Below are 115,343 nucleotides of genomic sequence, written 5' to 3'. Positions count from 1 at the left end.
TACAAGGTGCTGTCGTAGTCCGCAATATTGGCATCGCGAGCATCAAACTGACGGTAGTAAATACGCCCGCCCAAGCTCACGCCATCCACGGTAAAATAAGGGTCGGTAAAGTCTAACGAGACATCTTTGGAATAGTCGTTCATCTGCGAGTTAATGCCGACGCGATTACCGGTACCGAGGAAGTTTTCTTGTTGAAGACCGGCCTGAATACTAAAGCCGGAGTCGGTACCAAAACCCACCCCAAAGTTAATGGAGCCGGCGGGTTGCTCTTTAACGCTAACGTCTAAGTCCACCAAATCCGGCTCACCCTCTACGCGACGGGTGTCCACTTCCACGTTTTCAAAATAACCTAAACGATTTAACCGAGTACGCGACTGTTCAATGTCTTCACTGGACAGACTGGCGCCTTCCATTTGGCGCATTTCACGGCGTAATACTTCATCTTTAGTGATGATGTTGCCGCTAAAGTTAATGCGGCGCACATAGACGCGGCTACCCGGGTCCACATTCACTACCAGCTCAACTTGCTTGCTGGCTTCATCAATTTGCGGGAAGGTAGAAATTTTCGGATAAGCATAGCCAAAGCGGCCTAAAAACTTAGACAGCACTTCTTCCATGTGCGCCACGTCGGCTGCCGAGTATAAGTCACCCTTTTGCAGCGGGACTAAAGCTTCTAACTCAGATTGGCGGTCCACCATATCACCGCGCAGGCTCACACCCGATACGGTGTAACGATCGCCCTCGCTCACGTTAAGCGTAATATAGACGCCTTCTTTATCTGGCGACATGGACACTTGGGTAGAACTGACTTCGGCCTTTAAGTAACCGCGGTCGCGATAGTAAGAGCGCAGGGTTTCAATATCCCCAGCCAGCTTTTGCTTTTGATAGCGCTTGTCGCCCATCACGTTCCACCAAGGCACAGTGTCCGACAGCTCAAGTTGGCCTAGCAGTTGTTTCTCGCTGAAGGCTTTATTGCCCACGATATTAATTTGTTTAATTTCGGCGGCCGGGCCTTCCACAAATTCAAATTTCAGATCGACTCGGTTGCGTGGCAGCGGTGTGAGCACGGCTTTGACCTTGGCTGAGTATTTACCTACGCCGTAGTAAAAGTCTTCTAAGCCTTTTTCTAGTGAGCTTAAGGTGGTGCGATCTAATGGCTCGCCCACGCGCACGCCAGCGCCTTCTAGGCTTTTATTCAGCTGATCTTCTTTAATTTCTTTATTACCACTGAAGGTAATGCCGGCAATGGTCGGCCGTTCCGTCACTTGCACCACAAGCGTGCCGTTATCGCGCAACAAGCGCACGTCTTCAAAGTTGCCGGAAGCATACAGGCTCTTAATAGCCTCAGAGATCCGAGCCGCGTCCATCTCTTCACCGACGCGCACCGGTAAGCTGAGTAAGGTGGCACCCAAGGTTACGCGCTGTAAGCCGTTTACTTGGATATCTTGCACCACAAAGGGCGCATCTGTGCTTTGCGCTTGGGCCACTAAGCTGGCACTGAGCAAGCAGGTAGCGATCAGCGTCTGGCTCATGACCGTTTTTTTAGCCGCTCTCTTGCCTATTGAACAAGTGCTTACTGACCGAGAGTTCATTGCCTGTTTTTTCACTGACATGGTCTGACTGTATCCTTGTAAGTAATGTCGTAAACTAAATTTGGGAAGCAAATGAAGAGCGAAGCGTAAAGAATGAAGGGGTAAACCTAACACCTTACGTTTCACACCTCACCGCCCTTCGTCTTTAACTCTAAAGCCTAAAACGTTAAAACCTCACTGCAACGAAACCAGCGAAACCTACTAAAAATCAACATAGCACTAAACAGATTCGGATAAGAGCGAGTAAAACACTACTGTATAGGCCCTTACCATCACCATATCCCTGTTCACTCTCATCTCTATTGTTCGTGGCTTTGGCGGGTTTGGTTGCAAAAATATTCAGGGTTAGGGTTAGCTCGTCCGCTTCACCCTTTACGCCTCACCAATCACATTCTTTTAAAGCCGCGCAAAATCGTTAAATAGCGCCAGCGCCATCAACATAAATAATAAAGCGGCGCCAATTTTAAAGCCGATTTCCTGCACTTTCTCTGGCACAGGACGTCCCGTCACAGCTTCAATGAAATAAAACAGCAAGTGGCCGCCGTCTAATACCGGCAAGGGCATCAAGTTAATGATGCCCAAATTCACACTCACCAAGGCCATAAAGCCTAAAAAGTACACCAGTCCATAGTCGGCGGTGGCACCGGCGCCCTTGGCAATAGAGATGGGCCCGCTGAGGTTATCCACCGACACCACACCCGTGAGCAACTTACCGAGCATTTGAAAGGTGAGCACGGTTAAATCCCAGGTACGGCCTATGCCCTCACCGATGGCGGCCAGAGGGCCATAGCGCAGATCAAAGCGGTATTCATCAGCGACCGGCAACACCTGTGGCGCCAAGCCGGCAAAGCCTATAACTCTATCTGCGTGTTCTTGACGTGCGGGTATTAGCTTAAGTTGCTGACTCTGGCCGTTACGTTGCACCTCAAGTTCCATCTCAGTCTCAGGAGAGGCCTGTACCGCCACTACCAACTGCTGCCAATCCGCCAACCTTTCGCCATTAAGGGCCACTAAGGTATCACCGACTTGCACCCCTGCCGCCGCCGCTGGGCCATTCTCGACCACGTTGGCCACATCCAAGGTCAGCTTAGGCCCTTCTGGCACCAAGCCTAATGCGGTTATCGGTGATTCAAGCTCAGGATCAAATTGCCAGTCAGTTAAAGCCAGTTGCGCATCGCGGGTACGACCTGCATCGTCTTGCACGGTAAAAACCGTCTTATCATCCCCTAGCCTTGCCAGCAGCGCAAAATTAACTTCTTCCCAGGTCCGCACATTTTTGCCATCTATGGCCATAATTTGCATGCCAGAGCTTAGCCCACCTTGGGCCGCTACCGACGATGGCGTCACCGAATTTAATACCGGCTTGACCGAGGGAATACCAATTAAAAACATCAGCCAACAGGCAAAAATGGCAAACACAAAATTCGCCATGGGGCCTGCCACCACAATCGCCATCCGCGCCCACACGGATTTGTGATTAAAAGCTTGATCCTGCAGCTCGGCCGGCACGTCTTCCACCCGGCTGTCGAGCATTTTAACGTAACCGCCGAGGGGGATCATGGCGATGACATATTCGGTGCCATCTTTCGCGGTACGCCGCCAAATGGCCTTACCGAAACCAATCGAGAAACGCTCAACTTTCACGCCGTTGCGTCTGGCCACCCAAAAATGGCCAAATTCATGCACCGCGACTAATACACCCAAGGCGACAATAAAGGCACCCAAATTCCAGAAAAAACCGCCCATTAATACTTCCTTATGTGTGCTGTCGCACAACTTCTTGCCTGATTGTCCAGTGCAATAATGTCATCAATATTACCGACTGAGCTTGCGCCCAACGTTTGCATCACCGCCTCGTTCACTTCGGCGATAGCCATAAAATTTAACTGTCCAGCTAAAAAGGCCGCCACCGCTATTTCATTGGCCGCATTCAGTGCCGTGGTCGCGCCTTGGCCGCTAGCACAGGCGTCTATCGCCAGCTGCAAACAGGGATATCGGGCCATGTCTGGCGCCATAAAACTGAGTTCACCTAAAGCACAAAAATCTAAGGGCGCCACGCCCGAGGCAATGCGCGCCGGATACGCCAGAGCGTGGGCAATCGGCGTCATCATATCTGGCTGGCCAAGCTGCGCCAATACAGAACCATCTGAGTACTGAACCATGGAATGAATAACCGACTGCGGATGCACTAAGACTTGCAGCTGATGGGGAGCCGCATTAAATAACCAGCGCGCCTCTATGTATTCCAACCCTTTGTTCATCATGGTGGCTGAATCGACGGAGATTTTCGGCCCCATAGACCAGTTAGGATGCGCTATGGCTTGTGCCGGCGACACGCCGTACAAGTCATCAATCGGCGTATAACGAAACGGGCCACCGGAGCCGGTCAATAAAATTTTACTGACGCCCGCGTCACTCAAACTGCCGCGGCCGGGGTTTTGCTGCAAGGTGCTAGGCAAACACTGAAAGATGGCATTGTGCTCACTATCAATCGGTAATAACTGAGCACCGTATTGATGCACGGCATCGATAAACAGCTCACCGCTCATGACCAGCGCTTCTTTATTCGCCAGCAACACCCGCTTACCGGCTTTAACCGCGGCCAGCGTGGAGAGCAAACCGGCAGCTCCCACAATGGCAGCCATTACAGTGCTCACTTCTGGCTCGCGGGCTACTTCGCACAACGCAGCACTGCCGCTCAGTACCTGTGTGGCGCAGTTTAATTGCGCCAATTGTTGGCGTAACTGCTTAGCCGCATCTTCATCTACCATGACCGCATAGCGCGGCGCAAACTCCACGCAGTCGGCAAGCATGCGCGTGACATTGCTGTTGGCACTTAAGGCGAACAACGAAAAACGCGCTGGATGCTGGCGCACCACAGCAAGAGTACTTTGCCCTATGGAGCCAGTGGCTCCCAGTATCGCCAGAGATTCCATTAACTCAACAGCCACACAACGAGCACGAATACGGGGAGTGCCGCAGTTAAGCTGTCGATACGGTCCATGATACCGCCGTGACCGGGCAAGATATTACCGGAGTCTTTTAAGCCCGCTTCGCGCTTAAACATGCTCTCAGTTAAATCACCCAGCACAGAGGCTAATACCGAAACGATTGAGGCGACTAAAACAATCACAGTCTGCTGGCTCGACAAATCCAGACTCAAGGTAACTATGACCGCCAACACCGCGGCTGAGGCCACGCCACCCAACATGCCTTCTACCGTTTTACCTGGGCTGACATTCGGGCACAGCTTACGTTTGCCCCATGCCCGTCCCACGAAGTAGGCACCGGTATCGGCAGCCCAGACCAGCCCCATCACAAACAGTAACAACCAAGCACCAAAGTGTGGGTTAGATTGATACTCAAAGCTGCGCAGTGTCATTACTGCCCAAAAAAATGGCACTAAGGTTAAAAAGGCAAAAGTAGACTGTATAGCGGCATTGCCCCGCCACTTTGTTGCACTGCGCGGAAAAGTCAGCACAAGAGCAAGTGCCACTAACCACCATACGCCGGCAACTATATACAAATAGCTTAACCGTGGCTCCATACCGGCGGCTAAGGTGTCAAAGCTGGTGTTTTCGGTCCATAGACCTTGCAACGGCAACAAGCCCATTAAGCCATAGAGCACTATGCCCATGGCAAACATAGTGATAAGAGCGCGATCTTTATCGATAAAGTGGCCCCACTCAATGGACGCCAACAAGAAGATGACACCGACAAACATGGCGAAATAGTTAAACGGCAACAAGAACAAGGCTGCCAGTACCAAAGGCACTAAGCACAGTGCGGTGATGATTCGTAGTTTTAACAAAGCAGAACCTCTATTAATACAAGGAGAGGGTGAAGTGTGAGGAGTGAAGGGTAAAGCTAAACTCCCCATTCCTGACGCCACACCCCGTTCGTTTAGATCAAAAACCAAACCTTCTTTAGCTCTTACTCATAAAGCGCTATTGCAACGAAATCCACTAACCCACCGAAACTATCAAGAGCATATCTAAAAAGTAACTATTTAACGGTTTAAACCTTACCAATAAGATCCTTTTTCGCTCTTATTCCATCTCGATTATTCTGCAGGTTTAGCGGGTTTTGTTGTCAAAATTTTTAGCGCTTGTTTAGCTCGATGCTTGGTGCCGGGCGCTCGGTGCTTTTTACTTCACCAGTAAGGCGCGGATCTGTTCACCGGTGCAGCCAAAGCGGCGCTCGCGGCCAACAAAGGCGGCAATCGCCTCACTAAAGGCGGTGTCATTAAAGTCTGGCCATAACACATCGGTGAAATACAGCTCTGCATAGGCAAGCTGCCAGAGTAAAAAGTTGCTAATACGCTGCTCACCACCGGTGCGGATCAATAAATCCACTGGGCTTAAATTACTCATGCTCATCAGCTCGTTTAACGACGCTTCCGTAATGTCAGCCACCGTTCGCTCGCCGCAGGCTACCTGCTCTGCCATGTAGCGACAGGCTTGCACTATGTCCCAACGGCCGCCGTAATTGGCGGCAATATTGAGCGTTAGCCCAGTGTTATTGGCGGTCAACGCCTCGGCATTGGCAATTTTGCGCTGCAAGAGCTGACTAAAACCGCTGCGCTCGCCGATGATCTGCAAACGAATGTTATTACGATGCAGTTTTTTCACCTCAGAGCCCAGCACCGCCATAAATAAGCCCATTAAGGCGCTCACTTCGTCTGCGGGTCGACGCCAGTTTTCACTGGAAAACGCAAATAAGGTCAGCGCATCTAATTTAAGTTGGTAAGCAAAACTCACGGCTGCCCGCACCGACTTCACGCCGGCTTTATGACCGCTGACCCGCAGCTTGCCGCGTTCTTGTGCCCAACGCCCGTTGCCATCCATGATAATAGCCACATGGCGTGGCAACGGGGTTAGCTGTTCCAAGGCTGCCATTGATTCAGTCGTTGGCATTAAATCGCTCCTGCGCAAAAAAAAACGCCGAGCAGGCAGCTGCGCGGCGTTGGTCACTATACCCGATGTATGGATTAGATTTCCATTAACTCTTTCTCTTTGGCGGTCAGTGCTTCGTCCACCAGCTTGATGTAAGTATCGGTAATTTTCTGTACTTCATCGTGTGCGCGACGATCATCGTCTTCAGAAATTTCTTTGTCTTTTAACAATGACTTAAAATCACCATTGGCATCACGACGAATATTACGAATAGCTACTCGGCCTTGCTCTGCTTCGTTACGCACAACCTTGATCAAATCTTTACGACGCTCTTCGGTTAACGAAGGCAGCGGAATACGGATCATGGTGCCTGTGCTTGATGGGTTCAGGCCCAAATCAGAGCTCATAATGGCTTTTTCTACGGCTTTAAGCATAGAACTATCAAACACAGTAACGGCCAAGGTGCGCGAGTCTTCGGTGGTAATATTACCCACCTGCTTAAGCGGAGTGGCAGCACCGTAGTAGTCCACATAAATAGTGTCTAACAAGCTAGGGTGCGCACGACCGGTACGTACTTTGTTCATCTGGGTTTTCAAAGATTCCAGACTTTTTTCCATGCGCTCTTTGGCGTCTTTTACAATCTCGTTAATCACGGTGTTATTTCCTCAAAAAAGCTGGAAGCTATAAGCTTGAAGCCAGAAGCTCAAAAAGTCAGTTTGCTACTTCTACCTTTACTGTCCGCTTATTTTTATACTTCCAGAACTAAAATGTGTATGTTTTTCTTCCAGCGCTCGGCTGCAAGCTTCCAGCGAGTGATTAAAGCTTACGGCTGATCAAAGTGCCTTCGGTTTCGCCCATCACGGCACGACGCAGGGCACCTGGCTTATTCATGTTAAAGATACGAATGGGCATATCGTGGTCACGGGCCAAAGTAAAGGCGGCTAAGTCCATGACTTGCAACTCTTTGGCTAGCACATCGTCATAGCCTAAGTGATTGTAGAGCTCGGCATCCGGATTCTTCATCGGATCTTCGCTATACACGCCGTCGACCTTAGTGGCTTTTAAGACCACGTCCGCTTCAATTTCAATGCCACGTAAGCAGGCTGCGGTGTCTGTGGTAAAAAAGGGATTGCCGGTGCCGGCAGAAAATATCACCACTCGTCCTTTGCGCAACAAACTAATGGCGTCAGCCCAATTGTACGGGTCGCATACGCCTTCCAGCGTAATGGCTGACATTAGACGGGCATTCACATAAGCACGGTGCAGGGCATCGCGCATCGCCAAGCCGTTCATCACGGTCGCCAACATACCCATGTGGTCGCCCACCACGCGGTTCATGCCCGCTTGGGCCAAGCCTGCACCACGAAACAGGTTACCGCCGCCGATGACCACGCCCACTTGCACGCCCAGCTCAACCAATTCTTTGATTTCTTGCGCCATGCGTTCTAAGACGCCGGGATCAATACCAAAGCCCTCTTCACCTTGCAGCGCTTCGCCGCTTAGTTTAAGAAGAATGCGTCTGTATGCAGGTTTAGGATTGGTACTCATGCTTCTATTCCTAGTCATAGAAAAACCGCGACACAGGTCGCGGTCTATTTAAGGTCAAAGACCCTAGCATTAAATCAGCAACAATTACGCTTTGGTAGAAGCGGCAATTTGTGCTTGAACTTCTGCAGCGAAGTCTTCTTCTGCGCGCTCAATACCTTCACCCACTTCATAGCGAACGAAACTAATGGCATCGGCATTTTTCTGCTTCAGCAGGTCGGCGACGGTAATAGAAGGATCTTTCACGAATTGCTGACCAGTCAGAGAGATCTCACCGGTGAACTTCTTCATGCGGCCTTCAACCATCTTCTCGGCGATTTCTTTAGTTTTGCCAGAGTTGATAGCGATGTCTACCTGAATTTCGCGCTCTTTGGCTACAACTTCAGCAGACACGTCTTCTGGCTTAACGAACTGTGGGCTAGAAGCCGCTACATGCATAGCTACGTCTTTTGCCACTTCTTCGTCACCGCCTTTCAGATTGACGATAACGCCAATCCGGGTGCCGTGCAGGTAAGTAGTCAGGTTGTCACCTTCTACCAACTCGATACGACGCAGGCTCATGTTTTCACCGATCTTGGCGATCAGGTTAGTCAATGCCGTTTCGATGCTTTCGCCGTTTTCGTACTCGGCCGCTTTCAAAGCGTCCAGGTCATTGATTTTGTTAGCCAAAGCGATTTCGATAACTTTGTCACCAAAGGCGCAGAAGCTAGCGTCTTTTGCTACAAAGTCAGTTTCACTGTTCAGCTCAATCATCACAGCAGTGTTGCCTGCTTGACGCATTAAGATCACGCCTTCAGCAGCAATACGGCCAGCTTTCTTAGCAGCTTTTGCTTGACCAGATTTACGCATTTCTTCAATGGCAAGCTCAATGTCGCCTTGTGCGTCGGTCAACGCCTTTTTACAATCCATCATGCCGGCGCCAGTGCGCTCACGCAGTTCTTTTACCATGGCCGCGGTAACAGTAGTCATCTTAAACATCCTCAATCTTGATACACAAGAAAACTTTTTACATAAGAAAACAGGGGCACTAGGCCCCTGTTAACACATTACTTTCGTATGGTTAATAACGGCAGAAGCCTAAGCTTTTGCTTTATTACTCTTCTACGACGTAGTTGTCTTCCGCTTGTTGCACGGCAGCATCTTGTGCACGAGCAGCAGTAACGGCGCTAGCTGCAGCATTCAGGTATAACTGAACGGCACGGATGGCGTCATCGTTACCTGGAATGATGTAATCTATGTTGTCTGGGTTAGAGTTGGTGTCCACGATCGATACCACAGGAATGCCCAAGTTGTTGGCTTCTTTGATAGCGATGTGCTCGTGGTCAGCGTCAACTACGAACAGTACGTCTGGCAGACCGCCCATGTTCTTGATACCACCCAGAGACTTCTCCAGCTTTTCCATTTCACGAGAACGCATCAGCGCTTCTTTCTTGGTCAGCTTGTCGAAGGTACCGTCTGCAGACTGAACTTCCAGCTCTTTCAAGCGGCTGATTGACTGACGAACAGTTTTCCAGTTAGTCAGCATGCCACCCAACCAGCGATGGTTCACATAGAACTGATCGCAGCTGATTGCGGCTTCTTTAACGGCTTCTGAGGCTGCGCGCTTAGTACCAACAAACAGAATTTTACCTTTCTTAGAAGCAACGCTGCTGATGTAGTTCATCGCATCGTTAAACATAGGAACTGTTTTTTCTAAGTTGATGATGTGAACTCGGTTGCTGGCGCCAAAGATAAACGGCTTCATTTTTGGGTTCCAGTAACGAGTCTGGTGACCAAAGTGAACGCCGGCTTTCAGCATGTCGCGCATAGATACTTGTGCCATGATTTCCTCAAATAAGTGTATTGGGTTAGGCCTCCACACATCCCATGTCTCCAACTCCGAAGAGCACCCTAGAGCATGTGCCGATGTGTGTGTGTATTAAAAGGGTGAATGGTCGAAGTGATAGCGATAAGCCTTAAGCTAGAAGCTGTAAGTAAAACAACAACCAACCCAAAGTTAAAAACCTAGCACTGCGGCGCGTTTTATAACACAAAACCAGCCCAGAACGCCAGAGATACTTAGCCACGAGTGATAAAAACCTTCTCGCAACGAAACCCGCTAAGTCCGCTAAAAGATCAAGGTGACACCAAATGTATTATTGGTAAGACCGACAACTAAATATTGGTTTACCCTTACAATAAAAATCCCTTTTAGATCTGTTCCCTATTTTTCGCGGCTTTCGTGGGTTTCGCGGCAAAAAACCTCTTATCTTTAGCTCTATTGTGGAGCTTAGTGCTAGGCGCTGAACGCTGGGCGCTTTCACTCACCCTTTACCACTTCCCGTTATAGCGTTACAATTTTCGGCCTGATAGCAGCCTTCTTGTCCATAAATAGTGCCCGTTATCACTTCGATTCATTCGACGCCCCGCGCTATTCCAACGCAACACTCACCGGGCGCCAACTCAACAGAGAAGCAAATTTCATGAGCAGCATAGTCATCAAAACCCCGGAAGAAATGGAAAAAATGCGCGTCGCTGGTCGCTTGGCCGCCGAAGTACTGGAAATGATCGAGCCCCATATTCAAATTGGTGTCACTACCGAAGAGCTCAACACTATTTGTCACGATTATATCGTTAATGTGCAAGGCGCGATTCCGGCGCCACTTAACTATCATGGCTTTCCAAAGTCTATTTGTACTTCAGTTAACCACGTGATTTGCCATGGTATTCCGGCTGACAAAAAGCTCAAAGACGGCGACATCATCAATATCGACATCACCGTGATCAAGGATGGCTACCACGGTGATTCATCAAAAATGTTCTTCGTCGGTAAGCCCAGCATTTTGGCCGAACGCCTATGCCGCGTAACATTAGAATGCTTAGAAATTGGCATCAAGATGGTACGCCCTGGCATGCAGTTAGGCGACATAGGTGCGGCTATTCAAAAGCATGCTGAAGATCATAACTATTCGGTAGTACGTGAATATTGCGGCCACGGTATTGGTGCTGACTTTCACGAAGAGCCACAAGTGGTCCACTACGGCATTCCAGGTACCGGTGAAGTGTTAGCCGCCGGCATGTGCTTTACCATAGAGCCCATGATCAACGCCGGTAAACGCCACAGCAAGATGATGGCCGACGGTTGGACCGTACTCACCAAAGATCGTAGCTTGTCTGCACAATACGAGCACACCCTGCTGGTTACTGAAGACGGCTGCGAAATTTTAACGCTGCGCAAAGACGATACCCTGCCGCGATTTATTACCCCAGAAAACTGCGCTTAAAACTAAAGGCAATCAGCATACAGAACTAGTTCTGCAGGCTGATTGCCTTACTTTTTCATGCTCTGCTTCTAGCGCCTTACTTTTTTTGCTAAGCTCATGCGCAATTTTTGGTTACTGAGTATCTCTAATGCCGTCTACAGCCGTTTTTGTTATAAGCCTTAAAAGAAGCCCAGAGCGCAGGGATTACATCGCTGCACAGCTTAATAAACAAGGTATCAACTTCTCATTTTTTGATGCCATAGACGGTAACGATCAAAGTAATCCCCTATTTAAGCGTTATAACTACAAAAAGCGCTTATGGCTCACTAGCGGTAAAATGCCCAGCAAAGGCGAAATGGGCTGCTATGGCAGCCACTATTCTTTGTGGCAAAAATGCGTGGACCTAAACCAGCCAGTAATAGTAGTAGAAGATGATGCGGGAATTTCCGCTAATGCAGCCGAAGCTTTAGCCTTAGTAGAGAAAAAAATTCAACAGTATGGTTTTATACGTTTAGAACCAATAGGAAATAGTGACACCATCACTATGGAACAACAGCAAGATTATTGCATTGAGCATATTAATAGTAACTTTTGGGGAGCGCGTTGTTACGCTATCGCCCCATGGGCGGCTCAAAAGTTATTAAATGGCTCTCAGCGCTGGAGCATACCGGTTGATAACTATATTGGAAAAAGCTTTATTCATGGTGTTGAGTCATATTACCTCACCCCAAACCTCATAGAAGACGTAGCTGAGTTTGAAACAACAATTCAGATACAAGACGGTTATAAAACACCCCTCCACCGCAAGCCTAGTCGTGAACTTTACACCGCTTATTGCCAACTAAGGCATTTTTTACATAATAGAAAATTTAAAAAATCTCTTAAGGTTAACTAATGTCACAGACAATGGCCTGTAGTAACTTAAGATATAAAATGGGCATTTACATTGAGCAGTTATTTTTGTTAAGCCCCTTTATATGGCTAATGGTGGGTGTATTTAGCGTTCCCGGCGGCAAATCAGCTCTCAGCAGGCTGATCCCGCTTGTTGCCGTCTATTGCTTAATCCGTTTTAAAGGAGAATGGCGCACAAATTTAAACAATCAAGCCTTTAAAGCATTTAGCATAGCCAATCTTATAATCTTCGTATTACTAACTTTAAACCACCTGTTAGGCGGTGAAGATTTCAGCTTTGCTCGCACCCTATTAATAGTACAGCTTTATCTAACACTGCTGCCTTGGCATAAAATAACATTACATCAACTCTCGTTAGTCATGGCACTGGCGGGCATAGTGATAGGGGTAGAATCTATTTACGAAGTAATGGTTCTTAATTTAGGACGCGCAGGTTTTCTAGCCCTCAACCCCATTCCTTACGCTACTTTTGCTGCAATATTACTCATAAGCTATGTGTATTTCTTATTCACGATGAATGCAAAAAAATGGATTAACGGCCTTTATAGTTTAGGTGCTATAGGCGCTATAGGGGCGATCATATTCAGTGGTACTCGCGGGGTTTGGTTGGCCGTATTGCTTACCTTCTTTCTATTAGCTTGGCCTTTAGCTCGAAAAATGGGAGCAAAAAAAATATTCACTACTACCCTAGCTTGCTGTTTATTCATTGGGGCCGGTGCTTTTGTTGCGGGTGAAAAACTCACTACCCGTTACCAACAAACCAGCACTGAATTTGCCAACATGGCCAGCGGGAATATGGATACCTCGATCGGCATTCGCTTACAGCTATGGCAACGCGGTTGGAGCTATATTAAACAATCGCCACTACTCGGTACCGGTACTCCTGGTTACCTACAAAAAATAGAGCAAGACAAAATCGCAGGTCTTATTTCTCGAACAGCCGCACCATTAGCCGATGCACACTTTCACAATCAATATATTGATACCTTAGTACGCACCGGCTCGCTTGGTTTATTCATACTGCTAGCTTGGATGCTGCTACCGACTTGGTTGCTGCACAAACAGCAGCATTACAACTTAAGAAATTGGACTCTAGGTTGTGCCATCATAGTACTTATCTCCGGCCTAACCGATGTACCATTCCACCACACCCACATTATTTATCTCTACAGCATGGTAATGGGTCTAATACTACTAAAAGCCGAGAGTGATAAGCTAGAAGCCGAAAGTTAAACCCTACTTTGCCACTGAATACACGGACGAAAAGCAACAAACTCAAAGGGTTGATTACAAGACCTTACCAATACAAAATATTTTATCTTGGTATTTCCTGTATTCTCTCGTGCCTTCGCGTATTCCGTGGCAAAAAATTTTTAGTCTTTAAACGCTAGATTCCATTTTTTAATCTGTGCGACCAAGCCGTTGGTTGCACTATCATGATCCGTCGTCTCTGCTTTATCAGCTAGATCATCTATCAATCTTGCCGCCAGCTTTTTACCTAACTCAACGCCCCATTGATCGAAGCTATTAATGTCCCATATTATTCCCTGCACGAAAGTTTTGTGTTCATACATAGCAATCAATGCACCTAAGTTATAAGGCGTTAACTCATCACACAAAACTGTCGTACTAGGCCTATTGCCCGGCATCACCTTATAAGGCGCAAGCTTAGCTACTTCCTCGGTACTTAAACCCTCACAGGTTAGCTCTTTCGCCACTTGGTTATAGTTTTTTCCAAAAGCCATGGCTTCCGCTTGAGCCAGCATGTTACCAAGCAACTTACGCTGGTGCTCCGGATAATTATAACTAGAACAAGCAAAACCAATAAAGTCCGCGGGTACTACTTGGCTACCTTGGTGCAATAACTGAAAAAACGCATGCTGGCCATTAGTGCCCACTTCGCCCCACACGATTGGCCCCGTATTATGGCTAATCTTCTCGCCTTGGTTGTTAACACGTTTACCATTTGATTCCATGTTTAGCTGCTGCAAATATGCCGGAAAACGCTTTAAGGCTTGGCAATACGGGAACACCCCCTCACTACGCAACCCCAATACATTGATATTCCAAATACTGAGCAGCGCCATTAATACCGGCACATTTTTCTCAAAAGGCGTATCCTGAAAATGCAGATCCATCGCATGAGCACCGGCCAACAGCTCTTCAAAACTCTCAAAGCCCAGCGTGAGCGCTATCGGCAAACCAATGGCTGACCACAGCGAAAAACGCCCACCCACCCAATCCCAAAACTCAAACATATGATCGCTACTAATACCAAACGCTTGAACAGCTTTGGTATTAGTAGATACAGCCACAAAGTGCTTTTTAACATCCACAGCATTACCGCAAGCAGCCAAAAACCACTCACGCGCCGCGCGCGCATTGGTCATGGTCTCATCTGTGGTAAAGCTTTTAGAAGACACAATAAACAAGGTGCGCGCCGCATCCACTTGTTGTAATACCTGAGCTAGCTGAGCACCATCCATGTTAGACACGAAATGCGCACGAATGCCTTTGTCTTGATAACAGGCCAAAGCTTCAGTGACCATGGCAGGGCCCAAATCTGAGCCACCAATGCCAATATTAACCACATCGGTAATCGTCTGTCCGTTAAAACCCCGCCATTCACCACTGTGCACCTGTTGGCAAAACACCTTAATACGTGCCAGTTCATGATGTACAAAAGGCACCACATTGGTACCTTTTAGCAGAACCGTTATGTCTGCTGGTGTTCGTAATACGGTATGCAATACCGCCCGTTCTTCGGTATGGTTTAACAAGTTATCGCCGAATAGTGCTTGAATAGGCGAGTTTAAGTCCATATCTCGCGCCAACTTACATAGCTGCGCTTTAACATCACTCGACCACAGCTGACGGGAAAAGTCCACTTGCATATGCTCACCAAACGGCAAGCAAAATTCAGTAAAACGCCGTGGCTCGAGCGCAAAGCGTTGACTCAGACTCAAGGCTAATTCCTGCGCCTTCATCCTCTGCAACGCTACAAACGCCGGTTGATCTAACAAATTCATCCGCAATACTCTTTTTTATCTAAAGAAATAGCGCCCAGCACCCCGCTCCAAGAATGATTTAAAAGCTTAAAAAACAGCGCGAAATACACAGTAAATCCCCACCAGAATTTAAGCACATAAAAAACTAAGCCGCGCTAATTTTCTACACTTAGTGCTGGGCGCTTCTTTTGGCCTTCGTTCCAAACCAAGTCACATATGCCACTTTGCGGGCTAAACGCAGCCGGCGCACTCAGTAGTAGTTCCCGGATTTTTGTTTGGTCATATACCTCACAAGCAGTATCTAGCTCATCTAACAAACTGAGCATTTCATCCCACGGTAAGTGCACTTCGTTAGCAGTACGAATGCGCGGGTGTTGAGTTTCCGCCTCGTTTCCCCCTATTAGCAACTCTTCATACAATTTTTCGCCTGGGCGTAAACCGGTAACGTTAATTTCAATTTCGCCATCTGGGTTGTTTATGGTTTTTTCTTCATAGCCCATTAGTCGGATCATCTTGCGCGCTAAATCAATAATGCGCACCGGCTCACCCATATCTAACACAAACACATCGCCGCCTTTGCCCATAGCACCGGCTTGAATCACTAACTGCGCCGCTTCGGGAATGGTCATAAAATAACGCGTGATCTCTTCATGGGTAAGCGTAATAGGGCCACCGGCGCGTATTTGTTTCTTAAATAAGGGTACCACAGAACCAGATGAACCCAACACGTTGCCAAAGCGTACCATGCAAAAGCGCGTCTCACTTTGTCGCAAGGCCAAGCCTTGCAGCACTAATTCAGCCAAGCGTTTACTAGTGCCCATAACATTAGTGGGCCGCACCGCTTTGTCGGTAGAAATAAGCACAAATGTTTCTACACCACAATTAATGGCAGCCTCAGCTGCGCGCCAGGTGCCAAACACATTATTACGCACCCCTTCCACTACGTTGTATTCCACTAAAGGCACATGCTTACACGCCGCCGCGTGATACACAGTGTGCACGCCAAAGGCACTCATCACCGCCTCTAGCCGATTTTGCCGCTGCACCGAGGCCATAATCGGCACTATGCGCACCTGATAGCCCTCGGCCTGGCATAAATTAGTAAGCTCTTGATCGATCTGATACAAAGCAAATTCAGAGGTTTCAAATAGCACTAAGCTAATCGGCTGCTGCTGCACGATTTGCCGACACAGCTCGGAGCCAATAGAACCGCCGGCGCCGGTCACCATCACCACTTTATCTTTAATATTGGCGCTAATAAGCTCAGCAAAAGGCGCCACCGGATCACGGCCCAGTAAGTCTTCTATGGTCACTTCTTGCAGTTCACTGACTTTAGCCTTGCCACTCACTAAATCTGCCATGCCCGGAATGGTTAAAATATCTATGGGCAGCACCGCCAGCTTATCTACTATGTCTCGCCGCTCTTGGCGGCTGCAGCTGGGGATAGCTAACAGCAATATTTTAGCGTCATACCGCTTTATTAATTGCGGCAAATCCTCAGCGCTGTGCACCATCAAGCCTTGCAACAGTGCTTTTTGCAGCAACGGGTTATCATCGACAAAAGCAACTGCACGATACTCACTGCCATGCAACAAAGAGGTATTTAATTGGCGGCCAGACGCGCCTGCACCATAAATGATCACCGGTGCTTTATATTTTTTAGTGCTTTGATTATAGAGCGCGCGCGCTAAAGTGCGCGCCCCGCCACACAGCAACAAAGCTATAGCCCCATAAATCACCGGCACGGTACGAGGAATCCGCACCTCAAAATAATAAGCCGCTAGCACCATAGCAATAGCCGATACTGCCACCCCGCCCACCATAACCACAGTGGCGTGATAACCCATATAACGCAGCACAGCGCGATATAAGCCAAAGCGGATAAAATAAATTAAAGTAGCCGGCAATACCGCCAATAACAGCAGCCAATGAGATGTAGAGTAGAGAATTGAAGAGGTATCTAAGCGCAGTACTAACGCCCCCCAAAAGGCTAGCGTTATAAAAAGCACATCCAGCGCCACACTAATAAGGCGCTTAACCGAGCGGGGCTGTTTAAAAAGCCAGCTAATGGCGTCGATCATATAACTCGAACCTCGTTAGTATTGAGTGAATCGACAGTGTTAAGTATTGAGTTTTTAGTGTTGAGTGGATTCATTTCTTGGCGTTCTTTTTTAAATTTTGCTGGGTATTTTTTACTAGGATGGTGAGTATCTTTATTAGCTCTTCGCTTTGCTCAAGTAAGCTTAAAACATGCGGTTGCGTTTTATCTAAGTAGTCGGTCGCACAGAGCAGCTCTAACCAGTATTTTGTTTCTCTCGCTTCTTTACTGGCGATACTCATTTTGCCACAAAGTCAGCTTTAGACTGACCGGCTTGAGCCTCATTGATATTCGCGCCAATAGAGGTACCAGAGCGCAACAGCTGCTTAGAAAGCACATACTCTCGGTGCTCTTTTGACAAATGCTGATACAGTTTAACTATTCCTATAGAAAACTCGAATGATTTGTTAAGTACATTATTACCTTGCGCCACTACCACTCCCCTCTGATGATAAATGCTGTGGAATATTTTTCATTTCACTCAACATTCAACACTTACAACTCAACACTAGTGAAGCTCAGCGCTACTTTTTAACCCGGTCTCCAGCTCCTTTGCCTGCCACCGTCATCAAAATATAACGGAAGTAATCACTTACTGTTAAGCTTGCGATCATCTTTTGATCAGTTTCTGCTAACAGTTGTGGAGTAGACATATCAATCTCGTTCACTTGCGCAAGGCCAGTAATACCAGGGCGTACATTATACACACCGCGCTGCGCGCGCTCGGCAGTCAACTCTGCTTGGTTAAACAATCCAGGTCGAGGGCCGACCAAGCTCATGTCTCCAGTGAGTACGTTCCATAATTGTGGCAGCTCATCTAATTTAGTGCGGCGCAAGAAATGTCCAAAAGGGGTAATAGATGAAGCACTCGCTAAATGAGAAGCCACAGAAGCGGTGTCCACTTTCATAGTACGAAACTTAACCAACGTAAAAGGCTGTTGATTACGTCCTACTCGAACTTGACGAAAAATGGGTGAGCCTGAGTCAAAGAACCCGATAATGGTAAGTAATACCAATATCGGAAAGCCGAACACTAAACCCAACAAAGAAAACACAATATCAAATAAACGGATCACACATTAATCCTTTTTGGTTTCAAAACAGCGTTTCAGCCCTTGCTCAACCGTTAATGGAGGCGTCCAGCCTAAAAGCTGTTGAGTTTTACTAATATCCACCTGTAACGAGCCTAATAGCCTTTGCGCCATGGCTTTTTTACCCAACAAATTAGCGCCTAACTGCAACATGCTTGCAGGTACAGGAATAAGCCGTGCTGGCTTACCCATAGCTTTGGCTACGCCACGTAATAATTCAGTAGTAGATAAATCCTCACCATCGCCAGCTAAAAACACTTGATTAGCTGCAGCTGGGTGAGCAACACAAGTAATAATCAGATCTACTAAATTATCTAGCGCCACTAAAGAGCGCTGATTATGAATAGCACCTAAAGGTAGCGGTACACCTTTACTAATCCAACTGACTAAGCTGCCAAAATTACCGGGAGCATTAGGGCCATATACTAAAGGCGGACGAATAATAACTAACTCCATCCCAGATTCTTTATGAATTTCCCACAGTCCTTGCTCGGCTTCCCACTTGGATTGCGCATACATTTCTGCTGGATTAGCTTCGTCATCAGTCATAAAAGGCTTACTACTTATATTACCGTTAACACCAATAGAGCTAATAAATACAAATCGTTTTACACCTGCGTCAGCTGCTTGTCGGGCAAGATTAAGCGTGCCATCAACGTTTACCTGGCGGTATTCCGCCGCGGGTTCTGCAGCTTTATCTTTTATGACATGTGCACGAGCAGCAGCGTGGATTACAAAATCTACATCTTGTAAAGCACTCTTCCAATTCGTCTCTACCCCTAAGGCAGGTACTTGCACTACAGAACCAGCGCTTGGCGTTGTTGACGCCCGTCGTACAGCAATGGTTAAATCATAAACTTCATCAACGAATAAGCGTTGCTGCAAAGCATTACCCACAAAGCCAGTAGCGCCGGTTAATAAGACCCGTTGTTTCTTTAAGTTCATATTTCACTCTTTACAGCTATGACTGTTTTATAAAAATTTAGATAATACCCAAGCGTTCAAGAATCAGAACCAAACAGATCTCTAGTATAAACTTTGCTTTTTACGTCGATTAAGTCTTCATTTAAGCGATTGGCGACAATCACGGTGCTTAATCTTTTAAATTCATTTAAATCACTGACAACCCGCGAGTTATAGAAATATTCTTCTTGCAGTACAGGCTCATACACCACCACTTCAATACCTTTAGCTTTAATGCGTTTCATAATGCCCTGAATCGCAGAAGCCCGGAAATTATCAGAACCTTCCTTCATCACTAAACGGTAGATACCCACCACAGTTTGTGCTCCTGAATGCGATTTTGGTAGCGCATTGAGCTTCTTGATCACCATCTCGGCAATAAAATCTTTACGAGTGCGGTTGGCTTCAACAATGGCTTGGATAATGTTATTAGGTACTTGATCGTAGTTCGCTAGCAGCTGTTTGGTGTCTTTAGGCAAGCAATAACCGCCATAGCCAAAGCTAGGGTTGTTGTAGTGATCGCCAATACGAGGATCTAAACCAACGCCTTGAATAATCTGCTGAGAATTTAAACCCTGCGCTTCAGCATAGCTGTCTAGCTCATTAAAATACGCCACACGCATAGCCAGATAAGTATTAGAAAACAGCTTCACCGCTTCAGCTTCAGTATTATTAGTAAAGAGTACCGTTACATCTTGTTTAATTGCACCCTGCTGTAAAAGACTGACAAAGGTTTTAGCCTGTTCGCTTTGCCCACCCACAATAATGCGTGAAGGATAAAGGTTATCGTACAGCGCCTTACCCTCACGTAAGAATTCAGGTGAGAAAATAATGTCAAGTGTTGAGTATTTAATGTTGAGTTGCTCTGTAAAACCTACCGGCACTGTGGACTTAATAATAATCGTTGCGTTAGGGTTAACTTCCGCAACATCACTGACCACAGCCTCTACACTACTAGTATCAAAATAATTGGTTTTAGGATCATAGTTTGTAGGGGTAGCAATTATTACATAATCAGCGTTTTGATACGCCTCTTGCTTATCTAAAGTTGCAGTAAAATTTAGCGTTTTATTAGCTAAAAAATCCTCAATTTCAATATCAGCGATGGGTGACTGCTTATTGTTTAGTAGCGCAACTTTTTCCGGCACTATGTCGATAGCACACACTTGGTTGTGTTGAGCTAGTAGCATGGCATTGGATAAACCGACGTAACCTGTTCCAGCAATGGAAATTTTCATGCTAACTCCACTTTATTAAGGTTCATTTGAGGAACCCCAAAAACCTAGCTAAATCTGGATGTTTTGTTCGTAACAGTCCACGGATAGCATATTGAGAAAAATAATAACTAGCTTTTATTAAATTTAATTTTTCAACATCTCGATATAAACGCCAAGTGAAGAGAGCCGCATTTTTTTTACTAGCTGAAATTGAGTCTTGGCGTACCTTATATATACCTAACGTCTCGTTGAGACCATAAGCGAAATCCGTTTTTTTTAGTAACTTCAACCATAACCCTAAATCTTGACGCTTACGTATTAAAGGCATATAAACTTTTCCAAAATATTCTGTATCGTAAATAGCAGTCAAGCAACCAATTGAAGATGATTTCAACAGGTCATAGTAACTAACTTTACTTGGCACTCCCAAATGACCAAATATTTCATCACTCTCATTAATTTTGTCATAAGCACCAAACGTAAACGGGTAATTATTTTTCTGCATAAAGGAGATTTGTTTTTCAAGTTTATTAGGTAACCAGACATCATCACTATCTAAAAATGCAATATAGCGACCTTGTGCCCTCTCTATAGCCTTGTTGCGAACTACCGCAGCTCCCAAGTTTTCAGTTAATTCAATTAATTTAATTCTAGGGTCTAATTCTACGTATGACCTTATAATTTCTACAGATAAATCATTGGATTTATCATCCACTAGTATCAACTCCCAATTAACATAGGATTGATCTAACACAGAATCAATACTTTTTGTTATGTATTTTTCAGAGTTATAAACCGCAGTAACAACAGTAACTTTATTGCAAAGCTCCTCCACTACTTACTCCTTAGATAAACTATAAATCAACATATAAAAATAATGATTACTTACTATGCGCCTTGTTCTTTATAATAAGCATCTTGTACAACAAAATAATTAAGGATATTAAAATCAAGCAACTTAAGTATTTAGATAAGGAAAGAAAAAAACCACTTGGCATCTGAAAAACAAGAAAGCTATTTATATACAGCCAGCCTCCAAGGCCGAATAGAAATAAATTTTTTGAAGATTTCAAATAGCTGAGCAATGGTAGAATAATTACATTTATAAAAGCCATAAACATTATCAACTGAAAGCTTTGCTGATCTGTGCTCAAAAAAAGATAGATAATGAAATGATCGTTTACTCCTCCGCCTTCAGCATAAACGTAAGGGGCAAAACTTGAGATGGCTTGGCCAAGTTCATGCGAAGGGAGAAATTTAAAAAAGATGAATTTCATAAAGTAAATATATGCATTATAAAATAAAAATATACGACCATCACCTAAATTATATTCTAAAAAAATGAAACTCCCATCTGCATTTTTAATAATCCTATCGATTAGTTTAATATAACTATCTAAATTATAAAATAAAGATAAGTAAAACAAAGCAATTAACAACACTAAAATAATTACTTTAAGATTTATTTTCTTACCTTTGCAGTCAAAATAAAAAAATAAAGATAGCAATACAAATATGAAGTATCCTTTCATATGAAACATTACAGAATTATATGAAAAAATAAACAAAACTAACAAAGCTAATAGTTTATCCAAAACACTACGTTTTTGCTTAACAAAATATAAGGGTATAAAAACAAGACTGGCGATAAGTGAAAATGAATAGAAGAAACTTAGAATTGGCTTCTCTAAAACCCAAGTTATTTTAAATGATGTATTAATCTGACTCAAAGAATCTAAATAAAAAAATGTAAGAATACTAAAAACCGAACATAATATGACTATCATTAAGAATAATTTACGGGATAAATGAGCTCTAGACGCTCTTGCACAACTAAAAAAAAACAATTTATTGTTAAGATACATTCCAATAGTTCTTGACAAAATATAGACAAAAATTATAAGCAAAGAATACATTAAATAATTATTATTTTCATGAAATACATAAACAAGAGCACTTTGAAAAAAAAATAAATCGCCAAGGAAAATGGGGTGCAATATTTTTTGTTTTAAAAAGTATGCTATTGAGATCATGACGGTAATTAAAGAAAATATTGTTAAAAAATACAGCTCTACATTAACACTATTAATAAAATCATAAATAAACATTTAAAAAAACTTTCTTATAATATTACCAATTGAACGCCTGTGGTAACAAGTAATTAGCTTGCTCCGCAAATAATTACCTGTCGAATCATGCTCATAATGAACTACTTTCATAGTCTTTATAAATTTAACTTCAACATCAAGCTCTGCTACTCTTTCAGCTAATGAAATCTCTTCACCAAATAAAAATCCACAATGAGAAAAATCAATACCGCGTTGTATGGCTTTATAATTAACAATAACATTAGCTCCGTGTACGGCGTATATCCTTAAATCACTTTGTTTTGTACTCTCTCTAGAGAAAACTGAACTTAAAGCCTTATAAAAAGCATAAAAATATCTATTTAAAAGCAAAAAATAAAGAAATCGCATCTTGATTTTCCGTGGTTTCTCTCTATATAGTGGATTTTGCTGCCGTCTAGTCAAATTTGAAATAATACTGGGAGCTAAGATTAATGGCTCGTCACTTATATTATCCGCTAGCCCTTTAAAATAAGATTCATCAAGGCATAGATCTACATTAGATAAAATAACATAATTGTATTCGATATTTTTTAAGTAAATTAATGCCTCTCTTGCTGATCCAAAATAACCATGGTTCTTATTATTATTAATTATTTTAATTATTAATTGGGCGTAATCCTTATTTAGTTCTGTAATTGATGTGTTATCATTATTACAAAATATTAGCCTGACATTATATTTTATAAAAAACTCATAATGACGGTCTAAAAAAACCATGCATGTTTCTATATTGTTATATATAGGAATAACAAGAACATTCAATTCATTTTCTCCAAATTAATTTCTTAACATTTCTCAACACCCATAAAGCCAACTGTTCTGGATAGAGTACTATATTTTTAACTCTTACTTTTTCGGTCACAGGTAAACAACGCTGAAAATGAAAGTAACGCTTTTCAAAAAAATTAAATTCTCCTTCTTTAAGTATTCTCTGTAGTAACAAGTTCATATCCTTAGTAAAGAGTGGGCTAACTCTATGGTTAGTAGATACACCTTGCATACTATATTTAATAGCTTTTACTTTTAATAATGGAATACTAATACCTTTTGAAAGCACCTCTAGATAAAAAGGATAATCTTCTATTAAACGATAATCTTCATCAAACATCCCAACTTTTTTAAAAATATTTTTATGATAATAAGTGCACGCGCCAGAGATTATATTGCCATTTAGGGAAATCTTTTCATGTAATTTCTTAGGAAAGTGAAACAAATTCCAATATTTTTTTTCAGGTAACACATATAACTCTTTTCCATTTCTTACTGGCACTCTTAATGCTGTTAATAATAAACACTTATTGCTATTAAACTTATCAATAATTTTTGCTATTACATTTTCATCATATAGTTCATCATCTGCTGATAACGGGACGATCAAGTCACCCGTGGATTTTTTGATTGCATTATTAAATGATGCTACCGTTCCTAAGTTTTTTTCATTAATGATTAAATGGCATTCGAAATTAAGTGCTCTTAGTTTACAAAGTAAATCTTCAACATAGCTAACGTTGAAACCAACAGTACCGTCGTCAACTATAATGTACTCAACTTCATAATCTTTATCTATTACTTGGCTAGCCAATGAATTAATAGCATTATTTAAAAGGTGCCAGTTTTTATATGTGAGCGTAACAATTGAAATTTTATTTACATATTTCATTGTTTAATTAAATCCTTATAAAAACATTATAATTTACTCATGATTAAAATTTCATTAACAATAAAGAGTTGAACGCAGCGATGAGCAGGGCAAGAGACTATGATTGCTTTCTTAAAAAAACTTTACCAATAAACACACCCATCACCACCCAATAAATTGCGTAGTTAATTGCATGCGCAATGGTGACACCTTCTAAGCCGTACATACTTGTAAAAAAATACGTCCAACCATAAAACCCTGCTGCAAACACAATTTCACTGGCAATAAATAACTTCATCATGGCTTTACCTAGCATCAGGTAAGCAAGTATCCAACTGCCAATCTTTAACGTATCGCCCACCATTTGCCAAGCAAACAGTTCACGCATGGGTATAAAGTCTTGGGTAAAAAGCAAGCCGATAATAAAGTCCCGCAGCAAGTAAATAACTAAACCACAGGCAGCAGCTACGGGCAGGATAATCTTGTAGCCCTGGAGGATTTCCGCCTTTATTTCTTTTGGATCTTTCAGTTCTGATAGCTTAGGCAGGTAGTACAGGCTTAGCGTTGTTGTTACGAGCATTAAGTAAGCCCCACTTAAGCGCCACATGGCTTCCCAGTAACCTGCAGCATCTAACCCTAAGGTATCGGCAAGGTGCGTACGAATTAAGATATGACTTACTGGCACACAAGCAGCACTGGTGAGAGCCATGGCGGTGTATTTGCTTAGGTTTAAAACGACTTGCTTATCTAAGCGGCCAAACAAATAACTGAATTTAAACCAATCAGCCTTATAGCAAAGGTACAAAGTAACAACAAATGCAAAAGAAGGAAAAATAGCTAATGCAGTTAATGCACCAAGTAATCCAAACTGGATCGCTAGAATACTGGTGACGGCTAATGAAAAAAGGCTGCCTGCAATATTGGCAATAATGTAGCGGTGAATTTCCTTTTTACCGTTTAATATCGCCAACAATAGCGTATTAAAAATAAAGAAAACCAAGGTGACTGAGAACCAGATAAAAACAGTGTTATAACTTTCGTCCTGCAAAAACCAATGCGCGATTTGCTTGCTAAATATAGCTACGCCTATTCCGGTAATGACGGATCCCAGTACTGCAATTGTGCCGGCAGTGCGCCACACTTGCCGCTGCTTTTCTTCATCGTCATGGTATTCAGCGGTGTATTTCACTACACCGGTATTAATAGCACCGCTGGCAAAGGTAGTGATCATTTGTGCAGCGTTTTGAAAGTTACCAATCGCCGCATAGCCTGCAGGGCCAACATAGATAGCGAGTATCTTGTTAAGCCCTAGCATAGTGAGCATTTTTATCACTACAGCAATGCCGTTGAGCAGGCTGGTTTTTATCAGAGTCACAGGATTAATTCTTAATGAGTAATTTTAAATTTTGAATGTGTTTATGGCTGCAATCACCTTTTTGACTTCATCCATCGTAATAGTCGGCCCCATTGGCAAGCTCATGACCTGCTGGTGAATCAGCTCCGACACTGGATAGCTATCCATATTCCACTCTTTATAAGCCTGCTGCTGATGCGGTGGAATTGGGTAGTGGATTAAGGTTTGTACGCCATGCTCTAACAAGTGCTTTTGCAGGGCGTCGCGCTGCTCGCAGCGGATGACGAAAACATGCCAGACATGAGCTTCGCTCATGAATTTTGAATTTTGAATTTTGAATTTTGAATGAACTTCAGGCAAAACGACTGCTGGGTTGGTGATGCCAGTTAGGTAAGCTTGTGCTACTTTGCTGCGGTGTGCTGTTTCGATATCTAAGTGTTTTAGCTTGACGCTCAGCATGGCGGCTTGAATTTCGTCTAGGCGGCTGTTGGTGCCTTGAAACAAGTTTTTATATTTTTCGTGTGAGCCGTAGTTGCGCAGTGCGCGTAAAGTTTCGGCGAGTTGGTCATCATTGGTCGTAACTGCACCGGCATCGCCTAATGCGCCGAGGTTTTTACCTGGGTAAAAGCTAAAGCCACTGGCATCACCCCAGTTACCCGCTTTTTTGCCGTTTAATTCTGCTCCATGGGCTTGGGCAGAATCTTCTAGCACAAGTAAGTTATGACGCTGTGCGATAGCCATAATGGCGGGCATATCAGCTAACTGGCCGTATAAATGCACAGGGAGAATGGCGCGAGTTTTGGCGGTAATTGCCGCTTCGGTTTTTATTGGGCAGAGATTGTAGGTGGCTAAGTTTGGCTCTACTAATACCGGTACTAAATTGTTGGCACTGATGGCTAGAATACTAGCGATGTAGGTGTTGGACGGAACGATCACTTCGTCGCCGTCTTTGAGCTTGCCCAACTCTTTCCACGCGCGCAGGGTCAGAATCAGTGCATCAAGACCATTAGCCACACCAATCGCATGCTTAGTGCCGCAGTAGCTGGCGAACGCCTGTTCAAATTGTGTAAGTTCATTACCTGCGATATACCAGCCGGAGTCGATAACACGGGTACAGGCGGCGATCAGTTCGTCACGGTATTGGGCGTTGATGGCTTTGAGGTCGAGGAAAGGAATCATTTTATATACCTAGGGAATAAATATTTCGGCTGTACCAGTTGTTACGGGTTTTCCTTTAACCGTACACACTGTTTTAAACGTTACACGCTTTTTAAGCACATCAACTGCGGTAACAGTTACTTTAGCAATCACTGTGTCACCTAAATAAACTGGTCTTTTAAATTGCAAATTCTGACCTGCATATACACAGCCTTCGCCAGGTAGCTTTGTTCCGAAAATTGCAGAAAAAAAGCTAGCTGTTAATAAACCATGTGCAATTCTATCTTTAAACCTAGAGTCTTTTGCATATTCTTCACTTAAGTGCACAGGATTATGATCTCCAGAAACACCTGCAAAAGCTTTTACATCAGCATCTGTAATTGTCTGACTATAGGATGCTGTCATACCAACTTTAATTTCTTCTATAGCGAATGATTTTTTTATATTCACAATTCACTCATCCATTGTTTAACCAGCTCTTCTGGATAGCCTCGATGAAAGTGCTTGCGCCATGGGTATGCACTTCCACTTTTGTCATGCAGTTTTATTTTCGCGGTGGAACATATTTTTTTAGCAGGTGAGCCAGCATAAATCATTTCTTCTTCTGTAATACCCTTAATAGAAGAATGAGCACCAACTAGGCAGCCTCGGCTAATTATTGCACCTGGTAAAATCACACTCATAGTTGCAATAACAGCAAAATCTTTAACTGTTACACCAAGCAATGTATCACTTGGCGGATGCGGGTCATTTGTTAGTACGACATAAGGAAAAATCCATACATAATTACCAATTTTACTTTTCTGACCTATATGCACGTTACTATGAAAACGAACATAATCACCAATTTCACAATGCCCTTGTAAATCAGATAGCGTTCCTATTTGTAAATTTTTACCGGCTTTTATTTTTTCGCGTACAGTCACACGATGACCTGTAACTAATGACTCTAAGAACACTGAGCCCTCATAAAAGATACTGTGAGATCTAATATGTGAATTTGAGCCTATATATAATATTTCACCACCAGACAGATGATTTGATACGCCTATTTCACAAAACGCTTCAATTACTGTATTTTCAGCAATTTCAACATTATCGTAAATAATTGTATAGGCACCTATCTTAACGTTAGTACCAACTATTGCTTTATTAGACACTATTGCGGTTGGGTGGATACTCATAAACACCTCAGAAATTCTTCATAATCACGAATATAATCAGCTTCATCATAATGTTCGCTGGCTAGCACTAGCAGTACACAGTCTTCACTGAAATCATGCATTTCTCGCCACACCAAATCGCCTATTAATAAACCTTTAGTTGGAGAGTCTAACCAAACGTCTTCGCGAGTTTTGCCATCATCAAGCACCATACGGCATTTACCGGTGACACATACTGCTACTTGCTTTAAGTTGTGGTGGGCATGAAAGCCTCTTGCTACACCGGCTTGAGTATTGAAGATGTAATAGACACGCTTGATATCGAAAGGCACTGTATTATCAGCTTCTAAAGCCACTAATGAACCGCGCTCATCACCTAGTGGGGGGAAATTAATAAACTCTAATAAGCTCATAATTTCTCCTGCATCGCTTGGTTGAAAGAAAGCGCATCTTTATCTTTTTGACTAACATGAGGCTTAATAGAAGTAGGCCATTTAATAGCTAATTCGTGATCGCTCCATAAAATGGTTCTTTCGTAAGCTGGGGCATAGTAATTGGTGGTTTTATATAAAAAATCTGCACTGTCACTCAACGTTATAAAGCCATGCGCAAAGCCTTCAGGTATCCATAATTGACGTTTGTTTTCAGCCGATAGATTCGCTCCTACCCACTGGCCAAAAGTAGGTGAGCTGTTACGAATATCTACAGCAACGTCAAATACTTCACCCTGTACTACTCTTACCAGTTTGCCTTGTGCGTAAGGTGCAAGTTGATAGTGCAGCCCGCGCAGTACCCCTTTGCTTGAACGAGAGTGATTATCTTGTACAAAGCTAACCGCCTGGCCTACAGACTGTTCAAATTGCTGCTGATTGAAGCTCTCATAAAAAAAACCTCGATCGTCACCGAATATTTTAGGCTCAAAAATCAGCACATCAGGAATAGCTGTATTAATAACATTCATTTTAACCTCTGTATCCTGGTTTAATTAAGTTGAACAAATACTGCCCGTAAGCATTCTTAGCTAAAGGTTGTGCCAACTTTTGTACTTGATCAGCATTGATGAAACCTTTGCGATAGGCTATTTCCTCTGGGCAGGCTACTTTTAAGCCTTGGCGCTGCTCTATAGTCTGAATAAAAGTGCCTGCTTCCATTAAGCTGTCGTGAGTTCCCGTATCAAGCCATGCATAACCACGCCCCATGGTGGTCACCGATAGCTGCTTGCGCTCTAAATAGACTTTATTCACGTCGGTTATTTCTAGCTCACCACGGTGTGAAGGCTTAATGTTTTTTGCAATTTCAATCACCTGATTGTCGTAAAAATACAAGCCGGTGACCGCATAGTTGCTCTTGGGCTCACGGGGCTTTTCTTCTAAGCTGAGCGCTTGGCCTTGTGCATTAAAGTCCACTACGCCATATCGTTCAGGATCTTGCACATGATAGGCAAACACAGTAGCGCCTGAGGTTTGGCGGCCAGCTTGCTCTAGCTCTTGTTGCAGGTTATGGCCAAAGAAGATGTTATCGCCAAGCACTAACGCACAGTCATCGTTACCAATAAAGTCTTCACCAATAATAAAAGCCTGAGCTAAGCCATCTGGACTTGGCTGCACAGCATATTTTAGGTTCAATCCCCATTGGCTGCCATCGCCTAATAGTTGTTCAAAGCGCGGCGTATCTTGCGGAGTGCTAATAATTAAAATGTCTTTAATGCCAGCCAGCATTAATGTGCACAATGGATAATAAATCATCGGCTTATCATAAACCGGCAGCAGTTGTTTGCTCACCGTCATGGTAACAGGATATAACCGGGTACCCGAGCCGCCCGCTAAAATAATACCTTTACGCGTGCTCGTTTGTTGCTGCTTCAAGAGTTCTGCTCCAATATTTCAGTTAGCATGCGGCTTACACCTTGCTGCCAAGGTGGTAATCTGAGATTAAATGCTGTGCGTAATTTTTCGGTATTTAACCGCGAGTTAAGGGGCCGCGAGGCCGGTGTTGGATACTCAAGAGTACTAATTGCATTTAGATTATTAAGCTTAAGCGTTACGCCATGGTTTCTTGCTTCTTTAAACACTAAAGTCGCATAGTCATGCCAGTTGGTTTCGCCGCTGGCTGCCAAGTGGTAGACGCCAGTTAAGCTTGGCGCATGCTCTGTGCTTTGACTCATAACAATACGAACGGCGTGAGCGGTACAATCGGCGATTAAATCAGCTCCAGTGGGCGCCCCAATTTGATCGTTTATTACGTTCAAGGCGTCGCGCTCTTTAGCTAAACGCAACATGGTTTTTGCGAAGTTATTGCCGCGGCTGCCGTACACCCAGCTGGTACGGAAGATAAGATATTGTTTACAATTTTGAGTAATAAAGTTTTCGCCAGCCAGCTTAGTAGCGCCATACACACTCAAAGGTGCACTAATATCATCTTCTTGCCAAGGGCTAGCCCCCTCGCCATTAAAGACATAATCGGTGGAGTAGTGGATCAGCCACGCACCCAGCTTGTTGGCCTCAATAGCAATAACGGCCAAGATATCGGCATTAATTTGGCGCGCCTGTATAGGCTCACTTTCGGCTTTATCGACTGCCGTATAGGCGGCAGCATTAACAATAACATCAGGCTTAAGGCTGCGTATGGTATTGGCAAGCGCTTCTGGTTGAGTTAGGTCACCACAGTAATCTGCTGAGTGTCTATCCAGAGCAGTGACAGTGCCCAAAGGTGCAAGAGCACGTTGCAACTCCCAGCCCACTTGGCCATTTTTTCCCAGTAATAAGATGTGCATTATTCGCCACCATACTGCTGGCTGATCCAGTTTTGATAAGCCCCACTTTGTACGTTGCTCACCCAATCTTGATTATCTAAATACCACTGCACAGTGCTGCGAATACCAGATTCAAACGTTTCTTGTGGCTTCCAGCCGAGTTCGCGCTCGATTTTGCTGGCATCTATGGCATAGCGGCGGTCGTGGCCAGGTCTATCACTGACGTAAGTGATGAGTTTTGAGTGTTGAGTGTTGAGTGGTTCTTCAGTGTTGAGTTTTGAATGCTGAGTGTTGAGTGGAACTAACTCATCCAGGATGGTGCAGATGGTTTGCACTACTTCTAGGTTAGTTTTTTCGTTGTGGCCGCCGATGTTGTAGGTTTCACCTACTATGCCTTCAGTCACTACTTTGTAAAGCGCACGGGCGTGGTCTTCTACATGTAGCCAGTCACGAATTTGGTCGCCTTTGCCGTAGATGGGTAAGGGTTTGCCTTCCAGCGCATTGAGTATCACTAACGGGATCAATTTTTCTGGAAAGTGATAAGGCCCGTAGTTATTGGAGCAATTAGTGATCAATGTGGGAAAACCATAAGTGCGTAACCAAGCGCGGACTAAATGATCAGAACTCGCTTTACTTGCCGAGTACGGGCTACTGGGAGCATAGGCGGTCTGCTCAGTGAATAACGGAAGCGAAGCTTCCGTAGTGTTAAGTTGTGAGTGTTGAGTGTTGAGTGGTACTTCAGTGCTTAGTGCTGAGTTTTGAGTTTTGAGTGTTTGATCTTGCAACTCATCACTCAACACTAAACCCTCAACACTTTCTTTCAACTCATCACTCAACACTAAACCCTCAACACTTTCTTTCAACTCATCACTCACCACTATGCACTCAACACTGCCATCCGAAGGATGGGGAAGATCGCCGTAGACTTCATCGGTACTAATGTGATGAAACTTGAAAGCTTGCTTTCGCTCAGTGTCTAGCTCATTCCAATAGGCTCTTGCAGCTTCTAGTAAGTTATAGGTACCAACGATATTGGTTTGGATAAAATCGCTTGGCCCATCTATTGATCTATCAACGTGGCTTTCTGCTGCTAAGTGCATTACTGCATCGGGCTGGTGCTCTTGGAATACACGATCTAACTCTGCACGGTCACAAATATCTACCTGTTCGAAAGTGTAGCGTTCGCTGTTATTAACTGTTAGTAAGTTTTCTAAGTTACCGGCGTAAGTGAGCTTATCTAGGTTAACTACACTATCTTCTGTATTTTCAATTATATGCCGAATAACGGCAGACCCGATGAAACCAGCACCACCGGTAACTAAGATTTTCATAATATTGTAATATCCATCACTAGAAAATTTATTGCTAAGCAAATTAGTTTAAACGTCAGTAGCTTAAAGACATTAATTATCTTCTTTTAAGCTACTACATACTTTGGAAGAAAACTCGCGAACAAATACCGCCATTACAGCCAACATGCCGCCTAACACTATGGCAAGTACCATTATTAAGGACTTACTGATGCCTTTGGGCTGCAAGCTTTGGCTTACCTCGTCTACTATTCTGCCATTAGCAAAGCTGGATATGTCTGACTCTAAACTACTTACACTTGCCATTAAAGCAGTAGCAATTTCTCCGGACTTGTTAGACTCCAAAGTCATAGTAAGTTTTAACTGCTCTTTAGCGGCGTCTAGTCTTTGCTGTAAAATACTAACTCGTTGCTCTGTTTGGCGGTCTTGCTCGGCTTTAAGCTGGGTAATAATTCCATGATGTAAATCTGTTACTAAGTCCTTGTCAGCTTCTTGCGCTTTGCTCGTTAAGGTAATTAAATTGGTATCTTTAGGTATGCTGACCGTGACTTTAAAGGGGAGTTTTTCTAGCTGCTTAGTTTGCAATAAATGCCGAGTTTGTTGCGGTATATAGAGACTATTCACTTTAGATTCTAAGCTGGCAGTAGACTCCAGCGAGGTACCGGGGCTGGCTTCGGCACCGCTGTAAATAGTGGTGTACTCGTACGGAGTAGATAAGGTAAGCGCATAAGCCAAACCTCCAAATACTACAACTAAGAAAACTCCTAGCATTAACCGCCAACGTTTAACTAGGGTTTTGGCTAGATCAACCAAAGAAATCTCATCGTCCTGGTAGGCGTGGCGAGGCATAGGTTGACTAAATTCAGCATCTTTCCTTTGGGGTACTTGAGTCATGACTTCTTTTTAATCCTTTGAATTATAAGGTTTTTTATTTTATGTTTTTGAGATTTAGGCACGCTACCGCCCATAGGGTTCAGTTGGCTAATCCCCAAGGCCATAAGCTGTTTTTGAAGGTAAATTTACTGAGCTAACCCAATAAATTTTAAAGGTGCGTAAGTTTACGGGATTTCGGCTAGGGTTGGAAGCTAACAGCTAACAGCATTTTTGCCACGGAATACACGAAAGAACACGGAAAAATAGAGATGAGATCTGACCAAGACTCCTTAAATGGTAAGAGCTGAGATTTGACATAAGCCCAAATGACTGGCGACGAAGGGGTTGGAAACAAGCGCCAGGCTTCTAGTGCCGAGTTAAGAAAGCTCAAACCGAAAACTATTTTTGCAACGGAAGAACGCAGAACCAACGGAAAAATAGGGATAAAATCGAAAAGTGATTTTAATCGCTAAGGAAGAACAGCGGCTAAGTGCTTATATTTAACTAATCACCAATCCCAGCTGCCCACTCACTGCTCTTTAGCTGTCATCCTGACGTACGTCAGGATCTGGTTTAGGCCTTAGACAAAGAGCGAGATACCGGAGTAAATCCGGTAAGACGGCATAAAGAATAATACCCAAACCAGCTCTTGATTTACCTTGGCGCTGGGAGTTGGGAATGGTTAAAACCAGTGCTTGGCGTTGTTACTAGTTACTAGTCCCTAGTCCCAGCTCCCCAATCACTGCTTTTTAGCCGTCATCCTGACGCACGTCAGGATCTGGTTTAGGCCTTAGACAAAGAGCGAGATACAGGGTCAGGCCCAGAATGACGAAGCCTTAATACCGGTAAGATAGATAAAATTAAAGACCTTTTTGCCACGGAACCCACAGAAGAACACGGAAAAATTAAGCTGAGATGGACGAAAAATGACTAATACCTCTTTTTTGTAAGGTCTTAATCATAGAATTTTTTTTCAGATTTGATCGCTATTTTTCCGTGGGTTCCGTGGATTCCGTTGCAGATAAAGTGCTCTCGCATTTCGTCGCAGTCGAAACTTAGAAACAGCGCCCTGCGCCCAGCTAGACAATTAGCGAGGGATTGGAGAATAGTAAACATAAGCGCCGAGCGCCCAGCGCCTAGCTAGACAAAGAGCGAGATACCGGGGCAGGCCCGGTAAGACGGCATATAGAGTAATACCCAAACCAGCTATTGATTTACCTTGGTGCTGGGCGCCGGGCGCTATCTTTGCCCTTACACATTAAAGTCTTTTTAGCCCTCAGCTCTATTTTTCCGTGGCAAAGGGGTTTGGGTTTAGTTTTGCCCAATCAATTGGCTCTTTACCTTGCTGTTGTAATAGCAGGTTGGTTTGCGAGAAATGCTGGCAGCCGAAAAAGCCATGATAGGCGGATAAGGGGCTAGGATGAGCGGCGCTCAGAATATGGTGGCGTTGACTATCTAGCAGCGCACCTTTTCTCTGGGCGTGAGCACCCCACAGTAAAAATACCACGCCTTGGCAATGTTCATTCACGGTTTGGATAACCTGATCGGTAAAGGCTTCCCAACCTAATTTGGCATGAGAGTGCGCCTTGCCTTGTTCAACGGTAAGCACAGTATTGATCATCAGCACGCCCTGCTCTGCCCACGAGCTTAAGTGGCCGTGATCGGGGGTGATAAAACCCGGAATATCTGTGCTTAGCTCTTTGTACATATTACGTAACGAAGGCGGCACCTTAACGCCGGGCAGTACCGAAAAGCTTAAGCCATGGGCTTGATTAGGTCCGTGGTAAGGGTCTTGGCCGAGGATCACTACCTTTACTTGGTCGAGCGGCGTCAGCTTAAAAGCAGTAAATACCTCTGCCGCAGGCGGATAAATCACCTTACCTGCCGCCCGCTCTTGCTCGACAAAATCCAGAGTCTGGCGCAGATAAGGCTGTTGTTGTTCGTGTTCGATAAGCTGATTCCAGGTTAGAGCCATTTAATTCTCGGTTTTGAGTAAAGGGTAAAGAGTGAAGTGGACGAGCACACAACAATAGCAAGATCCTGACATCCGTCAGGATGACGGTTTAACGGCGAGATCATCACACTAGCTAGGAAGACCAGAATAACATAAAAAATCCCGCTGAGACTGGACTGCCAGCTGAAGCGGCCGCCTACAGGAAGCTGTTTGTAGGTGTGTTCCTTTATCCCTTTACGCTTCACCCTTCACTGTCTTTTGCGGATAATGCCTTCTTGCATGGTGCTGGCAACTAAAATGCCGTCACGGGTATAAAACCGACCTTGTACTAGGCCGCGGCCGCCGCTGGCCCGTGGGCTTTCCATGACATACAAGATCCAATCATCGAAGCTAAAATCCTGATGAAACCACATGGAGTGATCGATAGTCGCCACTTGTAGATCTCGATCCCAATAAGAGCGGCCGTGGGGCATGAGTGCGGTCGGCAAGAAGTTAAAATCTGAGGCATATGCCAATAAATATTTGTGAATACTCGGATCATTAGGCAAGTCGCCGTTGGCTTTGAGCCAGATATAGCGCAACGGTTCTGCTTTTTCTGGCGCCATGGGATTTACGTAATTTACTTGGCGCATACTGATGGGCTGAGATGATAACCATTTTTCGCGCACCTTGGACGGCAAGTGCTGGGCCAGCGCCTTAATGTGCTCACTGTCATCGGCTAAGCCTGCAGGCCCTGCCACCTCGGGCATGGCGACTTGATGATCGAAGCCGGAGATAGGCTCTTGAAAAGAGGCCGTCATATAGAAAATCGGCTTGCCATGCTGCAGCGCCTTTACCCTGCGAGTAGAGGTGGTTTTGCCGTCGCGAATATTTTCTACGTCATAAATAATGGGCTTATGCACATCACCCGGGCGCAGAAAATAAGAATGAAAAGAATGCGCCTGGCGCTCTGCCGGCAAGGTATATTTCGCCGCCGCCAAGGCTTGGCCCATCACTTGGCCACCAAATACGGCACCAAAGCCTAAGTCCGCACTTTGCCCCCGATACAAGCCTTCGTCTAACGGCTCTAGCGCCAGCAAAGCCAACAGTTCGTCTAATGCCTGACTCATCTCTTTCCCCCCTTAAATAATTTTTCTACATTAGCAAAATTTGAGGGGGGAAAGATAGCTAGAAGCTGGAAGCTCGGAGCTGGAAGTGAAAGATAAGATCTGAAAAAGCTGGGAACATGTAAGGTAGCTCAGAAAACGCAGTGTTGAATTATAGATTAAAATTAAAGCACTACTGAGTGTAAGCATGACAAGGAGTTGTTATGGATTTTGAAAAGCTAGAAATTTGGCGACGTTCGATTCAGTTATCCGCTGAGGTTTATAAAGCATTGGCCGGCTTGCGGGATTTTGGTTTTAAAGACCAAATTACTCGCTCTGGATTATCAGTTCCTAGCAACATAGCGGAGGGGATGACTAGACGCACACCCAAAGATAAGATGCACTTTCTCCTTATAGCTAAAGGTTCTTGTTCGGAGCTCAGAACGCAAACTTATATTGGTTTAGAAATAGGATATATAGGACACGAACTGGGTAACCATTGGATCAAGGAGACCAAAGAAATAGCTTCGATGATCTCTGGGCTGATTAATAAGTTAAAGCTAGAAGCTGAGAGCCGGAAGCTGGAAGCCGGAAGCCGGAAGCCGGAAGCCGGAAGCTGAGAGCAAGACCAAACGAAACAAGGAGCAAAATCGTTTTGCCCAAACTGGAGAGCAAAAAGCAAAACACCGAGCTGAATAGCTCGGTGTTTGTGTTTAACTTCCAGCTTATCGCTTACGGCTTCAAGCTTTATTTAACATCTCGGCTTTCAATGCTGCGAAGTCGGCAGGAATAGTGCCGTTCAGCGGCTCCATCGCCATGTGCTTGGCGAGGGGACCTGGCAAGGCTAAGTCTTGGCCTAAAATTTCATCGACGTTTTCTTTGAACTTGGCCGGATGGGCGGTGCATAAGAAAATGCCCACTTCATCTTTGCCGCGCTCTTTATTGAGCAAATCCCAACCAATGGCGCCGTGTGGCTCACATAAGTAGCCTTGGGCGAATAGGCGCCGTAAGGCGTCTTTGGTTTGCTCGTCATTGAGTGAGTCAGAGGCGATATCGGCCAGATCCCAACCTTTAACGCGGCACAATTCTTCAACCCGTGGCCAGTTGTTCGGGCGGCTCACGTCCATGGCGTTAGAAATGGTGGCCACCGTGGTCTTAGGATCCCAGCTGCCGCTCGCCAAGTAGCGAGGCACGGTATCGTTGGCGTTGGTGGCGGCCATAAAGCGCTTCACCGGCAGGCCGATGGCCTTGGCAATTAAGCCGGCGGTCAAGTTACCGAAGTTACCTGATGGCACGGCAATCACCGCCTTGTGGCGCTGCTCGGCGGGTAGCTGGGCGATGGCTTCGAAGTAGTAGCACACCTGCGCCACTAAACGGCTGATGTTGATAGAGTTGGCGGAGTTTAAACCTACCGCCGCTTTTAGCTCTTCATCGTCGAAGGCCTGCTTTACTAATGCCTGACAATCGTCGAAGTCGCCTTTCACCGCTAGGGTGCGAATGTTGTCGCCTAAAGTGGTGAACAGCTTTTCTTGCAGCGGGCTGATTTTGCCCTCTGGATACAAGATAACCACGTCAATGTTGGGCAGGCCGTAGAAGGCGTGCGCCACCGCGGCACCTGTGTCGCCTGAGGTAGCAGTCAGAATGGTAATTTTCTTACCATCAGTGCTGAGTGTCGCTAGGCACTGAGCCATGAAGCGGCCGCCAAAGTCTTTAAACGCCAAGGTAGGGCCGTGAAACAGCTCCAATGCGTAGGTGTGCTCGTCAACTTTTACTAAAGGTGCGGGAAAGGTAAAAGCGCGCTCTACCATGGCGGCGAGTGTCGCTTCAGGAATTTCATCACCAATCAGATGCTGTAACACGGCAACCGAGCGCGGCACTAAAGGCAGCTCGAGCAATGCATCAATGTTGGCCATGGGCGTTAAGTTTTCTGGGAAGAATAACCCCTGACCACGACCTAAGCCTTGCTTAACGGCACCAGCGAAATTTATGGTTTCCGAATTGTCCTTAATGTTATACAGCTTCATAATTCAGTTCCTGTTACTCGAGCACCTTGGGTATCGATTTTGCAAATATGGCAAAAGCCATCCTGATTTTGAATAAAATGTTCGCCCAACCAGCTTTTCAGCTTCTCGGCTTGGCCTAAATCTTTGAGCACGCAAAATACCGTGGGGCCACTGCCAGAAATACCGGTGGCCAGTGCGCCCATGGCGGCGGCTTGCTCACGCACCGCATCAAAGCCTGGGATCAACTGTGCGCGATAAGGTTCGGCAATCACGTCTTTCAACATGGCCGCAGCCAGTGTCTCTTGGCCTGTGTGGCAAGCATGCACGAAACCGCCCAAACGACGGCCATAGGTTAAACAGTCTTGGCGGCGATACTGAGCCGGCAATATGCTGCGCGCGGCAGAGGTAGAAACGTTAATACCCGGATAGCAAAGCACCCAATACCAATCATCGAAGCTCGGCAGCGTTTGGCTCACTATGCCCGCTTCGTCGACGACCAACTGCAGGCCACCAAAATGACAAGGTGCGACGTTATCGTAATGCAAAGAACCGGAGATCTGCCCTTCTAGCTCGCCCATCAGCAACATCAATTCATGCTCGCTGAGTGGCTTGTCGTAAAAAGCATTTAGTGCCACAAAAGCGGCCACTATGCTGGTGGCGCTGGAGCCGAGGCCCGAGCCTACTGGCATGCTTTTTTCCAGCGTCATCTTAAGCTTTTTGCTAGTCACGCCTTTATCGAAAATGGCTTTTTCAAAGGCCAGATAGCAGTCATAAACGATGTTTTGGGTAAAATCATCGGGCAACTTATGGGCATAAGCACCGACTGTAGTGAGGGTAAACTCACCCTCCGTATCTCCCACCCACACACGGTCACCCAACAAGGTGCCGTCTACCGGGGCCATGGCGGCCCCTAAAATATCAAAGCCGACGCTGACGTTGGCGGTAGAGGCAGGGGCAAAGGCAACTACACTCATTTAAATCTCCTGCTTCCAGTTATGGGTGCGCAATAAATCGGCAAATACGCCGGCGGCGGTCACATCGGCACCGGCACCATAGCCACGCAATACCAGCGGAATTGGCTGGTAGTATTGGGTGTAGAAGGCCAGCGCATTTTCGCCGTCTTTTACTTTGAACAGCGGATCATCGCCGTCTACGGCCTTAATGGCAACCTTGCAGTGACCATTTTCAATTTCGCCCACGTAGCGCAGCACCTTACCCTCACTCGCCGCTTCTGACACGCGCTGCTCAAAGTAGGCGTTGGCTTCTGGCAAACGGGCCATAAAGGTGTCGTTATCGCCGCTGGCGTCGAAGTGTGGCGGTAGGCTGGCTTCGACTTCAATGTCGGATAAGTCCAATTGCATACCGGCTTCGCGGGCCAAGATCAACAGCTTGCGCGCCACGTCCATGCCGCTTAAATCATCACGCGGATCCGGCTCGGTAAAGCCGTTATCGCGAGCGATGCGGGTGGCATCGGCAAAGCTCATACCTTCATCTAACTTACCGAAGATGTAAGACATGGAGCCAGACAAAATACCGCCAAAGGCTTTAAGCTCATCGCCCGCGCGCAGCAGGTTTTGCAGGTTCTCGATCACCGGCAAACCGGCGCCAACTGTTGTCTCATACAAGAACTTGCGGTGAGTACGCTGGGCGGCACGGCGCAGCTGGCGATAATAATCTAGGCTGGCAGTGTTGGCTTTCTTGTTCGGGGTCACCACATGGAAGCCAGCGGCCAAGAAGTCGGCATATTGCTCGGCCACGCCCTCGCTTGAGGTGCAATCCACCAGTACGGGATTGATCAGATGGCTGTCTTCGACCATGCGCTGCAAGCGCGCTAAGGTAAAGCTTTCGGTGGCTTGCTCTAGCTGCTCTTGCCAGTTGGCAAGCTCGATACCGTCACGGTTTAACACCATCTGGCGCGAATTGGCGATGCCCACCACGCGAATGCCGATATCTTGCTTTTGCAATACCGGCTGCTGGCGACGAATTTGTTCGAGCAAGGCCGCACCCACGCCACCACAACCCACTAAGAACACATCAATAAAGCGACGGCTCGAGAAGAAGTTTTGATGGCAAGCCTTAATGGCTTCGGTGGTTTTTGCCTTGTGGATCACCGCAGAAATAGAGCGCTCGCTCGAGCCCTGAGCGATAGCTACTATATTAATGGAGGCTTCGGCCAAGGCATTAAAGAAGCGGGCCGACACGCCTTTCACCATGCGCATGCGATCGCCGACCAAAGAAATGATGGCCAAGTCTTCGATGATATCTAACGGCTCAAGCAGCTTGTTTTTAAATTCCAGTGCGAATTCGTTGGCGATGGCAATTTTCGCCTTGGCTTGGTCGAAGTTATGGATACAAAAACTCACGCTGTATTCAGATGAGCTTTGGGTGATCAGCACTATGCTGACGCCGGCGCGGGAGACACAAGAGAACAAGCGCCCAGCCATGCCGACCATGCCTTTCATACCCGGACCCGATATGTTGATCATGGTCATGCCGACTAAGTCGGAAATGCCTTTTACCTGCTGATCGTCGTCGCTGCACTCGGGGCCGATTAACGAGCCTTCGCCTTGCGGGTTACCGGTGTTTTTGATCAAGCACGGAATGTGGAACTGAGCGATGGGCGCAATGGTTTTGGGATGCAAAACCTTGGCACCAAAATACGACAGCTCCATGGCTTCTTTATAAGACAATTGCTTTAGCAACTTAGCGTCTGGCACCAAGCGTGGGTCGCAGTTGTACACGCCATCTACATCGGTCCATATCTCGCAACACTCGGCATTCACGCAAGCGGCTAACACGGCAGCGGAATAATCTGAGCCATTACGACCCAAGATCACGGTTTCGCCTTTGTCATTACCGGCGGTAAAGCCCGGCATCAGGTAGATGCAATCACTACGCAAGCCTGCTTCGGCAAAACGCGCCCGTGACACTTCGATGTTCACTGTGGCTTCTAAATAGCTGCCCTCGCCTAACAACATGGCCTGAGGCGTGATCACTTCAACTTGCTCGCCGCGAGCGGTCAGCAAGGCCGCCATGGTGGCGATGGATAAGGCTTCGCCACGGCTTAAGATGTGTGCTTGGGTGTTATCTGGGCACTGCTGTAATAAGCCGACCCCTTGCAGCAAACGCGCCAGCTGGCTGAGTTCGCGCTCTACTCGCGCCTTCACACCCGTGTCGTCAAACGCAGGGAAAGTTGCCTTGAGGCCGTCGATAATGCCATGAAAAATCTGCTCAATTTCCTGCAATACCGGCGCCGGATCCAAACCACGTATGGTCTGTTCAACCACGGCCACCAAGTGGTTGGTGACTTTGGCGGGGGCGGATAAGACCAGCGCCGCCTGAGACTGCTGCTGATTATTGACCACGATATCGGCGACGTTATTAAATCGCTCGCTATTGGCCAAAGAGGTGCCGCCAAATTTCAAGACACGCATTGATAACTCCCTGTGCTAGGCAAAAGTGCTAGACGAAAAATAGAAAACGAAAAAGAATAACGAACAAAATTTAACTAATACCATGCTGTAAAACTAACTGGTCAGTATTGTCACTCTTAGTGAATACAACACCTAAAGTCAGGCTGGGCAGTGTTTTGTAGTCTAGCGCTTCAGCTGCTAGTCCCGTCTCAGCGGGAATGTTTTAAACTATCCTGCTGCGCAGGACCCACAGCTAAAGCGTGGGACTACAAGGGCGGTGCCTATCTTTGTAGTTCGCTTGAACAGGCGACTTTTTTACTTAAATTGGTATAAAAAACAGCTAAAAACGCAACAAAAAAGCCCGCATCGGATGGGGATGCGGGCTCTTAGATTCTAATCAAGTGTTGTTAGCGCATCAGCCCGCTTCAGTACCACGTGTAATGGTACCAATAATGGTGCTGGTAATAATAATGCTGGTAATGAGGCGCTGGCTTGGCAACATAACGAACAACCTTGAAGAACGAGTGGCATAGCAATAACCCGAGCTAGCATGCTTGTCAACCGCCCTTGTGCTCAGACAGCGCCCTATCTAAGTCTTTCAAGAGCAGATGCAGGAGGTTTAGATCGCGCTGTTCTAGCATAGGCAAACGGTCAGATACCCATCCAGCCAGTTTTTCCTGCTGGCCAACCCCAATTTTATCAAACAATTGTGCTGTTTTTTGTTGCAGCACTCTTAATTGCTTATTGGAGCCAAGAGTTTCGTTATCAGCGACGGCTTCGGCCTTATCTGCTATTGCTGGCTCGTGCACGCCCTGACTAAATTCATAGGCGTAGAGCATAATGGCTTGGCCGAGATTCAGCGACGGATAGCTCACCTTAAGCGGCAAGTAGCTAATAATATCGGCCAGTGCCAAATCCTCGTTACTTAAGCCGGACTCTTCACAGCCAAATAACAGCGCTACTTTTTGCACTTTTTTATTATTAACTTGGGTGATGGCTTGTTGCGGCGTCAGGTAATAACGATAACGACCCCGCTCGCGGGCCGTGGTGGCAATCACTAAGTCCATGTCGGCCAAGGCGGGCGCCAGCTCGGCAAAATACTCGGCGTTATCTAAAATTTCTTGGGCGCCGTGGGCCACCCAATGGGCTTTGTCTTGTTCATGAACGCGGCTGTTCACTAAGCGCATCTGATCAAAGCCCATGGTCTTCATGGCGCGCGCCGCCGCGCCTACGTTTTCCGCCCGCGCCGGTGATTTAAGTACAAAATACAGCTGCATGGCCTACCCTACTTTTGCCGAGCTTTTTGCTTAGCGAATACCCAAAGAAACGGCGCACATTCTGCCATAAAAGCGCCGCTTGGGACACCTAAAAGAGTACCAGCCAGCGCCAAGCAACCAGAAAACCAAGCACTAAATAATTTGCAACGAAATCCACCAAACCCGCGAAAAAATAGGGATAAGATCGAAAAAGGGACTTTTATAATAAGAGCCAATACAGGGCTTAATTGTAGGTCTTGCTCCAATACGTTTCGTGTCATGTTGATCTTTTAGTGGATTTTTTTGATTTCTTTGCAGATCAAGATCTTAAATATTTTTTGCCACGATATGCTCGTGCCGGCAGAGAGAAGTACAGACTCGGTAGCGGTGGTTTTCAACCCCGTTATCCATATATAGGACCTTACAAAATAAAGTCTTTTTATGTTATTTATTTTCGTCTGTGTCGTTCTGTGCTCTCGTTACAAATAGGCGTGGCAAAGAAGGTTTTTTAGAAAGAGGGATGGCTCAGGGCTTCTCGCGACACGATAATGCCGTTGATGTCTGCGTAGATATAATCGCCGGGATTAATGGTCACCTCGGCAAAGGTGACCGGCACGTCTATTTCGCCTACATCGTGTTTCTCGGTTTTCATCGGGCAAGTAGCCAGCGCCTTCACGCCCAGCGCCATGGCACCAATCGCGCCCGCATCACGAATGGCGCCGTAGATCACCACGCCGGCCCAGCCGTTGTCGAGTGCCGTGGCAGCTACTTGGTCACCCATTAATGCACGGCGCACCGAGCCACCACCGTCAATCACTAACACCTTGCCGGTGCCGGGTGTAGCCACCAGCTCGCGCACTTTCGAATTATCTTCATAACAGCTTACCGTAACGGCTTTACCCCAAAAGTTAATTTGAGCGCCATAGTCTTTAAAGATGGGTGCCAATATTTCAATCTTATCTTCGTGCTCATCACATAAATCCGGTAATAAATCCAACATGCCTTACTCCTTACTATTTTTATGAGTGGGCTTAATTGTATGAAAGACAAAGCTTTAAAGCCATTTGCCACGGAATACACGGAAGAACACGGAAAAATGAAGATAAAATCTGAATAAATATGTTTAGGGTGAAGCGTAAAGAGTGTAAGGGTAAACCTAAGCCTTTTCTCGGCGTAGGGCACTATGTTTATCATTCAACATGAAAAACCATGGATTGCCGCGTCGTTGCACTCCTCGCAACGACGGACTGAGACAAGAGACTGGGGACTGAGGATTGGGGATTAGAAACCTAGGTTTGCCTGTCATACCATTCTGTAAAACTAGCTGATCAGTATTATCGATCTTAGTGAATACAACACCTAAAGTCAGGCTGGACGGTGTTTTGTAGTCTAGCGCTTCAGCTGCTAGTCCCGTCTCAGCGGGAATGTTTAAAGCCTTCTTGCTTTGCAAGACCCACAGCTGAAGCGTGGGACTACAAGGGCGGCACTTATCTTTGTGATTCGCTTAAACAGGCCACTTCTTTACTTAGATTGGTATCATTGACCACTCCCTCATCCCTAATCCCTGCTTTTGGTCTTAACTCAACATTCAACACTAAAAACTCAACATTGCCCTTCACCTAGCTTGACCTCGATCAAACTTGCGTCTAAAACTATTTAACATTTCAGCTGATGACTATTGTTATGCCCCTGTTAACTGTTAAAATAGCGTAACTTTAGGTAATGGATCTCTGTTTGTCCCGTCTGTCTCTTTAGACGCCATGTAATGGGCAACGTGCAAAATACATGCTGCAGCTACATGGCAGCGATCACATGACAGCAAAGACGTGGGATGGCAGTAACTGCATGGGATGCAAATAAAAACAGCTTAAAACAAGCAGTGTCAGCGAGCCAAAAGCTCGCCACTTAACAGTAGCGTGGCGTAAGAGGGTAGATGAGTTACAAATAATCCACATTTCCTACTCCGGCCACTATTGATACTCCATTATATTTACATCTAATAAACAGGTAGACACATGCAGACTCCACATATTCTTATTGTTGAAGACGAGTTAGTTACTCGTAATACCCTAAAGGGTATCTTTGAAGCGGAAGGTTATTCTGTATTAGAGGCCACAGACGGTGATGAGATGTATCAGGCACTGTCAAACAACAACATAAATTTAGTGATCATGGACATCAACCTGCCCGGCAAAAATGGCTTGTTGCTGGCTCGTGAATTGCGCGAGCAACACAACTTAGCGCTGATGTTTTTGACCGGCCGTGATAACGAAGTGGATAAAATCCTAGGCCTAGAAATTGGTGCCGATGATTATATTACTAAGCCGTTTAATCCCCGCGAACTAACCATACGCGCCCGCAACCTGCTAAGCCGCACCATGCAAGTGCCTGACGCGCCAGAAGAAGAGCGCCAAGTGGATGCTTATCGCTTTAACGGTTGGACGTTGGACATTAACAGCCGCGCACTGGTCAGCCCAAATAACGAAGTGTTTAAGCTGCCGCGCAGTGAGTTTCGCGCCATGATCCACTTTTGTGAGAACCCAGGCCAAATTCAAAGCCGTGCCGAGTTATTGAAGAAGATGACCGGCCGCGAACTTAAACCCCACGATCGCACAGTTGACGTCACCATTCGTCGTATTCGTAAGCATTTTGAGTCTATGCCTGATACGCCAGAAATCATCGCCACTATCCACGGCGAAGGCTATCGCTTTTGCGGTGACTTAGAGGCTTAATCGCCAGCTGATGAATTGCCACACACTTAAAACCTCGCCCTGCGAGGTTTTTTGTTTTTAAAGTTTAAAAACTTAAGATCAAAGATCTTTGCAACGAAACCCGCGAAATCCACTAAAAGATTAACATAACAGCAAAATTTTTGAGGTTAGAGCTCACGGCAAAAAGACTCGATGTTTGCTTTTACCATTACAATCTCTTTTAGATTTGATCTCTATTTTTTCGTGGGTTTCGTGTTCTTTCGTTGCAAAATATATTTAAGTTCTTAGAACAAAACAGGAGAACTCATGAGTCATCATCCTTTTGCCGTTACTGTGGCCATGATAGTGCAGGCCGGCGAACGGTTTTTAATGGTCGAAGAGTGGCAACAAGGCCGCATTCGTTTTAACCAGCCAGCGGGTCATCTTGAGCCCGGCGAGGCTATTATTGAAGGCGCCCAGCGAGAGCTATTAGAAGAAACCGGGCTGGATATTAAAATTGATCAAGGGGTGGCCATTTATCAGTTTACTGCCCCCGATAACGGCATCCATTTCGTACGCTTTACCTTTTGTGCCGAAGTGCCTGAGCCATTAGCCACCTGTCCACAAGACCCAGACGACGATATTATTTGTTGCCATTGGCTGACCTTGAGCGAGATTGAAGCCTTAGGCGAGCAATTGCGCAGCCCAATGATCTTAGCCTCCTTTAAGGATTACTTGGCGGGTGCACGTTTTGATCTGAGCATGTTGAAACAACAGCGGTAAAGTGTTGAGTGATGTTCAATAGCTAAAGATTTTTTTGCAACGAAACCCACGAAAACCGCGAAAAAATAGAGAGCTGGCCTAAAGAAATATTGATGGGTTAGAGCAACATCGCCGAGCCCCTTTGGACGTTGACTTGGTCTTACCATTACCTGATTATCCACAAAGTTCAGCTATGTTTCAGTGACTTCAGCGTCAATATATTCAATGGGTTACAACGTAGGTGGCCGTCTCTTCGGCGAAGAGGACTTCGCCACGGTTTTATGTTTTTATTTAAAAATTGCCAGCAAAGCTGGCCTGCCGAAACTTTCTGTTTATAAACAAGTGGCAGCTACAAAAACCTAAAACAACGCGCATCATGGCTGAAGTTCATACGTAATCAGGTAGTTCTTTGTACTTCTTAAGGCTGGACTCTGGGATGTGGGCGCAGTGCGCTATGGTTTTATCTTAGGGCTATATTGCCCCCTTCACTCTTCACACCTAACCCTTCACCTGCACTGGTATTGGCTTGCTATTAAAAAATCAATCACTTAGCATTCGACAATACAAAACTCGCCACTTTTATATCTAAAATTAACGCATATCGCAGTTTTTTTAGCTGCTTTTTTAGCTAAACGGTTACGGCCTATTTGATCATCACGCAGAGCAAAATTATGGATCATAAAGCACTTGCACGAGTTTTAGGGCTCGACATTGAACAGCAGCAATTTGACCGCGCGCTAGGCCATGTGAAAGGTATGCGCCCCGTCGACATCGCCGATACCTTAGCCGATATAAAACCTGCACTGGCGTGGCAATTGCTAGACCAAATGCCTGACCGTGCTGGGGTGTTTTCCTACCTAGATATGGACGAGCAGATAGCTTTGGCGAGGGCATTCCCTCGAGCTAATCTGGCACGGTTGGTATCAGAAATGCCCGCCGATGAGCGGGCCGACTTATATAAACAACTCGATCAACAACAAAAAGACGCGCTACTGCCGGCATTGGCGCAGGCGGAGCGCGAAGACATTCGCAAACTGGCCTCCTATCAAGAAGGCACGGCCGGCGCCTTAATGACCTCAGATTACGCCACGCTCGACGCTAATATGAACGTCAGCGAAGCCTTGAGCGCCCTGCGTACCGAAGCCCCGGATGCAGAAACCATTTATCATGCTTATGTGATTGATGCCGGGCGCAAGTTATTGGGCGTGGTGTCTTTACGCGCGCTGATCTTAGCCTCACCGCCCACCTTGATGCACGACATCATGATCCATTCGCCCATTCATTGTCGCGTGAATGACGACCAAGAAGACGTAGCCAAAATCATTGCCCGCTATGACTTAATAGCGCTGCCCATCGTCGATGAAGACGGCGCCTTGGTGGGCATAGTCACCCACGATGACGCCATGGACGTGCTCAGTGAAGAAGCCACCGACGACTTTCATAAGTCCGGTGGTGTGAGCACCATGATTGGCAACATGAAAGACGTGAGCATTCGCGTGCTCTATAAGAAGCGAGTGTTTTGGTTAGTGTTATTGGTATTCGGTAACTTATTTTCCGGTGTCGGTATTGCCCATTTTGAAGACTTAATTGCCGCCAATATAGTACTGGTGTTCTTCTTGCCCTTACTGGTGGGCAGCGGCGGTAACGCCGGCTCTCAGTCCGCCACCTTGATGGTGCGCGCGCTCGCCACCGGCGAGGTGGTAATGCGCGACTGGTTTCGCTTATTGGGCCGAGAAGCCTTAGTCGCCTTATGTTTAGGCGGCACCATGGCGGTGGCGATTTCCGCTATTGGCTATCTGCGCGGTGACGCTATGGTCGCTATGGTGCTGGCCATGAGCATGATGATGGTGGTGATGATTGGTTGTCTTATTGGTATGAGTTTACCCTTTGTGCTGAACAATATGGGCTTTGACCCAGCGAGCGCCAGTGCGCCCTTGATCACTACTGTGTGCGATGCCTCAGGCGTACTTATGTACTTATATATAGCCTCACAATTTTTAGCGCTGGGGTGAGCATAGCGTTCCGCTATTTCAGTGTTGAGTTTTTAGTGCTGAATGTTGAGTAAAGTTCAAAAACCACCGAAAGATTAAAGATTATTTGCCACAGAATCCCACGGAAAAATAGTGATCAAATCTGCAAGAACGCTTTATGGTCAGGACTAAAACAAGCCCCCGACACCAAGCGCCAAGATTTTTGCAACGAAACCCGCTAAACCCGCGAAAAAATAAGGATAAAATCGAAAAAGGGACTTTGATGGTAAGAACCAATACAGTGCTTAGTTGTAGGTCTTACCATTTGCAGCATGTTCTCTTATGTAGATCTTTTAGTGAATTTTGTGGGTTTCGTTGCGAAGAAGGTTCTAAAGCTATCTGCAGCGAAAGCAGCTAAGGGCCGAGGTTGTCTCCTTCACTCTTTACCCCCATTAATTTTTTGCCGTTACCTTAGGTTGCCTCACACATTTTGCGTACTCTGCGTTTTTGGGTAAGATGTTAAGACATTTTGAATACAATTAACTTACAGGTTGGATACATGGTCGTTAAATCCCGTATTGCTGCACTGATCACCCATTTACAGCAAGGGCTGCTAGAACGGGATACACCGGCCAGACTCGCCCTGTTGGCCGCATTATCTGGTGAGCATTTACTGCTGCTGGGCCCGCCGGGCACAGCCAAGAGTGAGTTGGCGCGCCGCTTGCACACTATGGTGGAAGATGGCCGTTATTTTGAACGCCTGCTAACCCGCTTCTCGGTGCCAGAAGAGTTATTTGGCCCCTTATCCATTAAGGCATTGGAGCAAGACAGATACTTGCGCCAAACCGAGGGCTACCTACCTGAAGCGGCGATCGCCTTTATCGATGAGATTTTTAAAGCCAACAGCGCCATTCTAAACAGCCTGCTCACCATCTTAAACGAGCGCCAATTCGATAACGGCAGCCAGCGCGTTAAGGTGCCCTTAATTGCGGTGATTGCCGCCAGTAACGAATTGCCCGAAGGCGCTGAGCTCAATGCGTTGTACGACCGTTTCTTGCTGCGCTTTGAAGTAGAGCCGGTGCAAGACGAAAGCTTTACCCAATTACTGACCCTTAACCATAGCTACCAAGCACCCATTGATGCGGACCGCCTCAGCACCGCAGACCTAATGGCCATTCGCGAAGGTGCCAGTAACTTAGAATTATCCAGCGGCTTAATCCGTTTGTTGCACAGCTTGCGCCACTTCTTGGCGGAGCAAGAAATCGTCGTTTCCGACCGTCGCTGGCGCAAGGTCGTAAAGCTGCTAAAAGTATCGGCCTTTTGTAACGGCGATACCGAGGCCGGCTTATATGATGCTTGGGTGTTGCCCCATTGTTTATGGCAGCGCCCTGAGCAATATGGCGTTTTGAGCCAGTGGTTGGCGCAAAATATCGCCTCAGATCCGGGCTTTAATGCCGAGTTAATGACGGAGCTGGTGGACAGCTGGCAGCAGCGCCTCGAGCAAGACGCAGACCCGATCGTGCCAGCCCTTGATGAGCAAGGCTATCAGCTGTTTTTAGACGAGCAAGGTCAAACCGTGGTGGAAGCCAAAGGCCAACGCCAAAAACGCAACGAGCTTGGGGATTTGCTGTATCGCCAACCTCGCGTGCCTAACACCACCTTTACCCAAGATGAAATTCGCAATCTCGGCAGCAATCTCGACTTATACGAACCCGTGATGGAGCTGTATCAGCGCCAAAGTGCCCTGCAGCCCAAGGCCTGGCCCGCGGCGCACATTGCCTCGCGCCTGCGCCAGTTAGATGAGCGGATTGCGGAGCTCGGTCAGTACTTAGTCTGGCTAGAGCAGCAATTAAGCGGCTTAACCGAGCGCTTGGCTACTCATCTTTGGTTAGAGCAAGACTTAGCCACTCAGGCACAGCGCCAATTGAGCCGTCAACAGCAGCAGCTCAGCCTACAAAAAACGCGCTTGCAAGAGCTGCATCAGGCCTTTGCCGCCCTGCCTGTTAAGGACTAAGTCATGGCTACTCCGCTGCCGGTGGGCTTGGCACCCCTTGCCGCCCTGCCCGAAAACTTATTTGCACTGGTGGTCACCCACCCCTTGGGCAACCTCTTGCCCAGAGCCGAGACAGTGCAACACTGGTTGCAACAATTAGATAACGGCGAGTTGGTGCTGCCCGCTGCTCACCGAGACAAGAGTTGGCTCAGCAACAGTACCGAGCGCCGAGTGCGGGTGTTGCTGGCTAAATCGGGTGCGCTGGATTATAGCCAAGATACGCCAGAGGTGGCGCAAGCCGTGGTGCAAGATATTTTGTTGGTGCTGGAGCAAGTAGAGCTGGCGTGGCCTGCCACCGCAGGGGGCTTGATGCTGCACGGCATGGCGCCTGAGCTGGCCGAGCAAAAAGCGCGCGCTCGCCATACTTGGTCGGCACTGCATAAACTGGCTGAGCAATGGCAGCACAGAGTCAGTCTTTGGCAGTCGATGGATCAGGTGGCCGAAGAGTTAGGCATAGCACCCGCCATCGGGAACGACCAAAACCGCGGCGAGCTGCGGGATCGCGCTTGGTTTGATCTGTTGCGCTTAAGCAATTGGATAGCCCAAGTGCAGCCGCTGCAAAAGCTGCTGCAGCTGTTAGGCCAACAGAAACCAGATCCGGAGCAAAGCGCCAGCCTCAGCCATTTATTACAAAAGATGAGCCCGCAAGACCGAGGCCCACAAGAGCGAAAAATCCCCGGCATTCCCATGGAAACCGAGGGCATTACCCGCTCCGATAATTTGGCGCGCATGTTGCCTTTAGAGGCCGCCTTTATGGGGCATCCGGTCTTAAAAATGCTTTGGCATGCCAGACGCGCCGAGCAAGGGCTGCTCAGCTATGCGGTGGCCGGCGTTATGCCCATAGATGCCGGCACCGACTGGACCTCGCCGCGTTCCGGCAAAGGCGAAGGGGCCGGCCAAGGCCTGCAACAAGGGCCGATTATTTTATGCTTAGATACCTCGGCGTCTATGCACGGTCTTGCGGAGCAAGTGTCAAAGGCCTTGGTCTTAGAAGCGCTTAGAGTGGCGAAAAAGCAAGACCGCGGCTGCTTGGTCTACTTATTTGGCGGCGCCGATGAGCTGTTAACGCTCGACAACCAAACGCTGGCCCTGCCCGAATTATTAGATATGCTGCGCGGCTCTTTTAGTGGCGGCACCGATGTCAACACGCCGCTAGTGGCCGCCTTAAAGAACTTGAAACAACAAGCTTGGCAACAAGCAGATATCTTGCTGGTTAGTGACGGTGAGTTTCAGGTGAGTGCAGAATTGCGCCACCTTGTGCAGCAAGCCAAAGACGAACAGGGCGTGCGTATGTTTGGCCTGCAATTAGGCTATGCCACCGCCCTGCACGCCATGCAGCAGCTGTGCGATCCTGTGCATTTGTTCAGTGACTGGAAGAGCCTAGAGCAAGCGGCGCGACTGCAGTAGCTGAAAATGGTGAGGGGTGAGGCGTAAAGGGTGAACCGGACGGGCTTACCAGCGTCAATCTCCCCTAAACCAAGATTCTGACGTGCGTCAGGATGACTGTATAAATACCATACCCACACCCAACCGTCATATCGGTACTGAATCTTCGTCATGCTGAACTTGATTCAGTATCAGCATGACGAAGCCTCGATATCTTTTTTTGGCTGAGCGCTTAGCGCTACCTTTTACCCTTCACTCTTTTACACGTCCAGACTCCTTTGCTGATCTCGATTTATTTAAAAAACCGCCAACTTTTAATGAGTGCGCTAGGCTTTATTGAGCGAGAGAGGAGTAATGGGATGAACTGGCGCAGAATAATATTACTGTTCTGTTGGCTGAGCTGGCCCCTGTTTACACCGCAAGTGGTGGCACAAGTGCAGCCTCAACAAACCGCGGTGCAACAGACTTACTGGCAGCTGGATATCAAAGGACCTATCGGCTCTGGCACCGCTGATTTTATTGTAACCGAGCTGGTTCAAGCAGAAATCAAACAGCCCGCTTTTATATTGCTCACGCTCGACACACCCGGCGGTTTATATGATGCCACTCGCAGCATTATTAGCGCCATTTTAGCGTCGAATATTCCGGTGGTGGTGTATGTGGCTCCCAATGGCGCGCGTGCCGTCTCGGCAGGCACCTATATTCTCTATGCCAGTCATGTAGCGGCCATGGCACCGGGCACGCATTTAGGTGCGGCTACGCCTGTGCAGCTGACTTCGCAAGTTTCTAAAAACGACCCAATACAACCCACCGCAGAGCCGCTGGATAACACAGATGAAGCCACCGCCGCGCCAAGTATCAGCAATATGGAGCGCAAGATACGCAATGACGCCGTTGCCTACATACGCTCTTTGGCGCAACTTCGCGGGCGCAATGCCGAGTGGGCAGAGCTGGCGGTGCGCGAGGCCGCCACGCTCACCGCCGCTGAAGCCTTAAACGAGCATGTGATTGAGCTAATCGCCGATGACATACCGACATTAATAACAATGCTTAATGGCCGCCAATTAACAATCAACGACAGCCCCTATACCTTCGCCACGGCCAATTTGGCCACCGAGTTAAACGCAGAGCAGCGACTGCCCAACTGGCGCCAGCAATTTATCATTACCATCAGCAACCCGAATATCACCTACTTGCTGTTACTGATCGGCGTTTATGGCTTGGTGTTGGAGTTTATGAGCCCAGGCTTTGGCGTGGCGGGCATCAGTGGCGCTATTTGCTTATTACTGGCCGCCATGGCGCTGCAAATGCTGCCCTTTAGCAGCGTTGGCTTAGGTTTATTGGCGTTAGGCTTGGTGTTTATAGCGGCGGAGGCAATAACGCCAACTTTGGGCGTATTTGGTTTAGGCGGAGTGGTGGCGTTTGTGATGGGCTCTGTGCTGTTGTTTGACACTCCAGATAAAGCCTTCCGCTTGGCTTGGCCCTTGATTGCGGCCTTTACCTTAGTGTCACTGGGGCTAATGCTGGTGGTAGTTCGCCTGATCATCAAACAACGCCATCAGCCTGTGCTATCTGGCATCCAGACCATGGTGGGCTTGCAAGGTGAGGCGCTCACCGATATTGCGCCGACCGGTTATGTGATGGTACAAGGCGAGCGCTGGCAAGCTCAGAGCACAGAGCCCATCAGTGCGCAGCAAACTATAGTGGTACTGGCGGTCCATCTGCTGGTGTTGGAAGTGCGCCCGTTAACACAGCGACCAGCCAACGATTAAGCTCAAACATCAGAGGAGAAACACTCATGACCATCGACTACATCTATTTTCAGATCTTGGTAGTGGTGCTGCTGGTGATGCTGTTTGCCAGTACATTTAGGATCTTGCGCGAATATGAACGCGGCGTGATCTTCTTACTGGGCCGTTTTTATAAGATCAAAGGGCCTGGGCTTATCTTGGTGATCCCCTTTGTGCAGCAAATCGTGCGCGTGGATCTGCGCATTGTCACCATGGATGTGCCGTCGCAAGATATTATTTCCAAAGATAACGTCACCGTTAAAGTGAATGCGGTCTTGTACTTTAAAGTCGCGGATCCGCAAAAGGCCATTATTAATATCGAGAACTATCTTGAAGCGACCAGTCAGTTGGCACAAACCACAATGCGCTCCGTGCTGGGCCAACATGAGTTAGACGATATTTTGTCGGCGCGCGATGCCTTAAATACCGACTTACAGCAAATTCTGGATCAAACTACCGACAATTGGGGTATCAAGGTCACCGCCGTAGAGATCAAACACGTCGACTTAGATGAGTCTATGATCCGCGCCATTGCGCGCCAAGCCGAAGCCGAACGGTCACGCCGCGCCAAGGTTATTCACGCCACCGGCGAGCTGGAAGCCTCTAAACAATTACTGGAAGCGGCCCGCATGTTAGGCCAACAGCCGGAAGCAATTCAGCTGCGTTATTTACAAACACTGACCGAGATAACCAACGACAACAGCAAGATTATTGTATTTCCGCTGCCACTGGAGTTGGGTAAGATGTTTCAATCGGTCACCGAGCAACCGTTGCCACCCACTGAAACCCGCTCACCCAACGAGATAACGTAAGGTCGGTTTTTTCAGCGCAGCGCTACACTTAATAAGAGCACCATCATGAACAATTTACCCGTTTACGGTCAAGGCGACGCCTCACTGCAAGCCGCCGGTGGCTTTGTTGGCTTACAACAATTGGCGGCAGATTTTTATCACGCCATGAACACCCGCGCCGATGCGGCGGTGATCCGAGCCATGCATCCTGCCGATCTATCTGAGAGCACCGATAAGTTGGCGCGCTTTCTAACCGGTTGGCTAGGCGGCCCTTCCTTATACCGTGAGAAATACGGCCCTATTAGCATACCGCGCGCCCATGCTCACTTAGCGATTGGCCCCAATGAGCGCGATGCTTGGCTGGCATGCATGGCACAGGCGCTGACTAAACAAGACTATGATCCGGAGTTTAATACCTATTTGTTACGCGCCTTAAGCGTGCCCGCCGAGCGCTGCCGTACCCAGGACTAACCAAGACTTTCGACCTCCAACAATTTCAACAAAAAAACATCTTTGCAACGAAATCCACGAAACCCACTAAAAAATCAAGATAAGAACGAATAAGACCTTATGGGTAAGATCTTAACCATTAAATAGTCACCTTTAAGATGTGATCTCTATGATTTGGCGGGTTTTGTGGATTTCGTTGCAGATCAAGCTCTTCAGTATTTGGGCAACGCTTCTTTGTAACGAGAGGCGCTAACCCCACTAACAGATTAACTTAAGAAGAAATATGTCTAAGGGTAAGACCAAGCCAACACCCAAAGTGGTTCGGCGATATTGCTTTTACCCATAGATATCTCTTTTTAGATCTTATCCCTATTTTTTCGTGGTTTTAGCGGCTTTCGTTGCGAAAAAAGCTCTTAAGGCTCTTTGTTGTCACTCTGGTAGGCCGCAGTACTCAAATACCCTCCTATAAATCCCACACAAATAATCAAAGCCAATCAATTAGCCCGTTAGCCTCCCGCTGGCGAGCTTTGTCTGTTAAAATGTGAGCCGTTTTGCAACTAGGTGACGGCGAGTAATGAACGATAACAGTCAGTTAAAAGTGATTGTCGGCATGTCCGGCGGCGTAGATTCATCAGTTTCGGCCTATCTGCTGCAACAGCAGGGCTATCAGGTGGAAGGCCTGTTTATGAAAAACTGGGAAGAAGACGACACCGACGAGTTTTGTTCTGCCGCCGAAGACTTAGCCGATGCCCAAGCCGTGTGCGATAAGCTCGGTATGACATTGCATACCATCAACTTTGCCTCCGAGTATTGGGACAATGTATTCGAGCATTTTTTGGCCGAATACAAGGCCGGCCGCACGCCTAATCCCGATATATTGTGCAATAAAGAAATCAAATTTAAAGCCTTCCTCGAATTTGCCGCCGAAGACTTAGGCGCCGACTTTATTGCCACCGGCCACTACGTGCGCCGCACCTTTGACGAGCAGCCTAAGTTGCTGCGCGGGCAAGACACGAATAAAGACCAAAGCTACTTCTTATATACCTTGAGCTCTCAGCAAGTAGCCAAGAGCCTGTTTCCTGTGGGTGAGCTCGAAAAGCCCGAAGTACGGCGCATCGCCGAGCAATTGGAATTAGTCACCGCCAAGAAGAAAGACTCCACCGGCATCTGCTTTATTGGCGAGCGTAAATTTACCGACTTTCTCGCCCAGTATTTGCCGGCCCAGCCGGGCAAAATTGAAACCGTAGACGGTGATGTCATCGGCGAGCATCAGGGGCTTATGTACCACACCTTGGGCCAGCGCAAAGGCTTAGGCATTGGCGGCTTAAAAAATGCCAGTGATGACCCTTGGTATGTGGTGGATAAAGATCTGGAGCGCAATGTACTGGTGGTGGCCCAAGGCGATCACCCACGCCTGTATTCTAAAGGCCTGATTGCCCGCCAATTGCATTGGGTGGATCGTACGCCGTTAAGCGCGCCCTTGCGTTGCACGGTGAAAACCCGCTATCGCCAAACCGACATTGCTTGTCTGGTGGAGCCCTTGGATGACGACACCATACGGGTGACCTTCGATGAGCCACAAGCGGCGGTCACCCCAGGCCAGTCCGCGGTGTTTTATGCGGATGAGATCTGCTTAGGCGGCGGCGTCATTGAAAACCGTTTTAATGAGGAGTCAGCGTGAGCCATAATCTTGAAAATCAAACTCTGGCCTTTGCTGGCATTTGCCAAGCGGTCAGTTTAGTCCAGCAGGTAGCGCGCCAAGGCATTATCCAAGATAAAGACCAGCTAAGCGCCACCTTAAACAGTATTTTAATGACGGACGCAGAGAATACCGCCGACGTCTTTGGTGGTAAGGCCCAGCTAGCGCTAGGCTACCAAACCATTATTGACCAACTTGGCAATAACGACGGCCGTAAAAACGCCGAGCTAACCCGCTATTTAGTTGGCACCTTGGCGCTGGAGCGCAAGCTGGCCAAACGCCGCGACTTAATGGCCATGTTGGGTGAGCGTATCAATCAAGTGAAACGCCAGCGCCACCACTTTGAGCTGCTCGACGAGCAAGTGCTGGCCAATATGGCCAGCATTTACAGCGACATCATCAGCCCCATAGGGCCACGCATTCAAGTGGCCGGCGAGCCTAAATTTTTACAGCAACCCTTGGTGCAGCATCAAATTCGCGCCTTATTACTGGCCGGTATTCGCAGTGCCGTACTCTGGCGCCAACTCGGTGGTCAGCGCCGACAAATTTTGTTTTCCCGTAAACGTGTGGTGGCCCAAGCCCAAGCCGCGTTACGCGAAATATAGCGCTAACACTAAGTATTTTCTTGGCCACGGAACTAAGCGTGAATAGGGATTAGTGTTCGGGGAATAGGGGCGGATGTGCCAGTCCCTAATCACCAATCCCTAATCACCTGCGTCATTGCGAGGAGTGCAACGACGCGGTAATCCATGAGTAGTGATACGCGAAGTAATTAATACCCGCTTTGTTGTGGCTATTTTGTCAGTAGCAAATCTTCGTCATGTTCTACTGGGCTCTGGTACCAACATGCTAGGGCTCCAACATCTTGATTTTGTTTAGAACCAATATTTAGAACTAATATTTAGAACTAATATTTAGAACCACGTTTTATCTGAAAGCTTACAGCTGATAGCTTAAAGCTATATTTTAGTTACCCCCCACGTTTAGGAGTTGTTGTTCATGGAATTGTCAGCATTAACGGCTATTTCTCCGGTTGATGGCCGCTACGGCAGTCGCACCGCGGAGTTGCGCACTATTTTTTCTGAATTCGGCTTATTGCGCTTTCGTGTAGAAGTGGAAGTGCGCTGGCTGCAAGCCTTGGCCGCGAATGCCGACATTAGTGAAGTGCCTGCGCTGTCAGCCGAGGCGAATGCCTTGCTCGATGCGATTGTCGCCAACTTTAATGAAGCCGATGGCCAGCGCATCAAAGACATAGAGCGCACCACCAACCACGACGTAAAAGCCGTGGAATACTTCTTAAAAGAAAAAGTAGAAGTGCTGCCAGAGCTGGCCGCAGTCAGTGAATTTATTCACTTCGCCTGCACCAGTGAAGACATCAACAACAACGCTCACGCCTTGATGCTTAAGCACGGCCGCGACCAAGTGCTGGTGCCCTATTGCCAGCAATTAATCGATGCCATCAAGCAACTGGCCGCCCGCTATCGTGACGTGCCTATGCTGAGCCGCACCCACGGCCAGCCTGCTTCACCCACGACTTTGGGCAAAGAAATGGCTAACGTTGTGTATCGTCTTGAGCGCCAGCTTAAGCAGATCAAAGCCGTAGAAATGCTGGCTAAAATCAACGGTGCCGTGGGCAACTACAACGCTCATTTGTCTGCTTATCCAGAAATCGATTGGCACGGCTTTGCCGAGCGCTTCGTGACCGGCCTTGGTCTCGATTTTAACCCCTACACCACCCAAATTGAGCCGCACGACTATATCGCCGAGCTGTTCGATGCCATAGCGCGCTTTAACACCATCATCCTAGATTTTGACCGCGATATTTGGGGCTACATCTCCATCGGTTACTTTAAGCAGCGCACCGTGGAAGGCGAAATCGGCTCCAGCACCATGCCGCACAAAGTAAACCCCATCGACTTTGAAAACTCCGAGGGTAACTTAGGTCTGGCCAACGCCATCTTTAATCACCTAGCGGTGAAATTACCGGTCTCACGCTGGCAGCGTGACTTAACTGACAGCACAGTACTGCGCAACTTAGGCGTAGCCGTGGGTTATTCGCTGATTGCTTATCAAGCCACGCTGAAAGGCATCAGCAAGCTGGAAGCCAACCCTGCTATTTTGGCCGCCGATTTGGATCAAAACTGGGAAGTGTTAGCCGAGCCCATCCAAACCGTGATGCGCCGCTACGGCATCGAAAAGCCTTACGAGAAGCTGAAAGAGCTGACTCGCGGCAAGCGTGTGAACGCCGAAGGCATGCACACCTTTATCGATACCTTGGAATTGCCAGAGCCGGTTAAGGCACAGCTGAAGCTATTAACGCCTGCCAACTACATCGGCAGCGCCATAGAGTTGACGGATAAAATCTAAAGCTAGAAGCTAGAAGCTAGAAGCTAGAAGCTAGAAGCACAAGACTAAACACCGAGCCCTCAACAGCTCGGTGTTTTTGTTTTATCATTTCGCTAACCAAAAGCACTGCATCTCTGTATTAGATCATTTTTCTTCCAGCTTCAGGCTTCTAGCTGACCGCTCTGTTTTCCCAATCTATCTATCTCGACTACGCCTTGGCATAATAGCTGGCTATTCTTATCTTACTTTCCCTTAATGACAGGTTGCCATGCAGAGCGCACTCAAACTCGATATCACGGATTTTTTGGCTCATTACTGGCAAAAGAAGCCACTGCTGATCAAGGCAGGATTTGCTCAGTTTGAAGATCCTCTTAGCCCAGATGAATTAGCCGGCCTGGCGCTTGAGCCCCAAGTTGAATCGCGCCGCGTGTGGCGAAGTGATGACAGCTGGCACGCAGAAAGCGGCCCCTTTGATACTTACGATCACCTTGGCGAGCGTGATTGGACCTTATTGGTACAAGCGGTAAACCAATGGCACCCAGACGTACAAGAGCTGGCGGATGCATTTCGCTTTATCCCGGGCTGGCGTTTTGATGATGTCATGGTCAGCTTTTCCACACCCGGTGGTGGCGTGGGTCCGCATATCGATCAATACGGGGTGTTTATTATTCAAGGCTCCGGCACCCGCCGCTGGCGTGTAGGCCTGCCCCAAGAGCTTGAGCAATTTGCCGCCAACGGCGCGCTGCGTCACTGCGAAGACTTCACCGCCGAGATAGATGAAGTACTTACCTCTGGCGACGTACTTTATATTCCGCCGGGCTGCCCTCACGAAGGCTATGCCGAAACTGCAGCACTCAATTATTCGGTGGGCTTTCGCGCACCCGATGCTCGGGATTTAATCTCAGGCTTTGCCGATCATCTGCTGGCTAACGAGTGCGACAGCCGCCGCTTTGATGACGCAGGCATGACGGCAACTCAAGCTCATGGCCGCATAGAGCCGGAAGTATTAGATCAAGTTAAGAATCTAATGACGGAGCTATTAGCTGATCCTGCACGCTTGGCGAGTTGGTTTGGTGAAATGACCTCAGAAGCCAAGCACGACTTGGATCTTGAGCCCGCCGAACCGGCTTATAGTCTGGAAGAATTAGTGTTGCGCCTGGATCACGGCGATTACTTGTATCGTTTAGCCGGCGCACGCTGCTTTTATATGGCCGGAGAAAGCGCCGTGTTTTACCTCGACGGCGAGCGTTATCAGTTAGCCGAAGCAGACAAAGACGCCATTGCCCTGCTCTGCGACCAATCGCGCATTCACGGCCCACAAATCGCCTGTTTAGCAAAACCGCAAGCGCTGCTTGAAGTACTGCTGCCCTTGGTTAATCAAGGCTATTGGTATTTTGAAGAAGATGAAGAATAACCCCAGCGGTAAGCTGTGAGTTAAAATCAAGAATTAGAACAAAGACTAAAGCTATTTTTGCAACTAAACCCGCGAAACCCACTAAAAAATTAATATGAGATAAGGGCCGAATAGAAATTTTATGGGTAAGATCTTACCCATAAAATACGCACTTTGAGATGTGGTCTATATCTTTTTGCGGGTTTTGTGGATTTCGTTGCCAAATATTTTGGGGGCTAGGTCTGGGTTTATGTCGTCTACTTCACTCTTCACATTCTTAGCCAAACGCCGGATGATAAGTGACTCGACCGCTGACAGGTTGGGCTTTCAGCGCCATGGCCATCAATGTCTCATCGGCCTTAGCATTCTCGTATTCGAGGCCGAGTTCAATGGCCGGCTTAAATCCAAAACGGCTATAAAACTCTGGCTTACCTAAGAGCAACACACCGGCCCAATCCAGCTCATTGGCACAATCGAGAGCCGCACGAATCAAGGCGCTGGCGACCCCTTGGCCTTGGCACTCGGGCCAAACACTCACGGGTGCCAACGCCAACCAGCCAATATCTTCACCTTCGATCAATACCGGACTCATTAGCAGATGGCCTATGATGGCGTCGTCGTATTCTGCCACTTGGCTCAGGCTAATGGCGCCCTGCTCGCGCAGCGCCCACACTAAATCGCCTTCTTGCTCGCGGCCAAAGGCGGCGCATACCAGCTCGTCTATTTCATCACCGTCACCCGGGCGTTCGGTTCTGCAAATCAGCATAAATTACCTTTAAAGACTTTTCGCAACGGAATCTATAGCATCCACAGAAAGTAGAGTTTTCAAGAAAATCCTAAGGCGCTAAACGGTCGATCGACCAGCCTGAGTCTTGGCGCTGATATAAGAAACGGTCGTGCAGGCGATTGGCGCCGCCTTGCCAAAATTCAATCGAGTCAAATTTCACCCTAAAGCCCCCCCAAAAGCTAGGCAGTGGCACTTCGCCCTTGGCAAATTTTTGCTTCATCTCTAAAAATTTACCCTCAAGCACGCCACGGGCCGAGATACGGGCCGATTGATGAGACACCCAAGCGCCAATTTGGCTGTCTTTGGGGCGACTACTGAAGTACTTCAGCACTTCTAATGACGATAGCCGCTCTACTTGGCCTGTCACATGCACTTGACGCTCCAGCATATGCCAAGGAAACAGCAGACTCACCTTAGGGTTATTTGCCAACTGGCTGGCCTTACGGCTGCCCATATTGGTGTAAAACACGAAGCCTTTTTCATCCAAGTGCTTGAGCAAGACGATACGCTGATAAGGCTGGCCGTGCGGGTCTACCGTGCCCACCACCATGGCGGTGGGATCCATCAAGTCTGCTTTTACTGCTTGCTGCATCCAGGTTTCAAATAACACCAAAGGATCGTCAGGCAAGTTATTACGACGCAAGCCGCCTTGCAGATATTCACGTCTATAGTTGGCCAGTTCCATAGCTTAAGTCTCATCAAGGAGTAATGGCTTATTGTGCTCGGCACGGCCCTGCTTGGCAAGGTAAGCCAGCGCGGCCCTTGATCACAAAAGCGGAGTGAAGCGCTATTTAAGGCGAGAAAATGCTATGCTGTGCGCGATATTTTTACGTTTATTGAGCTAAGCGAGAATGGTGTGGTATGGCATTACTAATCGAAGACAGCTGCATAAATTGCGACATGTGCGAACCTGAATGCCCAAACGGCGCCATTAGCTATGGCGCAGAAATCTATGAAATAGAGCCAGACTTATGCACCGAGTGTGTAGGTCATTACGATAAACCCACCTGCATTAGTGTGTGCCCTATCGACTGCATTATTATCGACCCTGCGCATACCGAGAGCCAAGAACAGCTGTGGGATAAATTTGTAATACTGCATCACGCCAACAGCTGAGCTTGCACCGCATGGGGTCAGTTAATGATACAAACCCTGCAGATTTTTTTGCAACGGAAGAACACGGAACGCATGGAAAAATTAAACTAAGATAAGAGCGAATAAAAGCCAAATGGCACTAGTTAGGTTGTCCTCTTCACTCTTTACGCTTCACCTTTAACGGGTTTTATTCAGATTTGATCTCTATCTTTCCGTGGGTTTCGCGGATTTCGTTGCGAGAGAATTCTTAACTTCTCCTGATTACGTATGAACTTCAGCCATGATGCGCGTTGTTTTGGTTTGTCTTTTGTAGCAGCCAATTTATTCGGCTGGCCAGCTTTGCTGGCTGTTATTGAGGTTTAGATTTAGACCAAAACACTAAACCGGGCCGAATAAATTGGCCCCTACAAGGTCAAAACACCAAACTGAGTCCCATATTCTTACCGAAAATACGAGTCGTTCCATGTAACTTTTTGAATTTATTGGTGATTAGTTTACTGAAACATGGCTGAGCTTTGTTGGTAATCAGTTAACTTCTAATAGTTTTTACTCCTTATCTTATAAACCCGGCTCTGGCAGTGCGTGATGACTGGGCAATAAGAACCATAAGGTAATACCCGCAAAGGCCAGCAACAGCCCACCCAGCACACCTTGATTCATTTGCGGCAAGCCGCCTTGCACCAATAAAAACACGCCGCCACCTAAATTAGAGCAACCGCCGAGCAGCGCGCCTGCGCTGCCACTGTGGCGCGCAAACGGCTCCACGGCCGCAGAGGTAGCCACCGGAAACAACAAGCCCGCACCGGCAAAGTACCCCCCCCCGCCCAGCACCAAACCAGCCAAGCCAAGCCGGGGCTCAAATGCCGACGCCAGCACCACAAGGGCGCCTAGCACTAAGCTCAGGGTCGCTATCCATTGCAACCGATTGACGGACCAACGGCTGGCGGTAACGGTGGCTAACATGGCACCGGCAAAATATAGCGGTAACGGCAGAATAAACAGCACGCTCAGCTCGCGACTGGTTAAGGTGGCATGTTGGCTGGCCACCACCGCAAACTCGGCTTCGTATAAAATCACGCCAGCAAAGGCGGCCATTAGCATGCCGAGTTGGCGGCAAAACGCGTGGCTGTGTAACACATGCAAATAGGCCGGCAAGATAGACTGCTGGTGGCGACGCTCCTCGGGTAAGGTTTCTTTAAAGCAGTAAAAAATAATCAGGGTGCAGCTTAAGCCCAGTAGCAGCAAAAACAGATACATGGACTGCCAACCAAAATGCTGATTGAGGTAACCACCAAGCAAAGGTGCCAGCAGCGGCGCCAACATAATGCCCATAGACACATAGCCGTTATAACGCACCAGTGCCGTGCCTTCGAACTTATCACGCATTAGGCTGCGGCACAGACTACCCGCGGCCGCCGTGCCAGCCCCTTGAATAAAGCTGCCCACTAATAACATGGGGTAACTTGGCCACAGTACTATGAGGCCTGAGCCCAACACATAAACACCTAAGCCTGCCAGCAACACAGGCCTGCGCCCTAAGCGATCCGATAGCGGCCCATAAATAAACTGAAACAAGCCATAGGGGATCAGATACATGGCCATCAGCAGCGGCAAGATGTCTTTAGCAACCTGCAGCGCATCCGCCATGTCGGTCATAGCAGGTACATACAAGGTTTGGGTCATTTGACCCGATGCCACCATTAGCACGGTTAACAACACCAAAGACAGGCCCGACATGTCGCGCTCCAAAAAAGCCTTTATAGGCAAATATAATAACGCCTATATGATATCTTTCAGTGGCTTTAACTAGCAATGGAGATCAACACGAAATTTTATATGCAGCAAGCTGAATTTTTCTTATCAAAAATGATAACCATAGGTTAAATTCCAATAGCTGATACCTTGGTTAGGCTCTTTAATACCGCCATTAGATAAATGTCGCGCCTCTACCGCTACGCTATGCCTGCTCTTACGCAAGCCCACACCGACACGGCTACTAAATTGAAACTCGCTTGATAAGTCGCGATCGCCCAGCTGGGTACGACTTATCCAAGCCGGGCCTACCCCAGCAAAGACAAAGGGTCGCCAGTTAGCATTAGGCATAAAATTGTACTGCAACAAGGGGACTAAGCTCAGTTGCACCATGTCATCGTCACCATAACGCCACGCCGCCACTTCGCCTGCCAGCCCATAGAACAACTGGCTGTGCATGCTTGTCCAAGGCTGAGTCCAAAGTCCGCCTACTTGTGCTGTATGCGCGCCATAGCCGCCACCCGCGCCAAAGAGTAAGCCGGTTTCACTTTGTGCCGGCTGTGCCACTAATAACAGCGCACAACATAAGAGTAAGCTGCGCCCTGCCCTTAATGAGTAGCGAGTATTAGGGTAATGTGAGTCTGTGTTGGTTAAAAGCTGTGCCTGTCGATGTATCGAGATAGCCATGAGTATGCTCATAACGACTCCTTACATAAGTGTCAGTTAAGCGTGTTTTATCAGGAAGTACGTTCAAGTATAAGGTTACAAAACAAGCAGCAAATTTCGTTTGAATACTAAGATCTAGCTGCAAATAAGTGCTGTTATAAAAATAGTCATTAGGTGCTCATCTCTGCCAGTAAAAACACTTAATAAGCCAAGGATCGAACCCGCTTATGCCTTATTGCCAAGGCCACTTAGCTAAAGCATGCTTTAGAGGCGAGGATTAAGGCTTGCCTCGTTTTCGTTCGCAGGTATAATACGTCGCTCAAATTTCGTTCTTTAACATCAAGTGAGTTCACTCATATGCATCCGATGCTGAATATTGCGGTACGCGCTGCGCGTAACGCTGGCCAAGTTATCGTCAAAGGTTTTGCCAACCCTGATAACACCGAAACCCGCGCCAAAGGCCAGAACGACTTTGTGACTAATGTCGAGTTAGACGCAGAAAACGCCGTCGTTAATACCCTCCGTAAGTCTTATCCGGAGCACACCATTATTGGTGAGGAATGTGGTGAACTAACCGGCAGCAACCCTGATTATCAGTGGGTTGTTGACGCACTTGATGGCACTGCCAACTTCATTCATGGTATTCCTCATTTTGCGGTATCCATTGCGCTACGCGTAAAAGGCCGTACCGAGCAAGCCGTAGTCTACGATCCCATTCGTGACGAGCTGTTCACCGCCAGCCGCGGTGCCGGCGCTCAGTTAAACGGTTATCGCATTCGTACCGGTAAAGCCAAAGATTTAACCACTGCCGTACTGGCGACCGGTTTCCCTGCTAAACAAAAACACCATGTAGATGCCTATTTAGGCATGTTCAAAGACTTGTTTGTGCAGAGCTCTGACATTCGCCGTGCCGGTGCACCCAGCTTAGATTTAGCCTATGTGGCTGCTGGTCGCGTAGACGGTTACTGGGAACTGGGCTTAAAGCCATGGGACTTTGCTGCTGGCAGTTTGATTGCTCGTGAAGCCGGTTCTATTGTCACCGACTTCGTGGGTGGCCATAACTTTGAGCAGAGCGGTAACTTGGTGTGTGCTAACCCTAAAGTACTTAAAATCATGCTTTCTACCATACGTGAGCACCTGCCTGAGTCATTGTCTAATTAATTTTAGATAAGGCCTTAGCCCAAGCGCCAAGCAAAATGATAAACGCCGCACTCTCAGAGTGCGGCGTTTTTTATGGGTGAAGGCTAAGGCAATGTTGAATTTTTAGTGTTGAATGTTGAGTGAAGTTCAAGAGATTCAGACACTAGATATTTTTGCCACGGAATCCACGGAAAAGGTCAAAGCGACAAGAGCCTATTTATTGTAAGAGCTCGTCTGCTGATGGTGTGGGAGTTAGCTTTTACCAATGACGTCTTAGATCTTCCTGATTACTTATGAACCTCAGCCAGTATGCTGCCTTATTTAGGTTTTTGTAGCTGCCAACTTGTTCGGCAGGCCAGCTTTGCTGGCAATTTTTAAATAAAAACATAAAACCGTGGCGAAGTCCTCTTCGCCGAAGAGACGGCCACCTTGTAACCCATTGAATCTATTGATGCTGAAGTCACTGAAACATAGCTGAACTTTGTGGGTAATCAGGTAGATCTTAGTTAATTAAACTGGTGAAGCGTGAAGGGGAACCCCTCAACTATGGATTGCCGCGTCGCTGCGCTCCTCGCAATGAACGGACTGGTGATGGGATTCGTCTTCCGAGTACCGCCAAGCAATCCATTCTCAGCTTTGGGCTTATCCACTGATTTGGCTCATCCCCTTTACGACTTTAACCCGTTACGCCTTCGGCGAAATGCGAGAGCAAGCGTTCGCCTACAAAAACAAAGCCAGCCTGAATATTCAGTCTCTGTTTCGATTGTCATTTTTGCTTATGTCTAGTCTCAGCCCTTGCCCATAAAGATCCCTTTCAGATCTGATCTCTATTTTTCCGTGGGTTTCGTGACTCTCGCAACAAAAAAGCGTGGCAAAGAATCTTTAGGCTTAGCTTTTTAATTTCACTTAGCGCTACGGCGTATCGCGAAAAACGTAAACAAAAAGGCCTGTCATTGCTGACAGGCCTTTTCAGTTTAGCGATTAGACGGGATTAGCCGTTTAAGCGATCGGTGCGACGTGGTGCACGTGGCTTGCGGTCGTCACCACGAGGCGCGGCGCTACGACGTGGCAATGGACCACCTTCGTACTTGGCCAAGTTCAACGGACGCTGACACACACGTACGTTTTGCAGCACTTTGTGCACTTCTGCGGTCATGCCTTGTGGCAGATCAACCGTTGAGTAGTCATCATGGATTTGGATTTGACCAATGAAGCGTGACTCAAGGTCGGCTTCGTTAGCAATCGCACCCACCAGGTGACCCGGCTTAACACCGTGTACACGGCCAACGTCTACGCGGAACGTTTCCATGGCTACTTCGTCACGGCCTGAGCGGGGTGCACGAGGAGCGCGTTCGCCACGGTCGCTGCGGTCATTACGATCACTGCGCTCGTTACGGTCACGGCTTTCGCGAACGTCTGGGCGACGAGCAGCTTGTGGACGGTCTTCCATAAACAATGGACGGTCGCCTTGCAGTAAGCGCGCTAAACCAGCGGCCAACTGTGAGCTATCGATACCTTCTTCTTCCAATGACTCAATCATTTCTACGAAGGGTGCCAGAGATTTTTCGTCTGCTTCTACGCTTACACGCAGGCTAGTTTTGAAACGCTCAGCACGGATCTTGTTGATCTCGTCTGCAGAAGGCATCTGCATTTCTTCAATCGGCTGGCGAGTATGACGCTCAAGGTTGAACAGACCGCGCTTTTCACGACCCGTAACAAACAGAATGGCATCACCTTCACGGCCCGCACGACCGGTACGACCGATACGGTGTACGTATGATTCGTTGTCGTGTGGCATGTCAAAGTTAACTACGTGACTGATACGCTCAACGTCCAGGCCACGGGCAACCACGTCAGTTGCTACCAAGATGTTCAAACGACCATTCTTGAGGCGCTCGATTACTTTTTCACGCAATTTCTGCGGAATATCACCGTGCAAGGCTTCACAAGCATGACCTTCGCGGCTCATCATCTCGGCCAGATCTTCAGCGTCTTTACGAGTACGTACGAATACCAGCATGGCATCCATTTTTTCGGTTTCTACCAAACGGCACAAACCTTCGTGTTTGTTCATACCACGTACAAACCAGTAGCGCTGCTTGATGCTAGAGTTAGTACGGGTTTTGTTCTCGATGCGCACTTCTTTAGGGTTGTTCAGGTATTTCTGAGCAACGCGCTGAATAACTGGCGGCATAGTCGCAGAGAACAGAGCAATCTGGCGAGTAGCTGGAGTTTGTTCCAAAATCCATTCTACGTCGTCGATAAAGCCCATGCGCAACATCTCATCGGCCTCGTCCAGCACTAATGCTTTCAGATTGTCCAATTTCAGGGTGCCACGACGCATGTGGTCCATAACACGACCTGGCGTACCTACTACCACATCAACGCCGCGCTTCAATGAACGGATTTGAGTGTCGTATGCTTGGCCACCGTAGATGGACATAATGCGAATGTCTTTACGATATTTGGCATAACCTTCAAACGATTCAGCAACCTGGATGGCCAGTTCGCGAGTTGGGGCTAATACCAATACTTGAGGAGTAGTGTTACCACCGGTAATGGTGCTCAGCAACGGCAGTGCGAAGGCTGCTGTTTTACCAGTACCAGTTTGTGCCAAGCCTAAAACGTCACGGCCTTCAAGCAAAGTAGGGATAGCGGCTGCCTGAATAGCAGAAGGCGTCACATAACCTGCATCGGTCAGTGCTTGTAAAACTTCAGGAGCTAAGCCTAATTCGCTAAAGGCAGGGGTATTTTCAGCAAGTACAAGTGTAGAATTTGTCATTTAACAGTTCCGAATAAATAGAATTTCGGCGGACTGATACAATAGGGCCAAGGACAACCTATTCTCATCGAAATGAGGGTTTCCTTTACAAAGTGTGTTTAACACTAAGATTCACAAGGCTAATCTGGCCATTTTTGTCTCAACACCGCCATGGTTAACTCGCTGATAAATCAGCTCATCTTTCTCATCATGGATGTCGATCTGCCAGACTTGTGTCGTCGCGCCCAATGGAGGGGACGGGCAACCCGATAAGGGTCGCGTCGTTTGGCGCGGACGTGATGCGTTATGTTCCTAAAAAAACGCAATATAACCCGCTTCAACGCACATACTTTGGCAGCTACATAAACCCAGGGTCTTGACAATATTAACCGAATAAATCCGTTAAATTGCCATGTAGCATGCCGAATAGGCGGGTTATAACGATATAAAGCACTATTTCTCTGCTTGAATATCGTGACCCACATCACAAAAGGTCATGCCCAACTGGGCTGAGGGCGCATTCTCTGTTAAACGACGGAGAATGTCCAGTGTTATTTTATTGCATGTGAGGAGTGAGGCGTAAAGGGTGAAGAGGACGAGCTAAGACGGTACTTAGCGCTGGGCGCTGTTTGTTAGCCGTCTTGCCGGTACCGAGTCGTGGACCTGCATGACGGAGCGACCGTATCTCACTTTAGTGATTTAAGCCTAGGTTTACCCCTTCACGCCTTACTCTTCACCCTTCTCACCTCACTGCGTCAGCATTACTTTCTAAATCTTTGCGCCAAATAAAGCAGCAAAGCCGCGCCAACCGTCGACACCACCAGTGATCCCACTATGCCGGTGGAGGCTAGCCCCAACAATCGAAACATAATGGCGCCGATAAAACCGCCCACTATGCCCAGTAACACGTTGCCTACGACGCCAAAACCGCGGCCTTTCATTAGCTGGCCGGCCAGCCAACCTGCTAGGCCGCCAATAATTAAATTTAAAATCAGCCCCATGTTGTTTCCTTAATCGATGCGAGTGAGGAGGAAAGCGTGAGGCGTGAGGTGTTACCCCTTACTCCTCACGTCTTACCATTTACATCTCGTTAATAAACCCAGCTTATTGCAGTAAGCTCAACAGGGCCTGCACCGGATGTTGTATGCCCTGCCCTTCGATGCGTTTCACCTGTGAACGGCACGAAAAGCCGGTGGCTAAGCATCGCGCTATCGGTTTGTTATGTAACGGCTGCGCCCAGCTCATGTTGTACAGTTGCTTTGAGCCTTCGACATGCTCGCGCTCGTGACCGTAAGTGCCGGCCATGCCGCAACAACCCACAGGCACGGCTTCAAGCTTAGCGCCCAAGTGACCAAAAATACCTGCCCAGTCTTGATGGGTAGTCGGCTTGACGGTTTTTTCGGTGCAATGAGCAAATAAATACCAAGGCTCGCCGACTATGTCTTGGCCAGGAATACTCGGCAATTGCTGCAACAACCATTCTTGGATTAATAACACCTCAAAGTCGCCGCGCGCCTCACCCAATACCTTACTGTATTCATCGCGATAACAGAGTACGAGTGAAGGATCCACTCCCACCATGGGGATGCCAAGGCGAGCCAGATGATTTAAGAACTGAGCGCTGTCGGCAGCCATGTTCGCAAAACGGCGTAAGAAGCCTTTTACGTGAGCCGGTTTGCCGTTGGGCTTAAAGGGCAAGACTACTGGATTAAACCCTAGGCGACTGGCTAACTGCACCAAATCGAACACCACATTGGCATCATAGAAAGAGGTAAAGGGATCTTGGACGATTAATACCGTCTTGGCCTTTTGCTCTGGGCTTAACGCTTCCAACTCGCTTAAGTCAAAGCGTGGATTAGCGGCTTCATTTAATAATTTAGTTAAGCTCGGCTGGCTCACCAGCGGCATATCCACCATGCCTAGCAAAGAGCTGGCGCCTTTCTTCACTAAACTATTGCTCATCAACGGGTTAATAATGCCCGGCAGCTTGGCCATCCACGGCGTGTACGACTCAACAAACGACACCAAATAATCTTTTGGTGGGCGCTGATAACGCTGATGATAAAGCTGCAAGAAGCGCGCACGGAAGGTCGGCACATCTACCTTAACCGGGCACTGGCTGGAGCAGGCTTTACAGGCCAAGCAACCGTCCATGGCTTCTTTCACTTCATGAGAGAAGTCGTATTCGCCGCGCTGTTTTTGCCAAGTAAACTTCACCCGCTCCACCAAGCCTTTAACGCTGACGCCGCCCGTCATAATGGCCGCTTCTTCGGCCATGGGATCAAAGCCTTGGGCCGAGAGCTGGCGCAACCATTCGCGCACCAAGCCGGCACGGCCTTTCGGTGAATGACGCCTGTCTGAAGTCAACTTCATCGACGGGCACATAGGGGAATTGACATCGAAGTCAAAGCACAGGCCATTGCCGTTACAGTCCATGGCCGGTGTGTAGCTGTCGCGCACATGAATCGGAATTTGCCTGTCAAAGAAGCCGCGCTTGGTGGCATCCACAGACACTAATTGGTCTAGGCTATCGAGCGGTGTACAAATCTTGCCGGGATTTAAGCGGTTAAAGGGATCGAAAGCCGACTTAATGCGGCGCAATTCGGTATACAGCACCTCACCAAAAAAGGTGGGACTATATTCGGAGCGAAAGCCTTTACCGTGCTCGCCCCACATTAAGCCGCCGTATTTAGCGGTTAAGGCGTTCACCTTGTCGGAAATTTTACGCAAGGTGACTTCTTGTGCCGGATCCGTCATATCGAGTGCCGGGCGTACATGCAGCACGCCCGCATCTACGTGGCCAAACATGCCATATTGCAGCTGGTTGGCATCCAGTAGCGCGCGAAACTCGACGATATAATCTGCCAGATTTTCTGGCGGCACGGCCGTGTCTTCCACGAAGGCAATCGGCTTTTGTCGGCCTTTGGTATTACCCAACAAGCCCACGGCTTTTTTACGCATGGCATAAATACGATTGAGTGAGCTCAAGTCGTCACAGACTTGATAGCCGATAATGCCGGCCTCACCGCGCGCCATAAGAGCGTCGAGTTGCGCGCACAAGGCGTCGACTTTTTCACGCTGGGCGTCTGCATCATGATCCGCATATTCGACCATGTTTAGGCCGTCCATCACCTTGCCGGGCACGTCTTGAATTAACTCGCTCACCGAGTGCCAGACTATGTCTTCGCGCGCCAGCCCCAACACCTTAGAGTCAACGGTTTCCACCGATAACGCCTTGGCTTCCACCATCAGGGGCGCATTGCGTAGCGCCGACAAGAAGCTGTCGTATTTAACGTTCACCAGAGTGCGATAAGGAGGAATATCGGTGAGATCCAGCCAAGCTTCGGCGATAAAGGCCAAGGAGCCTTCACTGCCGCACAAAATACGCGTTAAATCCAAGGTGTGGCTGGCCTTGTGGTACACATGCTTTAAGTCATAACCCGTTAAGAAGCGATTAAGCTTGGGAAAACGCTTTTCAATCTCGCCGGCATGCTCGGTGACGCTAAAATACACACAGCGATACAGCTCGCCTTCACGGCTGTCTTCTTCCAGCTTGGCATCGAGTGCCGCCCCGCTCACCGGGCCGGTTTCAATAATGCTGCCATCCACCAAAACCGCGGTCACGCCCAATACGTGATCTGAGGTTTTACCGTACACCAAAGAGCCTTGGCCCGAGGCGTCGGTATTGATCATGCCGCCTAAGGTGGCGCGATTACTGGTAGAGAGATCGGGCGAGAAAAACAAGTGATGACCGGCAACCTGCTGATTCAGCTTGTCTTTGACTATGCCAGTTTGCACCCGCACTCGACGACCTGGCGCATCTAAGGTGAGCAGCTGGTTCAAATAGCGTGAGCTATCTACCACTAGCGTCTCGGTTAAGGACTGGCCGTTAGTGCCTGTGCCACCACCACGGGGGGCAAACTTAACCTCTTGAAATTCAGGCTTAGTACCCAAGCTCAGCAATAGGCTCAAATCTTGAGTGGAGCGCGGAAACACCACCGCCTGCGGCAGCATTTGATACACGCTGTTATCGGTGGCCACGGCTAGCCGGCTGGCATAGCTACGTTCAATATCACCACGAAAGCCGCTCTGGGCTAGTGCATCAAGAAATTCGAAATAGGTGGGAGTTATCTGCTGCTGCAGATCTATCTTTGGGATCATAACGGCCAGTTCCCTGCTATTGGTGCTTAATAAGAGTTATTTGTACTTATTGTGAGTATAAGTATGGGTATAAATGCGCCCAGAGTGGTGGGCAGTATACAGAAGAATAGCGCCCATCGCCTAGCACCAAGCTAAAAACGAACCACCACTTTTTACAGATTGGATGTTGCCCTTGGCGCAGGGCGCTTGGTGCTCGGCGCTGAGTCAGAAGTAATCAAATGATTAAGAAAGTGAGCGAACAGCGCCCCTTGGCTATCTAGCGCCAGCTTGGCGTAAATATGCTTACGATGATTTTTTACCGTGCCCTCACCTATACCTAGCAGCTTGGCAATAGCGACGTTATCTTGGCCCTGCACTAATAAAGCGGCCACCTGTTGCTCGCGGGGCGTTAAGCGTGACTGAGCAAAGGTGATTAAGGCGTGCTCGACGCGCAACCGCATAGGTGCCCTTATATTAGGAGCCATGGCATCGAGGCGGGCTAAGGTCGGCGACACAGCCACATCAAGCATTGGGCTATGAGCCAAAGTTTCTGCGCCCTTGTGCCAATGCTGACGACACAGAGCACTGAGAATTGGCAATAACTGGCGCAGCCCTTGTTGTTCAACTGCGCTAAAAGGGGTGGTGGTTAAGCGGCCTAAAAACAAGGTTAGCCATTGCTGCTTATTGAGTGCCAAGACTATGCCAAGCTCTTGCCGCCAGCCCGTTGCCAGATAAAAGTCAGCCATGTAATGGGGGTCATTGACGCCCTGTTGGTGCATAAGAGTACTCAGCGAATAGACCCCATCGCTTAAACCGTGGCGCAGTGCGCGATAGAAAGGGTCTTGGGCATAGATGCCGTTTAAATACTGGCTAAACAGCAGCTCGCGTTTGTCGGTCAAATCATCATACAAATACACAGCCGCGCCTGAGGCTTGATAGCTCAAAACCAAGCAGCAATCACTATCGACATAAGAGCTCACCAGCTGAGCCAAGCGCCGGGCAAAAGCAACCGTGCCTATAGCCTCGATAGCCTCAGCCAACGCCTGCTGTTGTTCATTTTTATTTGGTATCGACATAAGAGACCTTAAGTAATAGCGCCGAGCGCCAAGCACCCAAGCACCCAAGCACCCAAGCACCCAAGCACCCAAGCACCCAAGCTAAACATCAAATCTGAGCCACCTTTGCAACGAAAGCCGCGTTTCTTAGTTTACGATAAGCACTAAGAGATCAACATAACATCAAATATATTTGGGTAAGACCTACCAATAAGCACTGGGTTGGCTCTTCCCCATAAAATTTCTTTTAGATTTATTCCCTATTTTTTCGCGGCTTTAGTGGGTTTCGTTGCGAAAATGCCTTTGGCTCTTGAACTTCATTCAACACTAACAATTCAACACGTATTTTCTTGCTCGCATTATACCGAAAACTGTCCCTAAAGGGACATAGGCAAAGATAGGCTACTTAAGTGAGCATAAGACTTTATCTATTCGAAGAGTTGATGATGACAGACTTCACTACGCCTAACTTAACCACGCCCAATGCCTTATTAGTGGAGCTTACCGAGCGCGGCTTAATTGCCCAAGTTTCTCATGCTAACGCCTTGCATCAGCATCTTAATCAGGCGCCCCGCACGCTTTATTGCGGTTTCGATCCCACGGCGGGCAGCTTGCATATCGGTCATTTGGTGCCACTACTCATGTTGCGTCGTTTTAAAGAAGCGGGCCATAAGGTTATCGCCTTGGTGGGCGGTGCCACCGGCATGATAGGCGACCCCAGTTTTAAGGCCAGTGAGCGCAGCCTTAATGACACAACGCAAGTACAAAATTGGGTCAAGGAGCTGCAAAGCCAAATTGCACCTTTGCTGGGCATGAACATTGATAAGTCTTTTGATGAGCAAGCGGCTGTTAAGCTGCTCAACAATGCGGATTGGATGAATAAACTCGATTTATTTAGCTTTTTACGTGATGTGGGCAAGCATTTTTCGGTCAACGCCATGATCGCCAAAGACTCGGTAAAGCAGCGCTTAGCACGCCCCGACCAAGGCTTATCGTTTACCGAATTTGCTTACTCATTATTGCAGTCCTACGACTTTGCCGAGCTTAATCGCCACCAGAATTGCACGCTGCAAATTGGCGGTAACGATCAATGGGGCAATATTACCAGCGGCATAGAGCTGACCCGCCGGCTTCATCAGCAGCAGGTATTTGGCTTAACGCTGCCGCTCATTACCAAGAGCGATGGCACCAAGTTTGGTAAAACCGAAACCGGCACCGTCTGGCTCGATGCTACCAAAACCTCGCCCTATGCCTTTTATCAGTTTTGGCTGAATACCGCCGATGCTGACGTATACAATTTTTTACGTTTTTATAGTCTACGTAGCTTGGCTGAGATTGCCGACATCGAACAAACGGACACATACGCTCAGGGCAAACCCCAAGCCCAGCGATTATTGGCAGAAGAGCTCACTACCTTAGTCCACGGCGAGGCCGCTTTAAGCGCTGCGCAACAGATTAGTGAAGCGTTATTTTCGGGAGACTTTAGTGCATTAACAGGGGAAGAATTAACTCAGCTTGAGCAAGATGGCATGCCGTTCACGGCTATCCATCAGTCGACGTCTCGGCCACTTAGCCAACTCTTGGTGGACTGCACACTGGCCAGCTCGTTGCGCAATGCGCGAGAGCTGATCGCCAATGGTGCCATTGCGGTAAATGGGGTGTTAATAGCTGAGGATACGGATCAGCTAACGCCCCTCCAAGAGCAATATTTGATCTTACGCCGTGGCAAGAAGCATTTTCATTTAATTAAGTTTGAATGCAGTAAGTAAAGCGTAAAGGGCGAAGGGTCAAGCGGACGACACGTACCGGTGAAGAGTGAAGTGTAATGGGTGAAGTGGATGACAGAAACAAAGGCCACACATAACAATCAGCATCTGAAAGCTTGTGGTGTCTCCCCCCCCCCTTCACTACCGCTTAGCTTTACTCTTTACGCATCACCCTTGCTTTAAATAGTTCCGCCTTCGGCGAAATGCGAGAGCAAGCGTTCGCCTACAAAACCAGGCGACGCCGGCCGTTTATCGTCCCCTTCACTCTTTACCTCTCAGTCTTCACGTTCCTTAACGCTTCCCGCGATTATTCTGTGGCAGTGAGCCTTTGCTGGAAGCGCGGCCTTTGCCGGCCGCCTGATTGCGCGAGCCGCCATTTTTAGCACTCGGTTTACCACCTGCTTTAGCGCCGCTATTTGCAGGGCGGGGCTTTTTCGCGGCTTTAGATTTTTCTTCAGCATGAGCGGCGCCATGACTGGCCGCGTGAGCGCGCGCGCGCGTTCTGCGATTGGTAGCAGGTGCTGCCTGTTCCGGCGTTAAGTCTTTGATGCGCGGACCACTGCGCGCCGCCTTGGGTTGTTCGAGCACTGAGGCTTCTTCTGTGCTGCTGGAGTCGCCGATCATATTGTTGATCAGAGCCAACTCAGACTCAGTCACGTAGCGCCATTGGCCAGGCTTAAGCTCACCGAGCTCGATGTTCATGATCCGCACTCGCTTGAGACTGGTCACACTAAAGTTCAGATAGTCTGCCATGCGTCGGATCTGACGATTTAAGCCCTGAGTGAGAATTATATTAATGGTGTTATGACCAATTTTTTTGACCTTACAGGGCTTAGTCACCGTATCTAAAATCGGCACACCGGCGCCCATGTCCGCCACAAACTCCGCCGTTATGGGCTTGTCCATGGACACTATGTATTCTTTCTCGTGGGCGTTACCGGCGCGTAAGATTTTATTAACGATATCACCATCATTGGTCAGTAAAATAAGACCGCTGGACGGCTTATCGAGGCGACCGATAGGAAAAATGCGCGATTTTTTATAGTTGACCGCATCCACGATATTTTCTGGTATCTCGGGATCCGTGGTACAGGTGATGCCGATCGGCTTGTTATAAACCAAATACACGGGCGCCGGTTTGGCGCGCAGCGGCTTATTATTTACCTTCACTTCATCCGCGAGGCTCACCTTAACGCCCATGCCGGCCACCACACCGTTCACCTTCACGCAGCCTTGTTCGATCAGGCGATCCGCTTCGCGGCGCGAACAAATGCCGGTTTCGCTAATAAATTTATTAAGACGAGTCAGATTATCTGGCGCCGTAACTGAGGCGCGATCTGCGGCTGGTGTTGAGGATTGAGGCGCGTCGCTCATGGGGTGAGATCTCCCGAGAATAAAAACGGCAAGTGTAATGGCGCAGACCAAGAGTCACAAGCCTTTCAGCTAGAGCCAGCGGCGCACCCGCTGACAATAAGTTTGATAGGCGGCACCAAATTTATGGCTTAGCGCTTGTTCTTCAGCGGCAATTTGTACCTTACTCATATACAGCACAAACAAGGCAAGCCAGAGCAGATTAATGGCCACCCCAAACCATAACGCCCACGCGAGTAAGAGCAGTGCATCGCCCACATAAATGGGATTACGGCTGTAGTTAAATATCCCAGTAGTCACTAAAGCAGTGGCACGCTCGGGCGCAAAAGGTAACAGCGTCGTATTAGCGCAGCGCAAGGTTTGCGCCGACACTAATATGACACTCAAGCCTGCGAGGGCAACCACTATCGCTAACCAAGCAGGCAGCGCAAACGGCAAGCCGAGCTCAGCTAATGCATGTTTGCCAAACCAAGCGCTCGTTAGCCATATCATTAAGGCGGCAAACCCCGTGATCAGAGGCGGCGGCAGCCATAACAAACGCTTGCGCCAACTCATTTTTTATCTCCCAGCGCAAAGTGAGCGCCGGTGTAAATGGCGTCTTCCATGTGCGCTTCAAGCTGAATAATGCCGGGCTGCGCTGGGGCGCCATCAATGGTGGAGTGCGGATCCAAGGTAAGCGCGACCCGTTTCAGATCGAGCAAGGGTGAGCCGTCCACATTAATAGGCACTCCATGAGGGTTTAATATAGTGGCTTGCTGCGGTGCTGGCGGTAAGTGTGTCGCCAATAATGGCTCTGGCTGCAACAAGATAGCAGGCAGAGACGCTGCAACAGACTCGCTTATCTCAACGTCAGCCACGGGCTCGGCAAAGGTTGCTTCTCGTTCAGCGGGCGACAACACATTGGCCGACAACACGGAGCGCTCAAACTCGGCGATCGCTTGCAGGCGTTCATCTTCGGCTATGTCATTGGCTTCTGACTCTAACGTGATGGCCTCGGGCTCTTCATCCCAATAGCAGCTAGTCATGCGCAACGCCTGATACACATCTGGATACACTAAGATGCCCTCTTCGCCGATACGAATACCCGCCTGCTTTAGCCAAAGCGTCATTTGCCCGCGACGCCCCGCCATCACCATATGAATGCCAGTGCGCTTTAGCTCTTTGTGCAGCTCGCCAACCATGGTCATCACGCTAATATCTTGATGAGTGAAGCAAGAGACTGCATCGATTATTAAGCATTTAGCCGGCTGTTTTTCACTGGCCAATAAGACTAATACCCGACGCTTAAAATAGGCGGCATTAAAATAGGTGAGCGGCGAGTTAAAACGATAAATTAATACTCCAGTAATGGCCTTTACATCTTCGTTATGGCCCAAGGTATGAACGACGCCTTCGTCATTCATGCCCATTAGTTGCTCGGTGGGGCGCATCACATTGCGTAAAAATTGAAACAAGCCCAGCAACACCGCCAAGGCAATACCTGGGATCACTCCGATTAAGAGCACGCTGAGAAAGGTGATCAAGGCCAACCAAAAGGCCGAGCTATCGGATTGGCGCAATGCCCAAATGCTCTTAAAGTCGGTCATCGACAGCGAGGCTAAAATCAATATCACACCCAAGGCGGCGGTCGGAATATATTTTAAGGGTGAATATAAATAAAAGGTCACAGCAGCCGTTGCCAGTGCCGCCACTAACGACACCATTTGCGTTTTACCGCCATTGGCATCATTCACCGCGGTGCGCGAGCCAGCACCGCTAACGGCAAACCCTTGAGACACGGCTGAGGCAAGGTTGGCAATGCCGAGGGCCCGAAACTCGGCATCGGCATCTATGTCATAACTATTACGCGCCGCAAAGCTGCGCGCGGTTAACATTAACGACACGAAACTTATCATGGCCAAGTTCAGCGCCGGCAATACCAGCTCACGAATAAGGCCTGGCGGAAACTCGGGAATTTGAAAGTCCGGAAAACGGCCACTCAAGCTGCCAATGACAGCCACCTCTTGCACCCTAGGCCCCAGCGCCCACAGTATGGTGGCGGTTACTGCCAGCGCCAGCAAAGACGTGGGCCATTGAGGACGAATGCGCTTGCCCGCCAACATCACCACCAAGGTCAGTAGGCTAAACCCTAAGGTGAATAAGTCCACTTCTGGCACATAATTTGGCGCCGCTAATACGCGCTCCACTAAGCCTTGCTCGTGGTAGGTAAAGCCGAACACGCTAGATAACTGGCCGACGATAATGGTGATGGCAACACCATTCAGTAAGCCCATTAAGATGGGGCTAGATAAAAAGTCTGCCAGCACGCCTAACCTTAAGCGGCTGGCGATCAGGCACCACACGCCTGTCATGGCCGTCATGGTCATCACCAATTGCCAGTGTCGCGTGGGGTCGCCCATGGCCAGTGGTGTCACCACGGCGGCAATCACGGCGCACGTTGCCGCGTCCGGCCCCACGATTAACTGGCGCGAGGAGCCAAAAATGGCATAGGCGATCATGGGCAATATACTGGAATACAAACCAGCCTCGGCCCCCACACCGGTTAACTCAGCGTAAGCAATCGCCACGGGCAAGCCCACGGCCGCCACAGAAACACCGGCCCGCACATCTGTCATCAACCAAGCTCTTTGGTAGCCTAACAGTGTCATTAAGCCCGGCATCCAGCGCCCCAGAGAAAAGCGTTTGTTCATTATTCCAGCCAATTAAAGTGAGACGAGTGAGTGTGGAGCCACTTACGGATAATGCGAGGTGTTTGCAAGGCCACCTGCTCTGCGACTTATGTTTAATAATAGGCTTTTATATCGTCAGATTCGGCACATTATTATTAGCGCTATGTATTGCCCAAGTGGGCTAGATTCTACCTTAAGTGCGGGCTCAGACTCCAGAATAGCGCTACATCACAATTCTAAAAAAAACATATAAAATCAATCGCCAAGGCCTTAGCCACCATTTTAACATAGATGAAATATGTGCCTTTATCACTCCACCTCAGTTTCCTTCACAGCCAACATCGATGAGATTATCAGTCAGCTAGGGTGCCATTTGTTTCCTGTTAACTCGCCGAAAACTGTGGTTGAATGACTGTGGTTAAATGATATGGCTGGCATAAGACATAAAAGGTAACGACTAAGCGTGCAACAATCAGATTTGACTCGGGTATGACGACCCATATTTTAATTTGTGACGACTCTTTGGTAGCCCGCAAACAAGTGGCCAGTGCCCTGCCGATAGATTGGCCGGTAGAGCTGCACTTTGCCGAAAACGGCAACCAAGCACTGACCTTCTTGCAAAATCACGGCGCCGATGTGTTATTCCTCGATCTCAATATGCCCGAGCTCGACGGCTATGGCGTGCTCAGCATCATTAAAGAACAGAGCTTGTCCGTAATTACAGTGGTGATTTCCGGTGATATTCAACCAGAGGCCGAGCACAAGGTGCGCACGCTAGGTGCCATAGGTTTTATTACTAAACCCATAAATCAGCAAGAACTCGCTCGGCTATTAATTGAGTATGGCCTGTATCGATCTGATGCCGCTCCGGCGGCCACGCCCAATGAACTTGAACCCAACGACGCCGTCACCTTATTTGAGTATCTGCAAGAAATGGCCAACATCGCCATGGGTCAGGCATCAAATTTATTGGCGCAACTGCTCAAGGTCTTTATTCACCAGCCCATCCCTAAAGTGGCATTGATTGCACGCAGCGAACTCAATATGGCGATTTCAGCCATTGAAGGCAATACCGATTATGCGGCCGTATGCCAAGGATTTGTGGGTGCAGGCGTGTCCGGCGAAGCCTTGTTGCTATTCACCGATACCAACAGTGAACAAATGGCAAAGTTGCTGCACTATGAAAACGAAACCAGCTCAGCCCCAGAAATAGAAGCATTACTGGATATATCAAACATCTTATTCAGTGCCTTTATTAAAGGGCTTGGAGAGCAGTTAGATATTCATTTTGGCTTAGGTCAACCCCATATTTTAGGCCGCCATCAACCTATTGAAGGCTTATTGGCTCATCATAGGCAGCAAACTGAGCAACTGCTGTGTATCGAAATTCCCTATGAGCTAGAGCAACAGAATATTAATTGTAATCTGCTGGTATTGTTGACTGAAAGCTCAGTCACACGGCTAGAGCAGCGTCTAAGTTATTTACTGCAATGAGCCTGATGGAGTAAACCATGTCCCTCGCAATACAGGATGCCCATGAATTTCATTTTCTGTTTGATATGCTCGAGTCAGTGGAAATCGGCCTAGTGGTATTAGATTTAGAGTTTAATGTACAGCTGTGGAATGGCTTTATGGAAAACCACAGCGGACTCACCTCAACGGCGGTGCGAGAACAAAATATTTTTTCTTTATTCCCAGAATTACCCACAGCTTGGCTAAAACGCAAAATTGATACTGTGGTCACGCTCAATACTCGCGCTTTTACGTCGTGGGAATTACGCCCTTATTTATTTCGTTTTGGCAGCAGTAGACCCATTACCGGCACCTCGCCCTACATGTATCAAAACGTGACGATTAGCCCCTTGGTCGAGCCAGATGGCAGCATAAAACGCGTCTGTTTGATGGTATACGATGTCACTGACGTGGCCAGTAGCCGCATGGAGCTAGAGCAAGTCAACGCCAAGCTGGACCGTTTAAGTAAAACGGACAACTTAACTAACTTACTGAATCGTGGCGCGTGGGAAGAAGCCCTTAACAGTGAATTTGAGCGCTTTCGCCGCTACGGTCACGATTGCTCGCTGATCATACTCGATATAGATAACTTTAAGCGGGTTAACGATCAATACGGTCATCAGGTGGGCGATGATGTTATTCGCCACCTCGCCGACGCCATGCGCGCCTGCCTGCGTAATACAGATTATTTAGGCCGCTATGGTGGCGAAGAATTTGCCATTATCTTGCCAGAAACGAATCTAGAGGGCGCCTGCGTGATTGCCGAGCGCTTGCGCCAAACCATAGCCGAGGCGAGCATCAGCAGCCACGATAAAAACTTGAGCTACACCATTAGTTTAGGCGTGGCAGCTTTGTGTAAGCAAACTCCCAGCAGCCAAAAATGGTTACGCCAAGCGGACGCCGCCTTATACGCAGCCAAGCACGCAGGCCGCAACCAAGTGATGCGTGCTGAAAATGCAGCGCCGAGCGCCGAGCACCCAGCGTCAAGCTAACACAAAAGCCCAGCACCAAACACAAAAGCCCAGTCGCATTCACGACTGGGCTTTTTATTGCTATGAGTTAACTGGCGTTTACGCCAATTCAATCACTTCAAATTTCACTTGTGGGTCTACGTCGGCTTCGTAATCAACACCCTCTAACCCAAAGCCAAACAGACGCAAAAATTCATCTTTGTAGCCTTGGTAATCGGTTAACTGATAAATGTTGTCGTCTTTAACTTGAGACCAGATATCGCGACAAGCATCTTGTACCGCATCACGCAGCTCCCAGTCGTCTAAACGCAGACGATTTTCTTCATCTACTTGCGCTGGCAGCTGGCCGTATAATTGGGTTTCAAATAAGCGCTGAATTTGCTCGATGCACCCTTCGTGAATGCCCTGCTCTTTCATCACCTTAAAGGCCATTGAGATATACAAAGGCATCACCGGAATAGCAGCCGACGCCTGTGTTACCACAGACTTCAGCACGGCCACGTGGGCATTGCCGCCGTGGGCTTTGAGCTTGGCATCGATGGCGTGGGCTGCACGATCTAAGTCTTCCTTCGCCTTGCCCAAAGTACCGTGCCAGTAAATTGGCCAGGTTAAGCTGGTGCCGATGTAAGAGTAAGCCACCGACTTAGCGCCGTCCGCCAATACACCGGCATCCGCCAGGGCATTCATCCACAATTCCCAATCTTGGCCACCCATCACCTGAATGGTGTCGGCAATCTCTTGCTCATTAGCAGGCTCAACTTCTGCTTCAATCAGTACATCTTTATTAGTGTCGAGCGCGGTCGACTTATACACCTCGCCAATCGGCTTTAGAGCCGAGCGCACGACTTCACCTGAGTCGGGCATTTTGCGTACCGGTGAGGCCAGCGAATAGACGACCAAGTCGATTTGCCCCAAGTCTTGCTTGATAAGCTCAATCACTTGCTCGCGACACGCATTAGAGAAGGCATCGCCGTTGATGCTTTTGGAATACAAACCTTCAGCTTTGGCTGCTTTATCGAAGGCGGCGGAGTTGTACCAACCCGCAGAAGCGGTTTTTTTCTCGGTAGCCCCCTTTTCAAAGAACACACCGATAGTAGCCGCGTGGCTGCCAAAGGCCGCATTAATGCGTGAAGCCAAGCCGTAACCGGTAGAGGCACCGATCACCAATACTTTTTTGGGACCATTGGCCAATTGGCCTTTCGCTTTTACGTAAGCAATTTGCTCGGCTACGTTTGCCGCACATCCAACTGGATGAGTAGTAGTACAGATAAAGCCACGAACCTTGGGTTTAATAATCATGCCGTTATGTGCCTCGGTTGCTCTTAGAAAGAGTTATTAGATAGATGCTAAAGATACCTTATTCTAAAGCAAAAGTGAGCGGGAAACACATAGCGCCGAGCGCCCGGCACCAAGCACCCAGCTCAAGATGAACACAAAACCGACAAAAACGGGGTTTGCTTGTTAGCTCGGCGTTGGGTGCAGGGCGCCGGGCGCTGCTTTCACCTTTGATTTTTTGGCCGTATCTGCGCACACTGTCGCCCTGTTTGCTTACCACTGATGTTAATTAATGTTTACCCTGCGCCCTTATCAACAAGAGGCGGTGGAGCGCACGCTCACCTATTTCCGTCGTTATGATGAACCCGCCGTATTAGTGCTGCCCACGGGTGCGGGCAAGAGCTTGGTGATCGCCGAGTTAGCGCGCTTGGCGCGCGGTCGGGTGTTGGTCTTGGCACACGTGAAAGAGCTGGTGGAGCAAAACCACGCTAAGTACCAAAGCTACGGCCAAGCTGCGGCCATATTTTCGGCGGGCTTGGGTAAAAAAGAGGCCCACACTCAGGTGGTGTTTGGCTCTGTGCAATCGGTGGCGCGCAACTTGAACGCCTTTAGCCAATTTAGCTTAGTGATTATCGATGAATGCCATAGAGTTTCCGATGACGACGACAGCCAATACCTGCAGGTGGTCAATCACCTGCGTGAGTCCAATCCTAAACTCAAGATACTGGGCCTTACGGCTACGCCCTATCGCTTAGGCTTGGGTTGGATTTATCAAACCCATTATCATGGCTTCGTACGCAGCCGTAAGCCGCGCTTTTTTAAGCATTGTTTGTTTGAGCTGCCGCTGCGGCTAATGATAAAACAAGGTTATCTTTGCCCACCCGACATCATAGATGCCCCGGTAGTGCATTATGATTTTTCAAGGCTCTATGAGCTGGGTTTATTCACCGAACAAGCTCTAGAAAAAGAGCTGGCGCGCCAACCCAGAGTCACGCCGCATATAGTGCAACAAATTCAAGATTATGCGGTCGATCGCGTGGGCGTCATGGTGTTTGCCAGCACGGTGCGCCACGCCGCCGAAGTGGCAAGCCTGTTACCGCCTGAGCAAACCGCACTCATTACCGGCGATACGCCAGGCCCCATGCGCGATGACATTATTCGCCGCTTTAAGGCCCGTGAGCTGAAGTTTTTGGTAAACGTCTCTGTGCTGACCACCGGCTTCGATGCGCCCCACGTGGATGTGATAGCCCTGCTGCGCCCCACCCAATCCGTGGCGCTGTATCAGCAAATTATTGGCCGAGGCTTGCGCTTAAGCCCGGATAAAACCGACTGCTTAGTGCTGGATTACGCGGGTAATAATATGGATATTTTCGCCCCAGATGTGGGCGATCCCAGACCCAACCCAGATACGACGCAGGTGCAGGTGCCGTGCCCGGCTTGTGGGTTTGCCAATATTTTTTGGGGTAAGGTTGATGAGCAAGGCAAGGTGCTGGAACATTTTGGCCGCCGCTGTCAGGGTCTATTCACGTTAGAGGATGAGCCAGAAGAATTAGGCGAGCCCTGCGGTTATCGGTTTCGCTTTAAGTCGTGCCCGCAATGTTTGGCGGAAAATGACATAGCCGCCCGCCAATGCCACGACTGTGGCTGCGTATTAGTGGATCCGGATAAGAAATTAAAAGAAGCGCTGGCGCTAAAAGATGCGCTTATCTTGCGCTGTGCCGGCATGAGCATGAGCGAAGGGAGCGGCAAATTTGGCCCCGCCCTCAAAGTCACCTATTACGATGAAGATGGCACCGAGCTGACGCAATGGTATGCTTTTGACGCTAAGGGCAAGACCGGCCGTTTTTTTCTGGAGTTTGTGCGCCCTCATTGGCCCGCCCCCAGCCTTGAGCCTGAGTTTAATAACCTAGCCGACGTACTGGCATTGTCCGAAAAATTTCGTCATCCCGATTTCGTGATTGCCCGTAAACACAAACAAGGCTGGCGCATCAAAGAAACCCTGTTTGATTATCAAGGCCGGTTTCGGCTGGCGAATGCTTTGTCTTAGCCGTGAGGCGTGAGGCGTGAAATTATTAGTCTGATAAAAGTAAGCTCAACCTAACTTTCCATCATTTTTACTACCGTTACGAAGAGACATTAATGCGTTCAACTATTGTCGGCCTCACGGCCTTACTGCTTGGCCTAGGTACTGCACACATGGCTCAAGCCGCACTTTCCCCCGCACCGGATAACGCTCAAGTGGCGTGGATTTTGGCCGATGCTAAAACTGGAAACATTGAAGCCAGCCACAACGGTGAGCTGTTATTAAAACCCGCTTCTACGCAAAAGTTAGTGACTACCTTAGCGGGCGCCTTGGCATTAGGCCCAGATTGGCGCTATCAAACGCAAGTCTATTATCGCGGGCAACTTAACGAGGGCCATCTTGTAGGAGATTTACTGGTCGACTTCGTCGGTGACCCTACACTCAAGCGCGAGCAGTTGCGTGACCTACTTAAGCGCAGCGGCGTCACCCACATTAGCGGTAATCTATTGCTCAACCAAGCTCGCTTTAGCGGTTATGACCGCGGCAATGGCGGGTCGTGGAATGATTTAAGCCTGTGTTATACCGCACCTGTCTCGGCTCTCATTTTAGACCGCAACTGCGTGCAAGGTGCCTTGTATGCCAATGCTGGCCAAGCGGCGCGCGCCACTGTGCCCGCCCATCAGCCGGTTAAGGTCAGTGCCGAGGTGGAAGTGGTGAACAGTACCGAGCAGAAACGCAGTTTTTGCTCGTTAGACGTAGAAATGACGCCGCCTAACCAATATCGCCTGTTGGGCTGTATTGGCCCCCGTAAAGAGCCGTGGCCACTGCGCTTTGCCATTCAAGATGTGAGCGCTTGGGGCCAAGATTTAAGCCGTTGGGCGCTGGGGCAAGCGGGTATTCGCCTTTCTGGCACCATTAAGGACAGCCGCATTCACTTAGCCGAACAGGATTGGCAGCCACTGGCCAGTCATCAATCGCCCCCTTTAACAGAGCTTACCCGCGTCATCTTGGAGCAATCCGATAACCTGTATGCAGATAGTTTGTTGCGCACCTTAGGCGCCGAGCATTTTCAGCAAGCAGGCAGCTTTGCCAACGGTACTCAAGCGGTGCGCGAAATACTGTTAAAAGAAGCCAATCTCAACTTAGGCCCCAGCTGGCTGGCGGACGGCTCCGGATTGTCGGCCCATAACTTATTGCGCGCCCAAGACTTGCTCGCCGTATTGTTGGTGATCGCCAATGAACCGCGCGCCCAGTGGTTGAAGGACTTGCTACCTGTGAGCGGCGAAAGCGGCACCCTTTTGTATCGCAAGAGCGTGCAAGACCCTAGCCTAAAGGGCAAAATTCAGGCCAAAACCGGCACCATAGCCCACGTACAAAACTTGGCGGGCTTTTTAGATGCAGATAACGGCCAGCAAAAAGTATTTGTGCTGTTGCAAAATGCCTTGTCGATTAGCCCGCAACATGAAAAAGACATAGCAGCAGGGATTGGCGAATGGCCGGCGCGACGCTTCGAGCGTGATTGGTTAAGCTCAGCGGTTCATCAAGGCGTCATTAAATAATGGCATAGAAAAAACCTATCAATTAGCAATAATTTAACGATTTATCTTAAGCGAGCGGTCACGTTATACTGGCTCTAGCTTAATTAATACGTCTTAGGAGACAAATATGTTTGCAGTAATTTTTGGTCGTCCCGGTTGTCCTTACTGTGTGCGGGCGAAAGATCTCGCCGAGAAGTTAAGCGCAGAGCGTGATGACTTCGAGTTTCGCTATATCGATATTCATGAAGAAGGCATCTCTAAAGAAGACTTAGAAAAAACCGTGGGTAAGCCGGTAGAAACCGTGCCACAAATCTTCCTCGACCAAGCACACATTGGTGGCTTTACCGAATTTGAAGCCCACGCCAAAGCCCACTTAGGTTTGTTTGCCTAAGCCTAAAGTTGAAGAGTATGGGGTGAAGTGGACGGTACAGTCCCCTTCACCCATCACTTGCGTTTAGCTTGTTCCCTTCACTCTTTACCCTTCACCAGCACTTTAATTTCTCTCCCCCCTTTTCATCTTGGCAACAAAGTCCCATCATGGGTTCATATTTTTAACCTTATTAACCAGCCCTGAATCCCAACTTTTGATTGAGCGACTGACCTTAAAAGCAGTGGCATGAAAAAAGCTCAGGTCACAACTAAGCTGGTGCCTATTTGAGGCCATGAACTTTTATGTATTCCGTAGATAAATCCCACAAGCTCGACAACGTTTGCTATGACATTCGAGGACCTGTACATAAAGAAGCCCGTCGCTTAGAAGATGAAGGCCATCGCATCTTAAAGCTCAATATCGGCAACCCAGCTACTTTTGGCTTTGATGCGCCAGAAGAGCTATTAAAAGACGTGATCGTGAACCTGCCTACCAGCCAAGGTTACTGTGAGTCTAAGGGCTTGTTTTCAGCCCGCAAAGCCATCATGCAGTACTATCAGCAGAAAGGGCTGCGCACCGTCGATCTAGAAGATGTCTATATCGGCAACGGCGTGTCTGAGTTGATCGTGATGGCCATGCAGGCGCTGCTCAATAATGGCGATGAAATCTTAGTGCCCTCACCGGATTATCCGCTGTGGACCGCCGCCGTAAACTTGTCTGGCGGTAAAGCCGTGCATTACATCTGTGATGAGCAGGCTGACTGGTACCCAGATTTAGACGATATTCGCGCCAAGATCACGCCACGCACCAAAGGTATAGTGCTGATCAATCCCAATAACCCGACCGGTGCCGTGTATGGCAGCGAGTTTTTATTGGAAGTGGTGGAAATTGCTCGCCAGAACAAGCTGATTATTTTTGCCGACGAAATTTACGACAAAATTTTGTATGACGATGTGGCTCACCATTCGGTGTGCACCTTGTGTGACGATGTACTAATCGCCACCTTTAATGGTCTGTCAAAAAGCTATCGCGCCGCCGGCTTTCGCCAAGGTTGGATGTTGATCAGCGGCCCTAAGCATCAGGCAAAAGGCTATATCGAAGGCTTAGAAATGCTGTCCTCGATGCGATTGTGCGCCAACGTGCCGATGCAGCATTCTATTCAGGCGGCATTAGGCGGCTACCAGAGCATCAATGAATTAGTATTACCCGGTGGTCGTTTGCGCCAGCAGCGGGATCTGGCTTGGCAATTACTGAATGATATTCCGGGCGTGTCTTGTGTGAAGCCTAAAGGCGCAATTTATATGTTTCCGCGTCTCGACCCTAAGGTGTATCCGATCAAGGATGACCAAAAGATGGTGCATGACTTACTGCTGCAAGAAAAAATGTTAGTCGTACAAGGCACCGGCTTTAACTGGGCCACGCCGGATCATATTCGCATCGTGACGCTGCCAAGAGTCGAAGAGCTCGAAGACGCCATCGGTCGCTTGGCGCGTTTCTTGAAGCATTACCGGCAATAGCTGAAAGCTAGAAACTAGAAACTAGAAATTAATACACCAAAAAAATACCGAGCCTAATGCAGGCTCGGTATTTTTTCTTCCAGCTTCAAGCTTCCAGCTACTACAACAACGGACTGAGCAGATAGAAGAGGTTCTCTTGCAGCCGCTGGCGAAACGGGCGATTGCGCCATTCCTGCCAAGACACCTTGCGGGTTTCTGACAGATAATCGTCTGCCAATTGCAACAGCTCGCCCATGGCTTGGCCATCATCGACCAGTACCGTCATTTCAAAATTCAGCCATAGGCTGCGCTTATCTAAGTTCACCGTGCCCACCAAGCCAAACTGGTGATCCACTAACACACACTTGGTGTGTAATAAGCCGGCGCCATATAAATGGATTTCGACATCGGAGCGCAGCAGCTCCTCAAAAAACGCATTACAGGCGTAATTCACCATGCGGGAGTCGTTTTTCGCCGGCAAGATGAGTTGCACTTCTACGCCGCGATCTGAAGCCGAGCACAACGCCGCCACTAAGGCATCGTCGGGTACAAAGTAGGGGGTAATCAACACCAAGCGGCGGCGCGCCTGATACACGGCGGTAAGCAAACTTTGATGAATAGCATCGCCGCCCATAAAGGGACCAGATGGCAGCAACTGCAATTTAAGCTGGCTGTTTAGGCAGCTGATGGGGTGATATTCGAGTTGCTCCAGCAGACGCTCTCCGGTTTCCATTTCCCAGTCCCAAACAAACAGCGACCAAAAAATCGGCACTATGGGACCGCGAATGCGCAGCATAATATCGACCCACTCCCCCACGCCGGCACCTTGTTTAAAACAGCTCGGATCCACTAGGTTCATGGAGCCTGTGTAGGCCACATCATCGTCGATCACCACTAGCTTGCGGTGCATGCGCAAGTCTTGGCGTTCAAACAACAGCCTAAAAGCACCCACCGGCAAGACTTCCACTACCTTAACGCCGGCTTGGCGCAGCCTATTAGGCCAAGGGCTGCGAAAGAAATTGGCACTGCCTACCGAGTCCAGCAATAAGCGACAATCCACGCCACGCTCGGCGGCGGCCATTAATTCCTGTGCGATATCGTCTGCCCGCCCGCCTGGGTGCCAGATATAAAATTCTAAATAACAAGAGCTCTGAGCGGTGCGAATGTCGTCTTGCAGCGCCCCCAGTATGCGCGCCGGCTCTTCCAGTAAGTGCATGGCATTACCGCTGAGCATCGGCATGTTGAGTCGCGCCTTCACCAGCTCATAAATGGGCAGCGCCGGCTCGCTCACCACAAACGATTGCCCGGGAAAACGGCTGACCAACACATTTATCCAATCGGCGTAGGGCCTATACATGGCTTTGGCCCGCGCGGCGCGTTTGCGCCCCAGCCGTACTTCGCCAAATAAGAGGTAAGTGGCCACGCCCAAAATAGGAATCGCATAAATTAGCGCCAGCCAAGCCAAAGACACTCCCACGGGGCGGCGCTTCATCACCACCCTAAAGGTCACCCCCAGCACTAAGCTGGTATGAGCCAGAAACAACAACCAACCAAAAGCGGTATAAATATAATCAGTCAAAAATGGCTTGCTCCTGTAAAGTGACGCGAGGCAGACTAGCGGTTGCTAATAAGGTTAAGGTACAAAAAATTGAGGAAGGGATACAGACAGATGAAAATTATAATGTTTTTACTGGCGCTTACCACCAGTAGCTGGGCTTGTGCACAAGCGCTAACCCTGAACGAGCAGCAATTAAATGAAGGTCTGCATGCCCAATTAGGGAAAGATTTTCCCTTAAAAATGGGCTCTTGGTTGTCGGCTAACGTAAAGATGCAGGACGTAAAAGTAGAATTAGGCCGACAGACGCCAGATAAGGCGCGGGTACTGGGTCAGGCCTTGATCTCGATGAATCAAGGCCAAGCCCGCTATCACTGGGATATCAACGCCGATTTTAATGCGCGCCCTCGCTACGATAACAAGCAAGGGGCGCTGTTTTTAGATGAATTTGAACTGCTTAATTACAAATTGAATGAGGGTAATAGCTCGCCTCAAGCGCAGTTTATGCTGCCGATGCTATTGCAGGCTCTCAGCGCTTATTTAGCCCAATATCCGGTGTATACGTTAGATGATAAGGATCCATTACAGCGACAATTGAAAAGTCAGCCCTTGAGTCTTGAGATAACACCCGGCCAAGTTTCCTTGTTTAACGTCGAATAATGGCGCAAGGGCGCGCTTCACTTCTGAGTGCGCTTGCATCACATCAACACAAATAAAAAGCCCGCAACCTTAGTTGCGGGCTTTTTGTTACTCATTGCTATTTAGCTAGCTTATGTGCTGTTTAGCCAATGTGCTTGCGGGCATTGCGGAACATACGCATCCAAGCGCCGTCCTCGGCCCACTCATCGGGGTGCCAAGAGTTAGCTACGGTGCGGAACACCCGCTCCGGATGCGGCATCATGATGGTCACACGGCCATCGATGTTGCTTAAGCCGGTAATACCGTTCGCCGAACCGTTAGGGTTAAACGGATACTGCTGTGTGCTTTGGCCATGGTTGTCCACAAAACGCAGCGCCACTGTGCCGCTGGCTTCGATGGCGTTTACGTCCGCATTCAGGGTTTGAATGCGACCTTCACCGTGGGATACCGCAATCGGCATGCGTGAGCCCGCCATGCCGGATAAGAACAGGCTGGGGGATTCTTGTACTTCCACCAAGCTAAAGCGTGCTTCAAAGCGCTCAGACTGGTTGCGTACAAAATCCGGCCAGTGCGCAGCACCCGGTATCAGGTCGCGTAGGCGTGACAACATCTGACAACCGTTACACACACCCAGCGCAATGCTGTCTTGGCGGGCGAAGAAGGCGGCAAACTGGGCGCGCAAGGCTTCGTTAAACAGCACAGACTTGGCCCAACCACCGCCGGCACCCAACACATCACCGTAAGAGAAGCCACCACAAGCCACTAGGCCGGCAAACTCATCTAAGCGGTAGCGACCACTTTGTAAGTCGCTCATGTGTACGTCTACGGCGGCAAAACCGGCGCGGTCAAAGGCTGCTGCCATTTCCACGTGGGAGTTCACCCCTTGCTCACGCAAAATCGCCATCCGCGGCTGTACGCCTTTGGCGATAAAGGGCGCGGCTATGTCCTTTTTAGGATCAAAGCTCAAACTTACCGACAAGCCTGGGTTATTCGCGTCCAACTGGGCGGCAAATTCGGCTTTGGCAGACTCTGGGTTATCACGCAGGGTTTGCATCTGATAGCTGGTTTCTGACCAGAAGCGGCGCAGCTCAATCCGTGACTCGCTATACAGCTCTTTACCTGCGAAGGCGAAGCGCACTTGGTGATCGTCGTTGGGCTTGCCAATCACATGGCTGCAAGCCGCCAAACCGTGGCCGGCTAAGCAGGTCAGCACGGCTTCTCTGTCTGCTTGACGCACTTGCAGTACCGCACCTAACTCTTCGTTAAACAAAGTAGCTAAGTGATCGGCGCCTAAAGAGTCCAGCTCGATATCGAGGCCGGTATTGCCGGCAAAGGCCATTTCGGCCAAGGTGGCAAACAAGCCGCCGTCGCCACGGTCGTGATAGGCCAGCAACTTTTTATCGACCACCAAGGTTTGGATGGCGTAGAAGAAGTTTTTCAGCTGGGCTGGATTATCCAAGTCCGCCGGCGTGTCACCAAGCTGGCGATACACCTGCGCCAAGGCTGAAGCACCGAGGCGATTTTTGCCGTTGCCTAAGTCGATTAAGATAAGGTTGGTGTCACCCAAATCGGTGCGCAGCCAAGGAGTAATGGTGTTGCGCACGTCACTGACCCGAGCGAAGGCGGTGATCACCAAGGACAAGGGTGAGGTGACCGTCTTATCGATGCCCGCTTCCGTCCAGCTGGTTTTCATCGACATGGAGTCTTTACCGACCGGTATGGTCAGCTCTAACTCAGGGCACAGCTCTTCACCGACCGCTTTGACTGCTTCATAAAGACCGGCGTCTTCACCCGGGTGACCGGCGGCAGACATCCAGTTGGCAGACAGTTTAATGTTTTTCAGCTCGCCAATTTGGGTGGCGGCAATATTGGTAATGGCTTCTGCCACCGCTAGGCGCGCCGAAGCGGCGTAGTCGAGCAGCGCCACGGGAGCGCGCTCACCCAGCGACATGGCTTCACCGGCGTAGGTGTCGTAACTGGCAGCCGTCACGGCGCAGTCGGCCACCGGCACCTGCCAAGGGCCAACCATTTGGTCGCGTGCTACCAGACCGGTCACGGTACGGTCGCCAATGGTGATTAAGAAGCTCTTATCGGCCACGGTTGGCAGCGTCAACACGCGCTCGGCGGCGTCTTGGATGCTGATATTACTTAATTCGAGTGCTGGGCTGTGATGGCGTGCGGTCGTCGCATCACGCTGCATCTTAGGCGCCTTGCCTAATAACACATCCAGCGGCATATCGATGGGCTGATTATCGAAGTGCTCGTCGTGCAAGCTTAAGTGGCGCTCATGGGTGGCTTCACCTACCACCGCAAAAGGTGCGCGCTCACGGCGACAAATGGCTTCAAACTCCGCCAAGCGCTCCGGAGCCACCGACATCACGTAACGCTCTTGGGATTCGTTACACCAGATTTGCAGCGGGCTCATGCCCGGCTCATCGTTGGGCACATCGCGCAGCTCAAAACGGCCGCCGCGATTAGCGTCGTTCACCAGCTCTGGCATGGCATTGGACAAGCCGCCCGCGCCCACGTCATGAATAAACTGAATCGGGTTGTTATCACCCATGGCCCAGCAGCGGTCGATCACTTCCTGACAGCGGCGTTCCATCTCTGGGTTTTCACGCTGCACCGAGGCAAAATCCAGATTTTCACACGACTCGCCAGATGCCATGCTCGAGGCCGCACCGCCGCCCAAGCCAATGTTCATGGCCGGGCCGCCTAATACGATCAGCTTGGCACCGACTGTGATGTCGCCTTTTTGCACGTGCTCGGCGCGAATGTTGCCTAAGCCACCGGCTAACATAATCGGCTTATGATAGCCGCGCACTTCTTCGCCGTTAAAGCTGGAGACTTTTTCTTCGAAGGTACGGAAGTAACCTAATAAGGCCGGACGACCAAATTCGTTATTAAAGGCGGCACCACCCAGCGGGCCTTCAATCATGATGTCCAAGGCGCTAACGATACGCTCTGGCTTACCAAAATCGTGTTCCCACGGGCGCGCGTAGTTAGGGATTTTCAGGTTAGAAACACTAAATCCGACTAAGCCGGCTTTCGGCTTAGAGCCGCGACCGGTGGCACCTTCATCACGAATTTCACCGCCAGAGCCGGTGGCGGCACCTGAGAAAGGCGCAATCGCCGTGGGGTGGTTATGAGTTTCGACCTTCATCAAGATATGAATATCTTCTTGATGGTAATCGTATTCGCCAGACTCAGCTTTGGCGAAGAAACGGCCGGCTTTGGAGCCTTCCATCACGGCGGCGTTATCTTTATAAGCAGATAGCACTTGATCTGGCACCAACTCATGGGTGTTTTTGATCATCTTAAACAGCGACTTAGGCTGTTCGACGCCGTCTATGGTCCAGTCGGCGTTAAAAATTTTATGACGACAGTGCTCTGAGTTTGCTTGGGCAAACATGTACAGCTCTATGTCGTTGGGGTTACGGCCTAGACCGCTAAACCCCGCAAACAAATAGTCGATTTCATCTTCGGCCAAGGCCAAGCCTAAACGCAGATTAGCTTCTACTAAGGCGTTGCGACCTTGGGCCAAAATGTCCACCGAGCTCATCGGTGCTGGCTCTGCTTGAGCAAACAAGCAAGCCGCGTCTTCGAGTGCCTCGAAGGTGGCTTCTGTCATGCGGTCAAACAACAAGCCTTTAATGGCGGCTAGCTCGCGGGCGTTAGGCGCACGAGTAAAGCTTAAGTAGTAACAAATACCGCGCTCTATGCGCGCCACTTGGTGCAGGCCGCAGTTATGCGCAATGTCGGTAGCCTTAGTCGACCAAGGAGAAAGCGTACCAGGGCGTGGGGTAACCAAAACCAGCAGGCTGCCGGCTGCAGGCACTATGCCTTGGGCTGGGCTGTCGAGTAAGTCGATTAAGGTGTTGCGAGTGTCCGCCTCGAGGTTGGCGTTTAGGGCAACAAAGTGTACATATTCGGTTTCAATCTCAGCCAGCGGTAGGGCCAGTTGCTGAGCTTGGCGAACCAAGGCTTGGGTTCTAAAACCGGACAAAGCGGGTAAGCCGCGCAGTATTTCCATAGTGGCAATTCTCAAAGCTGAGTGAATGGGGGGATGAGAAGTCGCGGTATTATAGGTTTCCCCCCCTGCTCTGTCGACGCTCATTTATAAGGCAACGCATTACACCCCCGTAGACTGCAAAAAACGCTCTCTTGTTCGCTGCCCTTACTCGCACTCTTGCCTGCACTCTTGCCTGCACTCTTACCTACACTCTTACCTGCATTTTATACCCCTATTTTATCCAGATACTGCTGTTTCTAACGCCCAAGGTGGGCGCTCTGAGCCTGACGTGCGCCGCTACATCTGTTATAAAATGCACTTAAAGCAAGATGAGGAACGGCTTTTGCGCCACATATTATTATCTACCCTGCTCTTTATCAGCCTGCTACTAACGGCAGGCTGTGATGACTCCAGTACCAAGGGCCACCAAATTGCTGACATTCAGGCCCGCGGGCAATTACGGGTGGGCACCTTGTATCATCCGCTATATTACTTCTTGCGCGATGGCCAGCAAGAAGGCTTAGATTATGAGCTGGCGAGTCAGTTTGCCGCGTCACTGGGCGTTGAGCTGTCCATGGTGCCCGCATATAACTTAGGTGAGTTATTTGCGCTGTTAGACTCAAATCAAGTGGATATGTTGGCCGCCGGCCTCACCAATACTCCCCAGCGCCGTGAGCACTATCGCTTTAGCCCCAGTTATTATCATATTTCGCACACCCTTGTGTATCGCAAGGGTGAGCGTAAGCCACGAAATATGAGCCAAGTTGAGGGCACTATTTCGGTGCTAGCCGGCTCCAGCCAAGCGGACTTATTGTTTCAATTGCATAATTCGCAATTGCATAATTCGCAATTGCATCAGTCTCAATTAAAACAACAGCCACTACCCAAACTAAGATGGGAAACACAGTTTGATACCGACGAAGCGGATTTATTGCGCCAAGTAGCCGAGGACAAAGCCGACTACACCTTAGTGTCGGATATCTTGCTGGCCAGAACCCAGCGCTATTATCCAAATATTGAGGCCGCCTTTACCTTAGGTGAGCGTCAGCCCGTGGCGTGGGTGTGGGGCAAGCGAGAGGACGACAGTGCTCAGGCTGCCATGTTGGACTTTTTTGCTGAGCAAGCACAGAGTGGCACCTTAGCGCGCTTACATGAAAAATATTTTGGCCATATACAGCAGTTTAATTACGTGGATACCCGCACCTTCTTAAGCCGTATCGAAACCTTATTGCCCCGCTATCAGCCACTATTTGAACGCCATGCGGGTAAGTTGGATTGGCGACTATTGGCAGCGATGAGCTATCAAGAATCCCACTGGGATCCTAATGCCGAGTCTTATACCGGCGTACGGGGTATGATGATGCTCACCAAAGATACGGCTAAGCTGACCGGCGTGACTAACCGGCTAAATGCAGAGCAAAGTATTCGCGGTGGCGCTCAATACTTAAGCTCATTAATGAGCCGCTTGCCGGACTCGATCCCGGATGCCGAGCGTATTTGGTTTGCGTTAGCCGCTTACAATATCGGCTTAGGTCATGTGTTGGATGTGCGGCGTCTCACCCAGCAATTAGGTCAAGATCCTGATGCTTGGGCACAAGTAAAAGCCAATTTGCCTCTGTTGCACCAACCTAAGTGGTACAACCAAACCCGTTATGGTTATGCGCGAGGCCGTGAAACTAAGCAATTTGTAAATAATATTCGCCAGTATTATCAAAGCCTGTTGTGGCAAGATAACGCGCGAACCGATCTTGGCCAAAAAGCACAAACAGAGCCGGCCAGCCATCCGTCCCTGCCGAGGTCTTAATCATGAGTCATAACCAAGATCTGCAATAAAATGGCGTAATAAAGAGTCGTAATGAAAATGTCACTTTACCTTAGGTAACTGCTGAGATTTACTACACATACCTAGTGCTGACCTTGAGTCAACGCTACCGTCACATAAGGACCTAGGATGCAAAAGCGAAAAAACCGTGTGTTAAAACAGCGTAAAACCGTCGGGTCTTCACGACGCAATATTTTACTGCAAAAAGTACGACGCAAAATACTGCGCCGTAATAACACCTACTTTTTGAGTAGCCAAGATCACATTGATCATTCAACACCTGTCGCTCAGGTTTAAGTACTGAGGTAAGTACCCGTGCACTTAGCGCTTTATTCAATATTCAGCATTGAAAATTGAACATTGCCCTTCAATACTCGGCGTTATATCCCACCATTAACGGATTCTTTGATTAACGAACAGTGATGACGCCACACTTGGCACTGTGGCTAACTTTATGCGAGATGCTGCCCATCGCCATTCCCTCTAGGTTGCCCAAGCCTCGACACCCCAGCACTATCACATCAACCCCCAGAACCTCTGCTTCTCGAATAATAGCGCGCGCCGGCTCCCCCCGAACGACATGCGCCTGCACTTTCGTAACTCCGAAGGCATTCGCCTCCTGTACCGCCCGCGTTACTATCTTATTGCCCGTGGCTTCAAGATCCTCAGGGCTATCGCCTAATGAAACCGCCCCTATGCCCCATATCATAACGGCAGGGTGCTGTAGCACCTCAGGTGCATGAACTATGTGCAGCTCGGCGTTATCTTGCCGAGCCAAATGACAGGCCAAAGTCAGGGCTTTTTCACTTTGTTTAGAACCATCAATCGCAACCAGTAATGACTTATACATGCGTGCCTCCACATCCATACCAATTATCCAGTTATCCAGTTATTCAATCTTAGACGATGAAAAGCATATAGCGCCGAGCGGGTAAGGGGCAGAAGAAGACCAATTGAATTTGGCGTTTTTACAAAAAAAAACACCAGCTAAGCTGGTGTTTTTATATTAGGAACTTTTTTCTTAAGACACGTCTTACTTTTTCTTCTTGTTGAACTTCATCAGACGCTTACGTTTGCGCATCTGATTCGGCGTCAACTTGTTCTTGATGCCTGCATACGGGTTTTCACCTTCGTTAAATTCAACCCGAATTGGCGTGCCCATAATTTGTAAGGAACGACGGAAATAGTTGATCAAGAAACGTTTATAAGACTCAGGTAAGGCTTTCACCTGATTACCATGCACGATAATGCGCGGTGGGTTATAACCACCGGCGTGAGCATATTTCAACTTCACGCGGCGACCACTCACCAAAGGCGGCTGGTGATCATCTTGGGCCATCATCATGATGCGGGTCAGCATGGAGGTATTGACGCGCTTGGTGGCCGAGGTGTACGCCTCTTTCACAGAATCAAACAAGTTACCTACGCCGCTACCGTGCAAGGCCGAAATAAAGTGCAGGCGCGCAAAGTCGATGAAACCTAAGCGACGATCCAGCTCGCGCTTAACTTCTTCGCGCACGTCATTTTCTAGCCCGTCCCACTTATTGACCGCTAATACGATACTGCGGCCCGCATTCAGCACAAAGCCCAACAAATTTAAGTCTTGTTCGGAAATACCTTCGCGCGCATCCAAAATAAGCAGCACTACGTTGGCATCTTCGATGGCTTTCAGGGTTTTGATCACCGAAAATTTTTCGACGGTTTCATTGACGCGACCACGGCGACGCACACCCGCGGTATCGATTAAGATATAATCTTGCTCGTCCCGCTGCATCGGAATATAAACCGAATCACGAGTGGTACCGGGTTGGTCATACACCACCACCCGCTCTTCGCCTAAAATGCGGTTGGTCAGCGTGGATTTACCCACGTTAGGGCGACCGACGATGGCAAGTTTAATTGGTAAGTCGGCAAACTGCTGGGCTTCTTCTTCGTTGGCTTCATCCATTACCGCCAGCAAGTCTTGAATTTGATCTTCATCGAGATCCGAGAAATCAAATTCCTCGTCAGCGTCTTCTCCAGACTCAGCTTCTAGCTCCGCTTGTGCCTCGGCGGCCGCCGCCAATTGCTCATGCTCAGCAGCCAGCTCTGCAAGCTGAGGCGCTAAGGCAATTTCAATCAGGCTGAGCACGCCACGGCCTTGGCTGGCCGCAATAGGGTACACTTCACCCAAACCCAGTTGATAAAACTCACTGACCGCAGAATCGGGATCTATGCCGTCGGTTTTATTCACCACAAGAAGCGTGCGCTTCTGGCAACGACGCAAATGCGCAGCCAGCGCTTCATCGGCGGAGCTTAAGCCCGCGCGACCGTCCACCATAAATAGCACTACATCTGCTTCATCGATAGCGGCCAATGATTGCGCAGCCATTTTTAGCTCTATGCCTTCTTCTGATCCATCGATACCGCCGGTATCAACCACAATAAATTCCAACTCACCAATCTTGGCTTGGCCATATTGGCGATCTCGGGTTAAACCGGGAAAGTTGGCGACAAGCGCATCTCGGGTGCGGGTTAAGCGGTTAAATAAGGTGGATTTGCCCACGTTAGGGCGGCCCACTAGAGCCACTACTGGCATCATAAAATCTGTCTCCAAAAAACAATAACGGCTCCTGATCCTGGGATCAGAAGCCGGTGGTGTCACTTAACTTACGCTCATTTAACTCAGGAGCACTTAATCTTGGTTTATTTAACTCAAGGTTAAGGTTGGGCTATGGCCAACAAATCGCCGCTGCGGCTTTGCACATAAAGCGTATTACCGGCGACAATAGGCGCGACATATAGCCCTTTGCTATCCACACGCTGTAAGGATTTTAGGTCGCCAGTTTGGCTATCAAACCAGTACAAATACCCTTCGGCATCACCGGCCACCAGATAATCACCAAACACCACAGATGCGGTTAGCTGGCGGTTTTCCAGCTCGGTGTTCGACCATACTTCCATGCCGCTACGGGCATCGACCGCAAACAAATGACTGCGGCTATCGCTGATATAAAGTAGGCGTCCATCGGTGCTGAGATCCTGAGAGCCCTGATACTGGCGCTTCCACAATTCTTGTCCCGAAATCAACTGATGAGCAGTTAGCTGGCCATTATATGCGATTGTGAACAGAATATCGCCCAAAATCACAGGTTTGGCCGCCACGTCTACCATACGCTCTAATTCGGTAGCACCACGTGGATTGGCAATGCGGGTATCGCGTACCGGCTGACCGTTGGCCAACAGCGCTATGCCTAAACGACCATCGGCGCGACCGTATAGTACGGCGCCACCGGCGGTGACAGGTGTGGATTGGCTGCGCAGCGTTAGGCTAGGCTGCTCATTGCGCAACTGCCATTGTTGAGCCCCCGTCGTTGAGTCCAGCGCTATCAGATTTCCGGCACTGGTGTGTACCACCACTTTGCCTTCATCCACGGCCGGTGCGGCTAATACTTCACCGGCAACATTTTGAGTCCACAGTAGCTCACCGTCAGCCTGAGCAACTGCATACACAATGCCGTTTTCTGAGCCAAAGTAGAGGTTGCCATAGGCGGCGGTTAAGCCACCGGCGATGCGCGGGCTACGATGTTGGTCGTTGATGGCGAGCTTATCTAAACGCTGCTGCCATTGGCGCTTGCCGGTTTCCTTATCAAATGCGGCCAAAATGCCATCCCGAGAGACGGCGAATAAACGGTCGCCTTCTACTACTGGGCTCAGCTGTGAATAATATTCACCTACGCCTTTGCCAATAGAGCCAGACCACAACGTTTTAGCCTTTAAGGTATTACCCACTTCGGGCAATGAGCTCATCGGAGATAAATTAGGCTCACTGGAGCAGCCAATCAGGCTCAAGCCGAACAGCACCGGCAACAGCAAAGTTAAGGGTTTGCGTGTCTTCATACTTTATCGCTCTCACTGGTGGCAACGGCTGGACTTGCTTCGCTAGGAGTGGACTCTGCAGCAGGTTCCGTTGGAGCGACGTCTGTGGCCGCGTCCGCCGAGCTTGTAACTACAGGGCTTGCAACCACATCTGCATTAGCCGTGGCTAAGTTATCCAACTTTAACTTCAGGGCCGGATTATTATTTAAGCCGCCTGCCTCTGCAGCGGCTTGATAAGCCAGATACGCCTCATCGGTATTGCCCTTGGCTGCGTACAAGTCACCCTGAATTTCGCTGCGCAGGGCGCTAAAGGCCTCTTGCTTAACGCCATTAAGCTGGGCTTGCGCCTCATCGGCTTTATCTTGTGCCAGCAAAACCCGTGCTAAGCGCAAGCGTATCGTCTCGCTGATGGCCGCGTCTTTGCTGCCCGCTAACGCCAATTCCAGCTGCTGCTGCGCTAACGGTAACTGATTGGCCTTGGCCGCTTCGCCGGCCAATAAGAGTGCGGCCATCTCACCGTAGTTATTGCCTTGATTTTGTTCAGCAAAGGCCGCCACTTCAGTAAAGGCATCGGGCCCTTGAGCCGCGAGTTTGGTGCTAATATTGGCAAAGTTATCTGCACCCGCAGCGCGGGTTTCTACTTGATTATCTTGATAATAACGCCAGCCAAATAAACCGCCTAAGCCCACTACTGCACCCAAAATAATGGACTTACCGTATTCTGCCCACCAACGCTTGAGGGTTTCTAGTTGCTGTTCTTCCGTGCTGTTAAAATCCACTTAGATCACCTTTTTCAGCTGTGCAATAAGTTCATCCAGCGCCAAGGTTTGTTGCTCGCCTTGACCGCGTAAATATTTAATCGTGACTTCACCGCGGGCCACTTCATCTTCGCCCAAGATCAAAGCGATACCGGCGCCGCTTTTATCGGCACGCTTTAATTGCTTCTTAACGTTACCGCCGCCGCAATGGCTAAGCACCTTAAGCGTGGGCAGTTGATCACGTAATTGTTCAGCCAGCGTAAAACCGGCCGCTTGAGTGCTCTCGCCCATAATAGCGATATAAATATCGGCTAAGGCAGGCTCGCTCGTATCTGGGTTAAGGGTTTCGAGCAACAGCACTAAACGCTCCATACCCATGGCAAAGCCTACCGCGGGCGTGGCTTGACCACCTAACTGCTCCACTAAGCCGTCGTAACGGCCGCCGCCACACACTGTACCTTGGGCGCCTAAGCTCTCGGTTACCCACTCAAACACGGTCAGATTGTAATAATCCAAACCACGGACTAGGCGAGGGTTAAGCTCAAACTCGATGCCGGCGGCGGTTAATAAGGCGGTTAATCCAGCAAAATGGGCCTGCGTTTCTTCACCAAAGTAATCGCTTAGCACAGGTGCGTCGTGCAGCAAGGCTTGCACCTCTGGGTTTTTACTGTCCAACACCCGCAGCGGATTGGTGTGTAAACGGCGCTGGCTGTCTTCATCGAGCTGGTCAAAAAACTGCTCTAAATAGGTAACCAAGGCTTGGCGATATTCGGCCCGCTCAGCTGGCTGACCTAAACTGTTGAGCTGCAAGACTAAATGCTCACTCACGCCTAACTGCTTCCACAGGCGCGCGGTGAGCATGATCAATTCTGCGTCTATGTCTGGTCCTTGTAGACCAAACACTTCGACGCCAAATTGATGAAACTGACGATAACGGCCTTTTTGCGGGCGCTCATAGCGAAACATGGGGCCCATGTACCACATGCGTCGCTCTTGGTTATACAACAAACCATGTTCGATACCGGCGCGTACACAACCTGCCGTACCTTCTGGGCGCAGTGTCATGCTTTCGCCGTTACGGTCATCGAAGGTATACATTTCTTTTTCGACCACATCGGTCACTTCACCTATGGCGCGACGAAACAGCCCCGTGCTTTCCATGATCGGCATGCGTACTTCGGCGTAGCCGTAGCTGCTCATCAATTGGCGTAAGGCGGCTTCTGCCGCTTGCCAAGTCGGCGTTTGCTCCGGCCGACAGTCGTTCATGCCACGAATGGCTTGGATTTTTTTTGCCACAACTTTTGTCACAACTGTATCTCTATTTATTAAAGCCCGGCCTATTAAAGCTGATCTATTAAGTCCGGCCTTAGAGGCGAATGAATCCAGCGAGTCGCATCAGGAGAAACGTCTGTTCGCATTATTACTGACGATTGACTACTTACGATTAATGATGGCAATCCGTCCGTTAGGATCCATCATGGCGGCTTTGGCACGAATACGAGCTTCGAGCGTATCCACAAGATTGTTATTGTCCAAACGCCCTACCCGCTCGCCACTTTCATAAAGGGCGCTTTTACGCTGAGCACCGGCTAACCCTAAGTCGGAAATTAACGCCTCACCTGGGCCATTGACCACGCAACCAATAATGGACACGTCCATCGGCAACACGAGATCTTCGAGTCGGCGTTCGAGTTCGTTCACCGTGCTTATCACATCAAACTCTTGGCGCGAGCAAGACGGACAGGCGATAAAGTTGATGCCACGGGAGCGAATACGCAGGGATTTAAGAATATCAAAGCCCACTTTGATTTCTTCTACCGGATCCGCCGCCAGTGAAATGCGCAAGGTATCGCCTATGCCCTCGCTTAAGAGCATACCAAGACCAATCGCCGACTTAACGGCACCGGCGCGAAAGCCACCGGCTTCGGTAATGCCTAAATGCAGCGGCTGCTCAATTTGGCGTGCCAGTTCACGGTAGGCACCCACGGCTAAGAACACATCCGAGGCTTTAACGCTGACCTTGAATTGGTCGAAGTTGAGTCTGTCTAAGATGTCGACGTGGCGCATGGCTGATTCGACCAAGGCGGCGGAGTTGGGCTCGCCGTATTTTTCTTGAATGTCTTTTTCTAACGAGCCGCCATTGACGCCGATGCGGATCGGAATGCCTTTATCCCGCGCGCAATCCACTACCGCTCGAATACGGTCTTCACGACCAATATTACCCGGGTTAATACGCAGGCAATCGGCGCCATATTCGGCCACTTGCAGCGCGATACGGTAATCAAAATGGATGTCGGCGATAAGCGGCATACTGGTGCCGGCGCGGATCAACTTGAAGGCTTCGGCGGCTTCCATGGTGGGAACTGAGATACGCACTATATCGGCGCCGACTTTTTCTACGGCACGAATTTGCGCCAGTGTCGCCTCAACATCCGTGGTGAGGGTGTTGGTCATGGTCTGCACTGTAATGGGGGCATCTCCCCCAACCAATACTGAGCCGACACGGATTTGCTTGGACAGGCGACGTTTGATAGGAGTTTCAGGTAAGGACATGATTTACTCTTAGATCAAGATTGCGGTACTGTCAGTCGAGCGGCCCGACCGGCACTAAACGAAGATAAGTCGACCGCTTTGCCTAGATACTCAAGGCGCACCGCTGTCGGCACACCCAAGATCAGCTTAAAGGGCGGTTCACCTTCAAGAGCTAAAGACTGCTGAGCTTTTTTAATGCCTTCACTCAGCACCTTACCTTTGCTGTCGGTAATTTTAATCCAGCAGTCATTGGTAAAGTTCAAGCTCAGCAAGCGAGCATTGTCAGCGTTAGGGCTGGCAACGGGCTCGCTGGCGTTCTCGGTAGAGGCGGCATTGGTTGCAGCCGTATCAGTGACTGCAACGCTGGCTGTCGCACCGTCTACAGCAACAGTGCCATTAAGGCTACTATCAGATTCGGCAGCGGTGGCTTGTTCGCTGACCGACACATCAGTAAGGGTAGCTGAGGCCAACGGCGGCTCACTTGCATCTGTATCATTTAACGAAGGTAGTACTAATGCAGGTGGCATTAGCCCCGTATCAGAAGAACCCGTGTCTGAGGATTGAGTGTCTGGCGAGCTGTTATCGGCAGCATTTTTTTCTGCCGAACTAAGGCTAGTTTCAAACTGCTGCGAGTCTTGCTGACGGGTACCGCCATCATGCCACCACCAATAGAAGAGTGAGCCAAGCAAACCTAAAAACACCAGCCAGCTGATGCGTTTGAGCCATTTATCACTGGCTTGTTGGCGCGTTTTTTTGGAAAAACTTTGCATGGGCTTTACAGCGTTAAACTGTTCATGACTCATGCTATCAAACGCGGCTAACGCCTGAGCTTCAGGCACGCCCACTACCTTGGCATAGGCTTTAACGTAACCACGCAAAAACGTCAGCGCCACGCCCGCCTTATAATTATCGGTATCAATCGATTCGATCACCGCCACGCGCAGATTTAATCTGCGCGCCACCTCTGTTTGAGTCCAACCTTTAGCTTCACGCGCTTGGCGCAATAACGCACCCGGGCCAGTACTTACTTTGAGTTCAGCCTGAGGCTGAGAGTCTGTTTCATTAATAGTCATTAGATAACAATCGCCTAGCCTGTTCTGAGTCTGGAAATAACCGCACTCCAGCAAACACCTATTGGCTTAAACCACAGCTGTTTACAAAGTACACTGCTCACCATAAACCGTGACTGGGGTCTTGCTACTCCTCGCGCCTAGCTTGGCATCGGAACAATTGACTCCAGCACAACCTTATTCGTTACATTACTATTGTTAATTCACAGTGTGAATTCACACTGTTAGCTCACACGCCTAGATGGTGCGGGCGACAGCACTGTTAATAGCGACCTTAACACACAATAACTTTATTAACGGTCAGCTTAACTAACAATCAGCTTACCATAGTCGGCTCAACAGCGTGCCCCCCCCATAAACCTGACAGCGATGCGTAGAAATCGTTCCGCATCCGCAAAAATGAACAAGGAATAGCTCGTTTTTACGGCATTTTCACTGCAGACGAGCGAGCTATGTGTCCTTAAACCATTGTGACGGATATAGTTTCTTGCTGCATCTGTTTTTTCTGGGTGCGCTTAGTGCGATCGATAACGTCACCCACTAACTGACCGCAAGCCGCATCTATATCATCGCCACGAGTTTTACGAATGGTCACCGTATTACCGTATTGCATCAATACTTTATTAAAGCGGTCGATACGACTATTGCTCGGTTTCTCGTACTCGTTATCTGGGAACGGATTAAAGGGGATCAAGTTAATTTTACAAGGTAAGTCTTTTAATAATTCGGCTAACTCATGGGCGTGTTGCATATCATCATTCACATGATCCAAGAGCACATATTCTATGGTCACTTTGCCCTGATTAGCCGTAGATTTACTGATGTAATTACGGATGCTGGCAATCAACATAGCAATGTTGTACTTGTCGTTGATAGGCATGATTTGTGAGCGCAGTTTATCGTTGGGCGCATGCAAAGACACGGCCAGCGCCACGTCTATCATGTCCGCCATCTTATCCAGTGCCGGCACTACACCTGAGGTCGACAAGGTCACGCGGCGCTTAGACAGGCCAAAACCATAGTCTTCCAACATTAAGCTCATGGCCGGCACCACATTATTGAGATTAAGCAGTGGCTCGCCCATGCCCATCATCACCACATTGGTAATGGGTTTGCGCCCGGTATCGCGAATAAAACCCACACGACTGGCGGCGCGCCACACTTGGCCGATAATTTCCGACACCTTAAGGTTACGGTTGAAACCTTGTTGGGCGGTAGAGCAAAACTTGCAGTCCAGCGCACAGCCCACTTGGGACGACACACACAAGGTGGCTCGGTCGCCATCTGGGATATACACGGTTTCAACTTCTTGATCGCCGACCATCATGGCCCACTTAATGGTGCCATCTTCGGAGATTTTTTCGACGCTGATTTCAGGCGCACGAATTTCGGCTTTTTCTTGTAACTTAGCGCGCAACACCTTGTTGATATTGGTCATCTGCTCAAAATCGTCACAACCGAAGTGATAGATCCATTTCATCACTTGATCGGCTCGAAACGGCTTTTCGCCTAGTTCATCGAAGAACGCACGTATGCCATCACGATCCAGATCCAGCAGGTTTATTTTAGTTTCACTCATTCGGTTGCCTCTTGCTTTTTGAACAGAGCGTCAGGGCGCAAAATTGTACAGAAATTAACGCCATCTTGCCAGCAGTACCCGCACAGCTTCTACTTACATTGCAGCTCTTAATTACCCTGTATAATGCACAAAAAAGCCGCCCGAGGGCGGCTCAATATAAGGTGGCGACTTAGGTTGCTAACTAATGTTCATTCTTAGGTTTTCGGTTATCGTCGCAATCAGCCGCTACGCAGATTTCGTTGCCTTCCACATCAAACAACTTACCTTCGGTGAAATAATCCCCTTCTGATAAGTTCTTGAGGGCTTCTGGACGAATGGTGCGCTCGGTTCCAGCGGCAAACACCGACTGCTGATCCGAATTGCCTAAGGTCATGTGGTTAAACAATAAGTTCAACAAGATAGCCATGATAGCAGTCGAGCTAATACCAGAGTGAAAAATGGTAGCAAACCAGCTGGGAAAATCGTGATAAAAACTGGGGGCTGCTATGGGCAACATACCAAAGCCAATGGAGGTGGCCACGATAATAAGGTTCATGTTGTTGTGGTAGTTCACCTTAGCGAGGGTACGAATACCACTGGCCGCAACCGTACCAAACAACACAATACCGGCACCGCCTAACACAGCGGTGGGCACTGTCGCCACCACACGGCCCATAATCGGCAACAGGCCTAAGGTGACTAAGATCAGGCCGGCAAACGACACCACAAACCGGCTCTTAACACCGGTCACCGCCACTAGACCAACGTTTTGGGCAAAGGCGCTTTGGGTAAATGAGCCAAATAAGGGTGCCACTGCACTGGAGATCATATCCGCACGCAAACCATCACCTAAGCGGCGGGCGTCCACTTTGGTATCGATAATGTCCCCCACCGCCAGAATATCCGCGGAGGTTTCTACCAAGATCACCAGCACCACGATAAACATCGAAATAATAGCGGCAATCTCAAAAGTAGGGGTACCAAAATATAAGGGTGCTGGAAAGGCAAAAATAGGCCCTTCCATGACTTTAGCAAAGCTCACCAGCCCCAATCCCCAGGCCGCAGCCGTGCCTAATACCATGGCCAGCAAGATGGACAAGCGGCTGATGGCGGCGTTACCTAATTTACTTAATAACAACACCAAACCCAACGTTAGCGCCGCCAGCCCGATATTGGTCATGCTACCAAAATCGGGTGCCTTGCTGTTGCCGCCCATGGCCCAGCGCGCCGCTACCGGCATCAGCGTTAAACCAATGATAGTGATCACCGAGCCCGTCACTAAGGGTGGAAAAAATTTGATGATATTAGAGAAAATGGGCGTGATCACAAAGCCGATAATAGAGGCGGCAATCACAGCTCCAAACACCGAGGGTAGCCCGCCACCCGAGGTCACTATGGCCACCACAGTAGCCACACTGGCAAAGGATACGCCTTGTACTAGCGGTAGCTGACAACCAAAGAAAGGGATACCTATGGTTTGTAACAAGGTAGCCAAACCGCCAATAAACAATGAGGCAGCAATCAGCATGCCAATTTCTGCTGAGTTTAAGCCGGCAGCTTGGCCCACAATTAAAGGCACGGCTATGATGCCGCCATACATAGTGAGTACGTGTTGAAAGCCGTAGGCTACGTTTGCTACTACCCCAAGATTTTCATCCTCGGGTCGTGCGGGAGTGTGAAGAGGTGATTTAGTCGTCATTTAATTTGCTTCCTGCATATTAAGTCTTAGATAGGTCCTATTACCACGACCAAATGATGATTTAAGCGAAATGAAATGTAAACAAAATTAATGATGATAAGTTATTTCTTAACAAAAAAGTCACAAAAACACAGGTAAGTGACTCATGCCAAATGGCGGACATAAAAAAAGGAGCCTAGGCTCCTTTTTTTATTCAGCAACTTGACTTAGCAAGCGGTGAATTAACGTGTGCGTGGGCACAGCTCAGCATCGCTGAAGAAATACGCGATTTCACGGGCAGCAGAAGCAGGCGCATCTGAACCGTGAACGGCGTTTTCGTCGATGCTGTCAGCGTAGTCGGCGCGAAGAGTACCGGCCAAAGCATCAGCTGGGTTAGTGGCACCCATGATTTCACGGTGACGCAGTACGGCGTTTTCGCCTTCTAATACGCTGACCATTACAGGACCTGAGATCATGAAGTCGACCAGTGCTTTAAAGAAAGGACGCTCGCTGTGCTCAGCGTAGAAACCTTCTGCTTTAGCGTTGTCCAAGTGAACCATTTTAGCAGCAACGATCTTCAGACCCGCGGCTTCAAAACGCTGATAGATAGCGCCAACTAAGTTTTTTGCTACTGCATCAGGCTTAATGATAGAGAAAGTACGTTCGATAGCCATCTTGATTCCTTAAATAGGTTAACCCAAAGGTTTTGGTATGAAAACGGCGCAATTATACGTAAAAACCACTTCCGTTAACACTGCTTGCCGATAATTTAATTACTGCGCCCAAAGTAACCGAGCACCGACCTTAAAAACAAAAAAGCCACAGTCAAACACTGTGGCTTTAGAGTGAGGGAAGAGTATGAGAAAGAGAGGCGTGCAGCTTCGCCTGAGCCTCCCTCTTCATACCTCACTCACAAATCAATCAAACTCATCCATCCAGATCATGATCACCGCCTCTAAGATACCCTCGTTGGAGCGCTTAGGGTCATCATCAAAGCCGTCCAGCTCACAGATCCACTGATGTAGATCGGTAAAGCGCACGGTTTTAGGATCCGTATCCGGATGGGCTTCTAAAAGATCGAGTGCTATTTCTCGACTGTCTGTCCATTTAAGACTCATAAAAGACTCCTATTGGCTCTCAGAAACCATGTTAACTGTGTATTTAGGGATCTCCACCACCAAGTCTTCATCGGCCAAGCGCGTTTGACAGCCCAATCGCGACTCAGGCTCTAGGCCCCAAGCTTTGTCTAACATGTCATCTTCTAGCTCACTGCTTTCATTCAGTGAGTCAAAGCCTTCACGCACTATGATATGGCAGGTGGTACAAGCACAGACCTTTTCACAGGCATGCTCGATATCAATGCCATTGCGCAGCGCCGCATCCAATACCGTCTCACCGGGCAGGCTTTCAACTTCAGCACCCTCTGGGCACAGCTCCGCATGAGGCAAAAATACAATCTTAGCCATATTACACCTTATCTACTCGTTGTCCGGCCAGAGCTCGACGAATGGATGCATCCATTCGACGGGCGGCAAAGTCAGCCGTTTGTTGGTCTGTTTGTTCGATAGCCTGCTTGATGGCCGCGAGATCGTCACTATGGGCGGTTTGCTGCAAGCTGGCGACACTGGCCACGATTAAGGCAAGTTCAGACTCGCTCAGTAAGGCGGCATCATTAGCCAACGCACTGTTGATATTCTCAATTACCCGCGCCGCTTCAACTTTTTGCTCGGCCAGCATACGCGCGGCTATGTCATCTTTAGCATGCTCAAACGAAGCGGTTAGCATCTGAGTGATTTCGGCCTCGGCTAAACCATAAGAAGGTTTCACTTCAATGGCCGCCTGTGCCCCTGAGGATTTCTCCATGGCACTCACCGATAACAAACCATCTGCGTCTACCTGAAAGGTCACTAAAATATGTGCCGCACCCGCCGCCATCGGCGGAATCCCCGTCAAATTAAAGCGCGCCAAAGAGCGGCAATCCGCCACTAGCTCGCGCTCGCCTTGCAGCACATGAATGGCCATGGCAGTTTGGCCACCTTTAAAGGTGGTAAATTCTTGGGCGCGCGCCACAGGGATAGTGGTGTTGCGGGGGATCACTTTTTCCACCAAGCCGCCCATGGTCTCCAAACCTAAAGACAGCGGGATCACATCCAGCAACAACATATCGCTGTCCGGCTTGTTGCCGATCAGCACATCTGCCTGAATGGCTGCACCTATGGCGACGACTTTATCAGGATCCAGACTGGTTAAAGGCTCGGTGGCAAAAAACTCGCCTACGCGCGTACGCACTAAGGGCACGCGGGTTGAACCGCCGACCATCACTACTTCTTGAACCTCGGCGGCCGTTACGCCCGCATCTTTCAATGCGCGGCGACAAGACTGCAAGGTTTTATTTACCCAAGGTAAAATCAGCGCTTCAAACTCACCGCGGCTTACGCTGCCCTGCCAACCTTGCCAGCTGATTTCAACCGCGTCTTGGTCGGTGAGGCGTTGTTTAGCCGCACAGGCCACATCCAACAGATTACGCTGTTGGCTGGGGCTAAGCTCGGTGAGGCAGGCTTGCTGTTGGATCCAATCCGCCAGCATATGGTCAAAGTCATCGCCGCCCAATGCCGAGTCGCCACCGGTCGCCAATACTTCAAATACACCGCGGTGCAGGCGTAAAATAGAAATATCAAAGGTGCCGCCGCCCAAGTCAAACACGGCGATCACGCCCTCCTGACCGGAGTCTAAGCCGTAGGCAAGGGCTGCGGCGGTCGGCTCGTTAAGCAAACGCAATACCTGCAAGCCCGCTAATTGCGCCGCATCTTTGGTGCCTTGGCGCTGGGCATCATCAAAGTAAGCGGGCACGGTAATCACGGCACCTTGCACCGGATTGCCAAGGCTTGCCTCGGCACGCGCGGCCAATACTTTAAGAATTTCGGCCGACACCTGCACCGGATTCACCGGCCCTTGCGGGGTGTCTAGGCTGATAAGGCCTTTATCACTTTCATTAAACACATAGGGCAAACGCTGGCGCGGAATATCGGCCAAGGCTTTGCCCAGTAAGCGTTTAACGGAGGAAATCGTATATTGAGGGTCTTGATCGGCTTCATGCTTGGCGTCAAAACCCACACGCAGCGCTTGAGTGCCGTAATGCACCACTGAGGGCAGCAAATCACGACCTTGGTCGTCGTTCAGCGTTTCGGGCACTCCGCTGCGCACCACGGCCACTAACGAATTTGTGGTACCCAGATCGATACCTACTGCCCACTTGTGTTCATGCGGAGCCGCGCTTTGGCCCGGCTCAGAAATTTGTAGTAATGCCATTAGGGTTAGAAGTCCTGCTGTGCATCTTCCAAACGTTCGAGTTCGGCATGCAGCTTAGTCATGAATTTAAGTTTACGTACCGTATCGGCGGCGGCTTGCCAGTCGGCAGCCGACAATTGCTGCGCAAGCTCGGCATAATAATCGCTGCTGGCCTGCTGCAACTCTTGCTCAAAAGACTGCATGGCAGAAAATATGTCATCCGCTTCAGGCAATTCTTCGAGCTGCTCACGCCATTCCATCTGCTGCATTAAAAACAGCGAGTCTTTTAACGTTTGCTGCTCGGCATTGAGTGCAACGCCCTGCAAGGACAACAAGTACTCGGCACGATTTAGCGGTTGTTTGAGCTTGGTATAGGCATCGTTAATAAAGGCGGCAGTTTGTACCGCCTGCAGACGCTCACGCTCGGGATGGGCGGCAAATTTATCGGGGTGAAACTGCATTTGCAACCCCCGATACGTCTCGGATAACAGCTGGCTGTCTAGCTCAAACTGAGGGTTCAAGCCAAACAGTTCAAAGTAATTCATGCCTTGCCCTATTTTATCTAGGGTCATACTACTCGGTGCCGTCATGCCAGATCCTATTATGCCAAGTGCTTAAACGTTAAAGCTTTCGCCGCAACCACATTCGCCATCGGTATTGGGGTTGTTGAATTTAAAGCCTTCGTTCAACCCTTCTTTGGCGAAGTCGAGTTCGGTACCGTCCAGATACACCAAGCTTTTGCTATCGACGATCACCTTAACCTCGCCATGCTCAAACACTTGATCGCCTTCAGCCAGTTCATCGACAAATTCCAGCACATAGGCCAGACCCGAGCAGCCCGAGGTTTTCACCCCTAAGCGCAAGCCTAAGCCTTTGCCTCTATTGGTCAAGAAAGTCTGCACGCGCTGTGCTGCGGCATCGGTAATGGTGATCGCCATGGTGTCTCCGTTTACGCTAAGTTTTTCTTCTTCTTATAATCTTCGATAGCGGCCTTAATCGCATCCTCTGCCAAAATTGAGCAGTGAATTTTTACTGGCGGCAAAGCCAACTCTTCGGCGATATCGGTATTTTTAATGCTACCTGCTTCTTCTAAGCTCTTACCTTTCACCCATTCGGTGATCAAAGAGCTTGAGGCAATTGCCGAGCCGCAACCGTAGGTTTTGAACTTGGCGTCTTCGATAATACCCGCATCGTTGATCTTAAGCTGCAGCTTCATCACGTCGCCACAGGCCGGTGCACCCACCATACCAGTGGCTATGGTCGGGTCATTTTTGTCAAAACCGCCGACATTACGGGGGTTTTCATAGTGATCTATTACTTTTTCGCTGTAAGCCATGATTCAATCCTCACTCAATGCTTAATGGTTTAGACACCAATTGTTTAGGTTTAACACATTAGTGGTGTGCCCATTCAACCTGATCTAAATCTATTCCGTCTTTAAACATTTCCCACAACGGAGACATGTCACGCAGGCGACCAATGGCTTCGTTCACCAAGGTAATGGCGTAGTCAATCTGTGCTTCGGTAGTAAAGCGGCCAATGCTAAAACGAATCGAGCTGTGAGCTAATTCATCATTTAACCCTAAAGCGCGCAGTACATAAGAAGGCTCTAGACTGGCTGAGGTACAAGCTGAGCCTGACGACACGGCTAAGTCTTTCAAAGCCATGATCAAGGACTCACCTTCCACATAGGCGAAGCTGATATTCAAAATGCCCGGCACTCTGCGCTCAAGATCACCGTTTACATATACTTCTTCGATGTCTTTAAGGCCGTTATACAAACGCTGGCGTAAGGCTAAGATACGCTCGCCTTCACTGTGCATTTCTTCTTTAGCGATACGCATCGCTTCGCCCATACCCACGATTTGGTGAGTAGGCAAGGTGCCAGAGCGCATACCGCGTTCATGGCCGCCACCGTGCATTTGTGCTTCTAAGCGCACCCGTGGTTTACGAGATACATACAGCGCGCCTATGCCTTTAGGACCATAGGATTTGTGACCAGATATCGACAACAAGTCGATATTCATGTCTTTTACGTCGACGTCAATTTTGGCAACACTTTGTGCCGCATCAACGTGGAACATTATCTTGCGGCTCCGGCACAAGGCACCGATAGCCTTCACGTCTTGAATAACGCCGGTTTCGTTATTTACGTGCATGATGCTCACCAAAATGGTGTCGTCACGCATGGCGTTTTCAATTTGTGCTAGCGTAAACAGACCACTGGATTGAGGCTCTAAATAGGTCACCTCATAGCCTTCACGCTCTAATTGACGGCAAGGATCCAGAACTGCCTTGTGCTCGGTTTTAGAGGTAATAATGTGCTTACCTTTTTTACCGTAGAAGTTGGCAATGCCTTTAATGGCCAAGTTATCAGACTCGGTTGCACCAGAGGTAAAGACGATCTCGCGCGGGTCGGCATTGATCAAGTCGGCAATTTGGTTACGCGCGATATCTACACGCTCTTCTGCTTGCCAACCGAAACGGTGGGAGCGAGAAGCTGGGTTACCAAAAATGCCATCTGGGGTGAGGCATTGCATCATCTGTTCGGCAACGCGTGGATCTACCGGGCAGGTAGCCGCATAGTCGAGGTAAATGGGCAGTTTCATTTTATTCTCCATTACGACGCTGCTTGGTTGGCAGTCTTGTCATCGACATTTAATACTAAAAAATTAGGCTCAATTGCTGTTTGCTTAGTCCAGAGTCAACAGACTTAAGCTGCTATCTTGTTGCTCAGGCACACGCCGTCTCGATTGCTGGTTTACCAGCTCGGCTAGGCTAATGCCGTCTAAAAAATCACTGATACGGTCGCTTAGCGCGCACCATAAGGTGTGAGTAAGGCATTGACTGCCGTTATGACAATCGCCCTTACCTTGGCATTTAGTGGCATCTACCGACTCATCGACTGCGGTAATAATGGCGCCCACAGAAATGGCCGCTTGCGACTGGCCCAGCAAATAACCGCCGCCAGGGCCGCGCACGCTGCTCACTAAGCCGTGCTTACGCAAGCGTGCGAATAATTGCTCAAGGTACGACAGAGAAATACCCTGACGCTCAGAGATATGGGCCAGTGATACGGGGCCCGCATCACAGTGCAAGGCTACATCCAACATGGCTGTTACTGCATAACGCCCTTTTGATGTTAGTCTCATCTAATTTCACCCTAGCTACACATGCGGCCAGATTGCCATACCCGAGTAATTCAGTCAAGTATTAGCCCGACTAAAACACTCAACTATTGTCACCGGACGAGCGACCATTTTTCTGTATGGAAGTGAGAATGCCGCGCAAGATATTCAGCTCCTGCTCTTCGGGTCGCGCTCGGTTAAAAAAGCGGCGCAATTTGGTCATCACCTGCCCCGGATGAGGTTTAATGATGAAGCCGGTTTCAAGCAGGGTCTGCTCTAAATGCTGGTAGAAACGCTCCAGATCCGCCGATAAGGGATAGCCGGTTTCAGGCTCGGCATTGGCTTGTTCTGCCGCCAACCACGCCATGCGTACTTCATAGCTTAAGGTTTGCACGGCCATGGCTAAGTTCAAGGAGCTGTAATCTGGATTGGCAGGAATAGCCACGTGAAACTGACACAGATGCAGTTCATCGTTACTTAACCCCGTGCGTTCACGGCCAAATACCAAGGCAACCTTATGCTGTGGCGCTTCGCGCAGTACTTTTTCGCCGGCTTCACGGGCATCTAACATAGGCCAAGATAAAGTGCGTGAACGGGCGCTAGCGCCAATGACCAGGCCGCAATCGGCAACGGCTTCTGCCAGCGTGTCCACGATGCGGGCATTTTCCAGTACGTCATGAGCGCCCGCCGACAGCGCGATAGCTTGATCGTCGATAGTGCCGACGGGATCAACCAGCCATAACTCGGTAAGGCCCATGGTTTTCATGGCGCGGGCGGCAGAGCCGATATTTCCAGTGTGTGAGGTGTTAACCAACACGATGCGTATTTGCTCAAGCATAGCTAGCAAGGTTCCAAGGGTGCTTAAGGAAAAAGAGTCTAGCACAGTCGTAGTGCCTACAACAGACAACGTCTAGGCCAAGCAGCAAGGCCAACATTTGTATGGTGCGCTAGCCCTTTGGGCAATGTTGAATTTTAAATGTTGAATTTTAAATTAAGCTCTTGGAATGGCCCGACTAAAGTAGACACCAGTTTAAGCAGCATTAAGTTGCTGCGCATATGCGTTGGGGGTTAATCCT

Annotated in this window: 95 protein-coding genes and 2 pseudogenes (1 of these 97 running past the window's edge); 28 read left to right on the top strand and 69 right to left on the bottom strand. The window is 48.7% G+C overall.

Annotated elements, in window-relative coordinates:
• From bamA to rpsB, 9 genes are all read right to left on the bottom strand, one after another.
• Positions 1-1,532, bottom strand: partial view of an outer membrane protein assembly factor BamA gene (bamA, locus tag ACEN2G_RS06055; protein ID WP_442020578.1) — the 5' portion only. 883 nt of this gene lie to the left of the window's left edge; the window shows 1,532 of its 2,415 coding nt (coding positions 1-1,532); its start codon is at positions 1,530-1,532; its stop codon lies off the left edge, out of view.
• A 456-nt stretch (positions 1,533-1,988) separates the two neighbouring features.
• Positions 1,989-3,338 (bottom strand): sigma E protease regulator RseP, encoded by a 1,350-nt coding sequence (rseP, locus tag ACEN2G_RS06050; RefSeq protein WP_442020577.1) that lies wholly within the window; start codon positions 3,336-3,338, stop codon positions 1,989-1,991.
• Entirely contained in the window at positions 3,338-4,528 is a 1,191-nt protein-coding gene (ispC, locus tag ACEN2G_RS06045; RefSeq protein ID WP_442020576.1) for a 1-deoxy-D-xylulose-5-phosphate reductoisomerase, read from the bottom strand. The genes rseP and ispC overlap by 1 nt, the downstream gene beginning before the upstream one ends.
• Positions 4,528-5,403 (bottom strand): phosphatidate cytidylyltransferase, encoded by an 876-nt coding sequence (locus ACEN2G_RS06040; protein WP_442020575.1) that lies wholly within the window; start codon positions 5,401-5,403, stop codon positions 4,528-4,530. Before ACEN2G_RS06040 ends, ispC begins: the two co-directional genes overlap by 1 nt.
• Positions 5,404-5,740: 337 nt before the next feature.
• Positions 5,741-6,508 carry a polyprenyl diphosphate synthase gene (gene uppS, locus ACEN2G_RS06035; RefSeq protein ID WP_442020574.1) on the bottom strand — a complete coding sequence of 256 codons (768 nt, stop codon included), beginning with the start codon at positions 6,506-6,508 and terminating at the stop codon, positions 5,741-5,743.
• Positions 6,509-6,582: 74 nt separating this feature from the next.
• Positions 6,583-7,140 (bottom strand): ribosome recycling factor, encoded by a 558-nt coding sequence (gene frr, locus ACEN2G_RS06030; protein ID WP_442020573.1) that lies wholly within the window; start codon positions 7,138-7,140, stop codon positions 6,583-6,585.
• Positions 7,141-7,303: 163 nt separating this feature from the next.
• A complete protein-coding gene (gene pyrH, locus ACEN2G_RS06025; protein WP_442020572.1) occupies positions 7,304-8,035 on the bottom strand; it encodes a UMP kinase in 732 nt (243 codons plus the stop codon).
• Positions 8,036-8,119: 84 nt separating this feature from the next.
• Entirely contained in the window at positions 8,120-9,001 is an 882-nt protein-coding gene (gene tsf, locus ACEN2G_RS06020; RefSeq protein ID WP_442020571.1) for a translation elongation factor Ts, read from the bottom strand.
• Positions 9,002-9,125: 124 nt separating this feature from the next.
• Positions 9,126-9,854: a 30S ribosomal protein S2 gene (rpsB, locus tag ACEN2G_RS06015; protein WP_442020570.1), complete on the bottom strand. Its 729-nt coding sequence runs from the start codon at positions 9,852-9,854 to the stop codon at positions 9,126-9,128.
• A 640-nt stretch (positions 9,855-10,494) separates the two neighbouring features.
• Between rpsB and map the strand changes: the two genes are divergently transcribed.
• From map to ACEN2G_RS06000, 3 genes are all read left to right on the top strand, one after another.
• Complete coding sequence (gene map / locus ACEN2G_RS06010) at positions 10,495-11,295, top strand: type I methionyl aminopeptidase (protein ID WP_442020569.1); 801 nt, start codon at positions 10,495-10,497, stop codon at positions 11,293-11,295.
• A gap of 127 nt (positions 11,296-11,422) precedes the next feature.
• Positions 11,423-12,169 carry a glycosyltransferase family 25 protein gene (locus ACEN2G_RS06005; RefSeq protein WP_442020568.1) on the top strand — a complete coding sequence of 249 codons (747 nt, stop codon included), beginning with the start codon at positions 11,423-11,425 and terminating at the stop codon, positions 12,167-12,169.
• Positions 12,169-13,419 carry an O-antigen ligase family protein gene (locus ACEN2G_RS06000; protein ID WP_442020567.1) on the top strand — a complete coding sequence of 417 codons (1,251 nt, stop codon included), beginning with the start codon at positions 12,169-12,171 and terminating at the stop codon, positions 13,417-13,419. Before ACEN2G_RS06005 ends, ACEN2G_RS06000 begins: the two co-directional genes overlap by 1 nt.
• Before the next feature lie 140 nt (positions 13,420-13,559).
• Here ACEN2G_RS06000 and pgi read toward each other — a convergent pair whose 3' ends face one another.
• The 22 genes and pseudogenes from pgi to tesB all read right to left on the bottom strand — a co-directional run bounded on the left by pgi (position 13,560) and on the right by tesB (position 36,004).
• Positions 13,560-15,215, bottom strand: a complete 1,656-nt coding sequence (gene pgi, locus ACEN2G_RS05995; protein WP_442020566.1) for a glucose-6-phosphate isomerase — start codon at positions 15,213-15,215, stop codon at positions 13,560-13,562.
• Positions 15,216-15,349: 134 nt separating this feature from the next.
• The gene (locus ACEN2G_RS05990; RefSeq protein WP_442020565.1) at positions 15,350-17,275 is read right to left on the bottom strand and encodes a polysaccharide biosynthesis protein; all 1,926 of its coding nucleotides are present in this window, start codon (positions 17,273-17,275) and stop codon (positions 15,350-15,352) included.
• 70 nt (positions 17,276-17,345) lie between these two features.
• Positions 17,346-17,725: pseudogene (locus ACEN2G_RS05985) on the bottom strand (four helix bundle protein).
• Between the two features lie 91 nt (positions 17,726-17,816).
• Positions 17,817-18,368 carry a sugar transferase gene (locus tag ACEN2G_RS05980; protein ID WP_442020564.1) on the bottom strand — a complete coding sequence of 184 codons (552 nt, stop codon included), beginning with the start codon at positions 18,366-18,368 and terminating at the stop codon, positions 17,817-17,819.
• 3 nt (positions 18,369-18,371) lie between these two features.
• Positions 18,372-19,328, bottom strand: a complete 957-nt coding sequence (locus ACEN2G_RS05975) for a UDP-glucose 4-epimerase family protein (RefSeq protein WP_442020563.1) — start codon at positions 19,326-19,328, stop codon at positions 18,372-18,374.
• A gap of 56 nt (positions 19,329-19,384) precedes the next feature.
• Positions 19,385-20,584 carry a nucleotide sugar dehydrogenase gene (locus tag ACEN2G_RS05970; RefSeq protein WP_442020562.1) on the bottom strand — a complete coding sequence of 400 codons (1,200 nt, stop codon included), beginning with the start codon at positions 20,582-20,584 and terminating at the stop codon, positions 19,385-19,387.
• A gap of 22 nt (positions 20,585-20,606) precedes the next feature.
• Positions 20,607-21,398: a glycosyltransferase family 2 protein gene (locus ACEN2G_RS05965; RefSeq protein WP_086961956.1), complete on the bottom strand. Its 792-nt coding sequence runs from the start codon at positions 21,396-21,398 to the stop codon at positions 20,607-20,609.
• A 46-nt stretch (positions 21,399-21,444) separates the two neighbouring features.
• The gene (locus ACEN2G_RS05960; RefSeq protein ID WP_442020561.1) at positions 21,445-22,671 is read right to left on the bottom strand and encodes an O-antigen polymerase; all 1,227 of its coding nucleotides are present in this window, start codon (positions 22,669-22,671) and stop codon (positions 21,445-21,447) included.
• A complete protein-coding gene (locus ACEN2G_RS05955; protein WP_442020560.1) occupies positions 22,672-23,409 on the bottom strand; it encodes a hypothetical protein in 738 nt (245 codons plus the stop codon).
• A gap of 46 nt (positions 23,410-23,455) precedes the next feature.
• On the bottom strand, positions 23,456-24,352 hold the full coding sequence (locus ACEN2G_RS05950; RefSeq protein ID WP_442020559.1) for a glycosyltransferase: 897 nt from the start codon (positions 24,350-24,352) through the stop codon (positions 23,456-23,458).
• Between the two features lie 97 nt (positions 24,353-24,449).
• Entirely contained in the window at positions 24,450-25,706 is a 1,257-nt protein-coding gene (locus tag ACEN2G_RS05945; RefSeq protein WP_442020558.1) for an O-antigen translocase, read from the bottom strand.
• Between the two features lie 24 nt (positions 25,707-25,730).
• Entirely contained in the window at positions 25,731-26,864 is a 1,134-nt protein-coding gene (locus ACEN2G_RS05940; protein ID WP_442020557.1) for a DegT/DnrJ/EryC1/StrS family aminotransferase, read from the bottom strand.
• 9 nt (positions 26,865-26,873) lie between these two features.
• Positions 26,874-27,293 carry a MaoC family dehydratase gene (locus ACEN2G_RS05935; RefSeq protein ID WP_442020556.1) on the bottom strand — a complete coding sequence of 140 codons (420 nt, stop codon included), beginning with the start codon at positions 27,291-27,293 and terminating at the stop codon, positions 26,874-26,876.
• Positions 27,290-28,027 (bottom strand): N-acetyltransferase, encoded by a 738-nt coding sequence (locus tag ACEN2G_RS05930; protein ID WP_442020555.1) that lies wholly within the window; start codon positions 28,025-28,027, stop codon positions 27,290-27,292. The genes ACEN2G_RS05935 and ACEN2G_RS05930 overlap by 4 nt, the downstream gene beginning before the upstream one ends.
• Entirely contained in the window at positions 28,024-28,419 is a 396-nt protein-coding gene (locus ACEN2G_RS05925; RefSeq protein ID WP_442020554.1) for a sugar 3,4-ketoisomerase, read from the bottom strand. The genes ACEN2G_RS05930 and ACEN2G_RS05925 overlap by 4 nt, the downstream gene beginning before the upstream one ends.
• Complete coding sequence (rfbC, locus tag ACEN2G_RS05920) at positions 28,416-28,967, bottom strand: dTDP-4-dehydrorhamnose 3,5-epimerase (RefSeq protein WP_442020553.1); 552 nt, start codon at positions 28,965-28,967, stop codon at positions 28,416-28,418. Before rfbC ends, ACEN2G_RS05925 begins: the two co-directional genes overlap by 4 nt.
• Position 28,968: 1 nt before the next feature.
• Positions 28,969-29,871: a glucose-1-phosphate thymidylyltransferase RfbA gene (rfbA, locus tag ACEN2G_RS05915; protein ID WP_442020552.1), complete on the bottom strand. Its 903-nt coding sequence runs from the start codon at positions 29,869-29,871 to the stop codon at positions 28,969-28,971.
• Positions 29,868-30,779: a dTDP-4-dehydrorhamnose reductase gene (gene rfbD, locus ACEN2G_RS05910; protein ID WP_442020551.1), complete on the bottom strand. Its 912-nt coding sequence runs from the start codon at positions 30,777-30,779 to the stop codon at positions 29,868-29,870. Before rfbD ends, rfbA begins: the two co-directional genes overlap by 4 nt.
• Positions 30,779-32,089 (bottom strand): GDP-mannose 4,6-dehydratase, encoded by a 1,311-nt coding sequence (locus ACEN2G_RS05905; protein WP_442020550.1) that lies wholly within the window; start codon positions 32,087-32,089, stop codon positions 30,779-30,781. Before ACEN2G_RS05905 ends, rfbD begins: the two co-directional genes overlap by 1 nt.
• 72 nt (positions 32,090-32,161) lie before the next feature.
• The gene (locus tag ACEN2G_RS05900) at positions 32,162-32,962 is read right to left on the bottom strand and encodes a GNVR domain-containing protein (protein ID WP_442020549.1); all 801 of its coding nucleotides are present in this window, start codon (positions 32,960-32,962) and stop codon (positions 32,162-32,164) included.
• 1,261 nt (positions 32,963-34,223) lie between these two features.
• Positions 34,224-34,916, bottom strand: coding sequence for a uracil-DNA glycosylase (gene ung / locus ACEN2G_RS05895; RefSeq protein ID WP_442020548.1), 693 nt, complete (start codon positions 34,914-34,916; stop codon positions 34,224-34,226).
• 227 nt (positions 34,917-35,143) lie between these two features.
• Positions 35,144-36,004 carry an acyl-CoA thioesterase II gene (tesB, locus tag ACEN2G_RS05890; protein ID WP_442020547.1) on the bottom strand — a complete coding sequence of 287 codons (861 nt, stop codon included), beginning with the start codon at positions 36,002-36,004 and terminating at the stop codon, positions 35,144-35,146.
• A 200-nt stretch (positions 36,005-36,204) separates the two neighbouring features.
• Between tesB and ACEN2G_RS05885 the strand changes: the two genes are divergently transcribed.
• Complete coding sequence (locus tag ACEN2G_RS05885) at positions 36,205-36,600, top strand: four helix bundle protein (RefSeq protein WP_442020546.1); 396 nt, start codon at positions 36,205-36,207, stop codon at positions 36,598-36,600.
• Positions 36,601-36,720: 120 nt separating this feature from the next.
• Here ACEN2G_RS05885 and thrC read toward each other — a convergent pair whose 3' ends face one another.
• The 5 genes from thrC to ACEN2G_RS05860 form a co-directional block, all read right to left on the bottom strand.
• On the bottom strand, positions 36,721-38,004 hold the full coding sequence (thrC, locus tag ACEN2G_RS05880) for a threonine synthase (RefSeq protein ID WP_442020545.1): 1,284 nt from the start codon (positions 38,002-38,004) through the stop codon (positions 36,721-36,723).
• Entirely contained in the window at positions 38,001-38,957 is a 957-nt protein-coding gene (thrB, locus tag ACEN2G_RS05875) for a homoserine kinase (RefSeq protein WP_442020544.1), read from the bottom strand. The genes thrC and thrB overlap by 4 nt, the downstream gene beginning before the upstream one ends.
• Positions 38,958-41,417: a bifunctional aspartate kinase/homoserine dehydrogenase I gene (gene thrA, locus ACEN2G_RS05870; RefSeq protein WP_442020543.1), complete on the bottom strand. Its 2,460-nt coding sequence runs from the start codon at positions 41,415-41,417 to the stop codon at positions 38,958-38,960.
• 536 nt (positions 41,418-41,953) lie between these two features.
• Positions 41,954-42,673: a tRNA/rRNA methyltransferase gene (locus ACEN2G_RS05865; protein ID WP_442020542.1), complete on the bottom strand. Its 720-nt coding sequence runs from the start codon at positions 42,671-42,673 to the stop codon at positions 41,954-41,956.
• A gap of 487 nt (positions 42,674-43,160) precedes the next feature.
• On the bottom strand, positions 43,161-43,652 hold the full coding sequence (locus ACEN2G_RS05860) for a putative 4-hydroxy-4-methyl-2-oxoglutarate aldolase (protein WP_442020541.1): 492 nt from the start codon (positions 43,650-43,652) through the stop codon (positions 43,161-43,163).
• Positions 43,653-44,667: 1,015 nt separating this feature from the next.
• Between ACEN2G_RS05860 and arcA the strand changes: the two genes are divergently transcribed.
• The 12 genes from arcA to ACEN2G_RS05800 all read left to right on the top strand — a co-directional run bounded on the left by arcA (position 44,668) and on the right by ACEN2G_RS05800 (position 60,003).
• Positions 44,668-45,384 (top strand): two-component system response regulator ArcA, encoded by a 717-nt coding sequence (gene arcA, locus ACEN2G_RS05855; RefSeq protein ID WP_442020540.1) that lies wholly within the window; start codon positions 44,668-44,670, stop codon positions 45,382-45,384.
• Positions 45,385-45,669: 285 nt separating this feature from the next.
• Positions 45,670-46,125 (top strand): NUDIX hydrolase, encoded by a 456-nt coding sequence (locus ACEN2G_RS05850; protein WP_442020539.1) that lies wholly within the window; start codon positions 45,670-45,672, stop codon positions 46,123-46,125.
• 650 nt (positions 46,126-46,775) lie between these two features.
• Complete coding sequence (mgtE, locus tag ACEN2G_RS05845) at positions 46,776-48,116, top strand: magnesium transporter (protein WP_442020538.1); 1,341 nt, start codon at positions 46,776-46,778, stop codon at positions 48,114-48,116.
• Between the two features lie 517 nt (positions 48,117-48,633).
• Complete coding sequence (locus tag ACEN2G_RS05840; protein WP_442020537.1) at positions 48,634-50,088, top strand: AAA family ATPase; 1,455 nt, start codon at positions 48,634-48,636, stop codon at positions 50,086-50,088.
• A 3-nt stretch (positions 50,089-50,091) separates the two neighbouring features.
• Positions 50,092-51,534, top strand: a complete 1,443-nt coding sequence (locus ACEN2G_RS05835; RefSeq protein WP_442020536.1) for a vWA domain-containing protein — start codon at positions 50,092-50,094, stop codon at positions 51,532-51,534.
• A gap of 338 nt (positions 51,535-51,872) precedes the next feature.
• A complete protein-coding gene (locus ACEN2G_RS05830) occupies positions 51,873-53,285 on the top strand; it encodes an NfeD family protein (protein WP_442020535.1) in 1,413 nt (470 codons plus the stop codon).
• 26 nt (positions 53,286-53,311) lie between these two features.
• The gene (locus ACEN2G_RS05825) at positions 53,312-54,115 is read left to right on the top strand and encodes a slipin family protein (RefSeq protein ID WP_442020534.1); all 804 of its coding nucleotides are present in this window, start codon (positions 53,312-53,314) and stop codon (positions 54,113-54,115) included.
• A gap of 45 nt (positions 54,116-54,160) precedes the next feature.
• Positions 54,161-54,565 (top strand): group II truncated hemoglobin, encoded by a 405-nt coding sequence (locus ACEN2G_RS05820; RefSeq protein WP_442020533.1) that lies wholly within the window; start codon positions 54,161-54,163, stop codon positions 54,563-54,565.
• 553 nt (positions 54,566-55,118) lie between these two features.
• Positions 55,119-56,225 (top strand): tRNA 2-thiouridine(34) synthase MnmA, encoded by a 1,107-nt coding sequence (mnmA, locus tag ACEN2G_RS05815; RefSeq protein WP_442020532.1) that lies wholly within the window; start codon positions 55,119-55,121, stop codon positions 56,223-56,225.
• The gene (hflD, locus tag ACEN2G_RS05810; RefSeq protein WP_442020531.1) at positions 56,222-56,848 is read left to right on the top strand and encodes a high frequency lysogenization protein HflD; all 627 of its coding nucleotides are present in this window, start codon (positions 56,222-56,224) and stop codon (positions 56,846-56,848) included. The genes mnmA and hflD overlap by 4 nt, the downstream gene beginning before the upstream one ends.
• Before the next feature lie 394 nt (positions 56,849-57,242).
• Positions 57,243-58,610, top strand: a complete 1,368-nt coding sequence (purB, locus tag ACEN2G_RS05805) for an adenylosuccinate lyase (RefSeq protein WP_442020530.1) — start codon at positions 57,243-57,245, stop codon at positions 58,608-58,610.
• 247 nt (positions 58,611-58,857) lie between these two features.
• Positions 58,858-60,003 (top strand): ribosomal protein uL16 3-hydroxylase, encoded by a 1,146-nt coding sequence (locus ACEN2G_RS05800; RefSeq protein ID WP_442020529.1) that lies wholly within the window; start codon positions 58,858-58,860, stop codon positions 60,001-60,003.
• Positions 60,004-60,259: 256 nt separating this feature from the next.
• Here ACEN2G_RS05800 and ACEN2G_RS05795 read toward each other — a convergent pair whose 3' ends face one another.
• Both ACEN2G_RS05795 and pdxH read right to left on the bottom strand, forming a co-directional pair.
• Positions 60,260-60,748, bottom strand: coding sequence for a GNAT family N-acetyltransferase (locus tag ACEN2G_RS05795; RefSeq protein WP_442020528.1), 489 nt, complete (start codon positions 60,746-60,748; stop codon positions 60,260-60,262).
• 70 nt (positions 60,749-60,818) lie between these two features.
• Positions 60,819-61,454, bottom strand: a complete 636-nt coding sequence (pdxH, locus tag ACEN2G_RS05790; RefSeq protein ID WP_442020527.1) for a pyridoxamine 5'-phosphate oxidase — start codon at positions 61,452-61,454, stop codon at positions 60,819-60,821.
• Positions 61,455-61,630: 176 nt separating this feature from the next.
• On the opposite strand from pdxH, the gene ACEN2G_RS05785 reads away from it, so the two are divergent.
• A complete protein-coding gene (locus ACEN2G_RS05785) occupies positions 61,631-61,885 on the top strand; it encodes a YfhL family 4Fe-4S dicluster ferredoxin (RefSeq protein WP_442020526.1) in 255 nt (84 codons plus the stop codon).
• 537 nt (positions 61,886-62,422) lie between these two features.
• Here ACEN2G_RS05785 and ACEN2G_RS05780 read toward each other — a convergent pair.
• A complete protein-coding gene (locus ACEN2G_RS05780; protein WP_442020525.1) occupies positions 62,423-63,601 on the bottom strand; it encodes an MFS transporter in 1,179 nt (392 codons plus the stop codon).
• 123 nt (positions 63,602-63,724) lie between these two features.
• The gene (locus tag ACEN2G_RS05775; protein ID WP_442020524.1) at positions 63,725-64,315 is read right to left on the bottom strand and encodes an acyloxyacyl hydrolase; all 591 of its coding nucleotides are present in this window, start codon (positions 64,313-64,315) and stop codon (positions 63,725-63,727) included.
• Between the two features lie 324 nt (positions 64,316-64,639).
• Between ACEN2G_RS05775 and suhB the strand changes: the two genes are divergently transcribed.
• A complete protein-coding gene (gene suhB / locus ACEN2G_RS05770; RefSeq protein WP_442020523.1) occupies positions 64,640-65,443 on the top strand; it encodes an inositol-1-monophosphatase in 804 nt (267 codons plus the stop codon).
• A 970-nt stretch (positions 65,444-66,413) separates the two neighbouring features.
• Here the strand turns inward: suhB and ACEN2G_RS05765 are convergent.
• The 4 genes from ACEN2G_RS05765 to ACEN2G_RS05750 all read right to left on the bottom strand — a co-directional run bounded on the left by ACEN2G_RS05765 (position 66,414) and on the right by ACEN2G_RS05750 (position 73,399).
• Complete coding sequence (locus ACEN2G_RS05765) at positions 66,414-68,204, bottom strand: DEAD/DEAH box helicase (RefSeq protein ID WP_442020522.1); 1,791 nt, start codon at positions 68,202-68,204, stop codon at positions 66,414-66,416.
• 740 nt (positions 68,205-68,944) lie between these two features.
• On the bottom strand, positions 68,945-69,184 hold the full coding sequence (locus ACEN2G_RS05760; protein ID WP_442020521.1) for a GlsB/YeaQ/YmgE family stress response membrane protein: 240 nt from the start codon (positions 69,182-69,184) through the stop codon (positions 68,945-68,947).
• 103 nt (positions 69,185-69,287) lie between these two features.
• A complete protein-coding gene (ydiJ, locus tag ACEN2G_RS05755) occupies positions 69,288-72,344 on the bottom strand; it encodes a D-2-hydroxyglutarate dehydrogenase YdiJ (RefSeq protein ID WP_442020520.1) in 3,057 nt (1,018 codons plus the stop codon).
• A gap of 152 nt (positions 72,345-72,496) precedes the next feature.
• Positions 72,497-73,399 (bottom strand): response regulator transcription factor, encoded by a 903-nt coding sequence (locus ACEN2G_RS05750; RefSeq protein ID WP_442020519.1) that lies wholly within the window; start codon positions 73,397-73,399, stop codon positions 72,497-72,499.
• A 425-nt stretch (positions 73,400-73,824) separates the two neighbouring features.
• On the opposite strand from ACEN2G_RS05750, the gene tyrS reads away from it, so the two are divergent.
• On the top strand, positions 73,825-75,147 hold the full coding sequence (tyrS, locus tag ACEN2G_RS05745; protein WP_442020596.1) for a tyrosine--tRNA ligase: 1,323 nt from the start codon (positions 73,825-73,827) through the stop codon (positions 75,145-75,147).
• A gap of 288 nt (positions 75,148-75,435) precedes the next feature.
• Here the strand turns inward: tyrS and rluF are convergent, their stop codons facing one another.
• The 3 genes and pseudogenes from rluF to ACEN2G_RS05730 all read right to left on the bottom strand — a co-directional run.
• Positions 75,436-76,518 carry a 23S rRNA pseudouridine(2604) synthase RluF gene (rluF, locus tag ACEN2G_RS05740; protein ID WP_442020518.1) on the bottom strand — a complete coding sequence of 361 codons (1,083 nt, stop codon included), beginning with the start codon at positions 76,516-76,518 and terminating at the stop codon, positions 75,436-75,438.
• A gap of 69 nt (positions 76,519-76,587) precedes the next feature.
• The gene (locus ACEN2G_RS05735; RefSeq protein ID WP_442020517.1) at positions 76,588-77,070 is read right to left on the bottom strand and encodes a methyltransferase family protein; all 483 of its coding nucleotides are present in this window, start codon (positions 77,068-77,070) and stop codon (positions 76,588-76,590) included.
• Between the two features lie 317 nt (positions 77,071-77,387).
• A pseudogene (locus ACEN2G_RS05730) lies at positions 77,388-79,205 on the bottom strand (SulP family inorganic anion transporter); the annotation flags it as partial.
• 468 nt (positions 79,206-79,673) lie between these two features.
• Here ACEN2G_RS05730 and ACEN2G_RS05725 point away from each other — a divergent pair.
• Together ACEN2G_RS05725 and ACEN2G_RS05720 are read left to right on the top strand one after the other, a co-directional pair.
• Positions 79,674-80,678: a response regulator gene (locus ACEN2G_RS05725; RefSeq protein ID WP_442020516.1), complete on the top strand. Its 1,005-nt coding sequence runs from the start codon at positions 79,674-79,676 to the stop codon at positions 80,676-80,678.
• 17 nt (positions 80,679-80,695) lie between these two features.
• Complete coding sequence (locus ACEN2G_RS05720; protein WP_442020515.1) at positions 80,696-81,688, top strand: diguanylate cyclase; 993 nt, start codon at positions 80,696-80,698, stop codon at positions 81,686-81,688.
• 78 nt (positions 81,689-81,766) lie between these two features.
• Here the strand turns inward: ACEN2G_RS05720 and fabV are convergent, their stop codons facing one another.
• Positions 81,767-82,966, bottom strand: coding sequence for an enoyl-ACP reductase FabV (gene fabV / locus ACEN2G_RS05715; protein WP_442020514.1), 1,200 nt, complete (start codon positions 82,964-82,966; stop codon positions 81,767-81,769).
• A 268-nt stretch (positions 82,967-83,234) separates the two neighbouring features.
• Between fabV and ACEN2G_RS05710 the strand changes: the two genes are divergently transcribed.
• The 4 genes from ACEN2G_RS05710 to ACEN2G_RS05695 all read left to right on the top strand — a co-directional run bounded on the left by ACEN2G_RS05710 (position 83,235) and on the right by ACEN2G_RS05695 (position 88,390).
• Positions 83,235-84,989, top strand: coding sequence for a DEAD/DEAH box helicase family protein (locus ACEN2G_RS05710; RefSeq protein ID WP_442020513.1), 1,755 nt, complete (start codon positions 83,235-83,237; stop codon positions 84,987-84,989).
• Positions 84,990-85,081: 92 nt separating this feature from the next.
• Complete coding sequence (gene dacB / locus ACEN2G_RS05705) at positions 85,082-86,524, top strand: D-alanyl-D-alanine carboxypeptidase/D-alanyl-D-alanine endopeptidase (protein WP_442020512.1); 1,443 nt, start codon at positions 85,082-85,084, stop codon at positions 86,522-86,524.
• Between the two features lie 106 nt (positions 86,525-86,630).
• Complete coding sequence (locus ACEN2G_RS05700; protein WP_442020511.1) at positions 86,631-86,894, top strand: GrxA family glutaredoxin; 264 nt, start codon at positions 86,631-86,633, stop codon at positions 86,892-86,894.
• Between the two features lie 281 nt (positions 86,895-87,175).
• Positions 87,176-88,390 (top strand): pyridoxal phosphate-dependent aminotransferase, encoded by a 1,215-nt coding sequence (locus tag ACEN2G_RS05695; protein ID WP_442020510.1) that lies wholly within the window; start codon positions 87,176-87,178, stop codon positions 88,388-88,390.
• A 100-nt stretch (positions 88,391-88,490) separates the two neighbouring features.
• Here the strand turns inward: ACEN2G_RS05695 and cls are convergent, their stop codons facing one another.
• Positions 88,491-89,948, bottom strand: a complete 1,458-nt coding sequence (gene cls / locus ACEN2G_RS05690) for a cardiolipin synthase (RefSeq protein ID WP_442020509.1) — start codon at positions 89,946-89,948, stop codon at positions 88,491-88,493.
• Positions 89,949-90,038: 90 nt separating this feature from the next.
• Here cls and ACEN2G_RS05685 point away from each other — a divergent pair, with 90 nt between their 5' ends.
• Entirely contained in the window at positions 90,039-90,584 is a 546-nt protein-coding gene (locus tag ACEN2G_RS05685) for a DUF1439 domain-containing protein (RefSeq protein WP_442020508.1), read from the top strand.
• A gap of 121 nt (positions 90,585-90,705) precedes the next feature.
• On the opposite strand, the gene purL is transcribed toward ACEN2G_RS05685, so the two are convergent.
• Entirely contained in the window at positions 90,706-94,596 is a 3,891-nt protein-coding gene (gene purL / locus ACEN2G_RS05680; RefSeq protein WP_442020507.1) for a phosphoribosylformylglycinamidine synthase, read from the bottom strand.
• Positions 94,597-94,918: 322 nt separating this feature from the next.
• Between purL and mltF the strand changes: the two genes are divergently transcribed.
• Positions 94,919-96,379, top strand: coding sequence for a membrane-bound lytic murein transglycosylase MltF (gene mltF, locus ACEN2G_RS05675; RefSeq protein ID WP_442020506.1), 1,461 nt, complete (start codon positions 94,919-94,921; stop codon positions 96,377-96,379).
• Positions 96,380-96,526: 147 nt separating this feature from the next.
• The gene (locus ACEN2G_RS05670) at positions 96,527-96,694 is read left to right on the top strand and encodes a hypothetical protein (protein WP_442020505.1); all 168 of its coding nucleotides are present in this window, start codon (positions 96,527-96,529) and stop codon (positions 96,692-96,694) included.
• Between the two features lie 112 nt (positions 96,695-96,806).
• On the opposite strand, the gene ACEN2G_RS05665 is transcribed toward ACEN2G_RS05670, so the two are convergent.
• From ACEN2G_RS05665 to trmJ, 19 genes are all read right to left on the bottom strand, one after another.
• Entirely contained in the window at positions 96,807-97,247 is a 441-nt protein-coding gene (locus tag ACEN2G_RS05665) for a universal stress protein (RefSeq protein ID WP_442020504.1), read from the bottom strand.
• A gap of 183 nt (positions 97,248-97,430) precedes the next feature.
• Positions 97,431-98,978: a ribosome biogenesis GTPase Der gene (gene der / locus ACEN2G_RS05660; RefSeq protein WP_442020503.1), complete on the bottom strand. Its 1,548-nt coding sequence runs from the start codon at positions 98,976-98,978 to the stop codon at positions 97,431-97,433.
• 119 nt (positions 98,979-99,097) lie between these two features.
• On the bottom strand, positions 99,098-100,276 hold the full coding sequence (bamB, locus tag ACEN2G_RS05655; RefSeq protein WP_442020502.1) for an outer membrane protein assembly factor BamB: 1,179 nt from the start codon (positions 100,274-100,276) through the stop codon (positions 99,098-99,100).
• A complete protein-coding gene (locus ACEN2G_RS05650) occupies positions 100,273-101,034 on the bottom strand; it encodes a YfgM family protein (protein WP_442020501.1) in 762 nt (253 codons plus the stop codon). The genes bamB and ACEN2G_RS05650 overlap by 4 nt, the downstream gene beginning before the upstream one ends.
• A complete protein-coding gene (gene hisS, locus ACEN2G_RS05645; protein ID WP_442020595.1) occupies positions 101,035-102,309 on the bottom strand; it encodes a histidine--tRNA ligase in 1,275 nt (424 codons plus the stop codon).
• 138 nt (positions 102,310-102,447) lie between these two features.
• Positions 102,448-103,566, bottom strand: a complete 1,119-nt coding sequence (ispG, locus tag ACEN2G_RS05640; protein ID WP_442020500.1) for a flavodoxin-dependent (E)-4-hydroxy-3-methylbut-2-enyl-diphosphate synthase — start codon at positions 103,564-103,566, stop codon at positions 102,448-102,450.
• 14 nt (positions 103,567-103,580) lie between these two features.
• Positions 103,581-104,618, bottom strand: a complete 1,038-nt coding sequence (gene rodZ, locus ACEN2G_RS05635; RefSeq protein ID WP_442020499.1) for a cytoskeleton protein RodZ — start codon at positions 104,616-104,618, stop codon at positions 103,581-103,583.
• A gap of 457 nt (positions 104,619-105,075) precedes the next feature.
• Positions 105,076-106,194, bottom strand: a complete 1,119-nt coding sequence (locus tag ACEN2G_RS05630; RefSeq protein ID WP_442020498.1) for a bifunctional tRNA (adenosine(37)-C2)-methyltransferase TrmG/ribosomal RNA large subunit methyltransferase RlmN — start codon at positions 106,192-106,194, stop codon at positions 105,076-105,078.
• 181 nt (positions 106,195-106,375) lie between these two features.
• Positions 106,376-107,872: a nucleobase:cation symporter-2 family protein gene (locus ACEN2G_RS05625; RefSeq protein WP_442020497.1), complete on the bottom strand. Its 1,497-nt coding sequence runs from the start codon at positions 107,870-107,872 to the stop codon at positions 106,376-106,378.
• 221 nt (positions 107,873-108,093) lie between these two features.
• Complete coding sequence (gene ndk / locus ACEN2G_RS05620) at positions 108,094-108,525, bottom strand: nucleoside-diphosphate kinase (RefSeq protein ID WP_442020496.1); 432 nt, start codon at positions 108,523-108,525, stop codon at positions 108,094-108,096.
• Between the two features lie 243 nt (positions 108,526-108,768).
• Positions 108,769-108,969, bottom strand: coding sequence for a Fe-S cluster assembly protein IscX (gene iscX, locus ACEN2G_RS05615; protein WP_442020495.1), 201 nt, complete (start codon positions 108,967-108,969; stop codon positions 108,769-108,771).
• Positions 108,970-108,978: 9 nt separating this feature from the next.
• Positions 108,979-109,317, bottom strand: a complete 339-nt coding sequence (gene fdx / locus ACEN2G_RS05610) for an ISC system 2Fe-2S type ferredoxin (RefSeq protein ID WP_442020494.1) — start codon at positions 109,315-109,317, stop codon at positions 108,979-108,981.
• 1 nt (position 109,318) lies between these two features.
• Positions 109,319-111,160, bottom strand: a complete 1,842-nt coding sequence (gene hscA, locus ACEN2G_RS05605) for a Fe-S protein assembly chaperone HscA (protein ID WP_442020493.1) — start codon at positions 111,158-111,160, stop codon at positions 109,319-109,321.
• A gap of 5 nt (positions 111,161-111,165) precedes the next feature.
• Positions 111,166-111,684: a co-chaperone HscB gene (gene hscB, locus ACEN2G_RS05600; RefSeq protein ID WP_442020594.1), complete on the bottom strand. Its 519-nt coding sequence runs from the start codon at positions 111,682-111,684 to the stop codon at positions 111,166-111,168.
• Positions 111,685-111,753: 69 nt separating this feature from the next.
• Positions 111,754-112,077 carry an iron-sulfur cluster assembly protein IscA gene (gene iscA, locus ACEN2G_RS05595; protein WP_442020492.1) on the bottom strand — a complete coding sequence of 108 codons (324 nt, stop codon included), beginning with the start codon at positions 112,075-112,077 and terminating at the stop codon, positions 111,754-111,756.
• 11 nt (positions 112,078-112,088) lie between these two features.
• A complete protein-coding gene (iscU, locus tag ACEN2G_RS05590; RefSeq protein ID WP_442020491.1) occupies positions 112,089-112,475 on the bottom strand; it encodes a Fe-S cluster assembly scaffold IscU in 387 nt (128 codons plus the stop codon).
• A 58-nt stretch (positions 112,476-112,533) separates the two neighbouring features.
• Positions 112,534-113,748, bottom strand: coding sequence for an IscS subfamily cysteine desulfurase (locus ACEN2G_RS05585; protein WP_442020490.1), 1,215 nt, complete (start codon positions 113,746-113,748; stop codon positions 112,534-112,536).
• Positions 113,749-113,832: 84 nt separating this feature from the next.
• Entirely contained in the window at positions 113,833-114,291 is a 459-nt protein-coding gene (iscR, locus tag ACEN2G_RS05580) for a Fe-S cluster assembly transcriptional regulator IscR (RefSeq protein WP_442020489.1), read from the bottom strand.
• Positions 114,292-114,370: 79 nt separating this feature from the next.
• On the bottom strand, positions 114,371-115,105 hold the full coding sequence (gene trmJ, locus ACEN2G_RS05575) for a tRNA (cytosine(32)/uridine(32)-2'-O)-methyltransferase TrmJ (protein WP_442020488.1): 735 nt from the start codon (positions 115,103-115,105) through the stop codon (positions 114,371-114,373).
• Between the last annotated feature and the right edge of the window lie 238 nt (positions 115,106-115,343).

Origin of the sequence: Oceanisphaera sp. W20_SRM_FM3 (genome assembly GCF_052119705.1) — a bacterium.
Classification (GTDB): Bacteria; Pseudomonadota; Gammaproteobacteria; order Enterobacterales; family Aeromonadaceae; genus Oceanimonas.
The sequence above is the reverse complement of the archived record's forward strand: the minus strand, read 5'-3'. Positions and strand labels throughout refer to the sequence as shown.

Excerpts from the sequence above, each read along its gene's own strand:
- rseP (WP_442020577.1), bottom strand. The coding sequence starts at position 3,338 with ATGGGCGGTTTTTTCTGGAATTTGGGTGCCTTTATTGTCGCCTTGGGT.
- ispC (WP_442020576.1), bottom strand. The coding sequence starts at position 4,528 with ATGGAATCTCTGGCGATACTGGGAGCCACTGGCTCCATAGGGCAAAGT.
- uppS (WP_442020574.1), bottom strand. The coding sequence starts at position 6,508 with ATGCCAACGACTGAATCAATGGCAGCCTTGGAACAGCTAACCCCGTTG.
- pyrH (WP_442020572.1), bottom strand. The coding sequence starts at position 8,035 with ATGAGTACCAATCCTAAACCTGCATACAGACGCATTCTTCTTAAACTA.
- tsf (WP_442020571.1), bottom strand. The coding sequence starts at position 9,001 with ATGACTACTGTTACCGCGGCCATGGTAAAAGAACTGCGTGAGCGCACT.
- rpsB (WP_442020570.1), bottom strand. The coding sequence starts at position 9,854 with ATGGCACAAGTATCTATGCGCGACATGCTGAAAGCCGGCGTTCACTTT.
- map (WP_442020569.1), top strand. The coding sequence starts at position 10,495 with ATGAGCAGCATAGTCATCAAAACCCCGGAAGAAATGGAAAAAATGCGC.
- ACEN2G_RS06005 (WP_442020568.1), top strand. The coding sequence starts at position 11,423 with ATGCCGTCTACAGCCGTTTTTGTTATAAGCCTTAAAAGAAGCCCAGAG.
- ACEN2G_RS06000 (WP_442020567.1), top strand. The coding sequence starts at position 12,169 with ATGTCACAGACAATGGCCTGTAGTAACTTAAGATATAAAATGGGCATT.
- pgi (WP_442020566.1), bottom strand. The coding sequence starts at position 15,215 with ATGAATTTGTTAGATCAACCGGCGTTTGTAGCGTTGCAGAGGATGAAG.
- ACEN2G_RS05990 (WP_442020565.1), bottom strand. The coding sequence starts at position 17,275 with ATGATCGACGCCATTAGCTGGCTTTTTAAACAGCCCCGCTCGGTTAAG.
- ACEN2G_RS05975 (WP_442020563.1), bottom strand. The coding sequence starts at position 19,328 with ATGAACTTAAAGAAACAACGGGTCTTATTAACCGGCGCTACTGGCTTT.
- ACEN2G_RS05970 (WP_442020562.1), bottom strand. The coding sequence starts at position 20,584 with ATGAAAATTTCCATTGCTGGAACAGGTTACGTCGGTTTATCCAATGCC.
- ACEN2G_RS05960 (WP_442020561.1), bottom strand. The coding sequence starts at position 22,671 with ATGTTTATTTATGATTTTATTAATAGTGTTAATGTAGAGCTGTATTTT.
- ACEN2G_RS05955 (WP_442020560.1), bottom strand. The coding sequence starts at position 23,409 with ATGGTTTTTTTAGACCGTCATTATGAGTTTTTTATAAAATATAATGTC.
- ACEN2G_RS05950 (WP_442020559.1), bottom strand. The coding sequence starts at position 24,352 with ATGAAATATGTAAATAAAATTTCAATTGTTACGCTCACATATAAAAAC.
- ACEN2G_RS05940 (WP_442020557.1), bottom strand. The coding sequence starts at position 26,864 with ATGATTCCTTTCCTCGACCTCAAAGCCATCAACGCCCAATACCGTGAC.
- ACEN2G_RS05930 (WP_442020555.1), bottom strand. The coding sequence starts at position 28,027 with ATGAGTATCCACCCAACCGCAATAGTGTCTAATAAAGCAATAGTTGGT.
- ACEN2G_RS05925 (WP_442020554.1), bottom strand. The coding sequence starts at position 28,419 with ATGAGCTTATTAGAGTTTATTAATTTCCCCCCACTAGGTGATGAGCGC.
- rfbC (WP_442020553.1), bottom strand. The coding sequence starts at position 28,967 with ATGAATGTTATTAATACAGCTATTCCTGATGTGCTGATTTTTGAGCCT.
- rfbD (WP_442020551.1), bottom strand. The coding sequence starts at position 30,779 with ATGCACATCTTATTACTGGGAAAAAATGGCCAAGTGGGCTGGGAGTTG.
- ACEN2G_RS05905 (WP_442020550.1), bottom strand. The coding sequence starts at position 32,089 with ATGAAAATCTTAGTTACCGGTGGTGCTGGTTTCATCGGGTCTGCCGTT.
- ACEN2G_RS05900 (WP_442020549.1), bottom strand. The coding sequence starts at position 32,962 with ATGACTCAAGTACCCCAAAGGAAAGATGCTGAATTTAGTCAACCTATG.
- ung (WP_442020548.1), bottom strand. The coding sequence starts at position 34,916 with ATGGCTCTAACCTGGAATCAGCTTATCGAACACGAACAACAACAGCCT.
- tesB (WP_442020547.1), bottom strand. The coding sequence starts at position 36,004 with ATGAGTCAGGCATTAGACGAACTGTTGGCTTTGCTGGCGCTAGAGCCG.
- ACEN2G_RS05885 (WP_442020546.1), top strand. The coding sequence starts at position 36,205 with ATGGATTTTGAAAAGCTAGAAATTTGGCGACGTTCGATTCAGTTATCC.
- thrC (WP_442020545.1), bottom strand. The coding sequence starts at position 38,004 with ATGAAGCTGTATAACATTAAGGACAATTCGGAAACCATAAATTTCGCT.
- thrB (WP_442020544.1), bottom strand. The coding sequence starts at position 38,957 with ATGAGTGTAGTTGCCTTTGCCCCTGCCTCTACCGCCAACGTCAGCGTC.
- thrA (WP_442020543.1), bottom strand. The coding sequence starts at position 41,417 with ATGCGTGTCTTGAAATTTGGCGGCACCTCTTTGGCCAATAGCGAGCGA.
- ACEN2G_RS05865 (WP_442020542.1), bottom strand. The coding sequence starts at position 42,673 with ATGCAGCTGTATTTTGTACTTAAATCACCGGCGCGGGCGGAAAACGTA.
- ACEN2G_RS05860 (WP_442020541.1), bottom strand. The coding sequence starts at position 43,652 with ATGTTGGATTTATTACCGGATTTATGTGATGAGCACGAAGATAAGATT.
- arcA (WP_442020540.1), top strand. The coding sequence starts at position 44,668 with ATGCAGACTCCACATATTCTTATTGTTGAAGACGAGTTAGTTACTCGT.
- ACEN2G_RS05850 (WP_442020539.1), top strand. The coding sequence starts at position 45,670 with ATGAGTCATCATCCTTTTGCCGTTACTGTGGCCATGATAGTGCAGGCC.
- mgtE (WP_442020538.1), top strand. The coding sequence starts at position 46,776 with ATGGATCATAAAGCACTTGCACGAGTTTTAGGGCTCGACATTGAACAG.
- ACEN2G_RS05840 (WP_442020537.1), top strand. The coding sequence starts at position 48,634 with ATGGTCGTTAAATCCCGTATTGCTGCACTGATCACCCATTTACAGCAA.
- ACEN2G_RS05835 (WP_442020536.1), top strand. The coding sequence starts at position 50,092 with ATGGCTACTCCGCTGCCGGTGGGCTTGGCACCCCTTGCCGCCCTGCCC.
- ACEN2G_RS05830 (WP_442020535.1), top strand. The coding sequence starts at position 51,873 with ATGAACTGGCGCAGAATAATATTACTGTTCTGTTGGCTGAGCTGGCCC.
- ACEN2G_RS05825 (WP_442020534.1), top strand. The coding sequence starts at position 53,312 with ATGACCATCGACTACATCTATTTTCAGATCTTGGTAGTGGTGCTGCTG.
- ACEN2G_RS05820 (WP_442020533.1), top strand. The coding sequence starts at position 54,161 with ATGAACAATTTACCCGTTTACGGTCAAGGCGACGCCTCACTGCAAGCC.
- mnmA (WP_442020532.1), top strand. The coding sequence starts at position 55,119 with ATGAACGATAACAGTCAGTTAAAAGTGATTGTCGGCATGTCCGGCGGC.
- purB (WP_442020530.1), top strand. The coding sequence starts at position 57,243 with ATGGAATTGTCAGCATTAACGGCTATTTCTCCGGTTGATGGCCGCTAC.
- ACEN2G_RS05800 (WP_442020529.1), top strand. The coding sequence starts at position 58,858 with ATGCAGAGCGCACTCAAACTCGATATCACGGATTTTTTGGCTCATTAC.
- ACEN2G_RS05795 (WP_442020528.1), bottom strand. The coding sequence starts at position 60,748 with ATGCTGATTTGCAGAACCGAACGCCCGGGTGACGGTGATGAAATAGAC.
- pdxH (WP_442020527.1), bottom strand. The coding sequence starts at position 61,454 with ATGGAACTGGCCAACTATAGACGTGAATATCTGCAAGGCGGCTTGCGT.
- ACEN2G_RS05785 (WP_442020526.1), top strand. The coding sequence starts at position 61,631 with ATGGCATTACTAATCGAAGACAGCTGCATAAATTGCGACATGTGCGAA.
- ACEN2G_RS05780 (WP_442020525.1), bottom strand. The coding sequence starts at position 63,601 with ATGTCGGGCCTGTCTTTGGTGTTGTTAACCGTGCTAATGGTGGCATCG.
- ACEN2G_RS05775 (WP_442020524.1), bottom strand. The coding sequence starts at position 64,315 with ATGAGCATACTCATGGCTATCTCGATACATCGACAGGCACAGCTTTTA.
- suhB (WP_442020523.1), top strand. The coding sequence starts at position 64,640 with ATGCATCCGATGCTGAATATTGCGGTACGCGCTGCGCGTAACGCTGGC.
- ACEN2G_RS05765 (WP_442020522.1), bottom strand. The coding sequence starts at position 68,204 with ATGACAAATTCTACACTTGTACTTGCTGAAAATACCCCTGCCTTTAGC.
- ACEN2G_RS05760 (WP_442020521.1), bottom strand. The coding sequence starts at position 69,184 with ATGGGGCTGATTTTAAATTTAATTATTGGCGGCCTAGCAGGTTGGCTG.
- ydiJ (WP_442020520.1), bottom strand. The coding sequence starts at position 72,344 with ATGATCCCAAAGATAGATCTGCAGCAGCAGATAACTCCCACCTATTTC.
- ACEN2G_RS05750 (WP_442020519.1), bottom strand. The coding sequence starts at position 73,399 with ATGTCGATACCAAATAAAAATGAACAACAGCAGGCGTTGGCTGAGGCT.
- tyrS (WP_442020596.1), top strand. The coding sequence starts at position 73,825 with ATGACAGACTTCACTACGCCTAACTTAACCACGCCCAATGCCTTATTA.
- rluF (WP_442020518.1), bottom strand. The coding sequence starts at position 76,518 with ATGAGCGACGCGCCTCAATCCTCAACACCAGCCGCAGATCGCGCCTCA.
- ACEN2G_RS05735 (WP_442020517.1), bottom strand. The coding sequence starts at position 77,070 with ATGAGTTGGCGCAAGCGTTTGTTATGGCTGCCGCCGCCTCTGATCACG.
- ACEN2G_RS05725 (WP_442020516.1), top strand. The coding sequence starts at position 79,674 with ATGACGACCCATATTTTAATTTGTGACGACTCTTTGGTAGCCCGCAAA.
- ACEN2G_RS05720 (WP_442020515.1), top strand. The coding sequence starts at position 80,696 with ATGTCCCTCGCAATACAGGATGCCCATGAATTTCATTTTCTGTTTGAT.
- fabV (WP_442020514.1), bottom strand. The coding sequence starts at position 82,966 with ATGATTATTAAACCCAAGGTTCGTGGCTTTATCTGTACTACTACTCAT.
- ACEN2G_RS05710 (WP_442020513.1), top strand. The coding sequence starts at position 83,235 with ATGTTTACCCTGCGCCCTTATCAACAAGAGGCGGTGGAGCGCACGCTC.
- dacB (WP_442020512.1), top strand. The coding sequence starts at position 85,082 with ATGCGTTCAACTATTGTCGGCCTCACGGCCTTACTGCTTGGCCTAGGT.
- ACEN2G_RS05700 (WP_442020511.1), top strand. The coding sequence starts at position 86,631 with ATGTTTGCAGTAATTTTTGGTCGTCCCGGTTGTCCTTACTGTGTGCGG.
- ACEN2G_RS05695 (WP_442020510.1), top strand. The coding sequence starts at position 87,176 with ATGTATTCCGTAGATAAATCCCACAAGCTCGACAACGTTTGCTATGAC.
- ACEN2G_RS05685 (WP_442020508.1), top strand. The coding sequence starts at position 90,039 with ATGAAAATTATAATGTTTTTACTGGCGCTTACCACCAGTAGCTGGGCT.
- purL (WP_442020507.1), bottom strand. The coding sequence starts at position 94,596 with ATGGAAATACTGCGCGGCTTACCCGCTTTGTCCGGTTTTAGAACCCAA.
- ACEN2G_RS05670 (WP_442020505.1), top strand. The coding sequence starts at position 96,527 with ATGCAAAAGCGAAAAAACCGTGTGTTAAAACAGCGTAAAACCGTCGGG.
- ACEN2G_RS05665 (WP_442020504.1), bottom strand. The coding sequence starts at position 97,247 with ATGTATAAGTCATTACTGGTTGCGATTGATGGTTCTAAACAAAGTGAA.
- der (WP_442020503.1), bottom strand. The coding sequence starts at position 98,978 with ATGATGCCAGTAGTGGCTCTAGTGGGCCGCCCTAACGTGGGCAAATCC.
- bamB (WP_442020502.1), bottom strand. The coding sequence starts at position 100,276 with ATGAAGACACGCAAACCCTTAACTTTGCTGTTGCCGGTGCTGTTCGGC.
- ispG (WP_442020500.1), bottom strand. The coding sequence starts at position 103,566 with ATGTCCTTACCTGAAACTCCTATCAAACGTCGCCTGTCCAAGCAAATC.
- rodZ (WP_442020499.1), bottom strand. The coding sequence starts at position 104,618 with ATGACTATTAATGAAACAGACTCTCAGCCTCAGGCTGAACTCAAAGTA.
- ACEN2G_RS05630 (WP_442020498.1), bottom strand. The coding sequence starts at position 106,194 with ATGAGTGAAACTAAAATAAACCTGCTGGATCTGGATCGTGATGGCATA.
- ACEN2G_RS05625 (WP_442020497.1), bottom strand. The coding sequence starts at position 107,872 with ATGACGACTAAATCACCTCTTCACACTCCCGCACGACCCGAGGATGAA.
- ndk (WP_442020496.1), bottom strand. The coding sequence starts at position 108,525 with ATGGCTATCGAACGTACTTTCTCTATCATTAAGCCTGATGCAGTAGCA.
- iscX (WP_442020495.1), bottom strand. The coding sequence starts at position 108,969 with ATGAGTCTTAAATGGACAGACAGTCGAGAAATAGCACTCGATCTTTTA.
- fdx (WP_442020494.1), bottom strand. The coding sequence starts at position 109,317 with ATGGCTAAGATTGTATTTTTGCCTCATGCGGAGCTGTGCCCAGAGGGT.
- hscA (WP_442020493.1), bottom strand. The coding sequence starts at position 111,160 with ATGGCATTACTACAAATTTCTGAGCCGGGCCAAAGCGCGGCTCCGCAT.
- hscB (WP_442020594.1), bottom strand. The coding sequence starts at position 111,684 with ATGAATTACTTTGAACTGTTTGGCTTGAACCCTCAGTTTGAGCTAGAC.
- iscA (WP_442020492.1), bottom strand. The coding sequence starts at position 112,077 with ATGGCGATCACCATTACCGATGCCGCAGCACAGCGCGTGCAGACTTTC.
- iscU (WP_442020491.1), bottom strand. The coding sequence starts at position 112,475 with ATGGCTTACAGCGAAAAAGTAATAGATCACTATGAAAACCCCCGTAAT.
- ACEN2G_RS05585 (WP_442020490.1), bottom strand. The coding sequence starts at position 113,748 with ATGAAACTGCCCATTTACCTCGACTATGCGGCTACCTGCCCGGTAGAT.
- iscR (WP_442020489.1), bottom strand. The coding sequence starts at position 114,291 with ATGAGACTAACATCAAAAGGGCGTTATGCAGTAACAGCCATGTTGGAT.
- trmJ (WP_442020488.1), bottom strand. The coding sequence starts at position 115,105 with ATGCTTGAGCAAATACGCATCGTGTTGGTTAACACCTCACACACTGGA.